Below are 103327 nucleotides of genomic sequence, written 5' to 3'. Positions count from 1 at the left end.
GCGCGGGCTGAGGCTTCGGCTTGGCCGCCGGCGGCTCGGGCTCCGGCGCAGGCGCCGGGGGCGGTGCGGGTTGAGGCTCGGGGTCGGCGCTCGCGGTGCGCGCGCCATCCAGCGAGGGCGAATAGCCGCAGACCTGGTCGCGGTCGCGGGTCACGCGCGGCACCCAGATCACGTTGCCGTCGAAGCCCGCGCGCACGAAGACGCAGCCCCGGCTGTCGACATACTGCCTGCCCTGGTAGCCGGCCGGCGGCTGCTCGGCCGGGCGGTCGATCGTCGCGATCCCCTGTGCCGCACCCGCGGCCGCCTGGGCCTGCGCCTGTGCCGCGCCGAGCCCGGACAGGGCCACCGTCGCGGCAAGGATCGTCAGTCTTGTCAGAACCATGTCCGCCCCCACAGATACACGGAGGCGAGCATGCAACAGGAGCTCGGGCACTGTAAAGCGCCCTGTCGGCTCATTTAGTGCCGTACATGCGGTCGCCCGCATCCCCTAGGCCCGGAACGATGTAACCCTTCTCGTTCAGGCACTCGTCCACGGCCGCCGTGACAACGGGCACGTCGGGGTGCGCCTCCTTCATGCGGGCCACGCCCTCGGGCGCCGCCAGCAGGCAGAGGAAGCGGATGTCGCGCGCGCCCGCCTGCTTGAGCAGGTCGATCGCCGCGGCCGAGGAATTGCCGGTCGCGAGCATCGGGTCGACCACGATCACCAGCCGGTCCTCGAGGTGCTGCGGCACCTTGAAGTAGTATTGCACCGGCTGCAGCGTTTCCTCGTCGCGGTAGAGACCGACAAAGCCCACGCGGGCGGCCGGCACCAGCTCGAGGATGCCGTCGAGCAGGCCGTTGCCCGCCCGCAGGATCGAGACCAGCACCAGTTTCTTGCCCTCGATCACCGGCGCGTCCATTTCCTGCAGCGGCGTCTCGATCCGCTTGGTGCCGGTCGGCAGATGATGGGTGACCTCGTAGGCCAGCAGGTGGCTGATCTCGCGCAGCAGCTGGCGGAAGGAGGCGGTCGAGGTATGCTTCTCCCGCATCAGCGTCAGCTTGTGCTGCACCAGCGGGTGGTCGACGACGGTCAGGTGCTCGGTCATGGGCGCTCCAGTCTCTTTCTGATCCCCGCGCGGGTGGCCTCGTCGCAGAACGCGGCCTCGGCGGCGGTGACGGCGATATCCTCGAACACCTCTTCGGTCCAGCCGAAGGCGTGCGCAAGCGCTTCGTATTCATCGGCCATGCTGGTGTGGAAGAATGGCGGGTCGTCGGTCGAAATGGTGAGTTTCACGCCCTTCCGGCGCAGTTTATCGACGGGATGCGCGGCGATCCTCGGGTAGACCCCGAGCGTCACGTTGGACCCGGGGCAGACCTCGAGGACAATCCCCTTCTCCACAAGGATATCCACAACCTCCGGATCCTCGATGGCGCGCACGCCGTGGCCGATGCGCGCGACCCGCAGGTCGCGGACCGCCTCGCGGACCTCGCGCGCGCCGCGCCATTCCCCGGCATGGGTGGTGAGGTTCAGCTCGGCCTCCCGCGCCATGTCGAAGGACCAGGCGAAGTCCTTCTGGTGGCCGCGGTTCTCGTCGCCCGCCATGCCGAAGCCCGTCAGCCAGTCGCCCGCCGTCTCGGCGGCGCAGAGGGCCGCGCGTTTCGCGCGGTCGGGGCCGAAATGCCGGATACAGGTGACGATGCCGCGCATGGTGATGCCAAGATCGCGCTCGGCCTCATCGGCCGCCTCGCGGATGGCGGCAAGGTACTCGCGCCAGGCGCCCAGGTCGCCGCCGCCGCAGAAATCGGGCGACAGGAAGCTCTCGGTGTAGATCACGCCGCTTGCCGCGCTTTCCTCGAGCACGGCCCGGGTCAGGCGGGCGTAGTCCTCGGGCGATTTCAGAACCGAGGTCGCGGCCTCGTAGACCGTCAGGAAGTGCACGAAATCGCCGTAGTCGTAGGAGCCGTCGGGCCGGAAGATATGGTCCACCCGCACCGATTTTTCCCGCGCGAGCCGGCGGATGAAATCGGGCGGCGCCGCGCCCTCCAGGTGCAGGTGCAGCTCGACCTTGGGCAGCGCCCGGATCGCCGCGATTTGCTCTTCATCCATCACAGGAAGGACCTCCCCGGACCCGTCGATCTCGCACCCAGATGCGCCGCCACGCTGGCGCCCACGTCGGCAAAGGCGAGCTGCCCGAGCGCGCCCGCGCCACGGCCGGCGACCAGCACCGGCACGCGTTCGCGCGTGTGGTCGGTGCCGGCCCAGGTCGGATCGTTGCCGTGATCGGCGGTCAGGACCAGAATGTCGTCATCGCGCAGGCGCGGCAGCAAGGCGCCCAGCCCCGCGTCGAACCATTCCAGCGCCCGGGCATAGCCCGCCACGTCGCGGCGGTGCCCGTAAAGGCTGTCGAACTCCACGAAATTCGCGAAGGTGAGCGAGCCGTCCCCGGCGGTGTCCACCAACCGGCCCATGTGCTCCATCAGCGTGGCATCGTCGCCCTTGTGCACCTCGTCGATGCCCTCCATCGAGAAGATGTCGCCGATCTTGCCCACCGCGTGCACCCGCCCCCCGGCATCCTGCACCCAGTTGGTGAGCACCGGCTCCGGCGGGCGGATGGCATAGTCGTGCCGGTTTCCGGTGCGCCGGAAGGCCCCCGGCTCGCCCACGAAGGGCCTGGCGATCACGCGCCCGACCTTCATCTCGTGCAGCGTCGGCGCGATCCGCGCGCAGAGCTCCAGCAGCCGGTCGAGCCCGAAGCTCTCCTCGTGCGCCGCGATCTGGAACACGCTGTCGGCCGAGGTGTAGCAGATGGGCCAGCCGGTCCGCAGGTGCTCGGCCCCGAAGCGTTCGAGCATCACCGTGCCCGAGCCATGGCAATTGGCCAGCGTGCCCTCGGTGCCCGCGAGCTCGCAGACGCGGTCCGTCAGCGTTTGCGGAAAGGCGGGCTGCGTGTCGGGGAAGTAGTGCCAGTCCCAGGGCACCGGCAGGCCCGCCAGTTCCCAGTGCCCGGATGGCGTGTCCTTGCCCTTCGAGACCTCGCTTGCCGCGCCCCAAAGACCCTCGGGTGCCGCTCCCAGTCCCGGCGCCTCGATCCCGCTCGCCAACCGCAGCGCCGCGCCCAGCCCGAGGCGGTCCATGACCGGCAGGCGCAGCGGCCCGCTGCGGCCCTCGTCGGCCTCGCCCCGCGCGCAGGCCTGCGCGATGTGACCAAGGGTGTTCGCGCCGGTGTCCGGCGTGCCGTCGTTGAAGAAGGCCCCGGCATCCGGCGCGCCGCCGATGCCGACGGAATCCATCACGACAAGGAACGCCCTCATCCGATGCGCTCCCGCACCAGCGGGCCGACCTCGGGCGCGCGGCCCAGCGTTATGGCCTGCTGCACCACCTGCGCGGCGGCGTCGGCCTGGTCCTCGCGCGCGGCATGGACGCGGGCCAGCACCTGCCCGCGCTCGACGCGCTCGCCCAGCCGCACCACCTCCGACAGGCCCACCGCCGGGTCGATCATGTCGGTCTGCACGGTGCGGCCGCCGCCCAGCCGCACCACCGCGAGCCCCAGTGCCTCGCCGTCGATCGCCGCCACTTGGCCCGCCGCCGGCGCGGGCACCTCGCGGATCACCGTCGCCTCGGGCAGGTAGCGCGACCAGCTCTCGACGAAGTCCGAAGGCCCGCCCAGCCCGCTCACCATGCGCCCCATGCGCTCGGCCGCGGCGCCCGAGGCGATGGCCTCTCGCAGCTTCGCCTCGGCCCCGCTCACGCCCGCGCCCTCCAGTGCGGCACCGCCCAGCGCCACGGCCAGCTCCAGCAGCGGCCCCTCGGCCAGGCCGGTCAGCACCTCCATGGCGCTCTGCACCTCCAGTGCGTTGCCCATTGCCGGGGCGACGGGCTGGTTCATGTCGGTGACGAAGGCCGTGGTCGGACACCCCGCCGCCCGCGCGGTCGAGACCAGCGCCTCGGCCACCGCCCGCGCCTCGGAGGCGGTCTTCATGAAGGCGCCCGAGCCCAGCTTGACGTCCAGCACGAGGCCGTCGAGGCCGGCAGCCAGCTTCTTGGAGAGGATCGAGGCGCAGATGAGGTCGAGGCTTTCGACCGTCGCGGTGACATCGCGCACGGCATAGAGCCGCCGGTCCGCCGGCGCGATCTCGGCCGAGGCCGAGACGATGGCGCAGCCCGCCTCGCGGATCACTCGATCGAAACGCGCGGCATCGGGTTCCACGACATAGCCCGGGATCGCATCCAGCTTGTCGAGCGTGCCGCCGGTATGGCCCAGCCCGCGCCCCGAGATCATCGGCACGTAGGCACCGCAGGCCGCCAGCGCCGGCGCCAGCACGAGGCTCACGCAGTCGCCCACGCCGCCCGTGGAATGCTTGTCCAGCACCGGCCCGTCGAGATCCCAGCGCATGACATGCCCCGAATCGCGCATCGCCAGCGTGAGCGCCACGCGCTCCTCCTCGCCGAGGCCCCGCAGACAGACGCCCATGGCAAAGGCCCCGGCCTGCGCGTCGCTCACCGTGCCGTCGGCCAGCCCGGCCGCGAACCAGCGCATGGCCTCGACGCCCGGCGCCTCGCCCCGGCGCAGCGCCGCGATCACCGTCCGTGCATCCATCAGGCGCGGTCCATGTGGACGTCGCCGAAGGCACCGGGCAAAAGCGCCTCGACCGTGGTCTCCAGCGTCGCGCCGTCGATGGTGGCCAGCGTCACCTTGGCCTCCCCGCGCGCGAATTCTGCCAGCTTCTGCCGGCAGCCGCCGCAGGGCGGCACCGGGTGCGCGGCATCCGCGATGACGTAGGCCTCCTCGATCTCCGTCTCGCCGGCGGCCACCATGGCCGCGATGGCCCCCGCCTCGGCGCAGGTGCCCTCGGGGTAGGCCACGTTCTCGACGTTGCACCCGGCATAGATCGTGCCCGAGGGCGCGCGCAGCGCCGCCCCCACCTTGAACCGCGAATAGGGGGCGTAGGCGTTCTCGCGCACCGCGCGCGCGGCATGCTCCAGGGTCATGGGGGTCCTCCGGCAACCGAATGGAGCCCCAATGTCGCCAAGCCGCCCCCCGGTTTCAAGAGCGCTTTGCGCAACGTCGCAGGCACCGCGCCCATGCTTCTTCTTGGTCCAAATACGCGCAGGTGAATTGCCCCGCAGGGGCAAGAGGGGCGCAGCCCCTTGAAGCGCGGCCGAAGGCCGCGCCGGTCGGACCGGCAGGGCCGATCCGAAACCGCTCAGGCGGCGCCGCGCGGCAGCGGTGTGGCGCCACGGTCGTAGGGCGTCCAGTCCTCGATGTCGGGGTAGCGATCCCGCCGCCAGGCCCGCACGCGGGGGTTCATGATCCGCCGCCAGAGCGGCGGCACCATGGCCGCCATGGTCATGACCGGATAGCCGTAGGGCAGCTGTGGCGCCTCGCGCTCGGAATAGGTCTGCAGCAATGGAAAGCGCCGGTCGGGCTTGTAGTGATGGTCCGAGTGGCGCTGCAGGTTGATGAGCAGCCAGTTCGTCGCCCGGTGCGCGGCATTCCACGAATGGTGCGGCTTCACGTGCTCGTAGCGCCCCTCCCCCAGGTACCGGCGGGTCAGAGCGTAGTGCTCGACGTAGTTCGTGAGTTCCAGCTGCCAGATCGCCACCCCGGCCTGCACCGCAAAGAACAACAGCCCGGTCCAGCCGCCCAGAACCGCCGCGAGCGCCAGCATCGCCAGTTGCAGCACCGCATAGGTCCAGAAGGGGTTGCGCCGGTGCCACCGGGGCAGCCCGCGCCGCGCGAGCAGCGCCGCCTCGGCGCGGAAGGCAGAGACCGGGCAGTCGCGCAGCACGCGGGCGTAGTAGCGGTGGAACCCCTCGTTGTAGCGCGCGGTCACCGGGTCGCGCGGCGTGCCGACCCAGACGTGGTGCACCAGCAGGTGCTCGGAGCGGAAATGCGCGTAGAGCACCATGGCCAGCAGCCAGTCCCCCAGCCGCCGCTCGAGCCGGTTGCGCTGGTGCAGCAGCTCGTGGGCATAGACGATCCCCACCGTGCCGGTCATCACGCCCGTGCCGAAGAAGACGCCGAACAGCTCCCACCCGCCCAGGTGATCGGCGCGCCCGACGTACCAGATCAGCGAGAAGAGCGTCGCGAACTGCACCGGAACCCAGAGCATCACGCCCAGCCGGTACCAGGTCAGGTCCGCCGGATCGGTCTGCGGGTCGGCATTCTCCTCGTTGAGCCCCAGCGCCGCGTCGAGCGCCGAGAAGAGATACCATGTCACCAGCGGCGGCAGCACGCCCCACCAGCCGCCCTGCACCGCGCCCAGCCAGACCAGGACCGGCAGGGCATAGACCATCCAGAAGGGCATCGCCGAGGTGATGCGAGCCAGTTTTTCGGGTGCGATCATGCGCCTGCTCCGTTTCGCGCGATCCTGCCAGCGCGGGCGGCCCGCGTCACCGTGGCACGATGCCCGTCAGCCGCCGCGCGCAAGGTCGAAGGCCTTGCGCATCACCGTTGGCAGATCGCCGGGGCGGAAATCGGACGATTCGATGAAATCGCCGCGGCAGGGCGCGCGGTCCATGGGCACCAGCGCCGTGCGCAGGGTCAGCCGCAGGTGGAAGTGCGTGAAGGTGTGCCGGGCCTCTGCCTCGATGGTCTTCCACTCGGCGCGGATCGGCGGCGCCTCCTGCGGGTCGTCGCCCCAGTCGCTGCCGGGCCAGCCGAGCATGCCCCCCAGCAGCCCCTTGTCCGGCCGCCGTTCCAGCAGCCAGGCCCCGTCGACCCGCCGCGCGAGGTAGGCGATGCCGTGGCGCACCGGCTTGCGTTTCTTCGGCGCCTTCTTCGGCAGCTCGGCCATGGTGCCTGCCTCCCAGGCCGCGCAGGCACCGCGCCAGGGGCAGAGCCCGCAGGCCGGGTTGCGCGGCGTGCAGATCGTCGCGCCCAGGTCCATGACCGCCTGCGCGTAGTCGCCGGGCCGCGCGTCGGGCGTCAGGGCGGCGGCCATCTCGGTCAGCACGGGCTTGGCCTGCGGCAGCGGCGTATGCTCGTCGTGGACCCGGGCCATGACGCGCTCGACGTTGCCGTCGACGACCGTTGCCGGGATGTCGAAGGCGATGGCCGCCACCGCGCCAGCCGTGTAGGGGCCGACCCCCGGCAGCGCCAGCAGGCCCTCGTGGCTTGCGGGAAAGACGCCGCCGTGCTCTTCGGCCACCACGCGGGCGCATTTCAGCAGGTTGCGCGCCCGCGCGTAGTAGCCGAGCCCCGCCCAGGCGGCCATGACGTCGGCATCCTCGGCGGCCGCGAGGTCGACGACGGTGGGCCAGCGTGCGGTGAAGGCCTCGAAATAGGGCTTCACCGCCGGCACGGTGGTCTGCTGCAGCATGATCTCGGAGAGCCACACGCGGTAGGGGTCGGGCCGCAGGCCGGCCGCCCGCGCACGCGGACCGATCCGCCACGGCAGGTCGCGCGCGTGTCGGTCATACCATTCCAGAAGCTCGGCGGCGCGGGGCGCGTCACGCAAGGCTGACATTCCCTTGATCTTGTGATTCCGGGCTGGCGCCCGCATGTGCGCCCACTAGAATAGCGCCGAGCAGGGGGATTCAAGACGATGCGCCACAAGGGTTCGACCTACGGCTTCAAGCAGACGGGCGGCTTGCTCAAGTCGCGCATCCGCAATGCCAGCGAATCCCGAGGCTTCGCCCAATCGCGGCTGCTGACCCACTGGGACGAGATCGCGGGCGAGGACATGGCCGCCATCTCGCGCCCGGTCGACATCAGCTATGGCCGCGGCGGCATGGGTGCCACACTGACCCTGCTCACGACAGGCGCCAATGCCCCGATGCTCGAGATGCAGAAGGAGCCGCTGCGCCAGCGCGTCAACGCCGTTTATGGCTACAACGCCATTGCACGCATCCGCGTCACCCAGACCGCGGCCACCGGCTTTGCCGAGGGACAGGTCGCCTTCGGCGGCCCGCCGAAGCGCGAGAAAACGTCCCGGCCCGCACCCGAGGTCGCCGCCGAGGCGCATCACGTGGCCGAGGGCGTGGCCGACGACGGCCTGCGCTCGGCCCTTGAACGCCTGGCCGCGAACGTCATAACCAAGGCGCGGGGCTGACGCCTCGCCCGAGCAGACACGAAGGACACCGCATGACACGTTTCCTGACCACCGCCGCGCTCGCGGCCGTTTTCTCCGCCGGTGGCGGCGCGCTCCTGACGCAGGCCACGGCGCCTGACGGCGCGCGGACCGCCCTGACCGGGGCCGCCAGCGCCCAGGAGGCCGAGGCTTCGGAAAGCGCCGCCGAGGTCACCGAGATGGTCATGGGCGACGCCGACGCGCCGGTCGAGGTGATCGAGTACGGCTCCTTCACCTGCCCGCACTGCGCCCGCTTCGCCACCGACGTGATGCCGCAGATCGAGGAGAACTACATCGAGACCGGCAAGGTGAAGTTCATTCACCGCGAGGTCTACTTCGACAAGTACGGCATGTGGGCCTCGCTGGTGGCGCGCTGCGGCGGGCAGGAGAAATACTTCGGCATCGCCGACATGATCTACTCCACGCAGAACGAGTGGGTCCGCCAGGACAGCGAGGCGGGCATCGCGGACGGGCTGCGCAAGATCGGCCTCATGGCCGGCATCGGGCAGGAGAAACTCGACGCCTGCATGCAGGACGGCGAGAAGCTGCGCACACTGGTCGAATGGTACCAGGAGAACGCCACCCGGGACGGCATCGAGTCGACGCCCTCCTTCATGATCGACGGCGAACTCTACTCCAACATGCCCTACGACGAATTCGCCGAGATCCTGGACGAACGCGTCGCCGCAGCGGAATGAGCGCTGCACCGCGCGGCCCGCTCGAGGGCGTCAAGGTCGTCGAACTGGCACGCATCCTGGCCGGCCCCTGGGCCGGCCAGGTTCTTGCGGACCTCGGCGCCGAAGTCACCAAGATCGAGGCGGACCGCGGCGACGACACGCGCCAGTGGGGCCCGCCCTTCATCGACCGCGAGGGCGACCGTTCGGCCGCCTACTTCCACTGCTGCAACCGGGGCAAGTACTCGGTCGTGATCGACATCGCGACCCCCGAGGGGCAGGAGCAGGTGCGCGAGATGGTGCGCGGCGCCGATATCCTGATCGAGAACTTCAAGGTTGGCGGGCTGGCGAAATACGGGCTCGACTACGCCTCGCTGGCGCAGGTGAACCCCGGGCTGATCTACTGCTCGATCACCGGCTTCGGGCAGGACGGGCCCTATGCCCACCGCGCCGGCTATGACTACATCATCCAGGGCATGTCGGGCTTCATGTCGATCACCGGCAACCCCGAGGGGCAGCCGCAGCGCGCCGGTGTGGCGATCACCGATCTCTTCACAGGGCTCTACTCGGTCTCGGGCATCCTCGCCGCGCTGCACCAGCGCCACCGCACCGGGCGCGGCCAGCACCTCGACATGGCGCTGCTCGACTGCGCCGTCGCGGCCACGGCCAACCAGGCGATGAATTACCTCGCCACGGGCACGGCACCGGGGCGCACGGGCAACCTGCATCCCAACCTTTCGCCCTACCAGGTCTTTGACTGCGCCGACGGATACATCATCATCGCCACCGGCAACGATGCGCAGTACCGCCGTCTCTGCCGCCTGCTGAAGCTCGACGCGCTGGCCGAGGCGCCCGAGTACCTGACCAATGCCGACCGGGTCGCCAACCGCGACAGCCTCGCGGCACGGCTGAGCGCGGCGACGCAGACCTGGACCAAGGAGGCCCTGCTGCAGGGCTGCGAGGACGAGGGCATCCCGGCGGGCCCGATCAACGATCTCGAAGAGGTCATGGCCGACCCGCAGGTGCAGGCCCGCGGGCTGCAGATCACCCCCGAGGGCGTGCCCGGCGTGCGCTCGCCCTTCCGCTTCTCGGACGCCGAGCTGGTGCTCGACCGCGCCTCTCCGAAGCTGGGCAAAGGCTGAAAGCGGGGGCCGCCGCGCGGCGGCCCCGAAAGCCTCACATCTCGTCGACGCGGGTCAGGCGCTGCGCGAGCTTGTCGACCTCGCCCAGGAAGCGCGCGACCAGCTTGGGATCCGAAGGCGCCGCCGAGACGCCCGACGCGATCTCGCGGTTCAGCACCGCCTCGATCGCCAGCGACACCGGGATCGACACCAGCCGCCCCATGGCATTGCCGCGCGCGTCGCCCCATGCGTCCATCACCCAGGTCTTGTGCCAGACGGGAACCCCGCCCTTCTCGGCCTTGAGCGAGACGCAGAGCACCACGCGGTCGGGCTCGCCCTCCTCGTAGGCGTTCTTCTCGAGCAACTCGTCCGCCATCGCGGCCAGCCGCGCATCGTCGGCCGTCTCGACCTCGGCGAAGATCTCCTTCCAGGCCTCGGCCCAGCCGTTCAGCCGCAGCGTGCCGCGAACGAAGTCCTTCACCTGCCAGTCCGGGCCGAACCCGTATTCCGAGATGAAGGGGATCGAGTCGCGGTTCGGATAGACCTCGAAGGTCTCCGGCGGGTCGAGCGGCGCATCGTAGCGCCCCAGCGCGTCCCAGGGCCGCGAGACGTTCAGCTCCTCGAAATGCCGGATCGACCGCGAGGGCGAGCGCAGCGCCTTCAGCACGCCCACCGGCGCCCAGGAGAACTTGTAGCGGAAGGCATTGGGGTTCTTGGGCACCCCGCCGCAGTAGGAGGTGAAGCTCAGGGCGTTGGCCTCGTCGAACTCCGGGCTCTCGCGGTAGGCGCGCACCAGGTCATGCGCCATGAGGTGGTCGATGCCCGGGTCGAGCCCGACCTCGTTGACCAGCGCGACGCCCGCGGCCTTCGCCTTGTCCTCGAGCGCGCGCATCTCGGGCGCGATGTAGCTCGACGAGACGAAATGCGCGCCCTTGCCGATGGCCATCTCGGCCAGCGGTGCGTGCCAGTCCGCCGGCAGCATCGAGACCACGACATCGCCCGCGCCCAGCTCGGCGGCCAGTGCCTCGGGCTCGAAGACGCGGATCGCGTCTGTCAGGTCGCCCACCGCCTCGCGCGCCTTGGCCTCGGTCCGGTTCCAGACCGTCACCTCGTGCCCGGCCTCGATCAGCCGCCGCAGCCCCGGGATCGCCGAGAGCCCCGTTCCGCACCAATGTATCATCCGTCCTCCTTGGGCATGTGTTCCAGGAATGTCGCCCGCGCCCGGCCCCAGACGCCCTGTTCAGGCGCATCAAGCGCCTTCAGGTGCGGCAGAAGCTGCGCGGCGAAATCCTCGCTGCTCTCCAGCGGCAGCAGCGAGGGCAGGTTGTCGATGGCCATGACGTCGAGCGGCGGATCCTCGTGCACGCGCACCACCGGCGCGGCCCAGGTCGTCTCGTGGTCGTAGACCTTCACGGGCGAAAAGTCGCTCTGCGGATCGCAGGCGATGTCGCCGATGGCGGTCAGCCGGCGCGCGGCGCGCGCCGCCTCAGCCGGCACGAAGACCGGTGTTCCGGGCCGCGCCAGGATGCAGTTGAGGAAAATCTCGTGCTCCAGCACCTCCGGGAAGGGTCCGCCATGCGCGGTCTCGGCCAGGTCCCACTGCGTGACCTCGAGCCCGGCCTTGTGGCAGAGGTCCGTGGCCCCCGTTCCCACGCGCCCCAGCGCGCCGATCACCAGCGCGCGCGGCGGATGCCCCCCGGCGCGCGCCAGCGCGTCCGAGACATCGCCCTCCATCGCCGCGGCATCGGGCCAGGTCGAGACCGGCGGACAGCTGCCCCCCGCCCGCTGCGCGGCCCTGGCCAGCAGCGTCACCGCGGCGCCCGCGTAGCCCGCCCAGTAGCCGAAGGCCGCGACGCGCCGCCCGTCCGGCTCGACCAGGTATTCCAGGTCATAGAGCGTGCCGCCCCCGGCAGCGAAGCGTTCCAGCAGCACGCGGCCGGCGGCCTGCCCCTTGTAGGCATGGCCGAACATGATGTGCCGGTGCCGCAGCGGCGTGCCGTCCTCGGGCAGCTCCTTCAGGCCGAAGACCATGGCGTCATCCGGCGCCTCCGGCCAGCTGCCCTCGGGCGCAATCTCGGCGCCCGCGGCGCGGTACGCCTCGATGCCGATGACGCGCGCGCGGCTCTCCTCGACGGTGACGCGAAAGCCGCGGGCCAGCAGCGCGGCCACGCCCTCGGGCGTCACGCCGACGCGCTCCTCGTTCGGGCGCGGCTCGGCGCGGACCCACAGATGTGTCATGCCAAAGGTCTCCCTGTTCCCGGCGCACACGCTAGCGCGTTCCCGAAGCGGGCGAAAGCGGGCTCACAGGTGGCTGCGCGCATGGGCGCGCTCCGGCGCCTCGAGATGCGGCACCGCGTTGAACAGCGTCAGCGCCAGCCCGGTCGCCAGCGGTTGGAACCGGTGCAGCGAGGAATTCTCGATCGCGAGGCAGGCATGCGCCAGCGACTGCATCCCCAGCCCCATGGTCACCCGCATCGCCATGCCGATGAGCCCGCCCGAAGTCACGACGATGGCCCGCCCCTGCCCGGCGGCAATCTCCTGCAAGACGTCGGAGACCCGCGCCTCGAAGGACTGGAAACTCTCCGGGGCCCCCTCGAGCCCACCCTCGCGCCAGACGGTGAAGAGCCGCGGCAGGTGCAGCACGAATTCCTCGCGGTCACCCGGGATCGTCACCCCGTGCTGCTCCGCGAAAAGCTGCGCCATGGTGAAATATTCCAGCTCGTTGAGCCGCGCGTCACGCACCACCTCGAAGTCCAGCGCCAACTCGCGCGCCGTCTCGACGTGCCGCTCCAGCGTGCCGCTGTAGGCCCGCGCGAAGCGTTCCCCGGTATCGTGCAGATGCTCCCCCAGCCAGCGCGCCTGGCAGCGGCCGAGATCGCTCAGCCGGTCGTAGGACGCCTCGTCGCGGGCCGCGGTATTGGCCTGGCCGTGGCGCACAAGCGTGACATGAGACATGGAACCCTTCCCCTTTCGCCGCGCTCATAGGCCCGGACACGGGCAAAAGGAAAGCACTCCCCGCAGCTTCTTCTTGGTCCAAGTACGCCGGGGAGTCGCGGCCTGCCGCGACGGGGCGGAGCCCCCACCGCCCGGCCGCGCCAAAGGCGCGGGCGGGCTGAAACACGGGCCGCGCCAGCGGCTCCGCAGGATCAGGCCGCGCCGCCCTGCCGGTCGATCCAGGCGCGCAGCTCCTCGGCCTCGTGGCGCGCCTCGCGCAGGCCCTCCATGGCCGCCGAAAGCTCCGCCTCGGTCTGCGCCAGCTGGTTGGTCAGCTCCGCCTCGCGCTGCTGCAGGTAGGTGATCGCCTGGTCGCGGGTCTCCTCGGCCTCGTGCAGCTCCTGGCTCATCCGCTCGAGCTGGTCCATGTCCGCCTGGCTCACCCGCTTGAAGCGATGCACGAGCCAGTTGGCGAACCAGCCCAGGCAGAAGGCCACGAAGAGAATGATCGCCGTTGCGATCACGAATTCCGTCCTGTTCATTCCTCGTCACCTTCCTGCGGTGCCGGCTCCTCCGCCGCATCCGCCGCCTCGCCGCCCTCGGCGGCGGGCTCTTCCATCTCTTCCAGGGTCGTCGGCTCCTCGGGCACGGGCTCCGGCTCGACAAGCCGGAACTCGATACGCCGGTTGGCCTCGCGCCCCGCCTCGGTGTCGTTGTCGGCGATCGGCTGCTCCTCGCCGTAGCCCGTCACGCGGTAGGCCGCGGTCAGCACCCGGCGGTTGCGCAGCGCCTCGAGCACGGCCTGCGCGCGCTCCTGGCTGAGCCGCTTGTTCATCGACTCGCGGCCCTGGCTGTCGGTGTGGCCCTGGATCTCGAGCGGGATGTCGCCGCAGACCTTCAGCAGCTCGGCCACCTCGTCCATGATGTCCTTCGCCGTGGGGTCGAGGTTGGCCGAGCCGGGCTCGAAGGTGATCTTGCGGTCGCCGATGATCTCGCGGATCTGCGCCACGCATTCCTCGGGCGTCGGGATCCCCAGCGTGGGGTCCAGCTTCTCCTGGTAGGTCACCTCGATCTCGAGCTCGGCCTCCTCGCCCAGCTGCTCGGCTAGCAAGGTGGCGATCTCGGCATTTGCCTCGGGGTTGCCGGTGTTGCCCGAGACGTGGACCAGGTCCGGCGTGACCCGCACGACGCCGTTCTCGAGCTCGCCCAGGGCCTCGAGCCCGGCCAGCACCCGCGTCGGCCAGGAGGCCGGCAGGTCGCCATCGACCCGCGCTGCGGTATAGACCACCTCGGAGCCGAAACGTGCCCTGGCAAAACTGTCCGCGGTCTGCCGCGTCATGTCCGAGCGCACCCGTCCGCGCAGCTGGACCGATCCCTCGGGGCTGAGCGTCGCGGTGAACTCGGGCGGACCGGCATCCTCGTCGTCGGGGGTCTCGGGCAGCACCGCCTTGAGCGCGAAAACCGGCGGCAGCCCGTTCTCGAGTTCGCCGACCACGCGGTCGAAAAGCGCCTCCGACGTGCCCTCGGGCACGAGCATCGCCACGTCGGCGTTGGAAAAGGTCACCGACCCGGCGCCGATCTCGGCGACCGCCGCGATGGCCATCTCTGCGGCCTCGGCCCACTCGCGCGAGGGCACGCCCAGGCCCAGCCGGCAGGTGGCCTCGCCAGAAAGCCCCGCCGCGCGGGCGGCCTCGAGGATACGTTCCCGCGTGTCCTGGGTATCGGCGGAACAGGCGTCGAACCGCGCACCCTCCTCGTCGATCACGAAGCGCAGCGCGAAGGGCGTGATCACCGGCCGCGGCGCCGAGACGTCGAGCGTCAGTTCCAGCTCTTCGGGCACCCGGCGCTTCAGCGCCGCCTCGAGTTCGCTGCGTTCCTCGCCGCTGTCCGTGGCCGCCTTGATGCGCACCGCGCCCGCCTCGACCGAGACCTTGGAGCGCGGCAGGTCCTCCAGCGCCATCGACGCGAAGCCCAGCGCCTCGTCCCAGCCCTCGGGCGCGGGGAAATCGGCGACTTCCAGCAGGTCGGCGACCTCCTCGTCCTCCTCGGCCAGCGCCTCGAGACCGTCAATCAGCTCGGCCCGGTCGGTGCTGGAGGGCACCAGCCCGATCACCGAAATTCCGCTTTCGTTGCGCAGGATCTCGACCGAGAAGCGCGGCGGGCGGATGTCCTCGGGCTCGGCCACGAGCATCTGGTCGATGACGCGGGCGGAATCGACGACCGTGGCCGCCACGGTCACCGCCTCGAAGCGGGACGCCTCGTCCGGCGCCGTGCCGATCAGGAAGACCTGAAGCCCGTCCACGTCGACCTCGGCCCAGTCCTTTTCCGCCATGTCCAGAGCCGTCTCGACCCCCTCTCGGGAGCTGTCCTCGATCAGCCGGACCGAGAAGACGGCGGCCAGCAGGCAGACCGCGGCGGCGGCGGCCAACGTGGCAAGCGGAATGGCGATTCTGGAAAGCCGCATATGCGCGTCGCTTCCTTTTTGGCTTTTCAAGTTCTGATACGCCCGCCAAACGGGCGGCGCAATCACGCGAGCAGGGCGGCAGCGAAAAACAGCACTGGCAAAAGGCCCGCGTCCCGGTTGGACCGGAACAGAGTGAGCAGCACCGAATCCTCGTTCATGTCGAGCTTCCGCATCTGCCAGACCATGTGCCAGCCCATGGCCCAGGGTCCGCCGATCAGGATCACCAGCGCGAGGATCTCGCCCCGCGGCGCGGCCAGAACCACGGCCAGCCCCATGAGCGCGACCGAGGCCACGAGGAAGCGCGACAGCCATTTCGGCGTGGCCGCGTCACCGAAGAGCCGCGCGGTGGACTTCACCCCGATGAGGGCGTCGTCCTCCTTGTCCTGGTGGGCGTAGATCGTGTCGTAGAAGAGCGTCCAGGCCATGCCAGCGAAGTAGAGCGCCAGCGCCGGCCACTCGAGCCGCCCGCTGTGCGCGGTCCAGGCCAGCAGCGCCCCCCAGTTGAAGGCGATGCCGAGGAAGATCTGCGGCCACCAGGTAAAGCGCTTGGCGAAGGGGTAGATCGCCACCGGCGCGAGCGACAGGATGCCCAGCCCGATGGCGGCGAGCGGGAAGGTCAGCAGGATGCAGAAGGCCACGAGCGACTGCGCCACCGCCCAGGCCAGCGCCTGCTTCGCGCTCACCGCCCCCGAGGGGATCGGCCGCGAGGCCGTCCGTGCGACCGAGCCGTCGATGTGGCGGTCGGTGATGTCGTTCCAGGTGCAGCCCGCGCCGCGCATCAGGATCGCGCCCAGCCCGCAGCCGGCAAAGATCCAGAGATCGAACCACCGCGCCTGCCCGTCATGCACCATCGACAGCAGCAGGCCCCACCAGCAGGGCAGCAGCAGCAGCCAGGTGCCGATCGGCCGGTCGAGTCGCGACAGCCGGAAATAGGGACGCGCCGCCTCGGGCGCCCAGCGGTCCACCCAGTTGCCCGTCACCGCGTCGGAAACACGTCCCTGCGGCTCTGGCGCCCGGTCCTCGTGGGTCATATGGTCTGCCTCATGGAAGCCAAGGTTCGACTGTTTGTAGATCACCCGCTGGGCGAGGGACAACCGGTGCCGCTGTCGCGCGCGCAGGCACACTATCTCTTTTCCGTGATGCGGCTGGGTCCCGGCGCGCCGGTCGCGCTCTTCAACGGGCGCGACGGAGAGTGGCGGGCCGAGGTCGAGGAGGCCGGCAAGAAGGCCGGCACGCTGGTCTGCGCCGAGGAGATCGGGCCGCAGGTCATGCCGCCGGATCTGTGGCTGCTCTTCGCGCCGGTGAAGAAGGCGCGCACCGATTTCATCGTCGAGAAGGCCGTCGAGCTGGGCGTGCGCCGCATCCTGCCGGTGCAGACGCGGTTCACCAATTCCGAGCGCATCCGGCAGGACCGCCTGCAGGCCCATGCCGTCGAGGCGGCCGAGCAATGCGGCGCCCGCTTCGTGCCCGAGGTCGCCGCACTGGCCAAGCTCGACGCGACGCTCGACGCCTGGCCCGACGAGCGCCGGCTGCTCTTCTGCGACGAGGCGCAGGCGGGTCCGGCAGCGCTGTCGGACACGCTGAGCGGGCCCGGCCCCTGGGCGGTGCTCATCGGGCCCGAAGGCGGCTTCGCCCCGCCCGAGCGCGAGCGGCTGCACCGCATGGAGCAGGCCCGCAGCATCGCGCTGGGACCGCGCATCCTGCGCGCGGACACCGCGGCGGTCGCGGCGCTGACGCTCTGGCAGGCGCACCTGGGAGACTGGACGTGATCCGCCCGGCCGCGCGCGCCGCGATCATGCGCTGGCACGAGGCGCTGGCGGGCGGGGCCGTGCTGGTGCTCGGCCTCTACTGGGGCTTTTTCACCGGCGGCGGGCTGCTGCACTGGATCGGCTACGCGGTGGCCTTGATCGGCGCCGTCCTGGTCGTCGCCGGCATCCAGCGCGGCCGTTTCCGGCGCGGCGGCGGCGGCGCGGGCATCGTGCAGGTCACCGAGGGGCGCATCGCCTATTTCGGCCCGCTCGACGGCGGCACCGCCGACGTGGCCGAGCTGCAGGCGCTCGTGCTCGACCCGACGGCCAGGCCGCCGCACTGGTTGCTGCACCGCGAGGATGCACCGCCCCTCGCGATCCCGCTCGACGCCGAGGGCGCCGACGCGCTCTTCGACGCCTTCGCCACCCTGCCCGGCCTCCGGACCGAGCGGATGCTGGCCGAAATGCGCGGCGGGGCCACCATGCCGGTGGTCGTCTGGGAGGCCGAGGCGCGCAAAACCGCACACCTCCGTCTGCATTGACAAGCACCGGCAATCGCCGCAGACCTGACCCTCAACGCTCTCGGAACGCCCCAGCAGATCGGAGTTTACCCATGTCCATTCCCCAGTCCGGCGGCGGGCCGATCGAGCATCAGGACCAGCTGGCCGAGTATCTCGCGGCCGGCTGCAAGCCCAAGGAAGACTGGCGCATCGGCACCGAACACGAGAAGTTCGGCTACCTCACGGACACCCACGAGCCGCTGCCCTACGACGGCCCGCGCTCGATCCGGGCGGTGCTCGAGGGCCTGCGCGACCGCCACGGCTGGGACCCGGTCGAGGAAGGCGGCAAGCTCATCGGGCTGACCAAGGACGGCGCCAACGTCTCGCTCGAACCGGGCGGTGCGCTGGAGCTCTCGGGCGCCCCGCTCGAGACGATCCACCAGACCTGCGACGAGGTGAACCAGCACCTCGCCGACGTGAAGGACATCGCCGACGCCATCGGCGTGGGCTTCATCGGCCTCGGCGCCGCGCCCGAGTGGTCGCACGACGAGATGCCGCTGATGCCCAAGGGCCGCTACAAGCTGATGGATGCCTACATGGGCAAGGTCGGCACCACGGGCACCACCATGATGCGGCGCACCTGCACGGTGCAGGTGAATCTCGACTTCGGATCCGAAGCCGACATGGTCAAGAAGATGCGCGTGGCGCTGGCGCTGCAGCCGGTGGCGACGGCGCTCTTTGCCAATTCGCCCTTCTTCGAGAGCAAGCCCAACGGCATGAAGAGCTATCGGTCCTACGTCTGGCGGCACCTCGACGCCGACCGGACCGGGATGCTGCCCTTCGTCTTCGACGAGGGCTTCGGCTTCGAGGCGTACGTTCAGTACGCCCTGGATGTACCGATGTACTTCGTCTACCGCGACGGGGTCTACGTCGACGCGCTCGGCCAGTCGTTCCGCGACTTCCTGAAAGGCGAGCTGCCCGCCCTGCCCGGCGAGAAGCCGACCCTGTCGGACTGGGCCGACCACCTCACGACGATCTTCCCCGAGGCGCGGCTCAAGAAGTTCATCGAGATGCGCGGCGCCGACGGCGGGCCCTGGCGGCGGCTCTGCGCGCTGCCGGCCTTCTGGGTGGGGCTGACCTACGACCAGGGGGCGCTCGACGCGGCCTGGGATCTCGTCAAGGACTGGGACGCCGAGACCCGCGAGGCGCTGCGCCTCGCCGCGGCGGACCATGCCCTGGATGCGAAGGTCAACGGGATCTCGATGCACGACCTCGCGCGAGAGACGGTGTCGATCGCCGAATCCGGCCTGCGCGCCCGCGCCCGGCAGGGCGCCGGCGGGCTGCTGCCGGACGAGACGCATTTCCTGAACGCGCTGAAGGAAAGCGTGGAGTCGGGCAAGGTCCCGGCAGACGAGCTGCTCGCGCATTACCACGGCGACTGGGACGGCGACCTGTCGAAGATCTACGCGGCCTACAGCTACTGAGCGCTGCGCTGCCTCCGCCCCGGGACCGCGCCGCTCAGGCTGCGTTGTTCCGGCGCGAGACGTTCTTCATGAAATAGTCGTGGATCTCTTCCTTGCGCCGCGCGACCTCCTCGGGAGAGGGCTCGGCGTCGGCCTGCAGGAGCACCGCGTAGGAATCGAGCGGGTTCGATGGCCGCAGGCTGTTCGACCGTATGGGCCGCGGCCCGCCCGGTTGCCCGCCCATCGGGAGACGCGGCCCGCCCCAGGCGTTCGGACCCTGCTCCGAGGGCATCAGCAGCAGGATCAGCAGGACCAGCGGCCCCACGAGAGGCACCGCCGTGACCAGCACCCAAAAGCCCGAGCGCCCGGAATCATGCAGCCGCCGAATCCCGGCAGTGAAGCTGGGCACGACGGTGAGCAACGACAGGATCGGCGTCCAGTAGGCGAAGGGGTTCGTCGGCACGTCGCGCATCGACGGCGCAGAGAGCATCGTCCAGGCGTCGGCGGCCCCGGCCGCAAAGGTTGCGACCATCACGATCAGCGTCGGCCACCAGTATTCCGCCCGCGTGGCGCGCGCGTTCAGCCGGAACGCGTTGAAGACATAGGATTCGAGGGCGGCGATGGGTCCGAACATTCTGTCGCTCCGGCGCTAACTGGTTACGCCGGAAGCGTTGCGCCCGGACCGGGCCGAAATAGGGCGCGGAGGGGGAAATTCCGGGATGCGCGCCCTAGTACCCGATGGCGCAGCCGTCCTTGCGCGGGTCGGAGGCCCCCTCGAGCACACCGCTGCCGTGGATCAGGATGGCCTGTGCCCCGCCGACGGGCGCCTCGGGCGTCACGACATTGTGGCCCATGTCGGCAAGTTCGGCGCGCACGGCGTCGGAATAGCCGCGTTCCAGTTTGAGCTCGGAGCCCTCGGCGAAGCTGCGCGGCGCGTCGATGGCGGCCTGCGGATCCATGCCGAAATCCGTCAGGTTCGACATCAGCCGCGCGTGCCCGTTGGGCTGATATTGCCCCCCCATGACGCCGAAGGGCATCGTCACGCGGCCGCCGTCGCGGACCATGGCAGGGATGATCGTGTGCATCGGCCGCTTGCCGCCACCGAGCTCGTTCGGATGTCCCTCGGCCAGCGAGAAGCCGGCGCCGCGGTTCTGCATCAGGATGCCGAACTTGTCCGAGGCGATGCCCGAACCGAAGCCGTGGAAAATCGAATAGATCAGCGAGACCGCCATGCGGTCGCGGTCGACCACGGTGATATAGATCGTCTCGCGGTGCACCGACTCGCTGAGCGTGGCCGGCGCCGCCATGACACGAGCGGGGTCGATCAGCGCGGCGAGCTCATCCGCCAGCGCATCGCTGGCGAGGTGGTCGAACCGCGTCATGTGCTCGGGGTCGGCCAGGAAGCGGTTGCGCGCGTCGTAGGCCAGCTTGGCCGCCTCGGCCTCGAGATGTGCGCGCTCGGCGCCGAAGGGATCGAGCCGGGCGATGTCGAAGCGCTTGAGGATGTCGAGCATGAGCATGGCGATGACGCCCTGCCCGTTCGGCGGATGCTCGAGCAGTTCGCGGCCGCGGTAGTCACTCGCGATGGGCGTGCCGATGGTGCATTCGGTGCGCGCGAAATCCTCGGGCGTATGCAGCCCCCCCGCCGCGTTGAGCGTGGCGAGCATGTCCTCGGCCACCTCGCCCTCGTAGAAGGCGCTGCGGCCCTCTTTCGCGACGCGGCGCAGAACCTCGGCCTGTCCCGGCAGGCGGAAGATGTCGCCCACCGCGAGCGGTTGGTCACCTTTCAGGAAGTGCGTCCGGCCTGCGCCCTGCAGGCGGTCGGCGTCCATGCGCCAGTCGAAGGCGACGCGGGGGGCCACCGGCACGCCCTCGTCCATGTAGCGGATCGCGGGAGCGAGGCTGTCGGCCAGCCCCAGTCGGCCCCAGCGGTCGGACATGGTGCAGAAGGCATCGATGGCGCCGGGCACGGTGACAGCGTGGGCCGAGGCCACGGGGACGAAGTCGTGGCCCGCCTCGCGCAGGGCTGCCGCGTCGGCATTGGCAGGGGCACGGCCCGAGCCGTTGACGGCGATCACGTCGTCGCCGCCCGCGGGCGAGACCAGCGCGAAGCAGTCGCCTCCGATGCCGGTCATCTGCGGCTCGGCCAGGCCCAGCAGCACGGCGCCCGCGATGGCGGCGTCGACGGCATTGCCGCCCTGCTTGAGGATGTCGACGGCGGCCGCCGCGGCCAGCGGGTGCGACGTGGCGCAGATGCCGTTGGTCACATGAACCGCCGAGCGTCCCGGCTGCTGGAAATCGCGCATCTCAACCTCTCCCTGTCCCGCGTCGGGCGCAGCATAGGAGCGATGCCGGCGGCGTCAATCGGGACCGGGCCGGGAATTGAGAGGGGCTGTCGGGGAAACGAAGTCCTCGACGCCACGCACAGGGTGGGGGCTTGAACGACGCGGCGCCGAGGGCAGCTCTGAGCAGCTACAGGAACACCTTGGGCGCCGAATCTGGCGGGAATGTGGTTGGGAGGGGGCGCTTGCAAGACCGTTGGGAGCAAAGTCGCGCTCTTCGGCTGCCTGGTAAGTACCTCGACGCCACGCACTGGGTGGGGGCTAAAAGAGCGCGGCGCCGAGGGAAGCCATATGCAGCTACAAGACAGGGTATGGCGGGCAAAGCTGGCGACAATTGGAGCGGATTGCGGCACTTTGATGGAATTACCTTCCGCGATCTAGGCCCGGCGGTCACCCCGCGACAGGGGAATCCCGATCTCGAGCCGGTTCTCGCCGCCCGCGCGACGATACCGCAGGCGGTCCGACAGGCGGTGGATGAGGAACCAGCCGAAGCCGCCCTCGGGCAGGTCGGCGCAGGACCCGTCGAGACAGGCGGCCGCGCCCCGCGGCACATCGCCACCGGGCATGGGGCCGCCGTCGTCGCGGAGCACGACGTCGATCCGCGACGGCCCGGCATCGAGCGCGATCGCGATGTGTCCGCCCGGCGCCGCGCGGCAGGCGTGTTCGACGATGTTGTTCAGCGCCTCTGCCAGCACCAGCTCGACCGCGCCGCGCGGCTCGGTCCGGATACCGAAGCGCGCGAGATCGCGCGAAACCCGCCCCAGCGCGCCGCGCACCGCCTCGGGCCGGCTGTCGATGTGGAGCCGCAGCGAAAGCCTGTCCTGCCGTGCCGGAAGCTGCGCCACGATGCGCCTCCTCGCGCGCGGGCGCCGTCAGCTGGCGCCCCGGGCGCCCTCGACGCTGTCGTGGATGACGAAGATCGCGTCCATGCGCGTCAGGCGGAAGACCCGGTCTACCATCGGCGTGAGCCCGGCCAAGTCGAGACGCTGCCCCTCTCCCATCGCCTTCATCGCGGCGACGATGGCGCCGAGGCCGCTGGAATCGATGAACTGAACCGCCCCGAGGTCGAGCACCACGCGGCGCGCGCCGGGTGCGACGGCGGCGCGCACGCGGTCCTTGAACTGGATGGCGACGGCGGCGTCGATGCGCGCCTCTTCCACGCGGATGACCTGGAGACCGTCGCTTTCATGGGTCGTGACGTCCATGCACCTGCCCTTCGCGTTTCACCGTGAATGCGCGGCAGGCTAGACGCCAATCCTTACCTTTCTGTAAGTATGGGCTGAAACGGGAGGAGACGACGATGCAGGACGTGGTGATCACCGGGGCCGCACGCACCGCCATGGGGGGCTTCCAGGGCGCCTTTTCCGAGGTCCCGGCCGCCGAACTGGGCGGCGCGGCGATCCGCGCCGCGCTGGCCGAGGCGGGCGGCCCGGAGGTCTCGGAGCTGCTGATGGGCTGCGTACTGCCCGCAGGCCAGGGCCAGGCCCCGGCGCGGCAGGCGGGTTTCCGGGCCGGCCTCGGCGAGCAGGTGCCCGCGACCACGCTCAACAAGATGTGCGGCTCGGGGATGAAGGCAGCGATGACGGCCTTCGACCAGCTTGCGCTGGGACAGATCTCCTGCGTGGTGGCCGGCGGCATGGAGAGCATGACCGGCGCGCCCTACCTGCTGCCCAAGATGCGCGGCGGCGCCCGCATCGGCCACGGGAAGGTGATCGACCACATGTTCCTCGACGGTCTGGAGGACGCCTACGACAAGGGGCGGCTCATGGGCACCTTCGCCGAGGATTGCGCGCAGGCTTTCCAGTTCACCCGCGAGGCGCAGGACCAGTATGCCATTGCCTCGCTCGACAACGCGCGCGACGCCGAGCGCTCGGGCGCCTTCGCGCGCGAGATCGCACCGGTCACGATCCACGCCCGCACCGGCGAGGAGGTCATCACCTGCGACGAACAGCCCGCCCGCGCGCGGCCCGAAAAGATCCCGATGCTGAAACCCGCCTTCCGCAAGGACGGCACGGTGACGGCGGCCAACAGTTCCTCGATCTCCGACGGGGCAGCGGCACTGGTGATGACGACGCTCGACCGGGCGGCCCGCGCCGGCACCCCGCCCCGCGCCCGCGTGCTGGGCCACGCGAGCCATGCACAGGCGCCCGCACAGTTCCCGACGGCCCCCGTCCCCGCCGCGCACAAGCTGCTGGAGCGGATCGGCTGGAAGACCTCGGACGTGGACCTCTGGGAGGTGAACGAGGCTTTCGCGGTGGTGCCGATGGCCTTCATGAAGGAAATGGGCCTGCCGCGCGACGTGGTGAACGTGCACGGCGGCGCCTGCGCGCTGGGGCATCCCATCGGCGCGAGCGGCGCCCGGATCATCGTCACGCTGCTGAACGCGCTCGAGACCCACGGGCTGAAACGCGGCGTCGCGGCGATCTGCATCGGCGGCGGCGAGGGCACGGCGATCGCGGTGGAACGGGTCTGATCCCGCGCCGCACGCCGGCGACCCGCCCGGTCGAGGCTTGCGCCCGGCCACGGCTTTTGCCAATGCGCCCGTCATGAGCGACACCTACGACCCGCCCGGGGATGCGATCCGCATCCTGCACGACGACCACGAGATCCTCGTGGTCGAGAAGCCCTCCGGGCTGCTCTCGGTGCCCGGCAAGGGGCCCGAGCTGGCCGACTGCCTGATCTCGCGCCTGCAGGAGGCCTTTCCGACCGTGCGACTGGTGCACCGGCTCGACCGCGACACGTCGGGTGTGATGATCTTCGGCCTCACGCCCCACGCGCAACGTCACCTCGGGCAGCAGTTCGAGGCGCGGAAGGTCAAGAAGACCTACGTCGCCCGCGTCGCCGGGCGCATGGCGGAGCGCAGCGGGACGGTCGACCTGCCGCTGATCGTCGATTGGCCGAACCGGCCCCGGCAGAAGGTCGATCACGAGACCGGCAAGCCAGCCGTCACCGACTACCGCGTGCTGCGGGCCGAGGACGACGAGAGCCGCGTGCGCCTGCATCCCCGCACCGGGCGGAGCCATCAGCTGCGGGTGCACATGCTCGAGCTGGGCCACCCCATCCTCGGCGATCCCTTCTACGCGCCCGAGACGACGGCCACCCACCCGCGCCTGATGCTGCACGCCGAGGAGCTGCGGCTGAACCACCCCGACGGCAACGAGGGCGTGAAGTTCCGGGCCAAGGCGCCCTTCTAGATCGGGCCGCGAGGGTCTTTGCCACGGCCCGCGTTTGCGTTACGTCAGCGTGGAAGCCCCCACGCGCGGCAAGGTGCCGCGCCAGGAGAAAGGCTTTGCCAGACAACTTTACATATCGGATTTAGAATATATCTAGGTCGCGATACCGGGTTCAACGCACAGGAGAGACTCATGGCTCTGCGCATCAACGACGAAATCCCCAACCTTCACGTGGTCACCGACCAGGGCGAGTTCGATCTGCACGACTGGATCGGCGACAGCTGGGCGATCCTCTTCTCGCACCCCAAGGACTTCACCCCCGTCTGCACCACCGAGTTCGGCGCCGTGGCGCAGCTGGCTGACGAATGGGCCAAGCGCGGCACCAAGGTGATGGGCATCTCGGTCGACGGCGTCGAGGACCACAAGAAGTGGAAGGGCGACATCGAGAAGACCGCCGGCGCGGCAGCCGGCTTCCCGATCGTTGCCGACGATGACCTGAAGGTCGCCAAGGCGCTCGACATGCTGCCCGCCGAGGCCTACCTGCCCGACGGCCGCACGCCCGCCGACAGCGCGACCGTGCGCGTGGTCTTCATCATCGGCCCGGACAAGAAGCTGAAGCTGTCGATGACCTACCCGATGACCGTGGGCCGCAACTTTGCCGAGGTGCTGCGCGCCCTCGACGGCCTGCAGCGCACCTACGAGCAGCCGCTGGCGACGCCCGCGAACTGGGAGGTCGGCCAGGACGTGATCGTGGCGACCGCGCTCAACGACGAGCAGGCCAAGGAGAAATACGGCGAGCTGGACATCCGGCTGCCCTACCTGCGCTTTGCCAAGAACCCGGGCTGAGCGACGCGCCATCCCGACGGTTTCGAGCCCTCCGGACCCCGGGTCCGGGGGGCTTTTTCGTGGCCCGGCGCCAGAGGCCTTGCGGCGAGGCATCAACGAAAAAGGGCCGGGCATGGCGCCCGGCCCTTTCCGGTCCCGCGATGCGGGCCTTGTCCTGTTCCGGCGGGCTTCAGCCCTCGGGGTAGACCGGGAAACGCTTGCAGAGCGCCTCGACCTCGGCCTTGACCTTGGCCTCGACCTCGGCGTTGCCCTCTTCGCCGTTGGCGGCGAGACCGTCGACCACCTCGATGATCCAGTCGGCCACCTGGCGGAACTCTTCCTCGCCGAAGCCGCGCGTGGTGCCGGCGGGCGAGCCGAGACGGATGCCCGAGGTCACGGTCGGCTTTTCGGGGTCGAAGGGCACGCCGTTCTTGTTGCAGGTGATGTGCGCGCGGCCCAGCGCCTTCTCGGTCGCGTTGCCCTTCACGTTCTTGGGCCGCAGGTCGACGAGCACGACGTGGGTGTCGGTGCCGTGGGTCACGGTGTCGAGCCCGCCCTTGATGAGCTGATCCGACAGCGCCTGCGCGTTCTTGATGACCTGCTGGGCGTAGGTCTTGAACGAGGGGTCCAGCGCCTCGCCGAAGGCCACGGCCTTGGCGGCGATGACGTGCATCAGCGGGCCGCCCTGGATGCCGGGGAAAATCGCCGAGTTGACCTTCTTGGCGATGGTCTCGTCATTGGTGAGGATCATGCCGCCGCGCGGGCCGCGCAGGGTCTTGTGCGTCGTCGTGGTGGCGACGTGGGCATGCGGGAAGGGCGAGGGATGCTCGCCCGCCGCGACGAGGCCCGCGAAGTGCGCCATGTCGACGTGCAGCCATGCGCCAACGCTGTCGGCGATCTCGCGCATCTTGGCGAAATCGATCTGGCGCGGGATGGCCGAGCCGCCGGCAATGATGAGCTTGGGCTTGTGCTCCTGCGCGAGGGCGGCGACCTCGTCGTAGTCGAGCATGTTGTCCTGCTTGCGCACGCCGTATTGCACGGCGTTGAACCACTTGCCCGACTGGTTGGGCTTGGCGCCGTGGGTCAGGTGACCGCCAGCGTCGAGGCTCATGCCGAGGATGGTGTCGCCGGGCTGGATCAGCGCGGTGAAGACGCCCTGGTTGGCCTGCGACCCGGAGTTGGGCTGCACGTTGGCGAACTCGCAGCCGAAGAGCTGCTTGGCGCGGTCGATGGCGAGGTTTTCCGCCACGTCCACCCAGTCGCAGCCGCCATAGTAGCGGCGGCCGGGGTAGCCCTCGGCGTACTTGTTGGTCATGACCGATCCCTGCGCCTGCATCACGGCGCGGGAGACGATGTTCTCCGACGCGATCAGTTCGATCTCGTCGCGCTGGCGACCCAGTTCGCCCTTGATCGCCGCGGCGATCTCGGGGTCGCGGTCGGCGAGGTCCTGGGTGAAGAAGCCGTCATCGCGGTGCGGGGCATTCATGTGCGTGTCTCCCGTGTCATGGATTTCTTGACTGGGGGTCTAGTAAAGCAAACCCGCCGCACATCAAAGGCACCATCGCGACGCGTCGGATTTATAAGGCGACCTCTCTGGCAGGGGCCGGAAACTTGTGCTTGTTTCGGACCCGACGGGAGAGGCGGGGAAACACATGTCGCTGAGAATTGCCTTCTGCGCCTCGCGCGCCCCCATAGCCGAGGCGGCGCTGGCCGCGCTGACGCGGCGCTACGGCAACCACGCCGAGGACGGCGCGGACGTGATCGTGGCACTGGGGGGCGACGGGTTCATGCTGCACACGCTGCACCGGACCGAGGAACTGGGCGTGCCGGTCTACGGCATGAACCGGGGCACGGTGGGCTTCCTGATGAACGAATACTCGGAACATGCCCTGCCCGAGCGGCTGGAGGCAGCCGAGGAGGCGGTGATCAACCCGCTGTCGATGCGCGCGCACGGCGTCGACGGCGAGGTCACCGAGGCGCTGGCGATCAACGAGGTTTCGCTACTGCGCTCCGGTCCGCAGGCGGCGCGGCTGGCGATCCACGTGGACGGCAAGCTGCGCATGCCCGAACTGGTCTGCGACGGGGCGCTTCTGGCGACGCCGGCGGGCTCGACGGCCTACAACTACTCGGCGCACGGGCCGATCCTGCCTATCGGCGCCGAGGTGCTTGCACTGACCGCCGTGGCAGCCTTCCGCCCGCGCCGCTGGCGGGGCGCGCTGCTGCCCAAGGCGGCGGAAGTCTGCTTCGAGGTGCTGGAACACGAGAAGCGCCCGGTCATGGCCGAGGCGGACAGCCGCTCGGTCCGCGAGGTGCTGCGCGTCGATGTGCGCTCGGAGCCCCGCGTCGCGCACCGCGTGCTCTTCGACCCGGGGCACGGGCTGGAAGAGCGGCTGATCCGCGAGCAATTCGTATGACCCTTGGGCTGCGCGGAATTCACCATGTCGCCGTGATCTGCACGGACTACGCCCGCAGCCGCGCCTTCTACACCGAGATCCTGGGCCTGCCGATTCTCGCCGAGACCTTTCGCCAGGCCCGGGAGAGCTGGAAACTGGACCTCGGCCTGCCGGACGGCGGGCAGCTCGAGCTCTTCAGCTTTCCCGATCCCCCCCGGCGCCCCTCGCGCCCGGAGGCGGCGGGCCTGCGGCACCTTGCCTTCGCGGTCGAGGACCTGGCCGAGGCCTGCGACTGGCTCGGGGCGCGTGGCGTCGCGGTGGAGCCGGTGCGGGTGGACGACATCACCGGCCGCCGCTTCACCTTTTTCGCCGATCCCGATGGGCTGCCGCTGGAACTCTACGAGGTCTGAGGGAACATTACTTCCGTGGCCGGTGTTGCAGCCACATGCAGACCATCGAATCCGTCATCTCGTCGCCGTGGTTCCTCGTCGCCTGGGCCGCGCTCATGCTGCCGTCGCTCGCGATCCTCTTGCGCGACCTCAAGCACAACAATACCCACCTCATGAGCCTGATGAAGGTCGTCTGGGCACTGACCGTGGTCTATTCCGGGCCGCTGGGCCTGCTGGTCTACTGGCGGACCGGCCGCAAGGAGATCCCCGACGATCACCTTTGGCGCCGGTCGTTCCGGTCCGTCGCGCACTGCTATTCGGGCTGCGGCATGGGCGAAATCGTGGGCCTGATCCTGGCGGTCGGCCTCCTGCGGCTGGGCACGACGGGAACGGTGGCAATGACCTTTGCCTTCGCCTATGCGGCGGGCTTCGCCCTGACCGTGGGCCCATTGGTGCAGGGCGGAACGTCGAAGCGTCAGGCCATGAAGGATGCCCTGATCTCCGAGACGCCCTCGATTTTCATCATGGAACTTGTCGCGATCACCGTGGATCTCACGCTCGCCGGCGATGCCGGGATAGGCGATGTCCGGTTCTGGTCTTCGCTGATCGTGTCGCTGACCTGCGGCCTTGTCGCCGCCTACCCGGTGAACGTGCTGCTGCTGCACTTCGGCGTGAAGGAAGGCATGATGGACCCCCGCATGACCGACCACGGCAGCCACGGACATGGGCATGACCACGAGGACGGTGGCGGCCATGGGCAGAATCACGAGCAACAACACGCCCACGGCTGACCGACGCGGGCTTTGGTGCATCGCCGCGTCGCAGCGGCCCGCCCTCGACTAAGCTCCGGGTCGCGCGACCGGACCAGGCCCGCGTCATCGGCGACAACGCTTCGCATCGGGTTCTGGACATCCGCGGCCCGCCACCGCCGGGACGACGCTGTCCGCCACGCTTGGGGAGCAGCGCCAGCCGCTACGGGTCCTCACGTGGGCGTCGCCGCTGCGACCGGTCTTATGTTCGTGGCCGGGCGGGCCTCCCTACCCGCCCGGCGCCTCCTCCGTTCCGATGGGCCTCAGGCCGGTTCCTTGGCGTAGCCCAGTTCCCGCACCGCGGCGCGGATCTCGTCGATGATGGCGGGATCGTCGATCGTTGCCGGGGTCTTGAACTCCTCGGCGTCGGCGATCTTGACCATGGTGGCGCGGAGGATCTTGCCCGAGCGGGTCTTGGGCAGACGGTCCACCACGCAGCACAGCTTGAAGGCCGCGACAGGGCCGATCTGCTGGCGCACCAGCGCGACCGCTTCCTTGCAGACCTCCTCATGCGGACGGTTGCAGCCCGAGTTGAGGCAAAGGAAGCCCATCGGCACCTGCCCCTTGAGCGGATCGGCCACACCGATCACCGCACATTCGGCCACGTCCGGGTGCGAGGCCAGCACCTCCTCCATTCCGCCCGTGGACAGCCGGTGCCCGGCCACGTTGATGACATCGTCGGTGCGCGCCATGATGTAGAGGTAGCCCTCGTCGTCGATCATGCCGGCATCACCCGTCTCGTAGTAGCCCGGGAAATGCTCGAGGTAGGCCTTGTGGAAGCGCGCCTCGGCGTTCCACAGCGTGGGCAGCGTACCCGGCGGCAGCGGCAGCTTGATCGCGATGGCGCCAAGCGTGCCGGCGGGCACGGGGTGGCCGGCCTCGTCCAGGATCTGCACGTCGTAGCCCGGCATCGGCACCGAGGGGCTGCCCAGCTTGACCGGAAGCTCCTCGATCCCCATCGGGTTGGCGGCGATGGCCCAGCCCGTCTCGGTCTGCCACCAGTGGTCGATGACCGGCACGCCGAGCTGCTGCTGCGCCCAGGTGATCGTGTCGGGGTCGGCCCGCTCGCCGGCGAGGTAGACCGTCTGAAGGCAGGACAGGTCGTATTTCTTCACGAACTCGCCCTTGGGGTCCTCGCGCTTGACCGCACGGAAGGCGGTGGGCGCGGTGAAGAAGCTGCGCACCTTGTGCTCGGAGATCACCCGCCAGAAGGTCCCGGCGTCCGGGGTGCCGACGGGCTTGCCCTCGAAGACGATGGTGGTGTTGCCGTGGATGAGCGGCGCGTAGCAGATGTAGCTGTGCCCGACGACCCAGCCCACGTCGGAGGCGGCCCAGAAGGTATCGCCCGGATCGACGTTGTAGATGTTCTTCATCGTCCAGTTCAGCGCCACGAGGTGTCCGGCGGTGTGGCGCACCACGCCCTTGGGCTGGCCGGTCGTGCCGCTGGTGTAGAGGATGTAGGCGGGGTGATTGCCCTCGACCGGCACGCATTCGGCCGGCTCGGTGCCGTACTGGAAGCCATGCCAGTTGACGTCGCGCCCCTCCTCGAGGTGGGCAACCTCCTGCTCGCGCTGGAAGATCACGCAGAAGTCGGGCTGGTGCTTCGCCTGCGCCAACGCGCCGTCGAGCAGCGGCTTGTAGTGGACGGTGCGGCCCGGCTCCATCCCGCAGGAGGCGGCGATGATGCACTTGGGCTGGGCATCGTCGATGCGCACCGCCAGTTCGTGCGCCGCGAAACCGCCGAAGACGACCGAATGGATCGCACCCAGTCGGGCGCAGGCCAGCATGGCCTCGAGCGCCTCGGGGATCATCGGCATGTAGATGATGACGCGGTCGCCCTTCTCGACGCCCTTGGCGCGCAGCGCCCCGGCGAGGTTTGCGACGCGGTTGCGCAGCTCGACGTAGGTGATCTCGCGCTTGGTATGTGTGATCGGGCTGTCCCAGATGATCGCCACCTGTTCGCCGCGCCCGTTCTCGACGTGGCGGTCGACCGCGTTCCAGCATGTGTTCACCATGCCGTCCGCGAACCATTCGAACTGGCCGTCGCCCGCATCGAAGAGCGCCTTCGAGGGTTGCTTGTCCCACTCGATCGCCTGCGCGGCGTCCATCCAGAACCCGTTGGGGTCCTCCCGCCACGCGCCGTAAACGTCCTTGTATCCCATGGAGCGCCTCCTCTCGTCCTGACATCCGGGATACGGCCCACAGTGCCGACCGGGCAACAATGTTAGCGTAGCACAGGACAGAATATCGCAGATGTTTTGCGAACTCGGCGCCCTGAACCGGCGCAAACTTTGCAAACCGTGCGAATATTAACGGATAATCGGCAAATGCGGGAGCGATCTGCAAATATGCAAAGCGCGATCCTGCAAATCGATCGGTCTCGACGAGCGTGTTGGCGGCACAGACCGGCGCCGCAACGCGCCTCGCACCACCGACACGGTCCGCGGGCACCCGGAACGATTCGCTCGCGCATGGCGGTCATGAGCAAGGCAAAGCCGCCGTTGCAGGAATGAGGCTGTCCGGCGGCAACATTCCGCGTGTATCTATCAATAAACAGACTCCCACAGGTTGAATGCCATGCCCTTGGTTCCACGCCCTCTTCCGGGGCGCGCTCTGTCGCGGCTTGCCCTCTCGGCGCTTTCCGTTTGTGCCTGGACGGCCGAGGCCACCAGCGAAACCTACCTGCCGTCCGAGATGCGGACGGCGGAACCGGGACTGTCCGCGACGGCGGATACTCTTGCCGGACCGGAGGCCATCCCCTTCTCGTCCGATGACCGCGGCGGGTTTCTCGGGCCTGTGACGCCCAGCGACTCCGCGATTGAGGTGGCCGGTTTCACCCCGGGGCCGCTCTTCAAGGCGCCCGGCAGCTACTTCGGTGCGAATGCCCCGGCGGACGGAACGCTGCCCGCCGAGCCCGCGCCGCTGGAAGAGACCGGAAGCGGCCCGGGGATCTATGTTCTCGTCGCGCTCGTGCTGGCCTTCGTGGCGGCGATCCTGCGCATCCGGCGCAAGCGGCGCCGCAAGCGGCGGTCGACGCGGCGGCAGGATCGTCGGATCGCAAAGCAGGAAAACCCGCCGACATATGCCCGGCACCCGAGGCGGCGCCGGAAGCGTCGGGTCTACCAGGGCGCCTGAGGCGCCCGCCCGGCATCAACCGTAGCTGGCGACCGGCGTGCCCGCGACGGCCGACATGTTCAGCAGACCGCGCGAGGTGATCGAGGGCGTCACGATATGCGCGCGGTTGCCCATCCCCATGAGGATCGGCCCCACCTCGAGCCCGCTGGCCTTGGCCTTGAGGATGTTGCGCACCGCGCTGGCCGCGTCGGCCTCGCCGAAGATCAGCACGTTGGCCGGACCTTCGAGCCGGTTCTTCGGCAGCAGGCGCCCGCGAAGGTCGGGATCGAGCGCCGAGTCGACGTGCATCTCGCCTTCGTAGACGAAATCGCGCGGCTCGGAATCGAGGATCTCCAGCGCCGCACGCAGGCGCGGGCCGGAGCCGTCGGCGTGGTTGCCGAACTGCGAGCGCGAGCAGAGCGCCACCTTGGGCTCGAGCCCGAAACGGCGGACGTGGCGCGCGGCGCCCAGCGCGGTGCGCGCGATCTGCTCGGGCGTGGGATCCGTCCAGACCTGGGTGTCGGCGATGAAGAGCGGCCCGTCCTCGAGGATCATCATCGAGAGGGCGCCATGCGGGTCGAGCCCGTCCTGCCCCAGCACCTGCGTGATGTAGTTCAGGTGCCAGCGGTATTCGCCGAAGGTGCCGCAGATCATGCTGTCGGCCTCGTCGCGGTGGACCATGACCGCGGCGATGGCCGTGGTGTTGGTGCGCAGCACCGCGCGTGCAATGTCGGGCGTCACGCCGCGCCGGGCCATGAGTTCGTGATAGGTTTCCCAGTAGTCGCGGTAGCGCGGGTCGTTCTCCGGGTTCACGACCTGGAAGTCGCGGCCGGGCCGCACCTCGAGCCCGAGGCGTTCGCAGCGGGTCTCGAGCACCTCGGGGCGGCCGATCAGGATCGGTTGCTCGGTCGTCTCCTCGAGGATCGCCTGGGCCGTGCGCAGCACGCGCTCGTCCTCGCCCTCCGCAAAGACGATGCGGCGCGAGGCGGTGCGCGCGGCCTCGAAGACCGGGCGCATCAGCAGCGCGGATTTGAAGACGCTCGCGTTGAGCCGGTCCTTGTAGGCCTGCAGGTCGTCGAGCGGCCGTTCGGCCACGCCCGACTCCATCGCGGCCTTGGCCACGGCCGAGGAGACGACGCCCGAGAGCCGCGGGTCGAAGGGTTTCGGGATCAGGTAGTCGGCACCGAAGGTCAGCTGCTCGCCGTGGTAGGCGGCGGCGGCCTCGGCGCTGGTGGTGGCGCGGGCCAGCGCCGCGATTCCCTCGACGCAGCCGATCTGCATCTCGTCGTTGATCTCGGTGGCGCCGACGTCGAGCGCGCCCCGGAAGATGAAGGGGAAGCACAGGACGTTGTTGACCTGGTTCGGGAAGTCGCTGCGCCCGGTGGCGATGATCGCGTCGGGTGCGACGGCGCGCACGTCGTCGGGCATGATCTCGGGCGTGGGGTTGGCGAGGCCGAAGACGATGGGCTGCGCGGTCATCTTTGCGACATGCTCGGGCTTGAGCACGCCCGGGCCGGAGAGACCGAGGAACATGTCGGCGCCCTCGATCACCTCGTCGAGCGTGCGCAGGTCGCCGGGCTGGGCAAAGGCCGCCTTCTGCGGGGTCATGTCCTCTTCGCGGCCCTCGTGAACGAGGCCGTGGATGTCGCAGAGCCAGATGTTCTCGCGCTTGACGCCGAGCTTCACCAGCATGTTGAGGCAGGCGATGCCCGCCGCCCCGCCGCCGGTCGAGACCAGCTTGATGTCCTCGAACTTCTTGCCCGCGACGTGCAGCGCGTTGAGCGCGGCGGCGCCGACGACGATGGCGGTGCCGTGCTGGTCGTCGTGGAAGACGGGGATGTTCATCCGCTCGCGGCAGATTTTCTCGACGATGAAACAGTCGGGGGCCTTGATGTCTTCGAGGTTGATCGCCCCGAAGGTGGGCTCCATCGCGCAGACCAGCTCGGCCAGCTTCTCGGGGTCCGGCTCGTTCAGCTCGAGGTCGAAGCAGTCGATGTTGGCGAACTTCTTGAAGAGGACCGCCTTGCCCTCCATCACCGGCTTGGACGCAAGCGGTCCGATGTTGCCGAGGCCCAGCACGGCCGTGCCGTTCGAGACCACCGCGACCAGGTTGCCGCGCGCCGTGTAGCGCGCCGCCGCCTTGGGGTCGGCCTTGATATCGAGGCAGGCCTCGGCCACCCCCGGCGAATAGGCGAGCGCGAGATCGCGGCCGTTGGCCAGCGGCTTGGTCGCGCGGACCTCGAGCTTACCGGGCTTGGGGTTCTCGTGGTAATGGAGCGCCGCCTGGCGCAGCGTTTCCTGGGCGGAGTCGGACATCAGCAGCCTCGTCGCGAAGATAGTTCAACGCTGAACAAACACCCGGCGGGCGTTTGGAAGCCGCATAGCAGGTCACTGCCACCCGGTAAACGAAAACTGCCGCCGCACTGCGGCGAGCGCTCTTACCAGGCGATGTCCTCGAGATCCGCGATCCGGCGCTCGGCTTCCTGCATCGTCAGGTTCTCGTCGTAGCTTTCGCCGGTTCGGTCGGACAGATCGCGGAGGCGCGCGGCCTGCACGTCGGTCATCGGCTCGCGCGGGTCCGGCGGGACGTCCTGAGCGGTGTCGAGGGCTTTCATGGTCGCGGAAGGTGTCATGCGGTCGGCTCCTTTCGACGGGGGAACACGTGCGGCCCGGGACAGGTTCCATGGTACCACCCGGTGCTATCGCAAACAGGGCCTCGGGGCCCTATTTCGGCGGGTGACAATCACCGGGGCCGCTCCTATAAGGCGCGCGAGTTCCGATCCGCACCCAAGGAGTTTTTCGATGACCACCCTGGTTTTCGGCCACAAGTCCCCCGACACCGACAGCACCGGCAGCCCCATCGTCTGGTCCTGGTACCTCAACGAGATCAAGGGCGAGAACGCGGCCCCCGCCCTGCTGGGCGAGCCCAACACCGAGGCCGCCTTCATGCTCGAACACTGGGGTCTCGACAAGCCGCAGATCATCTCCGACGTGGACGAGAGCGCGCCGGTGGTCATCGTGGACACCAACAACCCGGCCGAGCTGCCGGCCTCGATCAACGCGGCCGACATCAAGGGCATCATCGACCACCACAAGCTGACCGGCGGCCTCGAGACCAAGGGTCCGATCGACATCACCGTGCGCCCGCTGGCCTGCACGGCGACGATCCTGGTCGACCTGATGGCCGATGACGCCGAACGCATGCCCGACCCGATCAAGGGCGCGGCCCTGACCTGCATCCTGTCGGACACGATGGAATTCCGCTCGCCCACCACCACCGACCACGACAAGGCCGTGGCGCAGAAGCTGGCCGTCGAGCTGGGCGTCGATATCCCCGACTTCGCCGCCAAGATGTTCGCCGCCAAGTCCGACGTCTCGGCCTTCTCGGATGCCGAGCTGCTGCGCATGGACTCCAAGGAATATGCCGTCGACGGCACCAAGTTCCGCGTCTCGGTCCTGGAAACCACCGCGCCCGAGATGCCGCTGGGCCGCAAGGCCTCGCTCATGGAGACGATGAAGACCGTGGCGAAGGAAGACGGCGTCGACGAGGTGCTGCTCTTCGTCGTGGACATCCTCAAGGAAGAAGCGACGATGCTCATCCCGAACGACACCGTGAAGTCGGTCGCCGAGAAGAGCTTCGACGTCACCGTCGAGGGCGACACCGTGGTGCTGCCCGGCGTGATGAGCCGCAAGAAGCAGATCATCCCGAACCTCAAGGCCTGATCCGCCGGATCGGCCGCGACACCAGGGGCGCCCCGGCCGGGGGCGCCCTTTTTCTTTTCGTTCGACCGGCACTGCGCCGCGACGACAGTCCGGGGCACTGGCCATCGCACCGCTGCTGCGCCACCCTGCGCCCGTGCGAGCGACGCAGGAGAGACCGCGCCCATGACCGACGAGACGATCCGCATCGCCAGCGACGCCCTTTCCGCCTCGGTCGCGCCGCTGGGCGCCGAGATGCAGAACCTTCGGACCGCCGCCGGCGACGAGTTGCTCTGGCATGGCGATCCGGCGTGGTGGGGCGGCCGGGCCCCGATGCTCTTTCCCATCGTCGGCCGCGCGCCCGGCGACCGCGTGGCAGCGGGCGACCACGAGGCGGAGATGCGCCAGCACGGCTTTGCCCGCCGCTCGGTCTTCGAACTGGCCGAGCGGCAGCCCGATCGCTGCCGCCACCTGCTGCGCGACAGCGAGGCGACCCGCGCGGTCTATCCCTTCGCCTTCGAGATCGCGGCAGAGCACCGGATCGAGGGCGCGACCCTCTCGGTCTCGGTCAGCGTCACCAACCTCGACACGCGCCCCCTGCCCTTCGGCTTCGGTTTTCACCCGGCCTTTCGCTGGCCCCTGCCGGGCGCGGAAGGGCAGGCCCACCACGTGACGCTCGCCAACGGCGCCGCGCCCGCGATGGCCCGTCTCTCGCCGGACGGGCTGCTGCCCGAGGCGCGCCATGCCTCGCCCTTCGATGCGGGCCGGCTGACGCTCGACCCGGCGATGTTCGAGGCCGACGCGATGATCTTCCCCGAGAGCGCCGGGAGCGCCCTCGCCTACGGCCCCGAGGACGGTCCGCGGCTGGAGTTCGCCTTCGAGAACCTTCCCAACCTCGCGATCTGGAGCAAGCCGGGGGCGCCCTTCGTCTGCATCGAGCCCTGGCACGGCATGGCCGCGCGCGAGGGCGCCTCGCCACAGATCGCCGAGCGTCCCTGGGCGCTCGATCTGCCAGCCGGCGAGACCGCGCGTTTCGGCTGGAGCGTCACGCACCGCGGCTGATGGCGGCCGCCCCCCCGGGGATGCGCTCTGGCCCCTGCAGGCGCTCTCCCCTACAAGGGCGGAGAGAACTCTGCAGAGGCCAGCATGACCCAGATCATCGACCGACTTTCCGACATCTCTGATCAATACGAGGCGCTTTTCGTGGACCTCTGGGGCTGCGTGCACAACGGCGTCACGGCCTACCCCGAGGCCGTCGAGGCGCTGCAGGAGTACCGCAAGACGGGCGGCGTCGTGGTGCTGCTGACCAACGCCCCGCGCTCGCGCCACGAGGTGGCCAAGCAGATCGCCCGCTTCGGCGTGCCCGACGACGCCTGGGACAACATCGGCAGCTCGGGCGATGCCGCGCGCGCGGCGATGTATCGCGGCGCCGTCGGCAACCGGGTCTGGTTCCTGGGCACCGACTTCGACCTGCCCTTCTTCGAGCCGCTGCACCTGGTCGAGGACCCGGTGCGCATCGAGCGGGTCGAGCTCGAGGAGGCCGAGGGCATCGTGTGCTGCGGCCCCTTCGACGCGCTCGCCGCGCCCGACACGCTGCGCCCGCAGCTCCTTCTGGCCAAGCAGAAGGGGCTGAAGCTGCTCTGTGCCAACCCCGACATCGTGGTGGACCGTGGCGAGGCGCGCGAGTGGTGCGCCGGCGCGATCGCCGCGCTTTACACCGAGATGGGCGGCGAGAGCCTCTACTTCGGCAAGCCGCATCCGCCGATCTACGACCTTGCGCGGCAGCGCCTGCACGAGGTCGCGCCGGACATCAACGACAGCGCGGTCCTGGCCATCGGCGACGGCATCAAGACCGACATCGCCGGCGCCATGGGCGAGGAGATCGATTCGCTCTTCATCTCGGGCGGCCTCGCGGCAAAGGAGACCAAGACCGACCGTCAGCCCGAGAAGGCGGCGCTCGAGTCCTACCTGGCCGATCAGCAGTCCGCGCCGACCTATTCCATCGGCTTCCTGCGCTGACACGAAAATCACGCTTTGCGGCATTTGGCCGCACAGTCCCGTTCGTGTATCCTCGGGCGCACGGCTTCCAGGCCGTGCGTCTTTTTCTTCCGGTATTCCGTTCCGATCGAATTTCTTCTCCGGGCCCCGGCCCGATCATTTCCCGTCATCCCGAACAGGGGGACCACATCATGACAGACTGGACAATTCGCGCCTTCGAGCTCGCCAACTGCAACTGCGCCTTCGGGTGCCCCTGCCAGTTCAGCCAGCTGCCCAGCGATGGCACCTGCGAAGCCGCCGTGGCCTTCGACATCAAGGAAGGCCACTACGGCAATGTCGACCTGGGCGGGCTCAAGGCCGCAACGCTCTACAAGTGGCCCGGCGCGGTGCACGAGGGCAACGGCCAGATGCAGCTCATCATCGACGAGGCCGCCACGGCCGAACAGCGCGCCGCGCTCGAGGCGATCATGACCGGCGAGGACACCGAGGAAATGGCCACCATGTGGTACGTCTTCGGCGCCATGTCGCCCAACCGGCACCCGGTTCTCACTGCGAAGATCGACATGGCCTACGACCGCGAGACCGGCATCGGCTCGATCAAGGTGGGCGACGTTTTTCGCACCGAGATCAAGCCGATCCCCAACATCGTCTCCGGCGATCCGCACCGGGTCGCGGTGACGCTGCCGCACGGGTTCGAGTTCGCGGAGGCCGAGTTCGCCTGCGGCAGCACGGAGACGCGGGATGCCGCCATCGAACTGCTCAAGAACAACGCCAGCCACGCCCATGTCGCGCACCTGCACCTGACGGGCGCCGGCGTGGTCCGCGCCTGAGCCCGGACGCGCCGCCATGACGAGCGCAACAGGCGGGCCGCCACCGCGGCCCGGGCTGGCCGAGCGGCTGGCCCGCCGGGACATCCTGATCGTCGCGGCTGCCGTGGCGGCGATCTTTGCCATCGCTGCGATCTACACGCTGTCGGGGGTGGGCATGAACATGTCCGCCCTCGAAATGACCCGCATGGCCCGTCCGGTCGGCCAGCCGATGCAGATGCCCATGGCCCCGCAATGGAGCGCAGGCTACGCGCTGCTGGTCTTCCTCATGTGGTGGATCATGATGATCGCCATGATGACGCCCAGCGCGGCGCCCATGCTGCTGCTCTTCGTCGCGCTCAAGAAGGCCGGGACCGACCGCGAGCGCGCCCATGCTCTGGGCCTGCTCTTCCTCGCGGGCTACCTGCTGGCCTGGGCCGGCTTCTCGGCGCTGGCCACGGGCCTGCAATGGGGGCTCGAGGCCGCGGGCCTCGTCGAGGGCGCCATGATGGCCGTCAGCTCGCGCCTGCTCGCAGGGATGGTGCTGCTTGCCGCGGGGCTTTACCAGTTCAGCACGCTCAAGCACGCCTGCCTCGATCACTGCCGCAGCCCGGCGCATTTCGTCGCCGCCCACCATCGGCCAGGGCCGGGCGGCGCGCTCGTCATGGGGTCGACCACGGGCTCTACTGCCTCGGTTGCTGCTGGGCGCTCATGGCCCTGCTCTTCGTGGGCGGGATCATGAACCTGTGGTGGATCGCCGGGCTGGCCGCCTACGTGCTGGCCGAAAAGCTCGTGCCGTGGCCGCGTCTCCTCGCCCACGGCACCGGCGCGGCGCTGATTGCCTTCGGGCTCTGGTGTCTCGCCACCGGCTTGCCGGGCTGACCCGCCTCCCGGGGCCCGGCAGGCCGGAATCTGCTTGCTTTTCTGCGCGCGCGAAGTAATAAAGTTGCCGAAACATGGCGACGTGATATAGAATTGTTATCAGGCGAAATGCGATGGAGGCGGACATGCTCGACAATCTTCCCCGCGGAACGATCTGCATCGAGGACATCGAGATGGGGATGACCCGCTACGTGCAGAAGCGCGTGACCGACCGCGACATCGAGCTCTTCGCCGAGGTCTCGACCGACCACAACCCGGTCCACCTCGACGACGCCTACGCGCAGGACACGATCTTCGAAGGGCGCATCGCCCACGGGATGCTGACGGCGGGCCTGATCTCGGCGGTGATCGGCGAGCAGCTGCCCGGTCACGGCACGGTCTACCTCGGGCAGACGCTGAAGTTCGTGGGGCCGGTGCGCCCCGGCGACGTCGTCCACGCCGAGGTCAAAGTGACGGAGATCGAGTTCGCCAAGCGCCGCGTCACGCTCGACTGCGCCTGCACCGTCGACGGCAAGCCCGTGCTGGTCGGCGAGGCCAAGGTGCTCGCCCCATCCCGCAAGTTCGACTGAACGGCCCCAGCCGCTTCTTCTTGTTCCAAATACGCACTTTCGTCGCGGCCTGCCGCGACGGGGGCGAAGCCCCTCAGAGCGAATCCTCGACCCGGAAGCCCTCCGGGATCTCGTCGCGCCCCTCGAGCACCAGATCGGCCATGACCTCGGCCACCTTGGGCGCCATGCCGAAGCCGATCTTGAACCCGCCGTTGGCGATGAAATGCCCGGGACGGTCGGGCCAGCCGCCCAGCATCGGCGCCCGGCTGCGCGCGCGCGGGCGCACCCCGGCCCAGCGTTCGATCACCTCGGCGCCGTGCAGCACCGGCATCGCCAGCGCCGCGCGTTCGACCAGGTCGTCGCATTGCCCGTCGGTCGAGGCCGGATCGTCGAAATCGCGCTCTGTAGTCGAGCCCAGCGCGACGGTTCCGTCGCCATGCGGCACGATGTGCAGCCCCCCGGCGAAGACCTGCGGCACCGCGCCCGCGTCGTGACGCAGCAGCACCGCCTGCCCCTTCACCCCGGTGCCGACCTTGCGGCCCAGCGCCTCCGACAGCTCCTGCAGCCCGCGCCAGCCGGTCGCGTGGATCACCGCGCCCGCGTCGTCCCCTTCGGTCTGCACGTGCACGTCGCGCACCTCCAGCGCCGCCCGCAGTGCCGCGCAGGCCCGGCGCGGCGCCATCTGCGCGCTAAGCGTGTCGCGGATCAGCCAGCCCGTGGGCGTGACCGGCGCCCAGGGACCGGCCGCCTCGGCGCGGATCACCTCCCAGGCGGCCGCATCGCCCCAGAGGTCACGCGCCGTCTCCACCCGCGCCCGGGCCAGCTCGACCCCGTGGTCGTCGGCCACCGGTTGCAACCGCCCGAGCCGCGCGTAGTCGGGCGAGACCCCGCCGGTCCGCGCCACCTCGTGCCAGAAACCCTCGGCCATGAGCAGGCTTTCGAGCTGGAAGGCCTTCTTGGGGTTCCAGTTCTCGGGCACGTGCGGGGCCAGCGCCCCGACGAGGCCGCCGCTCGACCCGGCGCCCGGACCGGCCGGGTCGATCACCGCCACGCTCGCGCCCCGGCGGGCGCAGGCCCAGGCCACCGAGAGGCCGAAAATGCCCGCCCCGCGCACCGTCACGTCCACGCTTGCCATCGCCCTGCCCTCCGGTCATGGTCGCGCCATACCTAGGACAGGCCGAGATGACAGACCAGCCCGACGCCACGCTCTGGCGCGACGGAGATGTGCCGGTTTCCGCACGCTTCGACGACCCCTACTACTCGCTCGAGGACGGACTGGCCGAGACCCGGCACACCTTCCTCGCGGGAAACGACCTGCCCGCGCGTTTCCGCGACGGGGTCCACGTGGCCGAGCTCGGCTTCGGCACCGGGCTGAACCTGCTTGCCACGCTGGCGGCCTGGCGCGAGGCCGGCACACCGGGCGCGCTGCGCTTCACCAGCTTCGAGGCCTATCCCATGAGCGCCGAGGACATGATCCGCGCGCAGGCGGCCTTTCCGGCCGTGGCGGCCGAGGCCGCGGCCCTTGCGCCCTTCTGGCGCGAGGGCGCGACACGGATCGTGCTGCCGGATCTCGAGTTCACGCTGGTGACCGGTGACGCGCGCGAGACGCTGCCCCGCTGGGCAGGCCGCGCGGACGCCTGGTTCCTCGACGGCTTCTCGCCCGCGCGCAACCCCGAGCTCTGGGGCGCCGATCTCATGGCCGAGGTCGCGCGCCACACCGCGCCGGGCGGCACGGCGGCGACCTATACCGCCGCCGGCCACGTGCGCCGGGCGCTGGAGGCGGCGGGATTTGCAGTCTCGCGCGAGCCGGGATACGGCCGGAAACGGCACATGACGGTTGCGAGGTTGGCAGTATGACGGAGCAGAACCAGAAACTCGGCATCTGGATGATGGTGCTGACGACCTTCATCTTCGCGATGCAGGACGGGCTCTCGCGCCACCTCTCGGACGAATACAACGTCTACATGGTGGTGATGATCCGCTACTGGTTCTTCGCCGCCTTCGTGATCGCCGTGGCCGGGCGGCAGGCCGGTGGCCTGCGCGCCGCGGCGGCCAGCGCCATGCCGGGCCTGCAGGTCTTTCGCGGGGTCTTCCTCGTGCTCGAGATCTGCGTGATGGTCTCGGCCTTCGTGCTGCTCGGGCTGGTCGAGAGCCACGCGGTCTTTGCCTGCTACCCGCTGCTCATCGCCGCGCTTTCGGGGCCGATCCTGGGCGAGAAGGTTGGCTGGCGCCGCTGGGCGGCCATCGGCGTGGGCTTCGTGGGCGTGATCATTATCCTGCAACCCTCGGGCGGGGTGTTCTCGCCCTATGCCGTGGTGCCCCTGCTGGCAGCGCTGATGTTCGCGCTCTACGGGCTGCTCACGCGCTACGTCGGGCGCCGCGACAGCGCGGCGACCTCGTTCTTCTGGACCGGCGTGGCCGGGGCCGTGGCCGCCACCGCCATCGGCGCCTGGTTCTGGGAGGCGATGACCCTGCCCGACTGGGGCTGGATGATCCTGCTGTGCATGTCCGGTGCAGCGGGACACTACACGCTCATCAAGTGCTACGAGGTCGCCGAGGCCAGCGCCGTGCAGCCCTTCGCCTACCTGCAGCTGGTCTTCGCCTCCGCGCTCGGCGTGGCGGTCTTCGGCGAGACGATCCGGCTCAACGTGGCGATCGGCGCGGCGATCATCGTGGGCGCGGGGATCTTCACCCTCTGGCGCGAGCGCAAGGCCGCCTGAGCACGTCCTGCCCCGCGGGCGGGGCGCGCGGATCTTTCTGCGAAAAATCCGGGGGCTTCGCCCTCGTCGCGGCAGGCCGCGACGGGTTTGCGTATTTGAGGAAAGATGAAGGCGCCGGTGCCCGGTGCTATTCGCCGGCCATGGCCTGCCGCCTCTGCGTGCTGCCGATCAGTTCCTCGCTGAAGGGCACCGGGTGCGGGTCGCGGCCCAGCCGTGCGCGGTAGACCGGCAGGCTCTCGGTCACGCGCATCACGTAGTTGCGGGTCTCGTTGAATGGAATGGTCTCGATCCAGTCGATCACGTCCACCTCGCCAGAGCGCGGATCCCCCCAGCGCTCCATCCAGTTGAGCGGCCGGCCAGGCCCCGCGTTGTAGCCCGCGGCCATCATGACCGGGTTCCCGTCGAAGCGATCGGAGAGCCGCGCGAGATAGGTCGAGCCCAGCCGGGCGTTGTAGGCGGGATCGGTCAGCAGGCCCTCGTGGCGGTAGGGCAGGCCCAGCCAGCCCGAGACGTCCTTGGCCGTGCCCGGCATCAACTGCATCAGCCCGCGCGCGCCGGCGTGGCTGACCACGCCCGGGTCGAACTCGGATTCGCGCCTTGCGATGGCGAGCACCATCTCCATCGGCACGGGGAAGTCGGTCTTCACCAGATCCGGGTGCAGCGCGTAGTAGGGCCCCGGGACCTGCATGCCGTAGCGCGCCGCGCGTTTGCCGACCATGACCTGCACGTGCGGCCGGTCCATCTCGGCCAACATGTCGCCCATCTGGCCGATTCCGCGGCGGTCGAGCCCCTCGGCGAGGTGCGTCAGGAACCGTTCGCCCAGGCTGCGTTCGCCGGAGGCGAGCAGCAGGACAGCGGCCTTGTAGACGCTGGAGTCGGTGAACCCGGCCTCGCGCCAGTCGGGGAACTCCTCGTTTCCGGCCAGCGACGGGTCGGGCTCGATCCCGCCGCGTTCCGCCGCCAGAAGGCCATAGAACGAGGTCTGGTAGCGGGCGCCCTGCGCGTAGGCTTGCCGCGCGCCCTCGTCGTCGCCCATGGCCTCGAGCGCGCGGCCCATCCAGTAGCCGCCGCGACCCAGCGAGATCGGCGTGTCCACCGAGTCGCGGTGGTTGCGGAAATGCGTCAGCGCCAGTTCGGGGTCATCGAAGAACCGCAGCGCGATGTAGCCCGACAGCCACTCCAGCGCGGCGAAGTCCCGGCCCTCGGTCAGCCAGTGTTCGGAAGCGATGCGGTAGGCCTCGCGGTAAGCGCCGTCGCGCATCCGCCTGTGGGCGAGGTCGTGCCTGTGCTCGGCCCAGGCCCAGGGCTCGCCCAGATCCTCGGCACTGCCGGAGCGGGCGAGCAGCATCTCGATGGCATCCGCGTCGCGGCCCTTGCGCAGGCGCCAGCGGAAGCGCTCGTAGGCCAGGCCGGGATCGCCCGCGAGCGTGTCGGGCACTGCCTCGATCAGCCCGTCGACGCCGGGGGAGAGATCGCGCAGGGCGATTCGCGCCTCGGCCAGGGCCTGCCAGCCGTCGCTCGTCAGCGGCGCCACGGCGCGGGCGTTGCTTTCCCAGCCCTTCCAGAGCGCCATGTCGAGCCGCGCCGCGTGGTGCGGCTCGAGCAGGTCGCCCCAGTCGGACAGGAAAGTGCGACGCTCCTCGGACGACAGCGGCAGGGTGCGCCAGGCGAGCACGACCTCGGCCTCGGCGGCGCCGCGCTCTCCGCGCGCCGCGAGTGCCCGGGCCAGCGCCAGTGTCCCGGCCCCGGTCTGCGGACGATGGTTCTCGAAAAAGGCCGTGACGGTGTCGTTATCGGCCTCCGAAATCGCGATCTCGGACTTTTCGCGCAGGTAGGGCATGCCCGGCCAGTCCGGATTGCGCTCGACGAAGTCCATGATCTGGCCGGGGTCGCCCCGGCTGGCGCGCAGGTAGTGCCAGAGCACCACGTCGAGACCGACCTGGCCGTCGCCGCGTGCCTCGATCAGCGCGGCGGCCCAGTTGCCCTCGCGCATGTCCTGCATGGCCTGCCCGAGGGCCCGGTCCCCCTGCGCGGAGGCGCCGGTGGCAAGGCTGATGATGAAGAGAAGAAGTGCGGCGAAACGGCGCGACATGAGCTTGCAATTTCCTTGCCGAAAAGGGATAGACGCCGCCCAGAGAGTATTCCGCCGAACCCGTATGGCAAACTCACATTCGGGTCAGATGGCAAACTCTCGGGAGGAACCGCGGAATGAAGGAGCGTGTGATGCTGAAAGGTTCGATGCCTGCCCTGGTCACGCCGTTGAAAGACGGCCAGGTGGATTTCGACACGCTCAAACATCTCGTCGAATGGCACATCGCCGAGGGCAGCCACGGGCTGGTTCCCGTGGGCACCACGGGAGAGAGCCCGACGCTGACCCACGAGGAGCACGAGGCGGTCATCGCCTGCGTGGTCGAGGCCGCCGCCGGGCGCATCCCGGTTGTCGCCGGCGCAGGGTCCAACAACACTGCCGAGGCGATCCGCTTCGTGCAGTTCGCCGAAAAGGCGGGCGCCGATGCGGCGCTGGTGGTCACGCCCTACTACAACAAGCCCACTCAGTCGGGCATGATCGCGCATTTTACCGCGCTGCACGAATGCTGCGACCTGCCGATCATGATCTACAACATCCCCAGCCGCTCGGTCGTGGACATGCTGCCCGGAACCATGGGCGCGCTGTCGAAGCTGCCGCGCATCATCGGGGTGAAGGACGCCACGGGCGACCTGGCGCGGGTCTCGGCGCAGCGCATGACCTGTGGCAAGGACTTCATCCAGGTCTCGGGCGAGGATGCGACCGCGCACGGCTTCAACGCCCAGGGCGGCACGGGCTGCATCTCGGTCACGGCCAACGTCGCGCCGCGCATGTGCGCCGAACTGCAGACGGCGACACTCGAAGGCGACTACCAGCGCGCGCTCGAGATCCAGGACCGGCTGATGCCGCTGCACATGGCGATCTTCACCGAGCCGGGGCTCTGCGGCGTGAAATACGCCATGTCGCGGCTGGGCCTCTGCGAGGACGAGGTGCGTCTGCCGCTCGAGACCCTGACGGACGGCACCAAGGGCCTCGTGGACGACGCCCTGCGCCACGCCGGCCTGCTGAACTGATCGGAGGCGCCGCGCTGGCCAAGCCCGCGCGGCGCCACGTCCCTCAGCGGTAGCGCTTGAGCGTCATGTCGAATGCGCCCATCTCGAGGTCGCGCTTGTAGAAGGCATGGTCACGGCGCATGCGCTCGACCGCCTCCTCGGCGAAACACAGCATGTCGTCGACGAACAGGCCGAAGGGCTCCATCGCCTCGAGGATGCGCGGCTCGATCCGGTAGTCGAGCTGGCCCGCGTCGTCCGAGCGCGCGTGAGCCTGCGCCAGCGCGTGGCCGCAGGCCTCGGCGTAGTGCTTCCAGCTCTTCTTCGACAGCTCGTCGAGGTCGATGTCCTCGCGGAAAGGCGCGCGTTCCCGCGACATGAAGCTTTCGCCGTCGATTTCGACGCTGCCGTAGAAGACGTCGCCCTTGGCGAGGTGCACCGACTGGCCGTGCGCGATGCGGTCGCCTTCCTGGCCCGCATCAAAGTCATGCTTGGGCACCAGTCCGTCCAGCGCCGAGCGGCGGGCGCGCTTGAATTCGAGGATCAGATCGTCCGTGGCGTCGCCGGCCGGCCCCTCGATCAGGCAGTAGTAGCGCGGCAGGCCGAGCGAGGCCGTGCCCTGACCGTGCCGCATGGCCACGTCCTTGACCCGCAGCTTGCCCGCGCGGCCGTCGCGCGCGATTTCGTTCTGACCCGCCAGCTTGTCGACGTAGGCCTGGAATTCGTCGAGCCGGCTAGAGATCGGCGTCAACTCCTCGTTCGCGCGGAATCCGCGGCCGGTCTCGTCGAGGTACCGGTCCCAGAGCCATTCCTTGCGGCTCTCCTCCGCCTCGTCGAAGAGCTTGCGGATGATCTTGGGACTGTTGTCCTCCCGCATCTGCTCGGTCGCCTCGGTGTTGTGCCGGGAATAGTATTCCATGCCCGCGCGGTAGCCTTTCACGAAGCGGCTCGCGATCTTGCGCCGGGTCTTCTTCTTGTGGCCCCCGACCTCTTCGGAGGCGATCATGAAGCCGGTGACGCCGCGCTTGAGATCCCATGTAAAGGGGCCGTAGAGCACATCGTCGAAGTCGTTCACGCCGAAGATCGGCACGTTGTCGGCGTTGGGCATCACGCCGAAATTCTCGGGGTGCACGTCGCCCAGAACCAGGACAGTCGGCATGCGCTCGTCGTCGCCGGCCATGTCGCGGTGGAACAGAAGCGAGGTGCCACGGAAGAACTTGAAGAGCGACTCGGACAGCTTCTTGAACTTCTCCTCGGCCCCCTGCGACTGCTGGTCAATACGTACTGCGTGATCCTCGATGATCGTCGCACGCACGTGCAGGCGTCGGGCATGTCCGTCGAGATTGCAGGGACGCATGACCACCGGATTCTCGGCGAAAGCGCGGGCAATGCCCTTGTAGTCCTCGACAAGGCTGGTGACGGGCTGAACCGGGCTGGGGCCGTTCCCGCCGGCAGGGCCGGCCTTCCGCTGTGCCTTCTCCGACGTCTTGCGGGTCTGCGACCGCGCGTTTCCGGCGCGCTGGCCGCCGGTCTTGCTCTTGCTCTGCGAATTGCTCTCGGTCTGCGCCATGTGTGGATACCTCCGGGTTGGCATCCCAACCGGCGCGCCCGGCGATTCGTTCCTTTCGGCCGCGCGAACCAACCGCTCAGGTCAGCTGGCCCGCGGTCTCCTTGAGGACCTCGGCCGAGGTGCGCAGCGCCTGCGCCTCGTCCGGGGCAAGCTCGGGCGAGAGCGTGGCAAGAACGCCCTCGCGGCCCACCACGCGCGGCAGGCTGAGCGCGACGTCGCGCACGCCCTCGACCTCGGCGGTCACCATCGAGACCGAGAGCACCGCGCGCTGGTCGTCGCGCACCGCCTGCACGATGCGCGCAAGGCCCGCGCCGATGCCGTACCAGGTCGCGCCCTTGCCCTCGATGATGCGGTAGGCGGCACGCCGCACACCGGCGTCGATGCGCTCGCGCACCGTCTGGGTGATCGGTGCGCCCACCTGCGCGGCGAAGCGCGCCACCGGCTCCGAGCCTGCCCGCGCCGAGGCCCAGCTCAGCACCTCGGAATCGCCGTGCTCGCCCAGCACGTAGGCATGGACCGACTGCGGCGCCACGCCGAGGTGACCGCCCAGCAGGCTGCGAAAGCGCGCGGTGTCGAGGATCGTGCCCGAACCGATGACCCGCTCGGGCGGCAGGTGCGAGAGGTTGCAGGCCACCTGCGTCATGATGTCGACCGGGTTCGAGGCCACCAGCAGCAGCGCCTCCGGCGCCGCCCGCTGCACGCCCTCGATGACCTGAGCGAAGACCTCGGCATTGCGCGACAGCAGGCTCAGGCGGTCCTCGCCCGGCTTCTGTGCCACCCCGGCGGCGAGGATCACCACCCCTGCCCCCTCGAGCGCGTCGTAGTCGCCGGCCCGCACCCGGCAGGGATGGGCAAAGGGCACGGCATGGGCCACGTCCTCGGCCTGGGCCACGGCGAGCGCCTCGGAGCGGTCGACGAAGACGACCTCGCTCGCCCCGCCGCGCAGCGCCAGCGCGTAGCCCGCCGCCGACCCGACCATGCCCGCGCCCACGATTCCCACTTTCATGGCAAGTCTCCCCTTGGCTCCTTGGCTTGTCCTCACGAACATGCCACGGGCGGCCCGGCGCGTCACAGGGCGGCGACGAAAAGGCCCGGCGGGCATGCGCACCGCCGGGCCGGAATGGTCAGAATGCAGGCGCCGTTACTGCACCGGCGCATCCGTCTCCAGCCCCTCGGGCTGGCCCACCACCACGAAGCGCAGCGCGTCCGGCTTCAAGACCCGTGCAGCGACGCGCTGGATGTCCTCGAGCGTCACCGCCTCGATCCGGTCGTTGCGCGTCTCGATGTACTCCGGCGTGAGGCCGTCCATCTGCATTCCCACGAGGATGCGCGCGATCGGCCCGTTGCCGTCGAAGCGCAGCGGGTAGGCGCCGGTCAGGTAGGTCTTGGCCTGCTCCAACTCGGCCTCGGTCACGCCGTTCTCGGCCAGCTTGCGCCACTCGTCGCGGATGACCGAGATCGCCTCGGCGATGCGGTCGTTGGCCGAGGCGACACGGCCGAGGTAAAGCTCGGCGTGGTCCATCGGCATGAGGTAGGAATAGATCCCGTAGGTCAGGCCACGCTTCTCGCGCACCTCCTCCATCAGCCGTGCCTCGAAGCCGCCGCCGCCGAGGATCGTGTTCATCACGTAGGCTGCGAAGAAGTCCTCGTCGTCGCGCTCGATCCCCTCGTGGCCGAAGATCGCCACCGATTGCGGCGTGTCGAAGGGAATGACCGTGTTGCCGGCCGCGGTCCCGACGTCGATATCCTCAGGCTTGGGCGCGCCCTCCTCGGGCAGGTCGCCGAGAAGCTCGTCGATCAGGCTGGCCAGTTCCTCGGCCGAGATGTCGCCCGCGGCAGAGATCACCACTCGGTCCTGCGCGATGGCGGCACGCCAGGCGGCGAGGATGTCGTCGCGGGTCATCGCCTCGACGCTCTCGATGGTGCCCTTCTTGGGCGAACCGTACGGATGATCGCCAAAGACCGTACGGTCGAAGGCCTCGCTGGCGATGGCATCGGGGTCGGTGCGGTCGCTTCGCAGGCCCGAGAGCACCTGCTTGCGCACGCGCTCGATGGCGGTCTCGGAGAAGGTCGGGTTCACCAGGCTCTCACGCAGCAGCGCCACCGAGTCGTCGCGCGTTTCGGTGAGGAACTTGGCCGAGACCGAGACGGTGTCCTGGCTGGCCTCGTAGCTGAAACTCGCCGCCAGTTCCTCGGTCGCCTCGGCGAAGCCGCGCGCGTCCATGTCGCCGGCACCTTCCTCGAGCAGGCCGACCATGAGGTTCGTCGCGCCGCGCTTGCCCTCGGCGTCCAGCGCCGCGCCGCCCGTGAAACGCAGTTCCAGCGCGGTGAACGGGATCGAGGGCTCTTCGACCAGCCAGGCGTTGAAGCCGCCGGGGGTCTCGACCTCCTCGATCTCGATGGCCGCAAGCGCGGGTCCGGCCAGCACCATGGCGGCCAGGAGGCTCAGGATCCGGGTCATTGCATCACCTCCTCGTTCTCTTGTGCCGCGTCCTGCTCGGCCTCGGGCGCCTTCAGGTAGGCCGTCACCGAGCTGTCGCGATTGAAGACCTCGCGCGCGGCGGCGACGATCTCCTCGCCGGTCACCTCCTGCAGCAGCGCGGGCCAGGCCTGCACGTCCTCGACCGTGAGCCCCGAGGTCAGTGCCCGGCCGTAACGCCGCGCGATCGAGCCGACATTGTCCTGCGCGTAGATCCGCGAGGCCTTCATCTGGAACTTGATGCGCGCAAGCTGGTCCGGGTCCACGCCCTCCTCGAGGAAGTCCTGCAGCGTCTCGTCCAGCGCCGCCTCCGCCTCTTCGAGGCTGACGCCCGGCGCCGGCACGACCGCGAAGCCGAAGCTGCCGTCATCGTATTTCGTGCCGTCGTAGAAGGCCCCGGCGTAGACCGCCATCTTGCGGTCGAACTGCAGCGCCCGGTTCAGCACCGAGGTCTGTCCGCCGCCCAGCACCTCCTCGAGCAGCGTGAGCGCGGCCGCCTCGCGCTGGTCGCCGGGATCGCGTTCGGGCGCGAGGTAGCTGCGCATGACGTAGGGCTGCGAGACGCGCGGATCCTCCATGGTCAGGCGACGCTCGGCCATCTGGCGCGGCTCCTGCGGACGCGTCCGCGGCGCACCCACCTCGGGGTTCGCGGGCACCGCGCCGTAGTGCTCCTCGGCCATGTCCCGTACCTCGTCCGGCGAGACGTCGCCCGCCACCACGAGGATCGCGTTGTTGGGCGCGTAGAAGCGGTCGTAGTAGGCATAGGCATCGTCGAGATCCAGCGAGACCATCTCTTCGCGCCAGCCGATGATCGGCGTGCCGTAGGGGTGATTGAGATAGAGCGCCGCGTTCAACTGCTCGCGCATCAGCGCCGAGGGGTCGTTCTCGACGCGCATGTTGCGCTCCTCGATGATGACGTCGCGCTCGGTCAGGATGTCCTCGCGGTCGAGGCGAAGATTGACCATGCGGTCGGCCTCCATCTCCATCATCAGCCCCAGCCGGTCGGCGGCGACGCGCTGGTAGTAGGCAGTCTGGTCGAAGCTGGTAAAGGCGTTGTCGCTGCCGCCATTGCGGGCGACCACCTCGCTGAACTCCCCGGGCTCCAGCGTGTCGGTGCCCTTGAAGAGCAGGTGCTCGAGGAAGTGCGCCACGCCCGAGGCGCCGGGCTGTTCGTCGGCGGCGCCGGCGCGGTACCAGACCATGTGGACCACCACCGGGGCGCGGTGATCCTCGACCACCACGACCTCCATCCCGTTGTCCAGCTCGAAGGTCGTGACCTCCTCGAGCGTCTCGCGGATGTCCTGCGCCTGCGCCGGCAGCGCAGCGAACATCAGTGCGGCCAGAGCCGCGGCCAGTCGTGTCATCGGCAACTGTCTCCGGATCATTGTGCGGATATGCATAACCTACGGTGCGCCAGCGCCCATGCAACCCGGCCCGGACGTTACTGTCGGTTTCGTGAAAGATCTGCCGGCCGCGCCCCGCGCAGCCGGTCCATCCTCTTTCCACAAATACTCGGAAAGGTCCTCGGGGACCGCCGCAGCGTGACCGAGCGCCCAGGCCCGCCTCAGTTGGCTTCGGGCGGAGCGGAGGGCGTGCGCACGCCGCGGGCGCGGAACCATCTCAGCGCGTCATCCGCGTCGAGCCGCTGGCGCCGGTAGGCGCGGTTGTACTCGTCGTCGGGGAAGAGCTTCCAGTTCAGGATCGACTTGCGGCGGCGGAAATCATAGTCCTCCTCCGCCAGCGTCGCCCGGATGTTCCCGTCGCGACCGTAGCGCGAGACGCGGCTCACCAGCGCGACGTCGCCCTGCGGCACCCCAGTGCCCGGTCGCAGCGCGGCGGGGTTGCCGCCCAGCGCGCCCACCGCGTCGCCCAGGGGCGTCTGGTCGGTCCGGTTCGCCCCGCCCGGTCGCGGCGCGGGCAGCTGGGCATAGCTTTCCGGCTGCTGCAGCGGCTTGTTCGGGACGATCGAGAATTCCTCGGGCGTGGCGCGGTTGTTGCGCAGGTTGCGCAGACTGGTCTCGCCAGGTGCACCGCCGCCGCGCGAACAGGCGGCGACAAGCCCGATGAGCCCCATCATCATCACGATCCGCGACAGCGTCATTGCCAGCCTCCGGTCCTTGCCTCGCTCTGCTTTAACGTATCTCCCGCCCCCCGTCACGGGGCCTTTTTCCCGGCCTTGCCGCCCTTGTCGGGAAACACCACCAGTCCGACGGCGCCGACGAAGATCGCGATGTCGGCCACGTTGAAGGCGAAGGGATTGTTGATGCCGCAGCAGGACATGTTCAGGAAGTCCGCCACCGCGCCATAGAGAAGCCGGTCGATGACGTTGCCGATGGCCCCGCCGATCAGCAGCCCGCCCGAGACGAGGCCCAACAGCCCCGGCGGATCGCGGCGCAGCCAGACCAGCACGAACAGCACGATGCCCAGCGCGACCGAGATTAGGATCCACTTCGCGGCGGCGCCCTCGCCGCCCATGAGGCCGAAGTTGATGCCGTCGTTCCAGGCCATGCGGAAATTGAGATAGGGCGGCCAGACGTCGATGGACCGGCGCTGCGCCAGCCCCATGACATGGACCACCAGCCACTTGGTCAGCTGGTCGAGCAGGAAGATGAGCAGGGCCACCCCGGCCACCGTTCGCATGGCGCATTTCCCTTCACGTATCGTCGTCGTCCGCCTCTAGCCCGTCCGGGGCGGGATGAAAAGCGCGCTCAGGGCGCCAGCCGCAGCGCCCCCGCCGCCGTGCGGAAAGCCGCCGCGGCCTCCTCGAGCGAGACCGCCTCCGGGTCGTTGACCGTAAGCGCCAGGCAATGCCCTTGCCCTGCCGGGTCGCGCAGGAAGGCTGTGAAATTGACCACGCCGGTTTCCGAGCCGCCCTTGTAGGCCACGCGCGCCCAGTCACTGCCGCGCAGGGGGCCGGGGTTGACCTGCATGAGCGGCTCGTCCGCCAGCGGTTCGATCAATGCGCAGAGGCGCTCCAGCGGGATCTCCCATTCCACGCCTGCGGTGTAAGGCGCCATGACATCGGCCGCATCGGGCAGCGTCCCCGCGGCTTCGCGGGCCAGTGCGGGGCGCTCCGCCGCCTCGGCCTCGCGCCAGCGGGCGCGCAGGTCGGCGTCGGCCTTCAGGCCGAAGAACTCCCGCGTGGTCAGGAAATCCTCCGCCGCAATGCCCAGTCGCTCCGCCACCCGGTCGCGGCCCAGCACGCGAGTGAGCAGGTCGGCGCCGGTGTTGTCGCTTTCGGCGATCATCGCCAGCGCGGCCGTGTGCAGGGTCACCGGCGCATCAGCCGGGAAGTCCTGCATCCGCCCCGAGGGCAGCGAGCGGTCGGCATCCGCGATGCGCACGACATCGGCCCAGTCGCGCGCTCCCTCCTCGATGTCCGCCACGAGCACCGAGAGCACGCCCAGCTTGTAGGCCGATCCGACCGCGAGGGGCGCATCGGCATCCTGCGCGCTCAGCACCTCGCCCTCGCGAGTGGCGAGCCAGGCGACATCGGCGCCGAGCTCGTGGAAGGCCACGACCGCCTCGGCGAGGTCGCCGACGATGCGTTCCGCCGGATCGAAGCGCAGCAGCGCCACCTCGCCCGCGTCGTTCAGCGCGAAGGAGACCGGCAGGCGGTGCCCGTCGTAGATCACCGCGCCCGACTCCTCTTCGAAGCGCAGGGCACGCATCTCGCCGTAGTCGTCGCGGAAGCGGTCGAGCACACGCTGCACCGTCTCGACCGAGACCTGGTCGCGGAACTGCTGGGAGAAGGTCACCGCGTCCGCGCCCTCGGTCAGCAGCCGCTCCAGCACCTCCTCGGCCGTCTGCGCCCCGGCGCCGGTGGCGCCGAGGGCTGCGATCAGAAGTCCGGCCAGTGCGTGACACAGGCGCATGGCGCCCCCTTTCGGTTCAGTGGCGGAAGTGGCGCATTCCGGTGAAGACCATGGCAAGCCCGGCCTCGTCGGCGGCCGCGATGACCTCGTTGTCGCGCATCGAGCCACCGGGCTGGATCACGGTGGTGGCGCCGGCCGCCGCGGCCTCCATCAGCCCGTCCGGGAAGGGGAAGAAGGCGTCGGAAGCCACCGCCGATCCCTTGGTGAGCGGCGCGTCGAGGCCCAGCGCCTCGGCCATGCGCTCGGACTTCTTCGCGGCGATCATCGCCGAATCGACGCGGCTCATCTGGCCGGCGCCGACGCCGACGGTCGCGCCGTCCTTGACGTAGACGATGGCGTTCGACTTGACGTGCTTGGCCACCGTCCAGGCGAAGAGCAGGTCGGCGATCTCGGCCTCGGTCGGCTGGCGCTTGGTCACGACCTTGAGGTCATCGGCCGTGATGCGGCCGTTGTCCTTGTCCTGCACGAGGATCCCGCCCGAGACCTGCCGGAAAGCCACGCCCGGCTCGGCGGCATTGGCGAGCCCGTCGGTGGTCAGCAGGCGCAGGTTCTTCTTCCTGGCGAAGACCTCACGCGCGGCATCGTCGGCGCCCGGCGCGATGACGACCTCGGTGAAGATCTCCGAGATCGCCTGCGCGGTCTCGACGTCGAGCTTCATGTTCAGCGCCACGATGCCGCCGAAGGCCGAGGTGCGGTCGCAGTCGAAGGCCTTGCGGTAGGCCTCGGTCAGCGTCGAGCCCTTGGCCACGCCGCAGGGATTGGCGTGCTTGATGATGGCGCAGGCCGGGCCGTCGCCGGGCAGGAATTCCGAGACCAGCTCGAAGGCGGCGTCGGTGTCGTTGATGTTGTTGTAGCTGAGTTCCTTGCCCTGGTGCTGGGTCGCCGTGGCGACCCCGGGCCGGCCCGAGCCGTCGCGGTAGAAGGCGGCGGCCTGGTGCGGGTTCTCGCCGTAGCGCAGGTCCTGCGCGAGGGTGCCGGCAAAGACCCGGCGGCGGGGGGTATTGTCGCCCAGCGCGCCGGCCATCCAGGTCGAGACGGCGGCGTCGTAGGCGCCGGTGCGGGCATAGGCCACCTGCGCCAGCTTCTGGCGGAAGGCATAGGTGGTGGCGCCGTCGTTCGCCTCGAGTTCGGACAGAAGCGCCGGGTAGTCGGCCACGTCGGTCACGACGCTCACGAAGCCGTGGTTCTTTGCGGCGGCGCGGATCATGGCCGGACCGCCGATGTCGATGTTCTCGATGCAGGTGTCGTAGTCGGCGCCCTTGGCGACGGTTTCCTCGAAGGGGTAGAGGTTCACGACCAGCAGGTCGATGCCGGGGATGCCGTGGGTCTCCATCGCGGCGGTGTGCTCGGGCGCGTCACGCAGCGCCAGAAGGCCGCCGTGGATGCGCGGGTGCAGCGTCTTGACCCGGCCGTCCATCATCTCGGGGAATTCAGTCACCTCGGCCACGTCGCGCACGGTCAGGCCCGCCTCGCGCAGCGCCTTGGCGGAGCCGCCGGTCGAGAGCAGATCGACACCGCGCGCGGCCAGCGCCTCGCCCAGCTCGATCAGGCCGGTCTTGTCGGATACGGAAAGCAGGGCGCGGCGGACGGGGTGCAGGTCAGACATGAGGTTCGGGTCCCGGATGGTTCAATCGGTCAGTTCTACCTCGGCCGGCTCGACGTCTCGCACCGCGACGGCGGTGTCCTGCGCCTTGGCCAGGCTCCAGCGGATGCGCGTCGCATACTCCATCGCGCGACCGGATAAAACGACCTGTTTGGCGGCGCGTGGCCGCAGCCGTCCCTTTTCGAGGTAGACCGAGGGCTCGACCGTCAGGTCGGGCTCCGCATCGCAGCGGAAGACCCAGACCTCGCCCGATCGCAGCGACAGCGACACCGCCGACCCGCCCATGTCGATCTCGGCCTCGACCTCGGGGTGCAGGTGGAAGCGGATCTGCCAGGGCAGCCCCGAAAGACGGACCGAATCCAGCCGCCGGTCGAAGAGCCGCTTGTCGGCCTCGGTCAGCGTGACGAGCACGTCCTCGCCCGAGAGGCCACGCCCGTCCTGCGCCAGTTCCAGCGTGCGGGCATGGGTCAGCCCGTGGGTCGACACGAACCCGTCGTGCCCGCCCTCGAAGCGCTGGCCGGTCGCGGTGGTCGTCAGTTCCACCGGCACCCTGTGCGGCAGATCCTCGAGCAGTTCGTGCTCCACGCCGCCGATCCAGGTCGGCGGGCCGAGACGGGCGCTGGAGTAGCCGTCGAGGCAGAGCGTCGAATGACTGGGCGTGGCGCGACCCGCGCGGCGCCAGTCCTCGCCGAAGGTGGCGCCCGAGCCGCAACTCACGATCAGCGGGCGCCGGCCCGAGGTCAGTTCGAAGGCGAGCGTGGAGGCATGGGCATCGATCGAGGCCCGCCCCTCCGGCGGCGAAGCGGCGTCGATCAGGACGGTCGTGCGCCCGGCGGCCAGCCTGGCATAGCCCATGGCGAGCCCCTCGGAGGGGCGCCGCTTCACGCCGGCGACGGCAAGTGCCTGGTCGAGCCGCCCCTCGAGCCCGCGCCCGCCGCCCTGGAACCGCGCGAGCGCGCCGTCGGCGTGACGCAGGCGGCGCAGCGTCGGGGCGATGCGCGCCATGGCCTTCTGCAGTTCCGGGCCGCACTCGTGCCCCGCCTCTTCGAGCGCGGCGGCAGTCCAGGTCAGCAGAGTGAAGACCTCGAGCAGTTCCTCGGGGTTGCGCGTCGGGATGCCGCCCTGCGCGTCTACCTGCCGGGTGCACTCCGCCTCGAGCGCGCCTTCGCCAGGGGCGGTCAGGCGCTCCATGCCCTGCAGCGAGAGGCTGGCGTAGATGAGCCCGGTCAGGGCCTCGAAGCGCGGCAAGCCGGGCGGGGCCGCCGCGCCGCGGCGCGCGAGGAACAGCGTCTGCGCGCCGAGCGCGCGGTAGAAGGCATCCGAGCGGTCGCGGTCGATACCGCGCAGCAGGAAAATGGCGTGATGAATCCAGCGGATCAGGCGGCGTCCGGCCAGTTCGGGCACCCAGCCGCGGCCGCGACCGGCGCCGTGTCGCTCGATCCAACCCCAGAGCCAGCGCTGCGCCAGGGCGCGCGCCGGGGCATCCCCCACGGCGGCGAGGTCGTCGAGCCAGCCGAAGCCGTGGATCTCGGCCTCCCATGTGGCCGAGGGCGGGTCGATGTCCCAGATCATGACATCGGGCGCCTCGACGAGATGCCCGGCGAACATGAGGTTACCGGCGCAAAGCTGGCGCCCCCGCGCGACCGAGCCGGTCGAGCGAGGTTCGGGCTGCGAGACGAAGGCGGTGACGGGACGCGCGCGCGCCGCCAGCCGCGCGTGCACGCGATTGAGACACCGCGTCGCCGCGGCCGGCCATGTGACCCGTTCCGACATCCGCTCTGCCTCTCGCCCGGTTCGCATCCGGCGCGTTGTAAAGCCTTTGCGGCACGATACCGCGCGTGCGGGCCCGAGTCACCTTGGAATGCCGGGCGCGGCGTGTCTCAGGCCGGTTTGACGAGCACGGCCATGTAAAACCCGTCCATTCCGCCGCGCTCCGCCCAGAAATCGGGCCGCAGGCGCAAGCCGCCCTCCTCGCTGCGCCAGTGGGGCTCGATCCAGTCCGCCCCGGGCTGTTGCACCGCGAGGCCCGGGTGACGCGCCAGCGCCTCCTCGACCTGGCACTCGCCCTCGTCGGGAATGAGCGAGCAGGTGCAGAAGACGAGCCTCCCGCCGGGGGCGAGCAGACCGAGGGCGTGATCGATCATGGCCGCCTGAAGCTCGATGAGTTCCGAGATGCCCTCGCCCTGCCGGGCGTGCGGCAGGTCGGGGTGACGGCGGATCGTGCCGGTGGCGGAACAGGGCGCGTCGAGCAGGATCACGTCGTAGTTGCCGGTATGCTCCAGCGCGTCGCCGGTCACGATCTCTGCCGAGAGCCCCGTGCGCTCGAGGTTCTGCCGCAGCCGCGCGAGGCGCGCATCGGAGATGTCGAGCGCGGTGACCCTGGCGCCCGCGGCGGCAAGCTGCAGCGTCTTGCCGCCCGGAGCGGCGCAGAGGTCGAGCACGCGCAGGCCCGTCACCTCGCCAAGCAGCCGCGCCGGCATCGCGGCGGCGGCGTCCTGCACCCACCAGTCGCCCTCGGCATAGCCCGGCAGGGCCGAGACCTGTCCTGCCTCCTGCAGCCGGACCGAGCCCGTGGGCAAAAGCTCGCCCTCGAGCCGTGCGGCGAGCGCCTGAGGATCGCTGCGCGCCGTCAGGTCGAGCGGTGCTCCCGCGAGATGCGCGGCCTCCATGGCGGTGACGGCCTCGCGCCCCCAGGCGGCCGACAGCGGGTCGCGCAGCCAGCGCGGCAGGCGCGGCACGCGCAGCTTGGCCCATTGCGCGGGCCCCTCCTCGGCCACGCGGCGCAAAACGGCATTGACGAGGCCCTTCATGCTGTTGGCGCGGCGGTCGGCGGAAACGATCTGGACGCACTCGTTCACGACTCCATGCGCCGCGCCGCCGGTGCAGAGTTCCCATGTGCCCAGCCGAAGCACGTTGCGCACCAGTGCCGGCGGCGCCTTGCGCAGGTGCGGCCGCAGCACGCGGTCGCAGCGGTCGAGGTTGCGCAGCACCTCGGTCGCGAGCCGCTGCGCGGCGGCCCGGTCGGGCGGCGCGAGGCGCTCCCAGGCGGGGCCGGTCATGGCCTCGGACATCAGCCGTCCCTGCCCCAGGACCTGCCCGAGAAGGGCCACGGCCTGCGCGCGGGCGGTGGTGGGCTGTGGCATGGCGGTCTCCGGGGGTTGAGGGCGGGATGCGCGGGCGTATATCAAGGGGCACGCGAGGAAGGAACCGCACATGAGCGACACCGACAAAGAGCTTCCCCCCGCCGCGCAGCGCGCCCTTGCCGAGGCGGCCGAGCGGCGCAAGGCAATGGAGGCGGCCGAGGCGGCGCGGCCCGTGGAACTGGGCGGCCGCGACGGCCTCGACCCGGCGCGCTACGGCGACTGGGAGAAAAAGGGCCTCGCCATCGATTTCTGATCGGCGGCGCGAGAATGTTCTCTTGAGAAAGTTGCGGTCCGGGCGTCGCCCGGACCGGCGGGGGCGCTGCCCCCGGTCGCGGCAGGCCGCGACTCTCCCGGGATATTTGCGGCCAGAAGATGCTGCGGGGCGGTCAGTCCTTGAGGCCGAGGACGTCGAGCATGTCGTATTCGCCCGGGCGCTGGTCCTGCCCCCAGAGCGCGGCCTTCAGCGCACCCCTGGCAAAGAGTGCGCGGTCGGAGGCGATATGGCTGATCTTGATCCGCTCGCCCGCCGTGGCGAAGAGCACCTCGTGTTCGCCCACGATGTCGCCGCCGCGGATGGCGTGAAAGCCGATGTGGCCAGGCTCGCGCTTGCCGGTGATGCCGTCGCGGCCGCGGTCGGAGACCTCGTCGAGCTTGACGCCGCGTCCCTCGGCGGCGGCCTCGCCCAGCATGAGCGCGGTGCCCGAGGGTGCGTCGACCTTCTGGTTGTGGTGTGATTCGATGATCTCGATGTCCCAGTCGGCATCGAGCGCCGCCGCGACCTGCCGCGTGACCTGGGTGAGCAGGTTCACGCCGAGGCTCATGTTGCCGGCGCGCACGATCACCGCGTGGCGCGCGGCGACGTGGATGCGGTGCAGGTCCTCCTCGGAGAGGCCGGTCGTGCCGATGACGTGGACCGCCCGGGCCTGGGCGGCGAGATCGGCGAATTCGACGGTGGCGGCGGGCGCCGTGAAGTCGATCACCGCCTGGGCGCGGGCAAAGGCCTCGAGCGCGTCGTCCTCGACCGTCAGGCCCAGTTCCGCGCCACCCATGGCCGTGCCGAGGTCCTGGCCGATCCAGTCGTGGCCCGCGCGTTCGAGCGCGCCGACCAGTTCGAGGCGGTCGCTTTTCATCACCTCGCCCGCGAGCATCCGGCCCATGCGGCCCGACACCCCCGTGACCACCACTCCGGGCCTCTCGGTCATTGCGCTCTCCTGCTTTGTGTCGGAGCCTGCTTAGCGCGCGGCGCGCCGCTTGGCAAAGGGGCGCACAGGCCTTAAGTCTGCGGCATGGGCAAGAACAGATTCACCGACGGCCCGGGGCCGAGCCAGCGTCAGCTTCGCGTGGGCGAACTCATCCGCCGCACGCTTTCGGACGTGCTGTTGCGGGGCGACATCCATGACCCGGAGCTGAACCGCCTGTCGATCACCGTCGGCGAGGTGCGCGTCTCGCCCGATCTCAAGGTCGCGACCGCCTACGTCGTGCCGCTGGGTGGCAAGCACGAGGGCGACATGTTCGAGCTGCTCGATCGCAACCGCAGCGAGCTGCGGCGCGCGGTCTCGAAGGAACTGACGCTGAAGTTCGCGCCCGAGCTGCGCTTCCGCCTCGACGAGACCTTCGACCGGCTCGACGAGACGCGGCGGCTGTTCTCCCAGGATGCGGTGCGCCGCGACGTCGAGGACTGAGGCGATGCGCCGCCTCGTCGCGCTGGCCGCGGTCGGCCTGACCTTCGGCGCCGACGCCGCCGGGGCCGTCACCTGCGAGGCACGGGAGTTCGACGGCACGCGCTACACGCTCTGCACCGTGGATGCCGCGCAGGAGGACCTGCGCACCTTCCTCTACGACAGCGATGGCACTCCCTGGGGCCAGTTCGCCACGCTCGACGCGGCGCTGCGGGAAACCGGCGAGCAGCTGGCCTTCGCCATGAACGCCGGCATGTACCACGCCGACCGCGCGCCGGTGGGCTACTACGTCGAGCAGGGCAACGAGGTCATGGGCGTGGTCTCGAACCCCGGGCCCGGGAATTTCGGGCTGCTCCCGAACGGGCTGCTGTGCATCCGCGAGGGGCGCGCCGACGTGATCGAGACGCGGGATTTCATCCGCGACCGGCCGGACTGCGCCTTTGCCACGCAGTCCGGGCCGATGCTGGTCATCGATGGCGAGCTGCACCCGAGGTTCCTGGCCGACAGCGACTCGCGCTATGTTCGCAACGGCGTGGGCACCTCGGCGGACGGGACGACGGCGGTCTTCGCGATCTCGGAAAGCGCGGTCAACTTCCACGAGTTCGCCCGGCTCTTCCGCGACGGGCTTGGCCTGCCCGATGCGCTGTTCTTCGACGGCAACGTCTCGCGCGTGCATGCGCCCGGGATCAACCGGTCGGATTTCGGGCGCGACCTGGGACCCATGGTCGGCGTCGTCGAACCCGCCGGCTGAGCCCCCGGCCTTGCGCCGCGACGCGGCACGGCCTACCTCCCTGACATCGCCGCAACCGGAGACGACATGGCCCAGACGCCCGAAACCCTGACCCATGCCCTGCTGGACGCCGCCGCAAAGGCAGGCGCGGACAGCGCCGATGCCATCGCGATGGACGGCACCTCGCTTTCGATCGACGTGCGCGGGGGAGCGCTGGAACAGGCCGAGCGGGCCGAGGGCACCGACATCGGCCTGCGGGTCTTCGTGGGGCAGCGCAGCGCGGTTGTCTCGGCTTCGGACACCAAGGCGGAGACGATCAGCGCGATGGCGGAGCGGGCCGTGGCCATGGCCCGCGAAGCGCCCGAGGACCCCTGGGCCGGGCTCGCGGCCCCCGCGCAGCTCGCGCGCGACTGGGATGCGGCGGCGCTCGAGATGGCCGATCCCGCGCCCGAACCGGCGCCGGCCGCGCTGGAAGACGATGCCCGCGCCGCCGAGGCGGCCGCGCTCGCGGTCGAGGGCATCGCTCAGGTGCAGTCCGCCTCGGCCGGCTACAGCGCTCAGCGGGTGCATCTTTCGGCGAGCAACGGCTTTTCGGGCGGCTACGCGCGCACCTCGCGCGGGCGCTCCTGTGTGGCCATCGCCGGCGAAGGACTGGGCATGGAGCGCGATCACGACGGCGACAGCCGCGTCTTCCAGTCCGATCTGAGGAGCGCCGAGGAAATCGGCCGCACTGCCGCCCAACGGGCGCTGGGACGGCTGAACCCGAGCCGCCCGCGCACCGGCGCCTACCCGGTGATCTTCGACGAGCGCGTCGCCGCCTCGCTGATCGGGCATCTCGTGGCGGCCGCGAGCGGCGGGGCCGTGGCGCGTGGTGCATCCTGGCTCCGCGACGCGATGGGAGAGCAGGTGCTGCCCGAGGGCCTGTCGCTGATCGAGGATCCGCACCGGGCGCGCGCGCCCGCCTCGCGCCCCTTCGACGCCGAGGGCCTGCCGACGCGGCGCCGCGCGGTGGTCGAGAACGGCGTGCTGAAGGGCTTTACCCTCGACCTCGCCAATGCGCGCAAGCTGGGCATGGAGCCGACCGGGAACGCCGCGCGCGGGCCTTCGTCCGGGCCATCGCCGCGCGCCTGGAACCTCGAGCTGACGCAGGGCACGCAGAGCCGCGACGCGCTGGCCGCCGAGATGGGCACCGGTCTGATCGTGACCTCGATGATCGGCTCGACCATCAACCCCAACACCGGCGACTACTCGCGCGGCGCGGCCGGGCTCTGGGTCGAGAACGGCGAGATCACCGGGCCGGTCTCGGGCGTGACGCTCGCGGGCAACCTGCGCGACATGCTGCTTGGCATGACACCGGCCAACGACGCGCGACCCTGGCTGAGCCGCATCGTGCCGTCGCTGCGCATCGAGGGGCTCACGCTTGCCGGAACGTGATCTCGCCCTGCTCGAAGAGGCCGCGCAGGCGGCGGCCGAGGTCGCGACCACCTACATCGGCGGCGCCCTGAACATCCGCCACAAGGCAGCGGACGGCAGCCCGGTGACCGATGCCGACATGGCCGTGGACGCCGTGCTGTCGGAGATCCTGCGCGGGGCGCGGCCCGACTACGGCTGGCTGAGCGAGGAAAGCGCCGACGACGCGGCACGGCTCGAGGCCGAGCATGTCTTCATCGTCGATCCCATCGACGGCACCCGCAGTTTCATCGAGGGCGAGGACACCTGGGCGCATTCGCTGGCCGTGGCGCGCGGCGGCGAGGTGACGGCGGCAGTGATCTTCTTGCCGATGCGCGGCAAGCTCTACACCGCGGCGGCCGGCCACGGTGCCCGGCTCGAGGGCGCGCCCATCTCGGTCACGCCGGGCGGCGCGCTGGAGACCGCCAAGGTGCTGGCCACCCGGCCCGCGCTGGCGCCCGAGCACTGGCGCGGCGAGGTCCCCGCGTTGAAGCGCAGCCACCGGCCCTCGATCGCCTACCGCATGGGGCTGGTGGCCGAGGGGCGCTATGATGCCATGCTCACGCTCCGCCCCTCGTGGGAGTGGGACATCGCCGCGGGAGCGCTGATCGTGGCCGAGGCGGGCGGTCTCGCGACCGACCGCGCGGGCCAGCCGATCCGGTTCAACGCACCGATGCCGCGCCATGCCGGCATGATCGCGGCGGGTCCGGCACTGCACGAGGAAATCATCGACCGGCTGGCGCACGAGACCTGAGGACGGTAACCAAATCTCCTTTAGAGGATTTGCACGCGTTTTTGGAAAGCGCCCGGCGCCCGGGGCAGCCATCGCGCGTGGCTTGACGCGCCCCGTCCAGCCCGTAGTTTGCGGCACACAAGCGCGTGAAAGGAGCCGGCAATGACCCAACGCCTTCACCTCGTCTTCGGCGGCGAGCTCGTCACCCCCGAACGGACCGAATTCAAGAACGTCGACGACATCCACATCGTGGGCATGTTCCCCGACTACCAGAGTGCGCACGACGCCTGGAAGGCCGAGGCGCAGCGCACGGTGGACAACGCGCACATGCGCTACTTCATCGCCCATATCCACCGCCTGCGCGACGAGGAGGCCGAAGCCTCGCCGACCGAGGAACTCGGCTGACCGCCTTGGCGCGACGGCCCTTCTCCCTCTCGGCCTATCTCGCGCTGGGCCGCAGCCGGTCATCCCGGCCTCTACCCGCACCGCCCCCGCGCCCGCGCGGCCCGCTGGTCTGGCTGCATGCCGCCGATGCCACCGACGCCCGGGCGCTGGCCGCCATCGCCACGCGGATGCGCGCCCAACGCAGCGAGATCACCATCCTCGCCACCGGGGCCTGCTGCGAGACCTGCGTGCCGGCCGAGGACGACGAGGACGTCATCGCGGCCGACCTGCCCGCCGAGACCGCGGCCGAGACCGAGGCCTTCGCCGCGCACTGGCGCCCGGAGGTCGGCCTCTGGACCGGCACGGCGCTGCGCCCTGCCCTGCTGCACAAGCTGCATGACAGCGGCACGCGGCTGATACTGCTGGGTGCCTCCGACGCGCCCTGGACGACGCCCGCGCCCGGCTGGATGCCGGATGTCGCGCCGGCCACGCTTGCCCTCTTTCACCGCGCCTTCACCCGGAACCGGGCCGCACAGCGCCAGCTGCGGCGCCTCGGGCTTCCGGACCAGCGCCTGATCCCCGCGGGTCCGCTCACGGCAACCGAGCCGCCGCTCGAGTGCTCCGACAGCCTGCACGAAGACATGGCCTCGGCGCTGACCGGGCGCCCGATCTGGCTCGCCGCCCGCCTTCGCGGAGCCGAGGCCGAGGACATCGTCCGCGCACATCGCCGCGCGGTGCGGCTGGCCCATCGCCTGTTGCTGATCATCTCCCCAGCCGACCGGGCCGAGGCCGAGGCCGCCGAACGCGCCGCCGCCGACAGCGGGCTGCGGCTGTGCCGCTGGGAAGCGGGCGAGACGCCCGACGAGACCACGCAGATCCTGCTGGCCGAGGATTCGACCGACCTCGGGCTCTGGTACCGCCTCTCGCCCATCGCCTTTCTCGGCGGCTCGCTGGTCCCCGGACACGGCGGCGAGAATCCTATGGAAGCCGCCGCGCATGGCACCGCGCTGCTCTACGGCCCCAACGTCGGACGCCACCTCGCCGCCTACTCGCAACTGGTCGAGGCCGGCGCCGCACGGATCGTGCGCGATTTCGATTCGCTGGGCACAGCGGTCTCGCAGCTCGTGGCACCGGACCAGGCGGCGGTCATGGCCCATGCCGGCTGGGACGTGGTCAGCCAGGGGGCTGCGCTGGCCGACGAGGTGATCGAGCTGGCCTTCGAGCGGATCGACGCCCCAGACGAGGCCGCCTGATGCGCGCGCCGCGCTTCTGGGACACGCCGCCCGACCGGCCCGACTGGCGCGCCCGCCTGCTGGCGCCGCTGGGCCGGCTCACGGCGCGCGCCACGGCGCGACGCGTGGCCCGCGCGGGTGCGCGACTTCCGGTCCCGGTGATCTGCGTCGGCAATCTCAACGCGGGCGGCACGGGCAAGACGCCGACGGTGATCGCCCTGATCGAGCGCCTGACCGCCCGCGGCGTGTCCGTTCACGTCGTCTCGCGCGGCTACGGCGGACAACTGCGCGGCCCGGTGCAGGTCGATCCGCGCGGACATACTGCCGCCGAGGTGGGCGACGAGCCACTGCTGCTGGCAGCCTTTACGCCCGTGTGGGTGGCCCGCGACCGCGCCGCCGGCGCCCGAGCCGCAGTGGAGGCGGGCGCCGAGGCGATCCTGCTGGATGACGGTTTCCAGAACCCGGCACTGGAAAAGGACCTGTCCCTGGTCGTGGTGGACGCCGGCAAGGGGTTCGGCAACGGGCGCTGCCTGCCCGCAGGGCCGCTACGCGAGCCCGTGAGCGCAGGTCTTGCCCGGGCCGACCTGTTGCTCTCGATCGGCCCGCCCGAAGCGCAGCACCGCTTCCAGGCGCTCTGGTCGGACGCGGTGCAGGTGCCAGATCTGACCGGCGTACTGGAGCCCCTGCAAACCGGCATGGACTGGCAGGATCTGCCGGTGCTGGCCTTTGCCGGCATCGGTCACCCGGAGAAATTCTTCGCCACGCTGCGCGGCCTTGGCGCCGAGCTTCGCCACGGCGAGCCGCTGGACGATCACCAGAACCTCGCGCCGGCACTGCTCACGCGGCTCGAAACGGACGCGGCGCGGCTGGGCGCGCAACTGGTGACCACTGAGAAGGACGCGGTGCGCCTGCCCCCGGACTTCCGCCAGAAAGTCCTGACCCTGCCCGTGCGGCTGCGTATCGACGCACCCGGTCCGCTGGACGCTGCGCTGGACGCGCTTTTCGCCTGAGGTCGCACGACCGGCTCCGTCCGAACAGACTTGCAGGTCCGTCGACGGAACGTGCGCCCGGCCCTGCGGCCTCACTCCGCCGCGAGGCGCTGCTCGCGGTTGCCGATCGCCGCGATCGAGGACACCACGCTGCGCAGGGTGCGCCGGAAGGTATGGAAATTCGCGTTGGGCCGAATGCGCGCCTCATCCATGTAGATCCCGCGGTCGATCTCGATCTGGATGGCGTGACGGCACCGTGCCGGGCGGCCGTAGTGCTGCGTGATGTAGGCGCCCGCGAAGGGCGTGTTCCGCGCCACGACGAGCCCCGCCGCTTGAAAGGCAGCCTCGACCCGGTCGACGATCTCTCCGCCGGCGGACGCGCCGAAACGGTCGCCGATCACGATCTCGGGCCGCGCCCCGGTGCTGCGGGCGGCGCTCGCCACGGCCTCGTGCGGCATGGAATGGCAATCGATCAGGATCGCCTCGCCGAATGCGTCATGCGCACGGTCGAGCAGATCGCGCAGGCGGGCGTGGTAGGGCGTCCAGTAGCGCGCGATTCGCCGCTCGGCCTCGGACAGCGGCAGTTTGCCGCGGTAGATCGCCCGCCCGTTCGCGACCACGCGCGGCACCACGCCCAGCCCGCTCGCGACTCGCGGATTGTGCCCGCTGCGCCGCACGCCCTCGATCAGCGCCGGGTCCAGCTCGTCGGCCGCGCGATTTACGTCGATAAAGGCCCGTGGCGCCCCGGCCCGCAGAAAAGGCGCGCCGAACTGCGGCGCGCAATCAAACAGGCGATCCACGTAGGCATCCTCGGACGAACGGATGGAATGTTCGTCCAGAACCGTGTTGCGCAGGAAGCTCCATGGGTAGTCGCGCCCCGAATGCGGCGAGGCGAAGACCACGCAGGACGTGGCCGCATCCGGCAGATCGAGGTGGTAGGCGACTTTGGGCATCCGCGCTCCTTTGGAAAAGATAATAGACCGAAACAATCCCTTGCCAAAAGCCCTTGATCCCGCCTCCGACTCTATTTATAGAGCCCGCTACCGGCGCGGATCTCCCGCGCCCCGTTTTCTTTCGGGGCCACGGAACGTGCAGGTATCACGGGCGGTTAGCTCAGCGGTAGAGCACTACGTTGACATCGTAGGGGCCACTGGTTCGATCCCAGTACCGCCCACCATGAATTCACCCCCGCGGCCTCGGCCCCGGGACACTGCAACGCCTGGCGCTCGCGCGCCGCGACAAGAGGAGAGACCGGAATGAAGGTCGCAAACTCGCTCCGCTCGCTCAAGAAGCGCCATCGCGACTGCCGCGTTGTGCGCCGCAAGGGCCGCGTTTACGTCATCAACAAGACCCAGCGTCGTTTCAAGGCCCGCCAGGGCTGAAACGCGTCTGCGTGTCAACGTGATGCAAGGGTCACCCCACGGGGTGGCCCTTTTCTTTTGCATGACACGATGTCGTGAATGCCTCAGAGCCGCGGCACTGCCGGGACGCTCTGCGACGCAGCCTTCACGAAGGCCTCGATTCGGCCAGGGTCCTTGCGGCCCGGCGCCTCCTCGACCCCGGACGACACGTCGACCTGCCGCGCGCCCGTCATCTCGATCGCCCGGGCGACGTTCTGGGGCGTGAGCCCGCCTGCCAGCATCCAGGGACAGGGCCAGCGCCGCCCCGCGATGAGCCGCCAGTCGAAGGCCAGCCCGTTGCCGCCGGGCAGATCAGCGCCCGGCGCGGGCTTGGCATCCACGAGGAGCTGGTCGGCAACGCGCCCGAACTCGCTCAGCGCCGGCAGGTCGGCCTCGGTTGCCACGCCCACGGCGCGCATCACCGGCAGCCCGTAGCGCGCCCGCACCTCGGCCACGCGCTCCGGCGTCTCGCGGCCGTGAAGCTGCAGCATGTCCAGCGGCACCGTCTCGACAATCTCGTCAAGCTCGGCATCGGAGGCATTCACGGTCAGCGCCACCTTGGCCAGCCCCGGCGGGGCCGCCAGGGCCATCGTTCGCGCCTGCGGCAGCGTCACGCAACGCGGGCTTTTCTCGAAGAAGACGAAGCCGCAATACCGCGCCCCCGCCGCCGCCACGACGGCGACGTCGCTTTCGCGCGTCAGACCGCAGATCTTGACACTCACGTCGGGCATGGCCCCCTGCTTCTTCTGGCCGTCAAATATCCCGGGGAGTCGCGCCGCAGGCGTGACGGGGCAGAGCCCCTGCCCCCGGCCGGATCAGGCGCTCTGGTCGAGAATCGCCAGGACCTCGTCCTTGTCCTTGTCGCGCTCGGCCTGCGTGCGCTTGAGTTCGCGCTCGAGCCGCCGTGCCTCGGCCTTGCGCGCGCGCGCCTCGGCGCGGTGCTTGTGTTCGCGCAGCCACTCCCAGACGAAGCCGATCATCAGCCCGACGAGAATGCCGCCGAAGAACACGATGAAGAGCGGCACAGAAACCGACCACTGGAACTGCAGCAGCGCCGCCATCTCTTCCGGCAGCAGGCTCAACGTCACCATGTTGCGGTTGGCCAGCGCCACGGCGATCAGCAGGACGGCGAGAACGCCGAGGAACACATAGCGGATGTAACGCATGAATTATTTTCCGTTCAGACGATCGCGCAGCAACTTGCCCGTCTTGAAGAAGGGCACGTGCTTTTCATCGACCTGAACCGCTTCGCCCGTCCGCGGGTTCCGCCCCAGACGCGCGTCGCGCTTCTTGACCGAGAAGGCGCCGAAGCCGCGCAACTCGACCCGGTCGCCCCGGGCCATGGCATTGGTGATCTCTTCGAAGATCGTGTTCACGATCCTCTCGACGTCCCTTTGATAGAGATGCGGGTTTTCATCCGCAATCTTCTGGATCAATTCAGACCTGATCATCCCCACAATCCCCCTGAAGCCGTCGTGTCGCGCGTCTCCTCGGTAGGACTATACGCGCGGTCGCGCAAAACGGAAACCGGGAGATCGCGCGAAAACCCATGAATTGCAGCACTTTGGCGACCTGTCGCCGCCTGTGACGCCGCCCGCCGGCTCGCAGGGCAGCGCTTGCGGGCCGGCGCCGCATCGCAGCACGCACCGTCGGGCCGGGACCGATTCGACGCCCCTGCCCCGCGAAAAGGCACCGCCGCGGGGCGTGACACCGGACCAAAGCAAAGGGCCCCGGGAAATCCCGGGGCCCGTCCGATCAGTCAGTCGATGCCGTCAGGCGATCACTCGTCGTCGCGGTTCAGCGCGGCGCCGAGGATGTCGCCCAGCGATGCACCCGAGTCGGAGGAGCCATACTGCTGCACGGCCTCTTTCTCTTCGGCGATCTCGCGGGCCTTGATCGAGAGACCCAGGCGGCGCGACCGGCTGTCGATGTTGGTGACGCGGACGTCGACCTTGTCACCGACCGAGAACCGCTCGGGGCGCTGCTCGGCACGGTCACGCGACAGGTCGGAGCGGCGGATGAAGGACTTCATGCCCTCGTATTCCACCTCGATGCCGCCATCCTCGATCGCGGTGACCTCGACGGTCACGATCGAGCCGCGCTTCACGCCGCCGACCGCATCGGCGAACTTGTCGCCGCCAAGCGCCTTGATCGAGAGCGAGATGCGCTCCTTCTCGGTGTCCACCTCGGTGACCACGGCCTTGACCACGTCGCCTTTGCGGTACTCCTGGATGGCTTCCTCGCCACGCTGGTCCCAGCTGAGGTCCGACAGGTGCACCATGCCGTCGATCTCGCCGTCGAGACCGATGAACAGGCCGAACTCGGTGATGTTCTTGACCTCGCCCTCGACCTCGGTGCCCTCGGGGTGCGTCTCCTTGAAGACTTCCCAGGGGTTGCGCATGGTCTGCTTGAGGCCGAGCGACACGCGGCGCTTGGCCGGGTCGATCTCGAGCACCATGACGTCGACTTCCTGCGAGGTCGACACGATCTTGCCCGGGTGCACGTTCTTCTTGGTCCAGGACATTTCCGAGACGTGAACGAGGCCCTCGACCCCCGGCTCCAGCTCCACGAAGGCGCCGTAGTCGGTGATGTTGGTGACGCGACCCTTGTGGACCGAGCTCAGCGGGTACTTCACGCCCACCAGGTCCCACGGATCTTCCTGCAGCTGCTTCATGCCCAGGCTGATGCGGTGGGTTTCCTTGTTGATCTTGATGACCTGGACCTTGACGGTCTCGCCGATCGACAGGATCTCGGAGGGGTGGTTCACACGGCGCCACGCCATGTCGGTCACGTGCAGCAGGCCGTCGACGCCGCCGAGGTCGACGAATGCGCCGTACTCGGTGATGTTCTTGACCACGCCCTCGACCGTCTGGCCCTCGGACAGGTTGGCGATGACTTCCGCACGCTGCTCGGCACGCGATTCCTCGAGAATCGCACGACGCGAGACAACGATGTTGCCACGGCGACGGTCCATCTTGAGGATCTGGAACGGCTGCTTGAGACCCATGAGCGGGCCGGCGTCGCGCACGGGGCGCACATCGACCTGGCTGCCGGGCAGGAAGGCCACGGCGCCGCCGAGATCGACGGTGAAGCCGCCCTTGACGCGGCCGAAGATCGCGCCTTCGACGCGGGCATCGTCAGCGTAGGCCTTCTCGAGGCGGTCCCATGCGGCTTCGCGGCGGGCCATCTCGCGCGAGATGACGGCTTCACCGCGGGCGTTCTCGGCTGCGCGGAGGTAGACTTCGACCTCGTCGCCGACCGAAATGTCGGCCTGCTCACCGGGATTCGCGAATTCCTTGAGATCGACGCGGCCTTCCATCTTGTAGCCGACGTCGATGATGGCCTGGCCCGCTTCGACGGCGATGACCTTGCCCTTGACGACAGTGCCCTCGTCGGGCGTGTCCATTTCGAGGCTTTCGTTAAGGAGGGCCTCGAATTCCTCCATGGTTGCGTTAGCCATGTGGCTCCATGTTCCTTTTCATCGGTCTTTTCTGGCCGGGCGGTTGTCTCCGCCGGTCTTGGGGTTGGTCTGGTCGGGCTGCCGCAAAACAAAGAGGGCCGGTGGTCCGGCCCTGCTCGTCCTCCTGTCCGCGGCGTTCGTGCCTGTCTTGACGCGCGGGGATATACGCGTTTTGCCCCGCCGTGGCAAGGGTGAAGCGCCTCTCGGCACCCGGGCCGCGCCGCCCGGGACATGCGCCCGCCTTCAGCAGTAGCGCTCCGGGCCGACCCACTGCGCGGCGGTGTAGCGGTCGCCGTGGCACCAGCCGACGGACAGCACCGCCTCGATGCGGGCCATGTCGTCTGCGCCCAGCGTCATCTCCGCCCCCGCGAGCAGCTCGCGGAAATGCTCCACCGAGCGGGTGCCGGGGATCGGGATCGTGCTCCCGCTGCGCGCCAGGAGCCATGCCATCGCCAGCCCTGCGGCAGGCACGCCCATCTCGGCCGCCAGCGCGCGGAAGCGATCCGTGGCCGCGAGGTTGTAGCCCAGCTCGGGCTGCTGGAAGCGTGGGTTCGCCGCGAGGAACGCCACCTCCGGCACGCGCCCGGGCGCGATCGGGCTGTCGGTCAGGAGCGAGCGGCCCGTGGGCGAGAAGGCCACGAGGGTCGTGCCGAGATCCTCGCAGGTCTGTACCAGCCCCAGCTCGGGCGCGCGGGTCGCCAGCGAGTACTCCGACTGCACCGCCGCGACCGGGTGCACCGCATGGGCACGCCGGAGACTGGAGGGGGCGATCTCGGAGAAGCCGATGGCGCGACACTTGCCCTTCGCGACCAGCGAGGCCAGCGCCTCGGTCACCTCCTCGATGGGACGCTCGTGTTCGCGGCGATGCACGTAGTAGAGATCCACGCAGTCCAGGCCCATCCGCCGCAGCGAGCCCTCCAGCTCGGCCTCGAGATGCTCGAGCGAATTGTCGTAGCAGCGCCGGCCCTCGGCATCCTTGGTGATGCCGCCCTTGGTGGCGATGTGGAAATGGTCGCGCCCGCCGGGGTTGGCGGAAAGCCAGGCGCCGATGGTCTCCTCCGAGCCGCCCATGCCGTAGACGTTCGAGGTGTCGATGTGGCTCACCCCGGCCTCGACCGCCGCGTCGAGCACGGCAAAGGAGTTCTCGCGGGTCGTCGGTCCGTAGAAATCGGTGAACGACATGGCCCCGATCCCGATGCAGGAAACCTGCGGCCCGCCGGGCCCCATCGCGCGCGTCTTCATCCGGTGCTCTCCCCCTCGCCTGTCCCTCGGCCTCAGCGCATCGAGTTCACGGCCGCAACTGCGGCGGAAATGGCGGCCTCGATGTCCAGTTTCGATGTGTCGAGGATCACCGCATCATCGGCCGGGCGCAAGGGCGCATCCTGCCGGGTGCTGTCACGGTGATCACGCTCGTGCGTCTGGTTCAGCACGGTCTCATAGTCGGTCGTCACCCCGGCCTTCACCAGCTCGTCGTAGCGGCGCCGGGCACGAACCTCGGCGCTCGCGGTGACAAAGAGCTTGGCCTCGGCCTCGGGGCAGATCACCGTCCCGATGTCGCGTCCGTCCAGAACCGCGCCACCGTCGCGCCGCGCAAAGGCGCGCTGGAAATCCACCAGCGCCGCGCGCACCTCGGGGATCGCCGCCACGTAAGAGGCCGCCTGCGCCACGTCGGGCGTACGCAGCCCCTCGGCCTCGAGATCGCTCGCGGTCAGCGTCTGCGCGGCCTCCAGCGGGCCCATCCCGTCCAGCATGCGCTTGCCCACCGCGCGGTAAAGCAGACCGGTGTCCAGATGCGCGAAGTCGAAATGCGCCGCCACGGCCTGGCTGATGGTGCCCTTGCCCGCTGCCGCCGGTCCGTCGATCGCGATTGTGAAGGCCATGTCTGCTCCTGCCTGATCCTGCGGCTCGTCCCGTTCCTGCCGAGGTTTACGCGCGACCCGCGAGGATTTGAAGCCTCGCAGCCCGGCGGCCGCAGACCATTGCGCCCCGCCCGCCGAGGCCGCGCCGCCTCATGCCTCGCGCACGATCTCGGCCCCGAGCCCGGCCATCAGCGGCTCGAAGATCGGGAAGGAGGTCGCGATCGGCCCGCCGTCATCCACCTGCACCGGCGCCCGCGCGGCAAGCCCCAGCACCAGGAACGACATGGCGATGCGGTGGTCGAGGTGGCTTTGCACCATGGCCCCGCCCGGCACGCCGCCGGGACCGCGGCCCTGCACGGTCCACCAGTCGGGCCCCTCCTCGACCGACACGCCGCAGGCGCGCAGCCCGGTGGCCATGGCATCGATCCGGTCGCTCTCCTTGACGCGCAGCTCGCGCACGCCGGGCATGTGCGTCGCGCCCTCGGCACAGGCGGCGACGACCGACAGCACGGGGTATTCGTCGATCATGCTCGCCGCGCGCTCGGCCGGCACCTCGATGCCGCGCATGTTCGGAGAGAACCGCGCACGCAGGTCGGCGGCGGGCTCGCCCCCCTCCTCGCGCTCGTTTTCGTAGGTCAGGTCCGCGCCCATCTCGCGCAGCGTCTCGAAAAGGCCCGCCCGCGTCGGGTTGAGCCCGATGTTGGGCACCAGCACGTCCGAGCCCTCGGTGATCAGCGCGGCGCAGACCGGAAAGGCCGCCGAAGAGGGATCGCGCGGCACTGCAAGGCTCTGCGGCCGCAGCTCGGGCTGGCCCACAAGCGTGATGACACGCCCCTCGTCCGTCACCTCGGTCGAGACCTGCGCCCCGAACCCCGCGAGCATGCGTTCCGAGTGATCCCGCGTCGCCTCGCGCTCGATCACCACCGTCTCGCCGGGCGCGCCGAGCCCAGCCAGCAGGACCGCCGATTTCACCTGCGCCGAGGGCACGGGCGTCGCATAGCGCACCGGCACCGGTGCCTCGGCCCCGCGGATCGTCATCGGCAGCCGCCCGCCGCTGCGCCCGTAGGCGCGTGCCCCGAACAGCGCCAGCGGATCGGTCACCCGCGCCATGGGCCGCTTGGCCAGGCTCGCGTCCCCGGTAAAGGTCGCGGCGATGGGCGTGGTGGCCATGGCCCCCATGATCAGCCGCACGCCGGTGCCCGAGTTGCCGCAATCGATCACCCGGTCGGGCTCGGCAAAGCCGCCGACGCCCACGCCGTGCACGTGCCAGGTCTCGCCCCGCTTCTCGACCTCGGCACCGAAGGCCCGCATGGCCGCGGCGGTATCCAGCACGTCCTGCCCCTCGAGCAGGCCGGTGATCGTGGTCTCGCCCACCGCGAGCGCCCCGAGGATCAGCGCACGATGCGAGATCGACTTGTCGCCGGGCACCTCGGCGGTGCCGCGCAGCGGCCCGGATCGGCTGGATTTCATCGGAATGGGCTCACCGTGGCTCGACATCATGTCCCTCGCGTTATCGCTCGCGCAGCCTGATAGCAGCGCCCGGCGCGCCCGTCCATCGCGCCCTCGAGGGGGCATCTTCTGGCTGCAAATATCCCGGGTGAATTCGCCGCAGGCGAAGAGGGCAGAGCCCTCCCCGGCCCGCCCTCACCCCCGGCGGAAGGTCAGGTAGTGCGGCACCCGCCCCTCGCGCAGCGCCTTCTGCTCGTAGCGCGTCGAAACCCAGTCGTCCCAGGGCGCACGCCAGTCGCCGGGTCCCTCGGCCAGCCAATCGAATCCCGCCTTCGGAACCTCCACCATGGTCTGGCGGACGTAGTCGGGGATGTCGGTCGCCACGCGGAAGATCGCGCCCGGCTTCATCGCTCGCGCCAGCGGCTCGAGGTGCTCCGGAGTCACGAAGCGGCGCTTGTGGTGCTTCTTCTTGGGCCAGGGATCGGGGTAGAGCAGGAAGGCCCGGTCGAGGCACTGGTCCGGCAGCACGTCGAAGAGGTTCCGCACGTCGCCGGGGTAGACCGACAGGTTGTCGACGCCCGCCTCGCGGATCTTGCCGAGCAGCATGGCCACGCCATTGATGTAGGGCTCGCAGCCCAGGATACCGGCCTGCGGGTTGCGCGCGGCCTGGTGCACCATGTGCTCGCCGCCGCCGAAGCCCACTTCCAGCCAGACCTCGCGCTCGCCGAAGAGCGCCCCGAGATCCAGCGGCGCGCGCTCGGGGTTCTCTTCCCAGTCGACCGGACCGGGCGAGAGCCGGTCGAGGTCCTCCTGCAGGTAGGCCTCCTGCGAGGGGCGCAGCGACTTGCCCTTGATGCGGCCGTAGAAGTTGCGCCAGGGAGCAGCGGGATGCTTGTTGGACGTTGTCATGGCGAGGGCGTTTAGCCCCGCCCGGCGCCGGGGGCAACACCGGCCGCGCGTCAGGCGGCCGGGACCCGCGTCTCAGAGCCGCTCGCCAAGGAAGTCCAGCAGGCCGTCCCAGGCGCCGCGGTCGGCCTCGAGATCGTAGTCGTCCGAGCCCCAGACCGTGAAGCTGTGCCGCGCCCCGCCAAAGACCTGCGCGCCGTGCTCGACGCCCGCCTCCTGCATCTGCGACAGTGCCGCGGCCATGGCATCCATGCCCGAGACCGGGTCGGCCGAGCCGTGGAACAGCATGACCGGCGCGGTCGTCGCGCTGTAGTCCTGCCCCTCCGGCGTTCCAAGACCGCCGTGGAAGCTCACGAAGCCATCCAGGTCCGCGCCCGCGCGCGCTGCCTCCAGCACCGCGGCCCCGCCGAAACAGTAGCCCTGCATCACCTTGGCCTCGGTCGCGCCGGGGATGTTGTCGGCCTCGGCGATGGAGCCCATCAGCCGCGCGCGAAAGGTCTCGCGGTCGCCATAGAGCGCACCCGAGAGCGCCCGGTTCTCCTCGACGCTCTGCGGGTTTTCGTCGGCGCCGTAAACGTCGATGGCAAAGACGGTGTAGCCCAGCGCCGCCAGCATCTCGGCGCGGCGCTTCTCGTAGTCGGTCAGGCCGTCCCAGTCGTGCACGATCAGCACGGTGCCCTTCGGCGTGACGTCGGTGTTGGTGGCGACATAGCCCTCGAAGGTCTTGCCATCGACCTCGTAACGGTGGTCCTGCGTCAGAAGTTCAGCCTGCGCTGCACTGGCGAGACACGCGGCGGCCAGCGCCACGGCACCAAGTCGGATCATCGGTCTCTCTCCCTGTCCATCCCGATACGCCCAGAGATAGCGCGGTCCGACAGCCGGTCCAGATACAAGCCGGACGCGAAAAGGGCGCCGCCGTCTCCGGCCGCGCCCCAGGTCTTTTCAAGAGGATCCGCGTCCTCAGATGGCCTTGGCCAGCGCCTCTGCGAGGTCCGTCTTCTCCCACGAGAACCCGCCGTCCGCGTCCGGCGCACGGCCGAAGTGACCGTAGGCCGCCGTGCGCTCGTAGATCGGCTTGTTGAGGTCCAGGTGCGTGCGGATGCCGCGCGGGGTCAGGTCCATGACCTTGGGGATCGCGGCCTCGATCGCGGCCGGGTCGACCTCGCCGGTGCCGAAGGTGTCGACGTAGATCGACAGCGGCTTGGCCACGCCGATGGCGTAGGAGAGCTGCACGGTGCAGCGCTCGGTCAGGCCGGCAGCCACGATGTTCTTGGCCAGGTAGCGCGCGGCATAGGCCGCCGAACGGTCCACCTTGGTCGGGTCCTTGCCCGAGAAGGCGCCGCCGCCGTGCGGTGCGGCACCGCCGTAGGTGTCGACGATGATCTTGCGCCCGGTCAGACCCGCGTCCCCGTCGGGACCGCCGATGACGAAGGTGCCGGTGGGGTTTACCCACCACTCGGTCTCGTCGCTCAGCCAGCCGGCCGGCAGGACCTCGTTGATGTAGGGCTCGACGATGGCACGGATGTCCTCCGAGGTCTGGCCCGGATCGGTGTGCTGCGTCGAGAGCACCACCGAGGTCACGCCCACCGGCTTGCCGTTCTCGTAGCGGACCGAGAACTGCGACTTGGCGTCCGGCCCGAGCGTCGGCGCTTCGCCGGACTTTCGGGCCTCGGCCAGCCGCTTGAGCACGGCGTGCGAGAAGAGGATCGGCGCCGGCATCAGCTCGGGCGTCTCGTTGGTGGCGTAGCCGAACATGATGCCCTGGTCGCCGGCCCCCTCGTCGCCGCGCTCGCCGGTCACGCCCTGGGCGATGTGCGCGGATGTTCGTGCAGGAGGTTGGTGATTTCCACCGTTTCGTGGTGGAACTTGTCCTGCTCGTAGCCGATGTCCTTGATGCAGGCACGGGTGATATCGGGGATGGCCGCCATGTATTCCGACAGCTTGGCTTGATCGGTCAGGCCGATCTCGCCGCCGATCACCACGCGGTTGGTGGTGGCGAAGGTCTCGCAGGCGACGCGCGCCAGTGGATCCTCGGCAAGCAGGGCGTCGAGGATTGCGTCCGAAATCCGGTCGCAGACCTTGTCGGGGTGGCCCTCGGAAACGGATTCCGAGGTGAAGGTATAGTTCTGTCGGGACATGTAGCGCTCCATTGGGATACCTGCCGTCACGCCAGGAAGCCGTTGTGACGGGGGATTGAACGAGATTGACCTACGCCGCGGCGACGGGGGGGTCAATCACATTCGCGTCTGGAAGGCACAAAGGCCATCAGAACGAGCAGAAAAAGTGCCGCAAAGACAGGCAGATCGCCCGTGCGGGCGTAAATCGTCGGTCGAAGCGGCTCCGGCAGCGCGGTGTCGAGATAGCCCGCCTGCCCCAGCGGGAGTGCCTTCAGAACGCGCCCTGCCCCGTCGATCACCGCCGAGACGCCGGTATTGGCGGCCCGCAGCAGCGGCAGCCCCTGCTCGATCGCGCGCATGCGCGCCTGCATCAGGTGCTGGTAGGGGCCCGAGAACCGTCCGAACCAGGCGTCGTTGGTGATCTGCAGCAGGAAATCGGGCCGCTCCTCGGCCCGGGTGTCGCGCGGAAAGACCGCCTCGTAGCAGATGAGCGGCAGCCCCATGCCCACGCGCGGACCGAAGTCCACCAGTTCCGGCCCCGGGCCCGCCGCGTAGCCGCCCGCCGCCCGCGCCGCGAGACCGGAGATGTTGATGCGCAGGAACAGCTCGGGAAAGGGCATGTATTCGCCGAAGGGCACGAGGTGGTGCTTGTCGTAGACCTGGCGCACTTCGGGCCCCGGGGCGACCAGCGCCATCGAGTTGTAGTAGGCACGTCCCTCGAGCCGCTGGACCCCCACGGCAAGGTTTCCCGGCGCGGCCGCCTCGGTGGCGATGGCCAGGGCCTCGCCCGCGTTGTCGAGCAGCATCGGCAGCGCGGTTTCGGGCCAGACCACCAGCGCCGGGCGCTCGTTCACATGCGACTGGGGCGTCGCGCCCGTGAACTCGACCTGCCGGCGGAAGAAGGTGGGGATCATCGCCTGATCCCATTTCTCGTGCTGCGGCGCGTTGGGCTGGACCAGGCGCACGACGGGACGGTCCGACAGATCTTGAAGCGGCGGCGTCAGCGCCCAGCCGCCCCCGATGAGCACGGCGAGGCCCAGCCCCGCGGCGATGCCTTTGACCACGCGGCCACGCGCCCCGGGCCGCAACGTCGAGGCCATGGCGCCGGCGGCGGCGAGCGTCGCCAGCGTGAGACCGTAGGGCCCTGTCACCGAGGCCCATTGCACCGCCGCCGTCGGCGCCCAGAGATACCCGACGAGGCCCCAGGGGAAGCCGGTGAAGGCAAAGGCACGCAGCACTTCCGCCGCGCCCCATAGCGCCACGAGCGCCAGCATGCGCCGACCGTCCCGTGAGCGTGAGGCAAGCCATGCGGGCAGCCCCCAGAACAGGGCCATGCCGGCTGCCATGCCGATCAGCGCGAAGGGAGCCATCCAGCCGGTCACGGCAGCATCGACCTGGAAGGGTTCCACGATCCAGCCCAGCGAGAGCCCGAAATACCCAAGCCCGACGGCCCAGCCGGTCCAGAAGCCGCGCCCGCGCGGCGCGTCCCGACACAGGAGCAATGCCCCGGCCAGTCCGGCGAAGGCCAATGGCCAGAGGTTCCAGGGGGGCTGCCCCAGCGCCATGACAAGGCCGCAGGCCAGGGCCGCCGCCAGGCGCATCACGCCGGCGCGCCGACCGGTCAGTCGCGGCAGTCTTGCCTCAGGCACCCTGCGCGGCCGAACGTCCATCGCCAAGCGGCTGGTCCACGACAGGCGCGGCCTCTTGCAGGGCCTCGGCCGAGGGCCGCACGCGCAGCCGCTTGATGCGGCGGGGATCCGCCTCGACCACCTCGAAATCGACGCCGCCGGGGTGAGGCACCACCTCGCCGCGCGCGGGCACCCGGCCGGCGAGCATGAAGACCAGCCCGCCCAGCGTATCGATGCCTTCCTCGTCGATCTCGTCGTGATCCGTGAGCGCGAGCCCGGTCCCCGCCTCGAATTCCTCGAGCGGGGTCTTGGCTAGGGCAAGGTAGCTGCCCGAGGATTCGCGGGTGAAGTTGCGGCCCTCGTCGATGTCGTGCTCGTCCTCGATCTCGCCGATGACCTGCTCGATGAGGTCCTCGATGGTCACGAGCCCGTCGACGCCGCCGTATTCGTCGATCACCAGCGCCATGTGGCGCCGCTCGGTCTGCATCTTGGTGAGCAGGACGCCGATCGGCATGGAGGGCGGGACAAAGACAAGCGGCCGGACCAACTCGGACAGATCGAAGTCCTCTTCACCGTGGCCGTTGAAGCCGTACTTCAGGGCGAAATCCTTGAGGTGCGCCATGCCGACCGGGGTGTCGAGCGTGCCGGAATAGACCGGCAGGCGGGTCATTCCGCTTTCGCGGAACACCTCGGCCAGCCCCTCGCGGTCGATGGTGTCGGGCACGGCCACAATGTCGGCCTTGGGAATCGCCACGTCCTCGACCCGCATGCGGCGCAGGTTGATCATGCCGTGGGCCGGACGGTGCGGCGCGGGCACAGCCTGCCCGTTTTCCGGCGCGTCTTCGTCCGGCGCCCCGTTCAGGCCGTTGAAAATACGACGGAAGAACCCCGTCTTGCACTCTGTCTGCTCTGTCGAAGGCGCGCTCTGCGCTGCCTTAGACGAGCCGTCTGTCTCGCCCATCTGTCCGTTTCGATCCTGTTCGCATACCGGGGCACGGACCCCGACACTACCCATATGGGTCCGCGACCCCCAGTTTGCCAAGTATCTTCGTCTCGAGAGTTTCCATCAACGTGGCATCCGCGTCACGCTCGTGATCGTAGCCCAAAAGGTGCAGGGTGCCGTGCACGACCAGATGCGTGACGTGATCGGCCGGCGTCTTGCCGGCTTCGGCGGCCTCGCGCGCGCAGGTTTCCCAGGCAAGCGCGATGTCGCCAAGTTCGGCCGGATCGCCCGGCATGCCCGGTTCGGGCGGCTCGGGGCATCCGCCGTCCTGCGCCGCGGCGCGCTCCTCGGAGGGCCAGGAGAGCACGTTGGTGGGCCGGGGCTTGTCGCGGAAATCGGCATTGAGTGTCGCGATGCGGGCGTCGTCGCAGCCCAGCACCACGATCTCGTGCGCCTCGGGATCGATCCCGAGATGGCTGAGCGCGGCGCGTGCGGCACTCTCTGCCAGCGCCTCGAGGTCGATCACGGCCCAGCGGTCGTCTTCGAGGATGGTGTCGGTCAGCATGGTCGGTCTCGGCGGCCCATGCGCTCAGGTCGTGCCCTCGAAGTCCTTGTCGTAGGCGTCGATGATCGCGGCGACCAGCGGGTGACGCACCACGTCTGCGGCCGTGAAGTAGTTGAAGCCGATGCCGTCGATGGGCTTGAGGATCCGCTCCGCGTCACGCAGCCCCGAGGGCACGCCGCGCGGGAGGTCGACCTGGGTGCGGTCGCCGGTGATGACCATGCGCGAGCCCTCGCCCAGACGGGTGAGGAACATCTTCATCTGCATGGTCGTGGCGTTCTGCGCCTCGTCCAGCACCACGAAGGCGTTCGACAGGGTCCGCCCGCGCATGAAGGCCAGCGGCGCGATCTCGACCGTCTTTTCCTCGCGCATCCTGGCAAGCTGCTTGCCCGGCAGAAAGTCGTTCAGCGCGTCGTAGAGCGGCTGCATGTAGGGGTCAACCTTCTCTTCCTGCGTGCCGGGCAGAAAGCCCAGCCGCTCGCCCGCCTCGACGGCGGGGCGGCACAGGATGATGCGGTCGACGGCACCGGTGATGAGCATGTTCACGCCCACCGCCACGGCAAGATAGGTCTTGCCGGTGCCCGCAGGGCCGATGCCGAAGCACATCTCGTTGCGGTAGAGCGACGCGACATAGTCCTTCTGCGCGTCGGTCCGCGGCTCGATGAGCTTCTTGCGCGTCTTGATCTCGATCTTGCCGCCTCCGAACATCTCGAGCTGCGCGTCCGCCGCGTTCTCGTCCGGCGCGAGGCGGAACTCGCGGTCGATGTCGCTGTGCCCCACGCTACGCCCCTGCTCGAGCCGCTCGTAGAGCGCCGAGAGCACCTCGCGCGCCGCGACCTGCGCCTCTTCGGGCCCGTGCAGCGCGAGCTGGTTGCCGCGGCGCAGGATCTGCACCCCGGTGCGCGACTCGATATCGGTGAGATTGCGGTCGTATTCGCCGCATAGGTCGATCAGAAGGCGGTTGTCCGGAAACTCGAGGATGGCGTCGCCGAGAGTGCCTGTGCTCACGCATGTCTCCTGCGCTTGAGAATGCCCCAATGGTGCCAAGCGCCGCGCCGGATGGCAAGCCCGCCGCACGCGAAACGGCCGCGCGGGCGATGCCGCACGGCCGTTCCGGATGCTTTCCGTGGCGTTCGGATCAGAGCGGGTCGCCGATCACCGAGGTCGACCCCTGCTTGAAGTCGCCGCTGGCGACCGTCGGCGGCGCGACGCCCGAGCAGACAGGCTTGCCGTAGCGGTCGTAGCGACGCGCGAGGTAACCCTCGACGCCGTCGTCGGCGATCCAGTTGTCGCAGCCGTCCGGATCGACCCAGACGCCCCAGCGAAGCTGGCTCAGATCGTCGCGGTCGACGAGGTTCACGTCCTTGCTCTTGTCAGCGCCGATCGGAACATCGGTGGCACAGGCAGAGACGAGCGCCGCGGCGCCCAGCACGAGGGCGAGTTTGATGGATTTCATGGGTCTGCCCTCCTCAGCGCACACACAGGATTTCGACGCGACGGTTCTTGGACATCCCCAGCGCGGTCCGGTTGGTCGCGACCGGGAAATCCTCGCCGTAGCCGCGCACGTCGATGATGCGGGCGCCCGTGGTGCGCGCCACCTTCGCCACCGCGTTGGCGCGGTTGTAGCTGAGCCGCATGTTGTACTCGTCGCTCGCGCGGGCGTCGGTGTGCCCCACGATGATGAAGCCGAAGGCCGAGGCGCTGTCGAAGAACTCGCGCAGGCGGGCCTGGCCCTTGGGATGGATGTTGTACTTGTCGGTCGCGAAGTACTGATCCGTGTTCAGCGTACCGCAGACGTTGATGTCGCGGCACACCGGCCGGCCATCGGGCGTCATGCGCGACACCGCGTAGCCCTCGACCCCGTCATCCATGACCCAGATCTCGCAGCCGTCCGGCGAGATCGAGACCCCCGGCACGTAACGCTCGCCCCGGATGGTGCGCGTGTTCTGCGTGGAAATGATCGGTGCGTTGGCCACCTTGTCGCTGCCGGCAGCGGCGGGCGCGGTGACCCCCGTGGCAGCGAGGGCAGCCAGAGCCGCCGCGCCAACGGCGCCGCGGAAGGCTTGGGTAATGAAATTCGCCACAGCCTCTGTCCCCTTGATTGTTATCCCCCAGGCACCCCGGAAGGCGGATTCGGGCCGCCGGGGCAAACTCACTATAATCAACACATTAGCAGACAGCCTGCGCCTGTGAAGAAAAAACGGTGCGCCCTGCGAACAAATGGGGAAACAATCGGACGGGGCCCGTCCGATTGTGGACACATTCCTGCGAAGTGTGGCGACTTGGCGTCAGACCAGCGTGCCGGCCAGCGAGTTCGGTCCGCTGTCGGTGATCCGGACCTTGCGCAGGTCGCCCGGCTGCAGGCCCTCTGCCTCGACATGGACGGCGTGGAGGTATTCCGACTTGCCGCCCATCTGCCCGGGCTGCCGCCCTGGCTTCTCGAAGAGCACGCCGACCTCGCGCCCGACCATGGCGTCCTGCAGCGCCCGCTGCTGGCGTGTCAGCAGCGCCTGCAGGCGCTGCAGGCGGTCGTCCTTCTCGTCCTCCGGGACCTGCGGACGCTCGGCCGCCGGGGTGCCGGGGCGCTCGGAATACTTGAACGAGAAGGCCGAGCCGTATTCCACCGCTTCGATCAGGTCGAGCGTCGCGCGGAAGTCCTCCTCGGTCTCCTCGGGGAAGCCGACGATGAAATCGCCCGAGAGGTGCAGGTCGGGCCGCGCAGCGCGCAGGCGCTCGATGACCCGGAGATAGCTTTCGGCGGTGTGCTGGCGGTTCATCCGCTTGAGGATGCGGTCGCTGCCCGCCTGCACCGGCAGGTGAAGATAGGGCATCAGCTTCTCGCAGTCGCCATGCGCGGCGATGAGGTCATCGTCCATGTCGTTGGGATGCGACGTGGTGAAACGGATGCGCTCGAGCCCGTCGATGGTCGCCAGCTGGCGTATCAGCCCCGCGAGCCCCCGATCATGGCCGTGGTAGGCGTTGACGTTCTGCCCCAGCAGGGTGATCTCGCGCACGCCGCGCTCCACGAGGTCGCGCGCCTCGGCCATGACGCGGTCGGCCGGGCGCGACACCTCGGCGCCGCGCGTGTAGGGCACCACGCAAAAGGCGCAGAACTTGTCGCAGCCCTCCTGCACCGTCAGGAAGGCGGTCGGGCCGCGCTTCGCCTTCGACCGGCCCTTGAGCCGCTCGAACTTGTCTTCCTCGGGGAAGTCCGTGTCGAGCACCTTGGCGCCGTTGCCGGCGCGCGCCTCCATCTCGGGCAGGCGGTGATAGCTCTGCGGCCCCACCACCAGGTCCACCATGGGCTGGCGCCGCATGATCTCCTCGCCCTCGGCCTGCGCCACGCAGCCGGCCACGCCGATGCGCAGATCGGGCTTGGCGGCCTTGAGCCCCTTGTAGCGACCCAGCTCGGAATAGACCTTCTCCGCGGCCTTCTCGCGGATGTGGCAGGTGTTGAGCAGGATCATGTCGGCGTCGTCGGGGCGGTCGGTCTGCACGTAGCCCTGTCCGCCCATGGCCTCGGCCATGCGCTCGCTGTCGTAGACATTCATCTGACAGCCATAGGTCTTGATGTAGAGCTTCCTGGGCCCGGTCATGACATACCTCGGGTTGGCGCGGGTTCAGAGCGCGCGCATAGCGCATTCCGCCCCTGCCTTGCAATGCACGAGATTTTCACCGAATCCTTGCACCGGTCCCGCCCGGCGGCCGCCCCGGAGACAGACGATGCATCATCCCTCGCTCGAGGCCTTCCTGAAAGACGCACGCGGCGCCCTCTCCCGGGGCCCGGTGGCTCTGGTCTTCTGCGAGGATGAGGTCGAGGTCGACACGACGCTCCGGCATCATCTGCAGTCGGGCTTCCGCACGGTCGCGGCCTTCATGCCCGCGCACCTGTCGCTGGCCCCCGACGTCGCCGAGACCGTGCACCGCGTCACCTACGATCCGAGCGCCGAGGGCGCCGTGCCGCGCGCCGTCAACGCCGCGATCGCGGCAGCGCCCGGCACCTGGATGTTCTACGGTTACAACGCCGAGTACCTCTTCTATCCGTTCTGCGAAACGCGCTCGGTCCCCGAATTGCTGGCCTTCCACGCCGAGGAACGGCGCGATGCCATGCTCACCTACGTGGTAGACCTCTACGCCGGAGACCTCGACCGCCACCCTGACGCGGTGTCGCTGGACGATGCCTGGATCGACCGGTCCGGCTACTACGCGCTGGCCCGGCCCGACCCGGCCAACCACAACCATCCCAAGGAGCGGCAACTCGATTTTTTCGGAGGACTGCGGTGGCGGCACGAAGAACACGTGCCGCCCGACCGGCGCAAGATCGACCGCATCGCCCTCTTCCGCGCGAAGCCCGGCCTGCACCTGCGGCCGGACCACACCTTCAACGACGAGGAATACAACACCTACGCCTGCCCCTGGCACAACAACCTGACGGCGGCGCTGGCCTCATTTCGCACGGCCAAGGCGCTCAAGCGCAACCCCGGCTCCAGCTTCGACATCCCGACCTTCCGCTGGCACAATTCGACGCCCTTCGAATGGCATTCGCGCCAGCTGCTCGATCTTGGCCTCATGGAACCGGGGCAGTGGTTCTGAGGCGAGGCGCCCGCCTCAGTCGAACTCCTCGGTGATGATGTCGTCGTCGGCCACGCCGAGCTTGCGCAGCGCCGCCTCCATCGCCTCGATCATCGGGTCCGGCCCGCAGACATAGCACTTGTCCCGACCCGGCGTGACATGCTCGCCAAGCAGCGCCTCGTCGATCTTGCCGCGGTGCAGACGGCTTTCCGGCTCGTCGGTCACCACGAAGACCGGCTTGAGACCCGACATCTCGTGGAAGGTGTCCCGCAGGATGATGTCCGCCTCGGTCTTGTTCGAGAACACCAGCGTGTTGCCCTCCAGCGTCCCGTTGCGGCGCAGCTTGTCGCGCAGGATGGCAATGAAGGGCGTGATCCCGGCACCGCCGGCGATGAAGACGCCGTCGCCCGCGTCGTGGATCGCGCCCCAGGGCTCATCGACCAGCACCGTGTCGCCGGGCGTCAGCTTCCCGATCCGGTCGGTCACCCCTTCGTGCCCGTCGGAGCCTTCGGGATAGGACTTGATCACGAAGGCCAGCTCGCGCTCGTCCGGCAGCGAGGTGAAGGTGAAAGGCCGCTTCTCCTCGCGCCAGCCGTCGCGATCCAGGGCCATGTCGACGGCCTGGCCGGGCTCGAAGGAAAATCCCTCGGGCTTGTCGAAGACGAGATGATGGGTGTCATGCGTGACGGGTTCGATGCTTTTCAGCGTCAGCGTCTGGGTCATTGTGACCTCCGTTTGCGAATTCACCGCAAAACGTCCGGCTCATACCCGAGGTTCCCGCCCCGCGCTGCCCGTGCCTTCATCTTTCCGGAAAATACGCCAGGGTGAATTCGCGCCCCAGGCGCGAAGAGGGGCAGCGCCCCTCAACCCCAGAAACCCGTGCCCGGCCCTTGGCCGGGCGCCGCAGGATCACTTCTGGCGCAGGCGGATCACCACGTCCACGGCCGAGATCTCGGCCCCCTCGGGCGCCTCGGGCAGCTTGGCGATCACCAGTTCCGAGGCCGGCGCATCGGTCAGGTGGCCGTCGTCTTCCCAGAAAAAGTGCGGGTGGTCGTGGGTATTGGTGTCGAAATAGCTGCGCGTGCCGTCCACAGTGACCTCCTGCATGAGGCCCGCGTCGCAGAAGGCGCGCAGCGTGTTGTAGACGGTGGCCAGCGATACGCTTTCGCCCTTGTCCTTGACGGCGGCGAAGAGGCTTTCGGCGGTGACGTGGCGGTTCTGACCATCGCCCACGAGCAGTGCCGCCAGCGCCACGCGCTGACGTGTCGGCCGCAGCCCCGCCTGGCCCAGCCACTCCGTTCCCCGCTCGATCGCTTCCGCGTTCATTGCCTTCGGGCTCCTTGCTCGGTTCCGGTATATATAGGGGGCCGACCCCATGGATTACAAACGAAAATGCGGGGCCAGGGCCTCCGCGCGCGGCCCTGTCGCAGGCTTGCAAGGCGCGCGGGCGCGGTGCTAGAGGGGGCGACGATCCGGAAACCAGGAACGAGGGGTTCCTCACGCATGGCCGACTATCCCACCAGCTTCGGCAAGGACGACCTGCTGAAATGCGCCCGCGGCGAGCTCTTCGGCCCGGGCAACGCGCAGCTGCCCGAACCGCCGATGCTGATGATGGACCGCATCACCGACATTTCGGCAGATGGCGGCGCGCACGGCAAGGGCCACGTCCTGGCCGAGTTCGACATCACGCCGGACCTGTGGTTCTTCGAATGCCACTTTCCCGGCAACCCGATCATGCCCGGCTGCCTCGGGCTCGACGGTCTGTGGCAGCTCACCGGCTTCAACCTGGGCTGGCGCGGCTGGCAGGGCCGCGGCTACGCGCTCGGCGTGGGCGAGGTGAAGCTCACCGGCATGGTGCGTCCCGACCGCAAGATGCTGACCTACAAGGTCGACTTCACCAAGGCCGTCCAGACGCGCCGCCTGACCATGGGCGTGGCCGATGGCATCGTCGAGGCCGACGGCGAGGTCATCTACCAGGTCAAGGACATGAAGGTCGCTCTCAGCGAGACCTGACCCTGAGCTGGCCCCCGGCCCGCGCGGCGCAAACGCGCGGCCGGGGTCCGGCGAGAGGGGCCGGCGCCGCATGATCGCACGCGGTCTTCGGCGCCCCAGGGCACGCCCCACCTTGCGCCCGCCGCCCCCATTGCCATAGACAGACCCCCGACAGATCAAGGGAGGCCTCATGCGCCGCGTCGTCGTCACGGGACTGGGCATCGTCTCGTCCATCGGAAACAACGCAGAAGAGGTGCTGGCCTCGCTCAAGGCCGGCCGCTCGGGCATCACCGCCAACGAGCAGATGAAGGAACACGGCTTCCGCAGCCAGATCGCCGGAGACGTGGACATCGACGTGAAGGAACACGTCGACAAGCGCACCCTGCGCTTCATGGGGCCGGGCGCCGCCTATGCGCATATCGCCATGCAGCAGGCCATCGCCGACAGCGGGCTCGAGGAGAGCGACATCTCGAACCCGCGCACCGGCCTCGTGGCGGGCTCGGGCGGTCCTTCGACCAGCGCCCTGCTGACCGCGCACCAGACCGTGCTCAAGACAGGCGGCACCAAGCGCGTCGGTCCCTTCGCCGTGCCCAAAGCCATGTGCTCGACCATCTCGGCGAACCTCTCGACCGCCTTCGCGATCAAGGGAATCAACTATTCGATCACCTCGGCCTGCTCGACCTCGCTGCACTGCATCGGCAACGCCGCCGAGCAGATCATGATGGGCAAGCAGGACGTGATGTTCGCCGGCGGCGGCGAGGAGCTCGACTGGACGCTGTCCTGCCTCTTCGACGCCATGGGCGCGCTCAGCACCAAGTTCAACGACACGCCCGACCGCGCCTCGCGCGCCTTCGACGCGGATCGTGACGGCTTCGTCATCTCGGGCGGCGGCGGCATGCTGGTGCTCGAGGAACTCGAGCACGCCAAGGCCCGCGGCGCCACGATCTATGGCGAGGTCACGGGCTATGCCGCCACCTCCGACGGGCACGACATGGTCGCCCCCTCGGGAGAAGGCGGCGAACGTGCCATGCGGCTCGCGCTCTCGACCCTGCCCGAGGGCCGCGAGGTCGGCTACATCAACGCGCACGGCACCTCGACGCCGGTGGGCGACGTGGGCGAGATCGAGGCGGTCCGCCGTGTCTTCGGCGACGGCAGCACGCCGCCCGTCAGCTCGACCAAGTCGATGACCGGCCACAGCCAGGGTGCCACCGGCGCGCAGGAAGCCATCTATGCGCTGCTCGCGCTCAAGCACGATTTCATCATCCCCTCGATCAACGTGGAGACCCTCGACCCGGCCCTGAAGCCCGAAGAGATCGCCACCGAGCTCAAGGAGAACGCGGGGCTCGACACGGTGATGACCAATTCCTTCGGCTTCGGCGGCACCAACGGCTCCATGCTGATCAGCCGCTTCGACGCATAGGCACAGGACGGAACGGACGGACATGGGCAAGCAACTCGAGGGCAAGCGCGGGCTGGTGATGGGGGTCGCGAACGAGCGGTCGATCGCCTGGGGAATCGCGCAGGCGCTGCACGCGGCGGGGGCCGAGCTGGCCTTCACCTACCAGGGCGAGGGCTTTGGCAAGCGGCTGGCCCCGCTGGCGGAGAGCGTGGGCAGCGACCTGATGGTCGACGTGGACGTGACCGACGATGCCTCGCTCGACGCGGCCTTCGAGGCGATTTCAGCGCGCTGGCCGACCATCGACTTCGTGGTCCATGCCATCGCCTTCTCGGACAAGTCCGAGCTGCAGGGCCGGTTCATGAACACCAGCCGGACCAACTTCAAGAACTCGATGGACATCTCCTGCTACTCGTTCATCGACGTCGCCCGCCGGGCCTATCCGCTGATGTCCGAGAACGGCGGCACGATGCTGACGCTGACCTACCAGGGCTCGCAGCACGTTGTGCCGAACTACAACGTCATGGGCGTGGCCAAGGCGGCGCTGGAATCGACGACGCGCTACCTCGCGAACGACCTCGGCCCCGAGGGCATCCGCGTGAACGCCATCTCGCCGGGCCCCATGAAGACGCTGGCGGGCGCAGCCATCGGCGGGGCGCGCAAGACCTACAAGCACACCGACATGAACGCGCCGCTGCGCGCCAACGCCACGCTCGAGGCGGTCGGCGGGACGGCGGTCTGGCTGGTCTCGGACGCGGGCGCCTGCACGACGGGCGAGATCGTGCACGTCGACGGCGGCTTCCACGTGCTGGGCATGCCGCAGTACGAGAACCTCTGACGACCGGAACTGCACGGCCCCTGCCCCGCCCGGCGGGCGGGGTCCGGGCGCTTCGCCAGGCTCACTCGGTATCGGTGTCGATCTGCTGGATGATCTGACCGGCGAAATCGCCGAGGATCGGCACGAACTCGACCTGCGCCAGCAGCGTGATCAGCAGCGACACGCCGACCGAGGCGCCCAGGAACGAGCCCAGCCCGAAGGCCGCGCCGCGCAGGAACTGGAACCACATCATCCGTCCCTTCGAGGCGTTGATGCGCAGCACCTTCTGCGCGTTGAGCGTCTCGAGGGCATCGGCCAGCCGCGTCATGGCGGCGCGATCCTCGGTCGACAGCGCCGGCGTGGCGGCCTCGGTCGGTCTGATCTGTGTGGTCATCTGGACAACGGTCTCTCGTACGATACTGGACAGGATACCCGGCCGATAGCACGGCCGCGACCCCTGCGCGAGCACCTGACGCAAGGCCGCTAGTCCGGCGGATCGCGCCGCGTGACCGCGCGGCGCGAGGCTTTGAGCCCGTCCTGGAACCCCTCGGCATCGCCGTAGTCGAGGAACTGCGCGTAGCGGTCGTGTGGCCGCGCGACATGGGCTGCATGCTTGATCGGGCACCAGAAGGCCTCGGTCCGCGAGGCGATCTCGCGGACGTAGGAAATCAGCCCGTTGATGTAACCGCAGTAGACGCAGTTCAGCTTCTGCACCGCATTGAGATAGGCCAGGTGGTGGCGGTCGATGCGGATGTGATCGCGGCGCCGCACCTTGGGGATGCCATAGGCCGGGAAGCAGATCGCGTGATAGATCGTCACGCAGAGATCGAGCAGCGCGAAGGGCACGATCAGCGCGTAGATCACCGGCGCCGTGACGATGGTGAGCGGCCGGGCCCGCGCGAGGAAACTGCGCAGCCGCACGCGGAACTGGCGCTGCCATTGCAGCGCCTCGGCCTCGAAGCGGACGCGGTCGTGTTCCAGTCGGTAGCGAAAGGCGATCCTGCGGCGCGAGATCTCGTCTTCCAGTTCCTCGTGCAGGGCGTCGATGCGGCTCAGGATCGTATCGATGCGGGACGTCATGGTCGGCGGGCTCCTTGATCGGGCGGAACGCGGCCAGAATGGCCGCTCGCCTGTTGCGGGGCAATGCGCGAGGCGCGGCCCCGGGCGGCGCGCCGCAGACCACGAGCCCCGATGCGCGTAGACGACGAGACACGCCACGGCCCGCCCGGCGCGGCCTTGACAGGTCCGCAAGCGATCGGCAGGCAGTGGAACTGCCCCGCCACGGCGGCGGCTGACAACAGTCACATGGCGTATTTGAACACGGCGATCACGACCGATCGCGAGAAAGAGTTTTTCAGAGGAGTTTCGGTATGGCGACCACATTCGATTTCGAGGCGGCGATCGGCATCGGCCGCGGGGTGCTGTCCAGTTCGAGGATCCCCGGCACGATCAGCGCAACCATCGATGACGGAGCCATCGACCCGGGCGACGCCGTTCTGATCGCAACGGACAACCAACGTGTGCTGGATGCCGGCGGAGTCAGCGATGCGACCGGTTACTTTCTCGGCAGCGGGAGCTTCGACGGCAATACCGGCCACGTCTTCGGAGACGAGCCGACAGTCTCGGGCAACACCGATTTTCTGATCGTCTTCGAGGAAGAGAACGCGGTCGGCGGCGCGACCGGCTCCGCCATCGTCGACTGGGCCAACGACACCTCGCAGCAAAACCTCGGGTCCGGCGCGCTCCTGCCCGGCAACGCCATCGCGGGCACCTCGGGCGCCGATGTGCTCGACGGGACCTCGGACGGCGACCTGATGCTGGGCTACGCGGGCAACGACACCATTCGCGGCGCCGGGGGCAGCGACGCGATCGAAGGCGGCCCGGGCGACGACGACCTCTTCGGCGGTAGCGGCGACGACGTGCTGATCGGCGGCTCGGGCGCGAACGCCTACGATGGCGGGGCTGGCACCGACGTGGCCGATTATGCCAATGCTCCGGGGCGCGTCCTGGTCGACCTGCAGTCCGACCTGACCGGCGCGGGCTTCCTGAAGTTCTTCGACGCGGGCTTCGTCCAGGGCGACACCTACGAGAGCATCGAATACGTCGTCGGCGGCGCCTACGCCGACAACCTGCGCGGCGACAGCGGCGACAACGTGCTGGTGGGCGGCGGCGTGTCGGACCGGCTTTACGGTCGCGCGGGCGACGACTTGATCAGCGGCAACGACGGGGCGGACGCGCTCTATGGCAACCTCGGCGCCGACATCATGACCGGCGGAAACAGCACCAGCGACGCAAGCGACGACCGCCGCGACCGGTTCATCTATTTCCAACCCGAGGAATCGCCCGCCGGCGCGAACGAACGCGACATCATCACCGATTTCGTGGCCGGCGAGGACCGCATCGAGTTGAGTCGGTTCGACGCCGACACGACGCAGGGTTTCAAGCAAGCCTTCGAGTGGATTGGCGACGCCGCCTTCACCGAGGCGGGCCAGCTCGGTTACCGGCAGGAGCTTGGCATGACCATCGTGCAGGCGGATTTCGACGGCGACGGCGCAGCCGATTTCGAGATCGCGCTGCTCGGCACCCTGGACCTGACCGCCGACGATTTCCTGATCTGACGCGCCGGGACGGCTGTGGGTGCCAGGGCTGGTACCCGCGGCCGGACTCGAACCGGCACGGCCTTCCGGCCTAGGGATTTTAAGTCCCCTGTGTCTACCATTCCACCACGCGGGCCCGGCGCCCTGTCTGGCGGAAAACGGCGCGCTTGGAAAGGGTTTGAACACATCCGCCGGGTCAGGTGACGTCGGCGAGTCCGTCCTCCTTGACCGCCTGCATGGCGACATAGGTCGAAGTGGTCGAAACATGCGGCAGGGTCGAGATCTTCTCGGCCAACACGCGCCGGTAGCTGCGCATGTCGGCGGTGCGCACCTTCATCAGGTAGTCGAAGTTCCCCGCGATCAGGTGCACCTGCTCGATCTCGGGAATCGCGGCCACGGCGGCGTTGAACGCCTCGAGCGAACTTTCCCGCGTATCCGTCATCCGGACCTCGACGAAGGCCACGTGATCAAGACCGAGGCGGATGGGGTCGAGAATCGCGCGATACCCCCGGATGACGCCAAGATCCTCGAGCCTTCGGAGCCGCGCCTGGGTCGGGCTCTTTGACAAACCGATCCGCCTTGCCAATTCTGTAATGGAGATGCGCCCATCGGTGGCGAGCGTGGTTAGAATCGCCCGATCGAACCGGTCGAAGTCCTCGTATTCGCTTTGCATCGCGAAGCCCCGTTGTTTCGGTCGGATCGACCGCGATTGCGGCTCAGTTAGGTCGAAAGGCCCGACAGCTACCCCTTAAGCTAGGGCAAACGCCTGGAGGATACCATGCCAAAAGACACCCGCCCCGATATCCGCGAAGAGATCGACACCGCCATGTACGCCGAGGAGACGGCCACCGTCGCGCGGCTGTGCGAGATGGCGGCGCTCTCGCCCGAGGATCGCGCGGCGATCTGCGGGAACGCGGCCAAGCTCGTGCGCGACATCCGCGGCTCGACCAGTCCGGGGCTGATGGAGGTCTTCCTGGCCGAGTACGGCCTTTCGACCGACGAGGGCATCGCGCTGATGTGCCTCGCCGAAGCGCTGCTGCGCGTGCCCGACGCCGAGACCATCGACGCGCTGATCGAGGACAAGATCGCACCGTCGGACTGGGGCAAGCACATGGGCCGCTCGGCCTCGCCGCTGGTCAACGCCTCGACCTGGGCGCTGATGCTGACCGGCAAGGTGCTTGACCCCCAGCGCCGCCCCGGCCCCGCCGGCCACCTGCGCAACGCCGTAAAGCGGCTGGGCGAGCCGGTGATCCGCACCGCCGTGGGCCGCGCGATGCGCGAGATGGGCGCGCAGTTCGTGCTGGGCGAAACCATCCAGGGCGCCATGAAGCGCGGCGCGAGGCAGGAGGCCAAGGGCTACACCTACAGCTACGACATGCTGGGCGAGGCCGCGCGCACCGAGGAGGACGCGCTGCGCTACCTCGAGTCCTACTCGAATGCCATCGCCGCCATCGGCAAGGCCGCGACCAAGGGCGACATCCGCGACAACCCCGGCATCTCGGTCAAGCTCTCGGCGCTCTACCCGCGCTACGAGGAGGCGCAGCGCGCCGACGTGCTCGAGATCCTGACGCCGCGCCTGCTCCAGCTCTGCGAGCAGGCCGCCAAGCTGAACATCGGGCTCAACATCGACGCCGAGGAAGCCGACCGGCTCTCGCTCTCGCTGGACGTGATCGAACGGGCGGTGGCTTCGGAGAGCCTCGCCGGCTGGCACGGCTTCGGCGTGGTGGTTCAGGCCTTCGGACAGCGGGCGTCGATGGTGCTCGACTGGCTTTACGCGCTGGCGGAGCGCTACGACCGGCGTTTCACCGTGCGTCTGGTCAAGGGCGCCTACTGGGACACCGAGATCAAGCGCGCGCAGGTCGCGGGGCTCGAGGGCTTCCCGGTCTTCACCTCGAAGACGCACAGCGACATCTCCTACATCGCGAACGCCCGCAAGCTGCTGAACATGACCGACCGGATCTACCCGCAGTTCGCAACGCACAACGCGCATACCGTCGAGGCCGTGCTCTACATGGCCGAGGATCGCGACAGCTTCGAGTTCCAGCGTTTGCACGGCATGGGCGAGACGCTGCACGAACTGGTCAAGGACAAGGAAGGCACCCGCTGCCGCATCTACGCACCGGTGGGCGCGCACCGCGACCTGCTGGCCTACCTCGTGCGGCGCCTGCTCGAGAACGGGGCGAACTCGTCCTTCGTGAACCAGATCGTCGACGAGGAGGTGCCGCCCGAGACCGTGGCGGCCGATCCTTTCGAGACCGGCACGCCCAAGCCGCTCAAGCGCGGGCACGAGCTCTTCCTGCCGGAGCGGCGCAATTCCAAGGGCTTCGACCTCGCGCACCGTCCGACGCTGGCGATGATCGACGCGGCGCGCGATCCCTTCCGCACCGCGACGTGGAAAGCGGCGCCGCTGGTCGCCTGCGAGGCGCCGGTGGGCGCGGAAGAGCCCGTGGTGAACCCCGCCGATCCCTCTGACGTCGTTGGCCATGTGACCTGGGCCTCGCCCGAGACGGTCGCGGCGGCGGCGCAGGCCGCACAGCCCTGGGATGCCCCGCCCGAAGTGCGGGCCGAGGCGCTGACCCGCGCCGCCGACCTCTACGAGGCGAACTTCGGCGAGCTCTTCGCGATCCTGCACCGCGAAGCGGGCAAGAGCCTGCTGGATGCGGTGGCCGAGATCCGCGAGGCGGTCGACTTCCTGCGCTACTACGCGGCCCGAGCCGAGGGCGCGCCTGCAGTGGGCCTCTTCGCCTGCATCTCGCCCTGGAACTTCCCGCTGGCGATCTTCACCGGGCAGATGACGGCGGCGCTGGCCGCGGGCAACGCGGTTCTCGCGAAACCCGCCGAGCAGACGCCCCTGCTGGCGCATCGCGCGGCGCAGCTGCTGCACCAGGCGGGCGTCCCCGAGACGGCGCTGCAGCTTCTGCCCGGCGCGGGCGACGTCGGCGCGGCGCTGACCTCGAATCCGCAGGTGGGTGGCGTGGCCTTCACCGGCTCGACCGACACGGCCCAGATCATCCACAAGAGCATCGCCGAGAACCTCGCGCCCGGCACGCCCTTCATCGCCGAGACCGGCGGTCTCAACGCGATGATCGTCGACAGCACCGCCCTGCCCGAGCAGGCGGTGAAAGCGATCCTCGAGTCCTCGTTCCAGTCCGCCGGCCAGCGCTGCTCGGCGCTGCGCTGCCTCTACGTGCAGGAGGACATCGTCGAGAGCTTCACCGAGATGCTGACTGGCGCCATGGACGCCCTGAGCCCCGGCGCACCCTGGGACCTTTCGACGGATCTCGGCCCGGTGATCGACGCCGAGGCGAAGGCGGGCATCACCGACTACATCGAGGCGGCGCGCAAGGACGGCCGCGTCGTGCACCAGATCGACGTGCCGCAGACGGGCCACTTCGTCCCCCCCACGCTCATCCGCGTGAATGGCATCGAGGCGATGGAGCGCGAGATCTTCGGCCCCGTGCTTCATATCGCGACCTTCAAGGCCGACCAGCTGGACCGCGTGATCGACACGATCAACGCCACGGGCTACGGGCTGACCTTCGGCCTGCAGACGCGGATCGACGACCGCGTGCAGCATGTCTCGGAACGGATCGAGGCGGGCAACGTCTACGTCAACCGCAACCAGATCGGCGCCATCGTGGGCAGCCAGCCCTTCGGCGGCGAGGGGCTCTCGGGCACCGGCCCCAAGGCCGGCGGGCCGCTCTACCTCGACCGCTTCCGCCAGCACGCGGCGCCTTCCTCGGGCGGCGGCTGGGACAGCCAGGACAGCGCCGACCGCCTGCAGAAGGCCCTGAAGGGCGCGGCCAAGGCGCCTCAGACCGCGACCGAGGCCCTGCCCGGCCCGACCGGCGAGGCCAACCAGTACACCACGCTGGCCCGTCCGCCGGTGCTGTGCCTCGGGCCCGGCAAGGAAGCCGCCGAGGCTCAGGCCAAGGCGATCCGCGAGTTGGGGGGCGAGGCCGTGGTCGCGCAGGGGACCGTGGCGCCCGAGGCGCTGACCTCGCTCGAGGGCTTTTCGGCGGCGCTCTGGTGGGGCGACGCGGAAACCGCCCGCGCCTGCCGCAAGGCGCTGGCGCGGCGTGACGGGCCCATCGTGGCGCTGGTCACCGGAACGCCCGACACCGGCCACGCCCGGGCCGAGCGGCACGTCTGCATCGACACCACGGCCTCGGGCGGCAACGCCGCGCTGCTGAGCGGCAACATGTAAGCGTCATGCTCCGGGCCCGGCACACGCCCGGCCCGGAGCGCCCGGTCCGCCGAAGGGCGTCTGCCCTTGACGCCCCCGCAAATCGCGCCACTCTGCGCGTGATGTTTCCGATCCGCGATCACAATCCCTCGGGCCGCACGCCCTATGTCACCTACGGGCTGATCGTGGCGAACATCGCGATCTTCCTGAGCTACTGGTCGCTGTTCCAGCAGCCCCGCGCGCTAAACGCCTTCTTCGTCGATTTTGCGCTGATCCCCGCGCTTGTCTCCGAGGGCGCCGGGTTGCCGGGCTTCGTCACCTCGATGTTCCTGCATGGCGGGCTCGCGCATCTCGCGGGGAACATGCTGTTCCTCTTCATCTTCGGCGACAACATCGAGGATGAGATGGGCCATCTGCGCTTTCTCGGCTTCTACCTGGCTTGCGGGCTGCTCGCGGGGGTCACGCACTACGCCATGGCGCCCTTCTCGCCGGTGCCGACGGTGGGCGCCTCGGGCGCCATCGCGGGCGTCATGGGCGGCTACCTGCTGCTCTTCCCGAAGGCGCGGATCGACATCCTCATCATCCTGGTCATCATCTTCAAGGTCCTGCCGGTGCCGGCCTGGATCATGCTTGCGGTCTGGTTCGCGCTCCAGCTCTTCGGCGGCTTCGGTTCGGGCCCCGGCGAGGCCGGCGTCGCCTACTGGGCACATGCTGGCGGCTTCATCGCAGGCATGGCGCTGACCGTGCCGCTCTGGCTGAAGCGCGGCGGTCCGGCCTTCTGGAACCGCACGCACGGGCACCCGCCCCACCCCGAGGCGCGCTACGTCCGGGGACGCACGCATGTCCCCCGCGCGGGCGGGCGCCGCAAGAGAGGTTCGGGCCCATGGTCGAGACGGTAAAGGCCACCTGCCACTGCGGCGCGGTGGAGCTGGGGGTTCAGCTGACGGACGGGCTGAAGACCGCGCGGCGCTGCGACTGTTCCTATTGCCGGCGGCGCGCGGTGCCCGCCGTCTCGGCGCCGCTGGGCGGGGTAGAGGTGCTTCGGGGCGCCGACAGCCTGACACTTTACCAGTTCGGCACCGGCACGGCTCGGCATTACTTCTGTACGGTTTGCGGCATCTACATGTACCACCGCCGCCGGTCGAACCCGAACGAATACGGTGTGAACATGGGCGCGATCGAGGGTGTGAACCCGGCCGAACACGAGCCGATCCCCTGGAACGACGGCGTGAACCATCCCTCCGACCGCTGAGGCGCTGGCTCAGCCCTGGCGGATGACCTTGGCGAAGCTGTCGAAGATGCCGTTGTTCGCGCAGAGGATCGAGCCGCTCTCGAGCGGATCCTGCCCCTCGCGCACGCCGTCGACCAGCGCGCCGGCCTCGCGCACGATGAGCGCGCCGGCCGCGATGTCCCAGATGTTCAGCTCGCGTTCCCAGTAACCCTCGTAGCGGCCCGCGGCCACGTAGGCGAGGTCCAGCGAGGCCGCGCCGAAGCGGCGCACGCCGGCGCATTCCGGCATCAGGCGGCCGAGGTCGCGCAGGGTCGCGGGAAGCGTGTTCTTGGCGGCGTAGGGGATGCCGGTGGCAAAGACCGCCTCGACCATCCGCGTGCGGCCCGAGACGCGCAGGCGGCGCGAGTCGTTCAGCCAGGCGCCGGCGCCCTTCTCGGCGTAGAACATCTCGTCCTTGGCGGGGTCGAAGACCACGCCCGCGACGATCTCGCCCTTGTGCTCGAGTGCGATCGAGACCGCCCAGTGCGGCAGGCCGTGCAGAAAGTTCGTCGTGCCGTCGAGCGGATCGACGATCCAGCGGCGCGTCGGGTCCTTGCCGTCCTCGCCACCGCTTTCCTCGCCCAGCCAGCCGTAGTTCGGCCGGGCGTCCATCAGCTCTTCCTTGAGGATCTTCTCGGACGCGATGTCGGCGCGGGACACGAAGTCGCCCGCCCCCTTCATCGAGACCTGCAGGTTCTCGACCTCGCGGAAGTCCTTGACCAGCGAGCGACCCGCCTTGCGCGCCGCCTTGATCATGATGTTGATATTGGCACTGCCCTGCATGGTCTTGGCCCTCGGAACTGGTTCAGGCCGCGCGTATACGCGGCCCGTTCGCGATTGCCAAGGCCCGAGCGGGCGCAGTGTCAGTCGTAGGCGACGCCCTTTTCACCCACCGGGGCATAGGGGCGCGGCATGTAGCTGGTGGCCGGTGCCGGCCGCGGTGCCGCTTTGCGCACGGAGACAGGGTTGTAGTAGGTGCCGGCGTTGGGCACGCCGCAGCAGATCACGCCGCCGAGGATCACCGGCTGCTTGCCCGCCGGGCAGTAGTTCGCCGCCGGGTAAGCCTGGACCAGCGGCTGACGCGACGGGTCGGCGGTGGCATCGCCGGTATAGGCATCGTTCCAGGCAAGTGCGCCGGACGCGGAAACGGTCAGGGCCGCGAGGGCTCCAAAGAAAACGGATGTGCGCATGCTATCTGATCCCGGAAAATGACAAATACTCGTCTCTTGGACGTTACCAGCGCGCCCCTCTTCGTCAACGCGATCGCCGGACCGAAGATGCAATCCTGCCAAACCGGGAACAATTACCCCAAAATCGTCCAAATTGCACACGTATGCCAGCCAATTCGCCTCATCATCTCACATCACGTTCCGTTGCGAATCGTCGCCGGCCATTGAAACCATGACGGAAATGTAACAATCGGGCGCCTTGAACCCTTTTTGAGCGCTGCCATGAAACCCCCTGCTCCGCACCACACATCCGCGTCCCGCGCGGCCCTCATCTCGACTGCGATCGGCATTGCCGGTGCGGCACTCGGGGGCATTCTGATCGAGATCGGAAAGAGTCAGGGGCTCTCGTCCGGGGAAGTGCTCCGGGACGCGGCAGCCGCTTTCGACCTTCCAACCATGGCCGGGGGCGTGACCTGGCTCACGGTCTCGCTGCTCGTCGCTGCGGGTGCGGTCGCCTTGCAGACCGCCCTGACCCTGCGCTCCGGTCGCATGTTGCCACTGCTGGTCGCAAGCCTGTCGCTGTTCATGGCGACGGACGACCAGTTCATGCTGCACGAACGCGCCCTGCCGCACGTCCTGGGCGTTCCCGAGGCCGCGATCGTCGCCGTCTATGCGATTGTCGGCGCCTGCATCATGGTCCTGACACTGCGCGAGCTCGGACCGCGCGGCGCTGCCGGCCTCTGGCCTTCCCTGTGCTTCATGGGATTGGCAGTGGTCGCGGACTTTGAACTGCTCGGCGAGTCGTCCTATGCCACCGAGGACCTGCTCAAGCTCGCCGGGTTCGCAAGCTGGACGACGTTCTGGTTCCAGTATGGGCGGGCGCGAATCCGCCTCAACCTCGCGGCGCCTGGCTGAGGCGGTCCGCCTTCTTGCGCACGAGAACGCCGCGCAGGTCGTGCATGGCGAGCAGCAGCGCCTCGGTCACCTCGTCGAGTTCCTCGTCGCTGGCGCGCGACTGCGCCCATTGGGCCGTGGTATTCAGCTGGTCCACCGTGCGGTGGATGTCGTCGATCGTGCGCAGCTCGAGCAGCGCGCGGCGTTCGGCCATCCAGCTGCGGATCGCGGCAAGGTCTGCCTCCGTGAGGTCGCGATCTCCGTGCGGCCGGATTTCGTCACGGTTGAGGTGAACCACCGCGATCTGGTCCATCTCGATCCGGCGCTGGCGGTTCTCGGCATCGACGCGAAAGACAGCCGCGCCGTTGTCGCGCACGCGGAAGTAATACTCGGGAAGCTCGCCTGCCATCTTTCACCCGCCCTGTATCGGCCCTTGAGGCTTGTCTAGCAGGCGACCGCCGCTGTCACCAGCGGCGCCGGCAATCAGCCCCGGGAGTCCGGATAGATGAAGCCGTTGACCGGGTAGACGCTGCCGAAGGCCGTGGGCTGACTCTTGACGCGCACCTCGGACCAGTCGCCCCGGCTGGAGACGTCGATCACGGGCATCGCGAGCGACACCTCGTTGCGTTCCCAGTTGGCGTGATGGACCTCGATCTCGCGCGGCGAGATCACGCGCGCGACGACGGCGATATGCCCCAGCCGCATCGAGCCGGTCGGCGCGAAGGACATCACCGCGCCCGGCTGCGGCGTGTCGCCCCGGGCGTATTCGCCCTTGGCCTTGTGCCACCAGGTGTGGGCGTTCCCGCGGATCTCGATCCCGCTCGCGTTGCGCGCGAAGGGCACGCACCAGACTCGCCGCCCCTCGGAACGAAGTTCGCGCACTTCGCGCAGGGCGACCGACAGGCGTTGCGGATCGACTTCGGACAGCATGGTCGGCTGGCGCGGCGTGCTGCTGCAGGCGGCGGTCAGCCCGCCCAGAGCGCAGACCAGAAGAAGGCTGCGCAGCGACGACGGAATGGCGTTGGTCACGCTCATGGGTCCCTCGGATGATGTGCTCGATGGATCGCGTATTGACTCGCGATTGACCAAAAACTTTCGCCCAATTCGGAAAAAACTCAATCCGCACCGCGGGCGCATCGGCAAAAATCTGCCGATGCGCGATCGCTCAGCGCAGTTCCGCGCAGAAGGCCGCGATGCGGTCGCAGGCCTCGGCGAGCATCTCGTCCGAGGTGGCATAGGAGATACGGAAATTCGGCGAGAGCCCGAAGGCCGCACCGAAGACCACGGCCACGCCCTGCTCTTCTAGCAGCGCGGTCGCGAAATCCTCGTCGGTGTCGATCCTGGTGCCGGCACCCGTCGTCTTGCCGAGGCAGCCCGCAATCGAGGGATAGACGTAGAAGGCCCCCTCCGGCCGCGGGCAGGTGATGCCGGGGATCGCGTTCAGGCGGTCCACCACGAGGTCGCGGCGCCGGCGAAAGGCCTCGGCCCGCGTGGCGAGGAAATCCTGCGGCCCGTTCAGCGCCTCGACGGCGGCCCACTGGCTGATCGTGCAGGGGTTCGTGGTGCTCTGCGACTGGATCTTGCGCATGGCCGCGATCAGTTGCTCGGGGCCGCCGGCGTAGCCGATACGCCAGCCGGTCATGGCGTAGGCCTTTGAGACGCCGTTGACGGTCAGCGTGCGATCGTAGAGCGCGGGCTCGACCTGCGCGGGGGTGCAGAACTCGAAGTCGTCGTAGGCGAGGTGTTCGTACATGTCGTCGGACATGACCCAGACGTGAGGGTGCCGGACCAGCACGTCCGTCAGGGCCTTGAGCTCGTCGCGGGAATACCCGGCGCCGGTCGGGTTCGACGGCGAGTTGAACAGGAACCACTTGGTGCGCGGCGTGATCGCCGCCTCGAGCTGGTCGGGCGTGATCTTGTAGCCCAGGTCGGCCTGCCCCTCGATGATGACCGGCGTGCCCTGCCCCAGCTTGACCATGTCGGGGTAGCTCACCCAGTAGGGTGCGGGAATCACCACCTCGTCGCCGGGATTCAGCGTCGCCATGAAGGCGTTGTAGAGTACCTGCTTGCCGCCGGTGCTGACACTGATCTGCGAAGGCCGGTAGCTCAGCCCGTTCTCGCGCGCGAACTTGTCGCAGATGGCCTGTTTCAACTCGGGAATGCCGTCGGGCGCAGTGTACTTCGTTTTTCCGGCATGGATGGCCGCAATTGCCGCCTCCTTGATGTTGTCCGGCGTGTCAAAGTCGGGCTCGCCGGCACCCAGTCCGATGACATCCCGGCCCGCCGCCCTGAGCTCGGCCGCAAGCTGCGTCACGGCCACGGTGGGCGAGGGTTTCACGCGGGCGAGGATGTCGGACAGGAAGGACATGAGCAGACCGTTTGCAGTGGGATCGAGGCTGTCTTAGGCTGCGCCGGAACCCCGTTCAAGCGGCTTCGCGCCATAGCACGGCCGCCCGGCCGGGAGGAGACTGACATGAACGATCAAGGCGACTGGTACGGCCCCGAGGCGGCCACCTTCGGCGACCGCGTCGCCGCGGCCCGCGAGGCCGCCGGCATGACGCAGGAACAGCTCGCACGGCGGCTCGGCATCAAGCTCAAGACGCTCAAGGGCTGGGAAGAGGACGTCTCAGAGCCGCGCGCGAACAAGCTGCAGATGGTGGCCGGGCTGCTCAACGTCTCGATCCGCTGGCTGCTTACCGGAGAGGGCGACGGCATCGCCGGCCCCGACGAGGTCGAGGACGCCCTGCCCGCCGACATCAACGAAACGCTGCTCGAGGTGCGCGCGCTCAAGACGCAGATCCTGCAGTCCGGCGAAAAGCTGGGACGACTGGAAAAGAAGCTGCGCACGCTGTTGCAGGACGACGCATGATAGAAACCCCGGAAAATCGCCTGAAACGCCTGCGGATGCGCTCGTCGCGCCGGGGCATCAAGGAAATGGACATCATCCTGATGCGCTTTGCCGATGCGCGGCTGGGGCAGATGTCGCCGGACGAGCTCGACCGCTACGAGGCCCTACTCGACGAGAACGACCAGGATCTCTACCAGTGGGTTTCAGGACAGAAGCCTGCGCCCGACGCCCTGCGCCCGCTGGTCGAGGATATCACCCGCACTGCCTGCACGGGGCCGACTTAGGTCGCATTCTCCAGGTCTCCGCCAAGACTTAACCGATTGTTGGTGTTTTTCGCTCAAATCTGCCGCCAAACAGAACAGGCGGAGACGGTTATGAGCATTCATGCCTCCATGGGCAAAAAGCCGGGTCACGGTGTCATGGCCGGATACCTCGAAACGCTCGCGTTGGTCGAGCGGCTGCACCGTCTCCTGCTCGACGTGATCAAGGACGAGTTCGAGCGCGTCGGCATCATCGAGATCAACGCGGTTCAGGCGCTGCTGCTGTTCAACATCGGCGACAACGAGGTCACCGCCGGCGAGCTGAAGTCGCGCGGCTACTACCAGGGCTCGAACGTCAGCTACAATCTCAAGAAGCTGGTCGACATGGGTTACATGCACCACCAGCGCTGCGAGATCGACCGCCGCTCGGTACGGGTCCGCCTTACCGCCCGCGGGCGCGAGATCCGCGACCTCGTGGATACCCTCTTCGAGCGCCATGCCGAGGGCATCGAGTCGCGAAAGGTCATCGACCTCGAGGAGATGGAGAGCATCAACACCGCGCTGCGCCGGATCGAGCGGTTCTGGACAGACCAGATCCGCTACATCTACTAGGCGCATCGGAGTGGCAGGCGGTCAGCGCAGGCCGGGTCCCAGGCGACCGACGACCATGTCGTTGAGCTCCCGGAAAAGCTTGAGCGTCATGGCACGCCGGAAATCGGCATATCCTTCGGCCACCTCGACGAAAGCGCCGGGCCCGTGGGCCACCTCGCCACGGTAGTAGTCGGCAACGCGCGGGTCCGAACCCAGAACGGCCAGCCCGTTGACCACCACGTCCGCGAAGGGGAAATGCACGTAGGCCTGCTGCGGTCGGAACCCGTCGTTGGTGATCCCGTCGCCGGAAACGTCGATCACCTTGCGCGTACAACTCGGAGCGCGCTCCAGCAGGTTGGCGCCATAGCCAAGCGCAAATCCCATCGCTGTCGGAAACCGATTATAGCTGCGCGGCGCCGAGAGAATACGCGCGACCGCACCATCCAGGGCCGTCGGCCCGTCAAGCAGCGTCCAGTCCAGCACGGTGGCGCTCTGGTGGCGGCCGCTCCACTCGTAGACGGCCAGCGCCACCCGCTCATTGCCGTCGAGGATCGCGCCACGGATGTCGGGATCGCTCAGCGCCCCGGCGAGCCCCTCCTTCTGCAGCTTGTATTCGGCATCGTCGACCGAGGAGGAGACGTCGAGCGCGAGCAACAGCGCCAGCCGGCAGCCCTGGGCCGGGGCGGCCGCGGCCGCCCCGATCGCCAGCGCGGCGGCCAGCGCGAGGGCTCGCAGCCCTCTTACCAATGGCCCGTGTTTTCCATGCTCGCCCAGGGCTCCTGCGGCGGCTTGGCGTCGCCCTGCTGCAGCAGCTCG

Annotated in this window: 105 protein-coding genes, 2 tRNA genes, 3 pseudogenes and 1 riboswitch (1 of these 111 running past the window's edge); of the genes and pseudogenes, 44 read left to right on the top strand and 66 right to left on the bottom strand. The window is 69.2% G+C overall.

From position 1 onward, the window contains the following. The 8 genes and pseudogenes from SALMUC_RS31200 to mutY form a co-directional block, all read right to left on the bottom strand. Positions 1–382, bottom strand: a pseudogene (locus SALMUC_RS31200) (SPOR domain-containing protein); the annotation flags it as partial. Positions 383–452: 70 nt separating this feature from the next. Beyond that, the gene (gene upp, locus SALMUC_RS16960) at positions 453–1085 is read right to left on the bottom strand and encodes a uracil phosphoribosyltransferase (protein WP_020038405.1); all 633 of its coding nucleotides are present in this window, start codon (positions 1083–1085) and stop codon (positions 453–455) included. Continuing rightward, positions 1082–2086: an adenosine deaminase gene (locus SALMUC_RS16955; protein WP_020038406.1), complete on the bottom strand. Its 1005-nt coding sequence runs from the start codon at positions 2084–2086 to the stop codon at positions 1082–1084. The genes upp and SALMUC_RS16955 overlap by 4 nt, the downstream gene beginning before the upstream one ends. After that, positions 2086–3291, bottom strand: a complete 1206-nt coding sequence (locus SALMUC_RS16950) for a phosphopentomutase (protein WP_020038407.1) — start codon at positions 3289–3291, stop codon at positions 2086–2088. The genes SALMUC_RS16955 and SALMUC_RS16950 overlap by 1 nt, the downstream gene beginning before the upstream one ends. Further along, positions 3288–4577 (bottom strand): thymidine phosphorylase, encoded by a 1290-nt coding sequence (locus SALMUC_RS16945; RefSeq protein WP_020038408.1) that lies wholly within the window; start codon positions 4575–4577, stop codon positions 3288–3290. Before SALMUC_RS16945 ends, SALMUC_RS16950 begins: the two co-directional genes overlap by 4 nt. Further along, on the bottom strand, positions 4577–4969 hold the full coding sequence (locus SALMUC_RS16940; RefSeq protein WP_020038409.1) for a cytidine deaminase: 393 nt from the start codon (positions 4967–4969) through the stop codon (positions 4577–4579). The genes SALMUC_RS16945 and SALMUC_RS16940 overlap by 1 nt, the downstream gene beginning before the upstream one ends. Before the next feature lie 215 nt (positions 4970–5184). Continuing rightward, positions 5185–6327 carry an alkane 1-monooxygenase gene (locus SALMUC_RS16935; protein ID WP_020038410.1) on the bottom strand — a complete coding sequence of 381 codons (1143 nt, stop codon included), beginning with the start codon at positions 6325–6327 and terminating at the stop codon, positions 5185–5187. Positions 6328–6393: 66 nt separating this feature from the next. Continuing rightward, complete coding sequence (mutY, locus tag SALMUC_RS16930; RefSeq protein WP_020038411.1) at positions 6394–7440, bottom strand: A/G-specific adenine glycosylase; 1047 nt, start codon at positions 7438–7440, stop codon at positions 6394–6396. 87 nt (positions 7441–7527) lie between these two features. Between mutY and SALMUC_RS16925 the strand changes: the two genes are divergently transcribed. Genes SALMUC_RS16925 through SALMUC_RS16915 form a run of 3 tightly spaced genes read left to right on the top strand, consistent with a single transcriptional unit; the run spans position 7528 to position 9868 of the window. Beyond that, the gene (locus SALMUC_RS16925) at positions 7528–8034 is read left to right on the top strand and encodes a DUF721 domain-containing protein (protein ID WP_020038412.1); all 507 of its coding nucleotides are present in this window, start codon (positions 7528–7530) and stop codon (positions 8032–8034) included. Between the two features lie 32 nt (positions 8035–8066). Continuing rightward, complete coding sequence (locus tag SALMUC_RS16920) at positions 8067–8750, top strand: DsbA family protein (protein ID WP_020038413.1); 684 nt, start codon at positions 8067–8069, stop codon at positions 8748–8750. Continuing rightward, the gene (locus SALMUC_RS16915; RefSeq protein ID WP_020038414.1) at positions 8747–9868 is read left to right on the top strand and encodes a CaiB/BaiF CoA transferase family protein; all 1122 of its coding nucleotides are present in this window, start codon (positions 8747–8749) and stop codon (positions 9866–9868) included. The genes SALMUC_RS16920 and SALMUC_RS16915 overlap by 4 nt, the downstream gene beginning before the upstream one ends. Positions 9869–9902: 34 nt before the next feature. On the opposite strand, the gene SALMUC_RS16910 is transcribed toward SALMUC_RS16915, so the two are convergent. From SALMUC_RS16910 to ubiA, 6 genes are all read right to left on the bottom strand, one after another. Next, on the bottom strand, positions 9903–11027 hold the full coding sequence (locus tag SALMUC_RS16910; protein ID WP_020038415.1) for a saccharopine dehydrogenase family protein: 1125 nt from the start codon (positions 11025–11027) through the stop codon (positions 9903–9905). Beyond that, positions 11024–12085: a saccharopine dehydrogenase gene (locus SALMUC_RS16905; RefSeq protein WP_020038416.1), complete on the bottom strand. Its 1062-nt coding sequence runs from the start codon at positions 12083–12085 to the stop codon at positions 11024–11026. The genes SALMUC_RS16910 and SALMUC_RS16905 overlap by 4 nt, the downstream gene beginning before the upstream one ends. Before the next feature lie 63 nt (positions 12086–12148). Continuing rightward, a complete protein-coding gene (locus tag SALMUC_RS16900) occupies positions 12149–12802 on the bottom strand; it encodes a histidine phosphatase family protein (protein WP_020038417.1) in 654 nt (217 codons plus the stop codon). 191 nt (positions 12803–12993) lie between these two features. After that, positions 12994–13323, bottom strand: a complete 330-nt coding sequence (locus tag SALMUC_RS16895; RefSeq protein WP_020038418.1) for a hypothetical protein — start codon at positions 13321–13323, stop codon at positions 12994–12996. Beyond that, positions 13320–15245, bottom strand: a complete 1926-nt coding sequence (locus SALMUC_RS16890) for an OmpA family protein (RefSeq protein ID WP_020038419.1) — start codon at positions 15243–15245, stop codon at positions 13320–13322. Before SALMUC_RS16890 ends, SALMUC_RS16895 begins: the two co-directional genes overlap by 4 nt. 62 nt (positions 15246–15307) lie before the next feature. Then, positions 15308–16276, bottom strand: coding sequence for a 4-hydroxybenzoate octaprenyltransferase (gene ubiA, locus SALMUC_RS16885; RefSeq protein ID WP_021120542.1), 969 nt, complete (start codon positions 16274–16276; stop codon positions 15308–15310). A gap of 12 nt (positions 16277–16288) precedes the next feature. Between ubiA and SALMUC_RS16880 the strand changes: the two genes are divergently transcribed. From SALMUC_RS16880 to SALMUC_RS16870, 3 genes are all read left to right on the top strand, one after another. After that, a complete protein-coding gene (locus tag SALMUC_RS16880; RefSeq protein ID WP_037372149.1) occupies positions 16289–17014 on the top strand; it encodes a 16S rRNA (uracil(1498)-N(3))-methyltransferase in 726 nt (241 codons plus the stop codon). Beyond that, positions 17011–17535 carry a hypothetical protein gene (locus tag SALMUC_RS16875; RefSeq protein WP_020038422.1) on the top strand — a complete coding sequence of 175 codons (525 nt, stop codon included), beginning with the start codon at positions 17011–17013 and terminating at the stop codon, positions 17533–17535. Before SALMUC_RS16880 ends, SALMUC_RS16875 begins: the two co-directional genes overlap by 4 nt. A gap of 71 nt (positions 17536–17606) precedes the next feature. After that, the gene (locus tag SALMUC_RS16870) at positions 17607–18977 is read left to right on the top strand and encodes a glutamate--cysteine ligase (protein ID WP_020038423.1); all 1371 of its coding nucleotides are present in this window, start codon (positions 17607–17609) and stop codon (positions 18975–18977) included. 34 nt (positions 18978–19011) lie between these two features. Here SALMUC_RS16870 and SALMUC_RS16865 read toward each other — a convergent pair whose 3' ends face one another. From SALMUC_RS16865 to SALMUC_RS16850, 4 genes are all read right to left on the bottom strand, one after another. Further along, on the bottom strand, positions 19012–19590 hold the full coding sequence (locus tag SALMUC_RS16865; RefSeq protein ID WP_020038424.1) for a DUF805 domain-containing protein: 579 nt from the start codon (positions 19588–19590) through the stop codon (positions 19012–19014). A gap of 94 nt (positions 19591–19684) precedes the next feature. Continuing rightward, entirely contained in the window at positions 19685–21262 is a 1578-nt protein-coding gene (locus SALMUC_RS16860; protein ID WP_020038425.1) for a gamma-glutamyltransferase family protein, read from the bottom strand. Between the two features lie 413 nt (positions 21263–21675). Continuing rightward, positions 21676–22143, bottom strand: a complete 468-nt coding sequence (locus SALMUC_RS16855; protein ID WP_020038426.1) for an ATP-binding protein — start codon at positions 22141–22143, stop codon at positions 21676–21678. Positions 22144–22170: 27 nt separating this feature from the next. Then, positions 22171–22503, bottom strand: coding sequence for an STAS domain-containing protein (locus tag SALMUC_RS16850; protein ID WP_020038427.1), 333 nt, complete (start codon positions 22501–22503; stop codon positions 22171–22173). A 95-nt stretch (positions 22504–22598) separates the two neighbouring features. Here SALMUC_RS16850 and SALMUC_RS16845 point away from each other — a divergent pair, with 95 nt between their 5' ends. The 3 genes from SALMUC_RS16845 (at position 22599) to SALMUC_RS16835 (ending at position 25317) form a co-directional block, all read left to right on the top strand. Then, complete coding sequence (locus SALMUC_RS16845; protein ID WP_020038428.1) at positions 22599–23771, top strand: acetyl-CoA C-acyltransferase; 1173 nt, start codon at positions 22599–22601, stop codon at positions 23769–23771. A gap of 73 nt (positions 23772–23844) precedes the next feature. Further along, positions 23845–24492: an RluA family pseudouridine synthase gene (locus SALMUC_RS16840; RefSeq protein ID WP_020038429.1), complete on the top strand. Its 648-nt coding sequence runs from the start codon at positions 23845–23847 to the stop codon at positions 24490–24492. 171 nt (positions 24493–24663) lie between these two features. Next, positions 24664–25317 (top strand): peroxiredoxin, encoded by a 654-nt coding sequence (locus SALMUC_RS16835; protein WP_020038430.1) that lies wholly within the window; start codon positions 24664–24666, stop codon positions 25315–25317. Positions 25318–25486: 169 nt separating this feature from the next. On the opposite strand, the gene glyA is transcribed toward SALMUC_RS16835, so the two are convergent. Continuing rightward, the gene (gene glyA, locus SALMUC_RS16830; protein ID WP_021120539.1) at positions 25487–26782 is read right to left on the bottom strand and encodes a serine hydroxymethyltransferase; all 1296 of its coding nucleotides are present in this window, start codon (positions 26780–26782) and stop codon (positions 25487–25489) included. A gap of 166 nt (positions 26783–26948) precedes the next feature. On the opposite strand from glyA, the gene SALMUC_RS16825 reads away from it, so the two are divergent. Genes SALMUC_RS16825 through SALMUC_RS16815 form a run of 3 tightly spaced genes read left to right on the top strand, consistent with a single transcriptional unit; the run spans position 26949 to position 28869 of the window. Next, positions 26949–27710, top strand: coding sequence for an NAD kinase (locus SALMUC_RS16825; RefSeq protein ID WP_020038432.1), 762 nt, complete (start codon positions 26949–26951; stop codon positions 27708–27710). Continuing rightward, positions 27707–28099, top strand: a complete 393-nt coding sequence (gloA2, locus tag SALMUC_RS16820; RefSeq protein ID WP_020038433.1) for an SMU1112c/YaeR family gloxylase I-like metalloprotein — start codon at positions 27707–27709, stop codon at positions 28097–28099. Before SALMUC_RS16825 ends, gloA2 begins: the two co-directional genes overlap by 4 nt. Positions 28100–28134: 35 nt before the next feature. Next, the gene (locus SALMUC_RS16815; protein WP_020038434.1) at positions 28135–28869 is read left to right on the top strand and encodes a DUF4396 domain-containing protein; all 735 of its coding nucleotides are present in this window, start codon (positions 28135–28137) and stop codon (positions 28867–28869) included. A gap of 281 nt (positions 28870–29150) precedes the next feature. On the opposite strand, the gene prpE is transcribed toward SALMUC_RS16815, so the two are convergent. Next, positions 29151–31049 (bottom strand): propionate-CoA ligase PrpE, encoded by a 1899-nt coding sequence (gene prpE, locus SALMUC_RS16810; RefSeq protein ID WP_020038435.1) that lies wholly within the window; start codon positions 31047–31049, stop codon positions 29151–29153. A gap of 415 nt (positions 31050–31464) precedes the next feature. On the opposite strand from prpE, the gene SALMUC_RS16805 reads away from it, so the two are divergent. Beyond that, positions 31465–32022 carry a hypothetical protein gene (locus SALMUC_RS16805; RefSeq protein WP_037372093.1) on the top strand — a complete coding sequence of 186 codons (558 nt, stop codon included), beginning with the start codon at positions 31465–31467 and terminating at the stop codon, positions 32020–32022. A gap of 15 nt (positions 32023–32037) precedes the next feature. Here SALMUC_RS16805 and SALMUC_RS16800 read toward each other — a convergent pair whose 3' ends face one another. Continuing rightward, on the bottom strand, positions 32038–34317 hold the full coding sequence (locus SALMUC_RS16800) for an NADP-dependent malic enzyme (RefSeq protein WP_020038437.1): 2280 nt from the start codon (positions 34315–34317) through the stop codon (positions 32038–32040). 122 nt (positions 34318–34439) lie between these two features. Then, positions 34440–34634, bottom strand: coding sequence for a DUF3072 domain-containing protein (locus tag SALMUC_RS16795; protein ID WP_020038438.1), 195 nt, complete (start codon positions 34632–34634; stop codon positions 34440–34442). Between the two features lie 169 nt (positions 34635–34803). Between SALMUC_RS16795 and SALMUC_RS16790 the strand changes: the two genes are divergently transcribed. The 6 genes and pseudogenes from SALMUC_RS16790 to SALMUC_RS16765 all read left to right on the top strand — a co-directional run bounded on the left by SALMUC_RS16790 (position 34804) and on the right by SALMUC_RS16765 (position 39955). Next, positions 34804–35724, top strand: a complete 921-nt coding sequence (locus SALMUC_RS16790; protein WP_020038439.1) for a manganese-dependent inorganic pyrophosphatase — start codon at positions 34804–34806, stop codon at positions 35722–35724. A gap of 162 nt (positions 35725–35886) precedes the next feature. Beyond that, positions 35887–36762, top strand: coding sequence for an aldose 1-epimerase family protein (locus tag SALMUC_RS16785; RefSeq protein ID WP_020038440.1), 876 nt, complete (start codon positions 35887–35889; stop codon positions 36760–36762). 84 nt (positions 36763–36846) lie between these two features. After that, a complete protein-coding gene (locus SALMUC_RS16780; protein ID WP_020038441.1) occupies positions 36847–37719 on the top strand; it encodes a TIGR01459 family HAD-type hydrolase in 873 nt (290 codons plus the stop codon). Between the two features lie 170 nt (positions 37720–37889). Further along, positions 37890–38528 (top strand): DUF1326 domain-containing protein, encoded by a 639-nt coding sequence (locus SALMUC_RS16775; protein WP_020038442.1) that lies wholly within the window; start codon positions 37890–37892, stop codon positions 38526–38528. Between the two features lie 16 nt (positions 38529–38544). Further along, positions 38545–39386, top strand: a pseudogene (locus SALMUC_RS31705) (DUF2182 domain-containing protein). A gap of 125 nt (positions 39387–39511) precedes the next feature. Beyond that, positions 39512–39955 (top strand): MaoC family dehydratase, encoded by a 444-nt coding sequence (locus SALMUC_RS16765; protein WP_037372142.1) that lies wholly within the window; start codon positions 39512–39514, stop codon positions 39953–39955. A gap of 73 nt (positions 39956–40028) precedes the next feature. On the opposite strand, the gene SALMUC_RS16760 is transcribed toward SALMUC_RS16765, so the two are convergent. Further along, positions 40029–41069 (bottom strand): NAD(P)/FAD-dependent oxidoreductase, encoded by a 1041-nt coding sequence (locus tag SALMUC_RS16760; RefSeq protein WP_020038445.1) that lies wholly within the window; start codon positions 41067–41069, stop codon positions 40029–40031. 47 nt (positions 41070–41116) lie between these two features. Here SALMUC_RS16760 and mnmC2 point away from each other — a divergent pair, with 47 nt between their 5' ends. Together mnmC2 and SALMUC_RS16750 are read left to right on the top strand one after the other, a co-directional pair. Next, positions 41117–41791, top strand: a complete 675-nt coding sequence (gene mnmC2, locus SALMUC_RS16755) for a tRNA (5-methylaminomethyl-2-thiouridine)(34)-methyltransferase MnmC2 (protein WP_020038446.1) — start codon at positions 41117–41119, stop codon at positions 41789–41791. Continuing rightward, complete coding sequence (locus SALMUC_RS16750; protein WP_020038447.1) at positions 41788–42654, top strand: DMT family transporter; 867 nt, start codon at positions 41788–41790, stop codon at positions 42652–42654. Before mnmC2 ends, SALMUC_RS16750 begins: the two co-directional genes overlap by 4 nt. 127 nt (positions 42655–42781) lie before the next feature. Here the strand turns inward: SALMUC_RS16750 and SALMUC_RS16745 are convergent, their stop codons facing one another. Further along, complete coding sequence (locus SALMUC_RS16745) at positions 42782–44746, bottom strand: lytic transglycosylase domain-containing protein (RefSeq protein ID WP_020038448.1); 1965 nt, start codon at positions 44744–44746, stop codon at positions 42782–42784. Positions 44747–44877: 131 nt separating this feature from the next. Between SALMUC_RS16745 and dapA the strand changes: the two genes are divergently transcribed. Then, on the top strand, positions 44878–45753 hold the full coding sequence (gene dapA / locus SALMUC_RS16740) for a 4-hydroxy-tetrahydrodipicolinate synthase (RefSeq protein ID WP_037372140.1): 876 nt from the start codon (positions 44878–44880) through the stop codon (positions 45751–45753). A 43-nt stretch (positions 45754–45796) separates the two neighbouring features. On the opposite strand, the gene SALMUC_RS16735 is transcribed toward dapA, so the two are convergent. The 10 genes from SALMUC_RS16735 to SALMUC_RS16690 form a co-directional block, all read right to left on the bottom strand. Beyond that, on the bottom strand, positions 45797–47299 hold the full coding sequence (locus SALMUC_RS16735) for a DUF2252 domain-containing protein (RefSeq protein ID WP_020038450.1): 1503 nt from the start codon (positions 47297–47299) through the stop codon (positions 45797–45799). 76 nt (positions 47300–47375) lie between these two features. Further along, entirely contained in the window at positions 47376–48305 is a 930-nt protein-coding gene (locus SALMUC_RS16730; RefSeq protein WP_020038451.1) for an L-lactate dehydrogenase, read from the bottom strand. Between the two features lie 135 nt (positions 48306–48440). Next, the gene (locus tag SALMUC_RS16725) at positions 48441–49760 is read right to left on the bottom strand and encodes a M16 family metallopeptidase (protein WP_020038452.1); all 1320 of its coding nucleotides are present in this window, start codon (positions 49758–49760) and stop codon (positions 48441–48443) included. After that, the gene (locus tag SALMUC_RS16720; RefSeq protein ID WP_020038453.1) at positions 49757–51142 is read right to left on the bottom strand and encodes a M16 family metallopeptidase; all 1386 of its coding nucleotides are present in this window, start codon (positions 51140–51142) and stop codon (positions 49757–49759) included. The genes SALMUC_RS16725 and SALMUC_RS16720 overlap by 4 nt, the downstream gene beginning before the upstream one ends. A 200-nt stretch (positions 51143–51342) precedes the next feature. Next, on the bottom strand, positions 51343–51879 hold the full coding sequence (locus SALMUC_RS16715; RefSeq protein WP_020038454.1) for a DUF3035 domain-containing protein: 537 nt from the start codon (positions 51877–51879) through the stop codon (positions 51343–51345). A 53-nt stretch (positions 51880–51932) separates the two neighbouring features. Continuing rightward, on the bottom strand, positions 51933–52418 hold the full coding sequence (lspA, locus tag SALMUC_RS16710; protein ID WP_020038455.1) for a signal peptidase II: 486 nt from the start codon (positions 52416–52418) through the stop codon (positions 51933–51935). 68 nt (positions 52419–52486) lie between these two features. Continuing rightward, complete coding sequence (locus tag SALMUC_RS16705) at positions 52487–53653, bottom strand: serine hydrolase (RefSeq protein WP_020038456.1); 1167 nt, start codon at positions 53651–53653, stop codon at positions 52487–52489. Between the two features lie 16 nt (positions 53654–53669). Next, positions 53670–55259, bottom strand: a complete 1590-nt coding sequence (purH, locus tag SALMUC_RS16700; RefSeq protein WP_020038457.1) for a bifunctional phosphoribosylaminoimidazolecarboxamide formyltransferase/IMP cyclohydrolase — start codon at positions 55257–55259, stop codon at positions 53670–53672. Between the two features lie 21 nt (positions 55260–55280). Next, a complete protein-coding gene (locus SALMUC_RS16695; protein ID WP_020038458.1) occupies positions 55281–57029 on the bottom strand; it encodes a heparinase II/III family protein in 1749 nt (582 codons plus the stop codon). 107 nt (positions 57030–57136) lie between these two features. Then, positions 57137–58399, bottom strand: a complete 1263-nt coding sequence (locus SALMUC_RS16690) for an RsmB/NOP family class I SAM-dependent RNA methyltransferase (protein ID WP_020038459.1) — start codon at positions 58397–58399, stop codon at positions 57137–57139. 70 nt (positions 58400–58469) lie between these two features. On the opposite strand from SALMUC_RS16690, the gene SALMUC_RS16685 reads away from it, so the two are divergent. Then, a complete protein-coding gene (locus SALMUC_RS16685) occupies positions 58470–58652 on the top strand; it encodes a DUF1674 domain-containing protein (protein ID WP_020038460.1) in 183 nt (60 codons plus the stop codon). A 133-nt stretch (positions 58653–58785) separates the two neighbouring features. On the opposite strand, the gene dapB is transcribed toward SALMUC_RS16685, so the two are convergent. Beyond that, entirely contained in the window at positions 58786–59601 is an 816-nt protein-coding gene (gene dapB / locus SALMUC_RS16680; protein WP_020038461.1) for a 4-hydroxy-tetrahydrodipicolinate reductase, read from the bottom strand. Positions 59602–59685: 84 nt separating this feature from the next. Here dapB and rbfA point away from each other — a divergent pair, with 84 nt between their 5' ends. The 7 genes from rbfA (at position 59686) to lpxK (ending at position 65616) form a co-directional block, all read left to right on the top strand. Beyond that, on the top strand, positions 59686–60081 hold the full coding sequence (rbfA, locus tag SALMUC_RS16675; RefSeq protein ID WP_020038462.1) for a 30S ribosome-binding factor RbfA: 396 nt from the start codon (positions 59686–59688) through the stop codon (positions 60079–60081). Between the two features lie 4 nt (positions 60082–60085). Continuing rightward, the gene (locus tag SALMUC_RS16670; RefSeq protein WP_020038463.1) at positions 60086–60829 is read left to right on the top strand and encodes a phosphodiester glycosidase family protein; all 744 of its coding nucleotides are present in this window, start codon (positions 60086–60088) and stop codon (positions 60827–60829) included. 66 nt (positions 60830–60895) lie between these two features. Next, complete coding sequence (locus SALMUC_RS16665; protein ID WP_020038464.1) at positions 60896–62242, top strand: TldD/PmbA family protein; 1347 nt, start codon at positions 60896–60898, stop codon at positions 62240–62242. Continuing rightward, positions 62229–63011 carry a 3'(2'),5'-bisphosphate nucleotidase CysQ gene (locus SALMUC_RS16660; RefSeq protein ID WP_020038465.1) on the top strand — a complete coding sequence of 261 codons (783 nt, stop codon included), beginning with the start codon at positions 62229–62231 and terminating at the stop codon, positions 63009–63011. Before SALMUC_RS16665 ends, SALMUC_RS16660 begins: the two co-directional genes overlap by 14 nt. A 141-nt stretch (positions 63012–63152) precedes the next feature. Next, positions 63153–63395, top strand: coding sequence for a DUF4170 domain-containing protein (locus SALMUC_RS16655; protein WP_020038466.1), 243 nt, complete (start codon positions 63153–63155; stop codon positions 63393–63395). Positions 63396–63400: 5 nt separating this feature from the next. Beyond that, positions 63401–64627: a 3-deoxy-D-manno-octulosonic acid transferase gene (locus SALMUC_RS16650; RefSeq protein WP_020038467.1), complete on the top strand. Its 1227-nt coding sequence runs from the start codon at positions 63401–63403 to the stop codon at positions 64625–64627. Further along, positions 64627–65616 (top strand): tetraacyldisaccharide 4'-kinase, encoded by a 990-nt coding sequence (gene lpxK / locus SALMUC_RS16645; protein ID WP_020038468.1) that lies wholly within the window; start codon positions 64627–64629, stop codon positions 65614–65616. The genes SALMUC_RS16650 and lpxK overlap by 1 nt, the downstream gene beginning before the upstream one ends. A 71-nt stretch (positions 65617–65687) precedes the next feature. Here the strand turns inward: lpxK and SALMUC_RS16640 are convergent, their stop codons facing one another. Then, positions 65688–66548, bottom strand: a complete 861-nt coding sequence (locus SALMUC_RS16640) for an N-formylglutamate amidohydrolase (protein WP_020038469.1) — start codon at positions 66546–66548, stop codon at positions 65688–65690. A gap of 149 nt (positions 66549–66697) precedes the next feature. On the opposite strand from SALMUC_RS16640, the gene SALMUC_RS16635 reads away from it, so the two are divergent. Continuing rightward, positions 66698–66772, top strand: a tRNA-Val gene (locus SALMUC_RS16635). Positions 66773–66851: 79 nt separating this feature from the next. After that, complete coding sequence (ykgO, locus tag SALMUC_RS16630; RefSeq protein WP_007792261.1) at positions 66852–66977, top strand: type B 50S ribosomal protein L36; 126 nt, start codon at positions 66852–66854, stop codon at positions 66975–66977. Between the two features lie 83 nt (positions 66978–67060). Here the strand turns inward: ykgO and SALMUC_RS16625 are convergent, their stop codons facing one another. The 17 genes and pseudogenes from SALMUC_RS16625 to miaB form a co-directional block, all read right to left on the bottom strand. Beyond that, positions 67061–67726, bottom strand: a complete 666-nt coding sequence (locus SALMUC_RS16625; protein ID WP_020038470.1) for a phosphoribosylanthranilate isomerase — start codon at positions 67724–67726, stop codon at positions 67061–67063. An 84-nt stretch (positions 67727–67810) separates the two neighbouring features. Then, entirely contained in the window at positions 67811–68161 is a 351-nt protein-coding gene (locus SALMUC_RS16620; RefSeq protein ID WP_020038471.1) for a lipopolysaccharide assembly protein LapA domain-containing protein, read from the bottom strand. A 3-nt stretch (positions 68162–68164) separates the two neighbouring features. After that, complete coding sequence (gene ihfB, locus SALMUC_RS16615) at positions 68165–68446, bottom strand: integration host factor subunit beta (RefSeq protein WP_020038472.1); 282 nt, start codon at positions 68444–68446, stop codon at positions 68165–68167. A gap of 329 nt (positions 68447–68775) precedes the next feature. Then, positions 68776–70455 (bottom strand): 30S ribosomal protein S1, encoded by a 1680-nt coding sequence (gene rpsA / locus SALMUC_RS16610; protein WP_021120533.1) that lies wholly within the window; start codon positions 70453–70455, stop codon positions 68776–68778. A gap of 243 nt (positions 70456–70698) precedes the next feature. Further along, positions 70699–71697, bottom strand: a complete 999-nt coding sequence (locus tag SALMUC_RS16605) for an aldo/keto reductase (protein ID WP_020038474.1) — start codon at positions 71695–71697, stop codon at positions 70699–70701. 32 nt (positions 71698–71729) lie between these two features. Further along, positions 71730–72335: a (d)CMP kinase gene (locus SALMUC_RS16600; RefSeq protein WP_020038475.1), complete on the bottom strand. Its 606-nt coding sequence runs from the start codon at positions 72333–72335 to the stop codon at positions 71730–71732. A 129-nt stretch (positions 72336–72464) separates the two neighbouring features. Further along, a complete protein-coding gene (gene aroA, locus SALMUC_RS16595) occupies positions 72465–73811 on the bottom strand; it encodes a 3-phosphoshikimate 1-carboxyvinyltransferase (RefSeq protein ID WP_021120531.1) in 1347 nt (448 codons plus the stop codon). Positions 73812–73958: 147 nt separating this feature from the next. Then, positions 73959–74672 (bottom strand): tRNA (guanine(46)-N(7))-methyltransferase TrmB, encoded by a 714-nt coding sequence (gene trmB / locus SALMUC_RS16590; protein ID WP_020038477.1) that lies wholly within the window; start codon positions 74670–74672, stop codon positions 73959–73961. A 72-nt stretch (positions 74673–74744) separates the two neighbouring features. Next, complete coding sequence (locus tag SALMUC_RS16585) at positions 74745–75494, bottom strand: dienelactone hydrolase family protein (protein ID WP_020038478.1); 750 nt, start codon at positions 75492–75494, stop codon at positions 74745–74747. A gap of 135 nt (positions 75495–75629) precedes the next feature. After that, a pseudogene (metK, locus tag SALMUC_RS16580) lies at positions 75630–76807 on the bottom strand (methionine adenosyltransferase). Between the two features lie 4 nt (positions 76808–76811). Beyond that, positions 76812–76861: riboswitch (SAM-SAH riboswitch) on the bottom strand. Positions 76862–76899: 38 nt separating this feature from the next. Further along, the gene (gene lnt / locus SALMUC_RS16575; RefSeq protein WP_020038480.1) at positions 76900–78387 is read right to left on the bottom strand and encodes an apolipoprotein N-acyltransferase; all 1488 of its coding nucleotides are present in this window, start codon (positions 78385–78387) and stop codon (positions 76900–76902) included. A 40-nt stretch (positions 78388–78427) separates the two neighbouring features. Then, positions 78428–79375: a hemolysin family protein gene (locus SALMUC_RS16570; RefSeq protein ID WP_020038481.1), complete on the bottom strand. Its 948-nt coding sequence runs from the start codon at positions 79373–79375 to the stop codon at positions 78428–78430. Positions 79376–79421: 46 nt separating this feature from the next. Continuing rightward, positions 79422–79922, bottom strand: coding sequence for an rRNA maturation RNase YbeY (ybeY, locus tag SALMUC_RS16565; RefSeq protein ID WP_020038482.1), 501 nt, complete (start codon positions 79920–79922; stop codon positions 79422–79424). A gap of 24 nt (positions 79923–79946) precedes the next feature. Continuing rightward, the gene (locus SALMUC_RS16560) at positions 79947–80927 is read right to left on the bottom strand and encodes a PhoH family protein (protein WP_020038483.1); all 981 of its coding nucleotides are present in this window, start codon (positions 80925–80927) and stop codon (positions 79947–79949) included. Between the two features lie 130 nt (positions 80928–81057). Next, a complete protein-coding gene (locus tag SALMUC_RS16555) occupies positions 81058–81375 on the bottom strand; it encodes a hypothetical protein (protein ID WP_020038484.1) in 318 nt (105 codons plus the stop codon). Between the two features lie 13 nt (positions 81376–81388). Further along, a complete protein-coding gene (locus SALMUC_RS16550; RefSeq protein WP_020038485.1) occupies positions 81389–82003 on the bottom strand; it encodes an OmpA family protein in 615 nt (204 codons plus the stop codon). A 204-nt stretch (positions 82004–82207) separates the two neighbouring features. Beyond that, positions 82208–83515 carry a tRNA (N6-isopentenyl adenosine(37)-C2)-methylthiotransferase MiaB gene (gene miaB, locus SALMUC_RS16545; protein WP_020038486.1) on the bottom strand — a complete coding sequence of 436 codons (1308 nt, stop codon included), beginning with the start codon at positions 83513–83515 and terminating at the stop codon, positions 82208–82210. Between the two features lie 127 nt (positions 83516–83642). On the opposite strand from miaB, the gene SALMUC_RS16540 reads away from it, so the two are divergent. Next, the gene (locus tag SALMUC_RS16540; protein WP_020038487.1) at positions 83643–84512 is read left to right on the top strand and encodes a hypothetical protein; all 870 of its coding nucleotides are present in this window, start codon (positions 83643–83645) and stop codon (positions 84510–84512) included. 15 nt (positions 84513–84527) lie between these two features. On the opposite strand, the gene SALMUC_RS16535 is transcribed toward SALMUC_RS16540, so the two are convergent. Both SALMUC_RS16535 and irrA read right to left on the bottom strand, forming a co-directional pair. Then, a complete protein-coding gene (locus SALMUC_RS16535) occupies positions 84528–85214 on the bottom strand; it encodes an FAD-binding oxidoreductase (RefSeq protein WP_020038488.1) in 687 nt (228 codons plus the stop codon). A gap of 186 nt (positions 85215–85400) precedes the next feature. Then, positions 85401–85817, bottom strand: coding sequence for an iron response transcriptional regulator IrrA (gene irrA, locus SALMUC_RS16530; protein WP_020038489.1), 417 nt, complete (start codon positions 85815–85817; stop codon positions 85401–85403). Positions 85818–85994: 177 nt separating this feature from the next. Between irrA and fabA the strand changes: the two genes are divergently transcribed. The 3 genes from fabA to SALMUC_RS16515 all read left to right on the top strand — a co-directional run bounded on the left by fabA (position 85995) and on the right by SALMUC_RS16515 (position 88717). Continuing rightward, positions 85995–86504: a bifunctional 3-hydroxydecanoyl-ACP dehydratase/trans-2-decenoyl-ACP isomerase gene (gene fabA / locus SALMUC_RS16525; RefSeq protein ID WP_020038490.1), complete on the top strand. Its 510-nt coding sequence runs from the start codon at positions 85995–85997 to the stop codon at positions 86502–86504. A 169-nt stretch (positions 86505–86673) separates the two neighbouring features. Beyond that, complete coding sequence (fabB, locus tag SALMUC_RS16520) at positions 86674–87903, top strand: beta-ketoacyl-ACP synthase I (RefSeq protein ID WP_020038491.1); 1230 nt, start codon at positions 86674–86676, stop codon at positions 87901–87903. A gap of 22 nt (positions 87904–87925) precedes the next feature. After that, complete coding sequence (locus SALMUC_RS16515) at positions 87926–88717, top strand: enoyl-ACP reductase FabI (protein ID WP_020038492.1); 792 nt, start codon at positions 87926–87928, stop codon at positions 88715–88717. 61 nt (positions 88718–88778) lie between these two features. Here SALMUC_RS16515 and SALMUC_RS16510 read toward each other — a convergent pair whose 3' ends face one another. Then, positions 88779–89090 carry a DUF5665 domain-containing protein gene (locus tag SALMUC_RS16510; RefSeq protein WP_020038493.1) on the bottom strand — a complete coding sequence of 104 codons (312 nt, stop codon included), beginning with the start codon at positions 89088–89090 and terminating at the stop codon, positions 88779–88781. Positions 89091–89179: 89 nt separating this feature from the next. Then, complete coding sequence (locus SALMUC_RS16505; RefSeq protein ID WP_020038494.1) at positions 89180–89776, bottom strand: hypothetical protein; 597 nt, start codon at positions 89774–89776, stop codon at positions 89180–89182. Between the two features lie 290 nt (positions 89777–90066). Between SALMUC_RS16505 and SALMUC_RS16500 the strand changes: the two genes are divergently transcribed. Beyond that, positions 90067–91314: a calcium-binding protein gene (locus SALMUC_RS16500; RefSeq protein ID WP_020038495.1), complete on the top strand. Its 1248-nt coding sequence runs from the start codon at positions 90067–90069 to the stop codon at positions 91312–91314. Positions 91315–91343: 29 nt separating this feature from the next. Here the strand turns inward: SALMUC_RS16500 and SALMUC_RS16495 are convergent. Further along, positions 91344–91429 (bottom strand) — tRNA-Leu (locus tag SALMUC_RS16495). Positions 91430–91489: 60 nt separating this feature from the next. Continuing rightward, positions 91490–91966: an Lrp/AsnC family transcriptional regulator gene (locus tag SALMUC_RS16490; protein WP_020038496.1), complete on the bottom strand. Its 477-nt coding sequence runs from the start codon at positions 91964–91966 to the stop codon at positions 91490–91492. A 105-nt stretch (positions 91967–92071) separates the two neighbouring features. Here SALMUC_RS16490 and putA point away from each other — a divergent pair, with 105 nt between their 5' ends. From putA to SALMUC_RS16475, 3 genes are all read left to right on the top strand, one after another. After that, positions 92072–95500 carry a bifunctional proline dehydrogenase/L-glutamate gamma-semialdehyde dehydrogenase PutA gene (gene putA / locus SALMUC_RS16485; RefSeq protein ID WP_020038497.1) on the top strand — a complete coding sequence of 1143 codons (3429 nt, stop codon included), beginning with the start codon at positions 92072–92074 and terminating at the stop codon, positions 95498–95500. Positions 95501–95601: 101 nt separating this feature from the next. After that, complete coding sequence (locus SALMUC_RS16480; protein WP_020038498.1) at positions 95602–96378, top strand: rhomboid family intramembrane serine protease; 777 nt, start codon at positions 95602–95604, stop codon at positions 96376–96378. Further along, positions 96363–96731, top strand: a complete 369-nt coding sequence (locus SALMUC_RS16475) for a GFA family protein (protein WP_020038499.1) — start codon at positions 96363–96365, stop codon at positions 96729–96731. Before SALMUC_RS16480 ends, SALMUC_RS16475 begins: the two co-directional genes overlap by 16 nt. A gap of 9 nt (positions 96732–96740) precedes the next feature. Here SALMUC_RS16475 and SALMUC_RS16470 read toward each other — a convergent pair whose 3' ends face one another. After that, the gene (locus SALMUC_RS16470; protein WP_020038500.1) at positions 96741–97532 is read right to left on the bottom strand and encodes an inositol monophosphatase family protein; all 792 of its coding nucleotides are present in this window, start codon (positions 97530–97532) and stop codon (positions 96741–96743) included. Between the two features lie 80 nt (positions 97533–97612). Continuing rightward, a complete protein-coding gene (locus tag SALMUC_RS16465) occupies positions 97613–97939 on the bottom strand; it encodes a hypothetical protein (protein ID WP_020038501.1) in 327 nt (108 codons plus the stop codon). 261 nt (positions 97940–98200) lie between these two features. Here SALMUC_RS16465 and SALMUC_RS16460 point away from each other — a divergent pair, with 261 nt between their 5' ends. Next, on the top strand, positions 98201–98833 hold the full coding sequence (locus SALMUC_RS16460) for a hypothetical protein (protein WP_198014607.1): 633 nt from the start codon (positions 98201–98203) through the stop codon (positions 98831–98833). Here SALMUC_RS16460 and SALMUC_RS16455 read toward each other — a convergent pair. The 3 genes from SALMUC_RS16455 to SALMUC_RS16445 form a co-directional block, all read right to left on the bottom strand. Then, on the bottom strand, positions 98811–99221 hold the full coding sequence (locus SALMUC_RS16455) for a hypothetical protein (protein ID WP_020038503.1): 411 nt from the start codon (positions 99219–99221) through the stop codon (positions 98811–98813). The genes SALMUC_RS16460 and SALMUC_RS16455 overlap by 23 nt on opposite strands. A 74-nt stretch (positions 99222–99295) precedes the next feature. Further along, the gene (locus tag SALMUC_RS16450) at positions 99296–99847 is read right to left on the bottom strand and encodes a CHAP domain-containing protein (protein WP_020038504.1); all 552 of its coding nucleotides are present in this window, start codon (positions 99845–99847) and stop codon (positions 99296–99298) included. Between the two features lie 130 nt (positions 99848–99977). Continuing rightward, positions 99978–101180 carry a pyridoxal phosphate-dependent aminotransferase gene (locus SALMUC_RS16445; protein WP_020038505.1) on the bottom strand — a complete coding sequence of 401 codons (1203 nt, stop codon included), beginning with the start codon at positions 101178–101180 and terminating at the stop codon, positions 99978–99980. Positions 101181–101285: 105 nt separating this feature from the next. On the opposite strand from SALMUC_RS16445, the gene SALMUC_RS16440 reads away from it, so the two are divergent. The 3 genes from SALMUC_RS16440 to SALMUC_RS16430 all read left to right on the top strand — a co-directional run bounded on the left by SALMUC_RS16440 (position 101286) and on the right by SALMUC_RS16430 (position 102532). Further along, positions 101286–101681 carry a helix-turn-helix domain-containing protein gene (locus tag SALMUC_RS16440; RefSeq protein ID WP_020038506.1) on the top strand — a complete coding sequence of 132 codons (396 nt, stop codon included), beginning with the start codon at positions 101286–101288 and terminating at the stop codon, positions 101679–101681. After that, a complete protein-coding gene (locus SALMUC_RS16435) occupies positions 101678–101944 on the top strand; it encodes an FAD assembly factor SdhE (protein ID WP_020038507.1) in 267 nt (88 codons plus the stop codon). Before SALMUC_RS16440 ends, SALMUC_RS16435 begins: the two co-directional genes overlap by 4 nt. A gap of 90 nt (positions 101945–102034) precedes the next feature. Next, the gene (locus tag SALMUC_RS16430; RefSeq protein ID WP_020038508.1) at positions 102035–102532 is read left to right on the top strand and encodes a MarR family winged helix-turn-helix transcriptional regulator; all 498 of its coding nucleotides are present in this window, start codon (positions 102035–102037) and stop codon (positions 102530–102532) included. Positions 102533–102553: 21 nt separating this feature from the next. Here SALMUC_RS16430 and SALMUC_RS16425 read toward each other — a convergent pair whose 3' ends face one another. Next, positions 102554–103258: a DUF1194 domain-containing protein gene (locus SALMUC_RS16425; protein WP_020038509.1), complete on the bottom strand. Its 705-nt coding sequence runs from the start codon at positions 103256–103258 to the stop codon at positions 102554–102556. Then, on the bottom strand, positions 103252–103327 hold the final stretch of the coding sequence (locus SALMUC_RS16420) for a VOC family protein (protein WP_020038510.1). Its footprint extends 359 nt past the window's final position; 76 of the gene's 435 nt are visible here — the last part of the coding sequence; its start codon lies off the right edge, out of view; it ends in the stop codon at positions 103252–103254. Before SALMUC_RS16420 ends, SALMUC_RS16425 begins: the two co-directional genes overlap by 7 nt.

It is taken from the genome of Salipiger mucosus DSM 16094 (assembly GCF_000442255.1).
In the GTDB taxonomy this organism is placed as follows: Bacteria; Pseudomonadota; Alphaproteobacteria; order Rhodobacterales; family Rhodobacteraceae; genus Salipiger; species Salipiger mucosus.
The sequence above is the reverse complement of the archived record's forward strand: the minus strand, read 5'-3'. Positions and strand labels throughout refer to the sequence as shown.

Excerpts from the sequence above, each read along its gene's own strand:
- SALMUC_RS16735 (WP_020038450.1), bottom strand. The coding sequence starts at position 47,299 with ATGGCGCAGACCGAGAGCAATTCGCAGAGCAAGAGCAAGACCGGCGGC.
- SALMUC_RS16845 (WP_020038428.1), top strand. The coding sequence starts at position 22,599 with ATGCAGGACGTGGTGATCACCGGGGCCGCACGCACCGCCATGGGGGGC.
- SALMUC_RS16640 (WP_020038469.1), bottom strand. The coding sequence starts at position 66,548 with ATGCCCAAAGTCGCCTACCACCTCGATCTGCCGGATGCGGCCACGTCC.
- ubiA (WP_021120542.1), bottom strand. The coding sequence starts at position 16,276 with ATGACCCACGAGGACCGGGCGCCAGAGCCGCAGGGACGTGTTTCCGAC.
- SALMUC_RS16535 (WP_020038488.1), bottom strand. The coding sequence starts at position 85,214 with ATGACCCAGACGCTGACGCTGAAAAGCATCGAACCCGTCACGCATGAC.
- glyA (WP_021120539.1), bottom strand. The coding sequence starts at position 26,782 with ATGAATGCCCCGCACCGCGATGACGGCTTCTTCACCCAGGACCTCGCC.
- SALMUC_RS16620 (WP_020038471.1), bottom strand. The coding sequence starts at position 68,161 with ATGCGTTACATCCGCTATGTGTTCCTCGGCGTTCTCGCCGTCCTGCTG.
- SALMUC_RS16670 (WP_020038463.1), top strand. The coding sequence starts at position 60,086 with ATGCGCCGCCTCGTCGCGCTGGCCGCGGTCGGCCTGACCTTCGGCGCC.
- SALMUC_RS16725 (WP_020038452.1), bottom strand. The coding sequence starts at position 49,760 with ATGACCCGGATCCTGAGCCTCCTGGCCGCCATGGTGCTGGCCGGACCC.
- aroA (WP_021120531.1), bottom strand. The coding sequence starts at position 73,811 with ATGTCGAGCCACGGTGAGCCCATTCCGATGAAATCCAGCCGATCCGGG.
- SALMUC_RS16825 (WP_020038432.1), top strand. The coding sequence starts at position 26,949 with ATGTCGCTGAGAATTGCCTTCTGCGCCTCGCGCGCCCCCATAGCCGAG.
- SALMUC_RS16765 (WP_037372142.1), top strand. The coding sequence starts at position 39,512 with ATGCTCGACAATCTTCCCCGCGGAACGATCTGCATCGAGGACATCGAG.
- SALMUC_RS16605 (WP_020038474.1), bottom strand. The coding sequence starts at position 71,697 with ATGAAGACGCGCGCGATGGGGCCCGGCGGGCCGCAGGTTTCCTGCATC.
- irrA (WP_020038489.1), bottom strand. The coding sequence starts at position 85,817 with ATGAACGCGGAAGCGATCGAGCGGGGAACGGAGTGGCTGGGCCAGGCG.
- SALMUC_RS16435 (WP_020038507.1), top strand. The coding sequence starts at position 101,678 with ATGATAGAAACCCCGGAAAATCGCCTGAAACGCCTGCGGATGCGCTCG.
- SALMUC_RS16925 (WP_020038412.1), top strand. The coding sequence starts at position 7,528 with ATGCGCCACAAGGGTTCGACCTACGGCTTCAAGCAGACGGGCGGCTTG.
- SALMUC_RS16625 (WP_020038470.1), bottom strand. The coding sequence starts at position 67,726 with ATGCCCGACGTGAGTGTCAAGATCTGCGGTCTGACGCGCGAAAGCGAC.
- SALMUC_RS16440 (WP_020038506.1), top strand. The coding sequence starts at position 101,286 with ATGAACGATCAAGGCGACTGGTACGGCCCCGAGGCGGCCACCTTCGGC.
- lnt (WP_020038480.1), bottom strand. The coding sequence starts at position 78,387 with ATGCGCCTGGCGGCGGCCCTGGCCTGCGGCCTTGTCATGGCGCTGGGG.
- SALMUC_RS16750 (WP_020038447.1), top strand. The coding sequence starts at position 41,788 with ATGACGGAGCAGAACCAGAAACTCGGCATCTGGATGATGGTGCTGACG.
- SALMUC_RS16790 (WP_020038439.1), top strand. The coding sequence starts at position 34,804 with ATGACCACCCTGGTTTTCGGCCACAAGTCCCCCGACACCGACAGCACC.
- trmB (WP_020038477.1), bottom strand. The coding sequence starts at position 74,672 with ATGACAACGTCCAACAAGCATCCCGCTGCTCCCTGGCGCAACTTCTAC.
- fabB (WP_020038491.1), top strand. The coding sequence starts at position 86,674 with ATGCGCCGCGTCGTCGTCACGGGACTGGGCATCGTCTCGTCCATCGGA.
- upp (WP_020038405.1), bottom strand. The coding sequence starts at position 1,085 with ATGACCGAGCACCTGACCGTCGTCGACCACCCGCTGGTGCAGCACAAG.
- SALMUC_RS16880 (WP_037372149.1), top strand. The coding sequence starts at position 16,289 with ATGGAAGCCAAGGTTCGACTGTTTGTAGATCACCCGCTGGGCGAGGGA.
- SALMUC_RS16685 (WP_020038460.1), top strand. The coding sequence starts at position 58,470 with ATGAGCGACACCGACAAAGAGCTTCCCCCCGCCGCGCAGCGCGCCCTT.
- SALMUC_RS16840 (WP_020038429.1), top strand. The coding sequence starts at position 23,845 with ATGAGCGACACCTACGACCCGCCCGGGGATGCGATCCGCATCCTGCAC.
- SALMUC_RS16655 (WP_020038466.1), top strand. The coding sequence starts at position 63,153 with ATGACCCAACGCCTTCACCTCGTCTTCGGCGGCGAGCTCGTCACCCCC.
- SALMUC_RS16475 (WP_020038499.1), top strand. The coding sequence starts at position 96,363 with ATGGTCGAGACGGTAAAGGCCACCTGCCACTGCGGCGCGGTGGAGCTG.
- SALMUC_RS16445 (WP_020038505.1), bottom strand. The coding sequence starts at position 101,180 with ATGTCCTTCCTGTCCGACATCCTCGCCCGCGTGAAACCCTCGCCCACC.
- SALMUC_RS16815 (WP_020038434.1), top strand. The coding sequence starts at position 28,135 with ATGCAGACCATCGAATCCGTCATCTCGTCGCCGTGGTTCCTCGTCGCC.
- SALMUC_RS16570 (WP_020038481.1), bottom strand. The coding sequence starts at position 79,375 with ATGGGCGAGACAGACGGCTCGTCTAAGGCAGCGCAGAGCGCGCCTTCG.
- prpE (WP_020038435.1), bottom strand. The coding sequence starts at position 31,049 with ATGGGATACAAGGACGTTTACGGCGCGTGGCGGGAGGACCCCAACGGG.
- SALMUC_RS16940 (WP_020038409.1), bottom strand. The coding sequence starts at position 4,969 with ATGACCCTGGAGCATGCCGCGCGCGCGGTGCGCGAGAACGCCTACGCC.
- ykgO (WP_007792261.1), top strand. The coding sequence starts at position 66,852 with ATGAAGGTCGCAAACTCGCTCCGCTCGCTCAAGAAGCGCCATCGCGAC.
- SALMUC_RS16470 (WP_020038500.1), bottom strand. The coding sequence starts at position 97,532 with ATGCAGGGCAGTGCCAATATCAACATCATGATCAAGGCGGCGCGCAAG.
- ihfB (WP_020038472.1), bottom strand. The coding sequence starts at position 68,446 with ATGATCAGGTCTGAATTGATCCAGAAGATTGCGGATGAAAACCCGCAT.
- SALMUC_RS16705 (WP_020038456.1), bottom strand. The coding sequence starts at position 53,653 with ATGCGCCTGTGTCACGCACTGGCCGGACTTCTGATCGCAGCCCTCGGC.
- lpxK (WP_020038468.1), top strand. The coding sequence starts at position 64,627 with ATGCGCGCGCCGCGCTTCTGGGACACGCCGCCCGACCGGCCCGACTGG.
- SALMUC_RS16910 (WP_020038415.1), bottom strand. The coding sequence starts at position 11,027 with ATGATACATTGGTGCGGAACGGGGCTCTCGGCGATCCCGGGGCTGCGG.
- SALMUC_RS16720 (WP_020038453.1), bottom strand. The coding sequence starts at position 51,142 with ATGACACGACTGGCCGCGGCTCTGGCCGCACTGATGTTCGCTGCGCTG.
- ybeY (WP_020038482.1), bottom strand. The coding sequence starts at position 79,922 with ATGCTGACCGACACCATCCTCGAAGACGACCGCTGGGCCGTGATCGAC.
- SALMUC_RS16780 (WP_020038441.1), top strand. The coding sequence starts at position 36,847 with ATGACCCAGATCATCGACCGACTTTCCGACATCTCTGATCAATACGAG.
- SALMUC_RS16785 (WP_020038440.1), top strand. The coding sequence starts at position 35,887 with ATGACCGACGAGACGATCCGCATCGCCAGCGACGCCCTTTCCGCCTCG.
- SALMUC_RS16945 (WP_020038408.1), bottom strand. The coding sequence starts at position 4,577 with ATGGATGCACGGACGGTGATCGCGGCGCTGCGCCGGGGCGAGGCGCCG.
- SALMUC_RS16600 (WP_020038475.1), bottom strand. The coding sequence starts at position 72,335 with ATGGCCTTCACAATCGCGATCGACGGACCGGCGGCAGCGGGCAAGGGC.
- SALMUC_RS16730 (WP_020038451.1), bottom strand. The coding sequence starts at position 48,305 with ATGAAAGTGGGAATCGTGGGCGCGGGCATGGTCGGGTCGGCGGCGGGC.
- SALMUC_RS16870 (WP_020038423.1), top strand. The coding sequence starts at position 17,607 with ATGTCCATTCCCCAGTCCGGCGGCGGGCCGATCGAGCATCAGGACCAG.
- putA (WP_020038497.1), top strand. The coding sequence starts at position 92,072 with ATGCCAAAAGACACCCGCCCCGATATCCGCGAAGAGATCGACACCGCC.
- SALMUC_RS16500 (WP_020038495.1), top strand. The coding sequence starts at position 90,067 with ATGGCGACCACATTCGATTTCGAGGCGGCGATCGGCATCGGCCGCGGG.
- fabA (WP_020038490.1), top strand. The coding sequence starts at position 85,995 with ATGGCCGACTATCCCACCAGCTTCGGCAAGGACGACCTGCTGAAATGC.
- rbfA (WP_020038462.1), top strand. The coding sequence starts at position 59,686 with ATGGGCAAGAACAGATTCACCGACGGCCCGGGGCCGAGCCAGCGTCAG.
- SALMUC_RS16760 (WP_020038445.1), bottom strand. The coding sequence starts at position 41,069 with ATGGCAAGCGTGGACGTGACGGTGCGCGGGGCGGGCATTTTCGGCCTC.
- SALMUC_RS16715 (WP_020038454.1), bottom strand. The coding sequence starts at position 51,879 with ATGACGCTGTCGCGGATCGTGATGATGATGGGGCTCATCGGGCTTGTC.
- SALMUC_RS16890 (WP_020038419.1), bottom strand. The coding sequence starts at position 15,245 with ATGCGGCTTTCCAGAATCGCCATTCCGCTTGCCACGTTGGCCGCCGCC.
- SALMUC_RS16860 (WP_020038425.1), bottom strand. The coding sequence starts at position 21,262 with ATGCGCGATTTCCAGCAGCCGGGACGCTCGGCGGTTCATGTGACCAAC.
- SALMUC_RS16800 (WP_020038437.1), bottom strand. The coding sequence starts at position 34,317 with ATGTCCGACTCCGCCCAGGAAACGCTGCGCCAGGCGGCGCTCCATTAC.
- SALMUC_RS16695 (WP_020038458.1), bottom strand. The coding sequence starts at position 57,029 with ATGTCGGAACGGGTCACATGGCCGGCCGCGGCGACGCGGTGTCTCAAT.
- SALMUC_RS16515 (WP_020038492.1), top strand. The coding sequence starts at position 87,926 with ATGGGCAAGCAACTCGAGGGCAAGCGCGGGCTGGTGATGGGGGTCGCG.
- SALMUC_RS16805 (WP_037372093.1), top strand. The coding sequence starts at position 31,465 with ATGCCCTTGGTTCCACGCCCTCTTCCGGGGCGCGCTCTGTCGCGGCTT.
- SALMUC_RS16905 (WP_020038416.1), bottom strand. The coding sequence starts at position 12,085 with ATGACACATCTGTGGGTCCGCGCCGAGCCGCGCCCGAACGAGGAGCGC.
- SALMUC_RS16915 (WP_020038414.1), top strand. The coding sequence starts at position 8,747 with ATGAGCGCTGCACCGCGCGGCCCGCTCGAGGGCGTCAAGGTCGTCGAA.
- SALMUC_RS16460 (WP_198014607.1), top strand. The coding sequence starts at position 98,201 with ATGAAACCCCCTGCTCCGCACCACACATCCGCGTCCCGCGCGGCCCTC.
- SALMUC_RS16555 (WP_020038484.1), bottom strand. The coding sequence starts at position 81,375 with ATGAAATCCATCAAACTCGCCCTCGTGCTGGGCGCCGCGGCGCTCGTC.
- SALMUC_RS16775 (WP_020038442.1), top strand. The coding sequence starts at position 37,890 with ATGACAGACTGGACAATTCGCGCCTTCGAGCTCGCCAACTGCAACTGC.
- SALMUC_RS16950 (WP_020038407.1), bottom strand. The coding sequence starts at position 3,291 with ATGAGGGCGTTCCTTGTCGTGATGGATTCCGTCGGCATCGGCGGCGCG.
- SALMUC_RS16850 (WP_020038427.1), bottom strand. The coding sequence starts at position 22,503 with ATGGACGTCACGACCCATGAAAGCGACGGTCTCCAGGTCATCCGCGTG.
- SALMUC_RS16920 (WP_020038413.1), top strand. The coding sequence starts at position 8,067 with ATGACACGTTTCCTGACCACCGCCGCGCTCGCGGCCGTTTTCTCCGCC.
- SALMUC_RS16690 (WP_020038459.1), bottom strand. The coding sequence starts at position 58,399 with ATGCCACAGCCCACCACCGCCCGCGCGCAGGCCGTGGCCCTTCTCGGG.
- SALMUC_RS16900 (WP_020038417.1), bottom strand. The coding sequence starts at position 12,802 with ATGTCTCATGTCACGCTTGTGCGCCACGGCCAGGCCAATACCGCGGCC.
- SALMUC_RS16510 (WP_020038493.1), bottom strand. The coding sequence starts at position 89,090 with ATGACCACACAGATCAGACCGACCGAGGCCGCCACGCCGGCGCTGTCG.
- lspA (WP_020038455.1), bottom strand. The coding sequence starts at position 52,418 with ATGCGAACGGTGGCCGGGGTGGCCCTGCTCATCTTCCTGCTCGACCAG.
- SALMUC_RS16490 (WP_020038496.1), bottom strand. The coding sequence starts at position 91,966 with ATGCAAAGCGAATACGAGGACTTCGACCGGTTCGATCGGGCGATTCTA.
- SALMUC_RS16505 (WP_020038494.1), bottom strand. The coding sequence starts at position 89,776 with ATGACGTCCCGCATCGATACGATCCTGAGCCGCATCGACGCCCTGCAC.
- SALMUC_RS16935 (WP_020038410.1), bottom strand. The coding sequence starts at position 6,327 with ATGATCGCACCCGAAAAACTGGCTCGCATCACCTCGGCGATGCCCTTC.
- SALMUC_RS16745 (WP_020038448.1), bottom strand. The coding sequence starts at position 44,746 with ATGTCGCGCCGTTTCGCCGCACTTCTTCTCTTCATCATCAGCCTTGCC.
- SALMUC_RS16455 (WP_020038503.1), bottom strand. The coding sequence starts at position 99,221 with ATGGCAGGCGAGCTTCCCGAGTATTACTTCCGCGTGCGCGACAACGGC.
- rpsA (WP_021120533.1), bottom strand. The coding sequence starts at position 70,455 with ATGGCTAACGCAACCATGGAGGAATTCGAGGCCCTCCTTAACGAAAGC.
- SALMUC_RS16955 (WP_020038406.1), bottom strand. The coding sequence starts at position 2,086 with ATGGATGAAGAGCAAATCGCGGCGATCCGGGCGCTGCCCAAGGTCGAG.
- miaB (WP_020038486.1), bottom strand. The coding sequence starts at position 83,515 with ATGACCGGGCCCAGGAAGCTCTACATCAAGACCTATGGCTGTCAGATG.
- SALMUC_RS16585 (WP_020038478.1), bottom strand. The coding sequence starts at position 75,494 with ATGATCCGACTTGGTGCCGTGGCGCTGGCCGCCGCGTGTCTCGCCAGT.
- SALMUC_RS16480 (WP_020038498.1), top strand. The coding sequence starts at position 95,602 with ATGTTTCCGATCCGCGATCACAATCCCTCGGGCCGCACGCCCTATGTC.
- SALMUC_RS16430 (WP_020038508.1), top strand. The coding sequence starts at position 102,035 with ATGAGCATTCATGCCTCCATGGGCAAAAAGCCGGGTCACGGTGTCATG.
- SALMUC_RS16865 (WP_020038424.1), bottom strand. The coding sequence starts at position 19,590 with ATGTTCGGACCCATCGCCGCCCTCGAATCCTATGTCTTCAACGCGTTC.
- dapB (WP_020038461.1), bottom strand. The coding sequence starts at position 59,601 with ATGACCGAGAGGCCCGGAGTGGTGGTCACGGGGGTGTCGGGCCGCATG.
- SALMUC_RS16665 (WP_020038464.1), top strand. The coding sequence starts at position 60,896 with ATGGCCCAGACGCCCGAAACCCTGACCCATGCCCTGCTGGACGCCGCC.
- SALMUC_RS16895 (WP_020038418.1), bottom strand. The coding sequence starts at position 13,323 with ATGAACAGGACGGAATTCGTGATCGCAACGGCGATCATTCTCTTCGTG.
- SALMUC_RS16465 (WP_020038501.1), bottom strand. The coding sequence starts at position 97,939 with ATGCGCACATCCGTTTTCTTTGGAGCCCTCGCGGCCCTGACCGTTTCC.
- SALMUC_RS16835 (WP_020038430.1), top strand. The coding sequence starts at position 24,664 with ATGGCTCTGCGCATCAACGACGAAATCCCCAACCTTCACGTGGTCACC.
- SALMUC_RS16540 (WP_020038487.1), top strand. The coding sequence starts at position 83,643 with ATGCATCATCCCTCGCTCGAGGCCTTCCTGAAAGACGCACGCGGCGCC.
- SALMUC_RS16795 (WP_020038438.1), bottom strand. The coding sequence starts at position 34,634 with ATGACACCTTCCGCGACCATGAAAGCCCTCGACACCGCTCAGGACGTC.
- dapA (WP_037372140.1), top strand. The coding sequence starts at position 44,878 with ATGCTGAAAGGTTCGATGCCTGCCCTGGTCACGCCGTTGAAAGACGGC.
- gloA2 (WP_020038433.1), top strand. The coding sequence starts at position 27,707 with ATGACCCTTGGGCTGCGCGGAATTCACCATGTCGCCGTGATCTGCACG.
- SALMUC_RS16450 (WP_020038504.1), bottom strand. The coding sequence starts at position 99,847 with ATGAGCGTGACCAACGCCATTCCGTCGTCGCTGCGCAGCCTTCTTCTG.
- mnmC2 (WP_020038446.1), top strand. The coding sequence starts at position 41,117 with ATGACAGACCAGCCCGACGCCACGCTCTGGCGCGACGGAGATGTGCCG.
- purH (WP_020038457.1), bottom strand. The coding sequence starts at position 55,259 with ATGTCTGACCTGCACCCCGTCCGCCGCGCCCTGCTTTCCGTATCCGAC.